The 105852-nt window shown below is 40.4% G+C and carries 95 protein-coding genes, 2 tRNA genes, 1 other RNA gene and 1 pseudogene; 54 read left to right on the plus strand and 45 right to left on the minus strand.

All coding sequences use genetic code 11. The annotated features are described in order from the left end of the window. The 7 genes and pseudogenes from AAW12_RS04210 to AAW12_RS04240 form a co-directional block, all read right to left on the minus strand. Positions 1 to 196: pseudogene (locus tag AAW12_RS04210) on the minus strand (MFS transporter); the annotation flags it as partial. 271 nt (positions 197 to 467) lie between these two features. Further along, entirely contained in the window at positions 468 to 1358 is an 891-nt protein-coding gene (locus tag AAW12_RS04215) for a TIM barrel protein (RefSeq protein WP_046672364.1), read from the minus strand. Between the two features lie 22 nt (positions 1359 to 1380). Continuing rightward, positions 1381 to 2109: a (Fe-S)-binding protein gene (locus AAW12_RS04220; RefSeq protein WP_046672365.1), complete on the minus strand. Its 729-nt coding sequence runs from the start codon at positions 2107 to 2109 to the stop codon at positions 1381 to 1383. A 20-nt stretch (positions 2110 to 2129) separates the two neighbouring features. After that, positions 2130 to 3428: an MFS transporter gene (locus AAW12_RS04225; protein WP_046672366.1), complete on the minus strand. Its 1299-nt coding sequence runs from the start codon at positions 3426 to 3428 to the stop codon at positions 2130 to 2132. A 10-nt stretch (positions 3429 to 3438) separates the two neighbouring features. Further along, positions 3439 to 4758 carry a D-alanyl-D-alanine carboxypeptidase gene (locus AAW12_RS04230; protein ID WP_231585200.1) on the minus strand — a complete coding sequence of 440 codons (1320 nt, stop codon included), beginning with the start codon at positions 4756 to 4758 and terminating at the stop codon, positions 3439 to 3441. Positions 4759 to 4902: 144 nt separating this feature from the next. Continuing rightward, positions 4903 to 6618, minus strand: a complete 1716-nt coding sequence (locus AAW12_RS04235; RefSeq protein ID WP_046672368.1) for a RagB/SusD family nutrient uptake outer membrane protein — start codon at positions 6616 to 6618, stop codon at positions 4903 to 4905. Positions 6619 to 6650: 32 nt separating this feature from the next. Further along, positions 6651 to 9881, minus strand: a complete 3231-nt coding sequence (locus AAW12_RS04240) for a SusC/RagA family TonB-linked outer membrane protein (RefSeq protein WP_084823073.1) — start codon at positions 9879 to 9881, stop codon at positions 6651 to 6653. A 503-nt stretch (positions 9882 to 10384) separates the two neighbouring features. On the opposite strand from AAW12_RS04240, the gene mqnC reads away from it, so the two are divergent. From mqnC to AAW12_RS26450, 3 genes are all read left to right on the plus strand, one after another. After that, positions 10385 to 11509: a cyclic dehypoxanthinyl futalosine synthase gene (gene mqnC / locus AAW12_RS04245; RefSeq protein ID WP_046672369.1), complete on the plus strand. Its 1125-nt coding sequence runs from the start codon at positions 10385 to 10387 to the stop codon at positions 11507 to 11509. 9 nt (positions 11510 to 11518) lie between these two features. Next, entirely contained in the window at positions 11519 to 12079 is a 561-nt protein-coding gene (gene scpB / locus AAW12_RS04250; RefSeq protein ID WP_046672370.1) for an SMC-Scp complex subunit ScpB, read from the plus strand. Between the two features lie 153 nt (positions 12080 to 12232). Beyond that, positions 12233 to 12394, plus strand: a complete 162-nt coding sequence (locus AAW12_RS26450; RefSeq protein WP_167450446.1) for a hypothetical protein — start codon at positions 12233 to 12235, stop codon at positions 12392 to 12394. A gap of 90 nt (positions 12395 to 12484) precedes the next feature. Here AAW12_RS26450 and trxA read toward each other — a convergent pair whose 3' ends face one another. The 3 genes from trxA to AAW12_RS04265 are packed head-to-tail and all read right to left on the minus strand — an operon-like array spanning position 12485 to position 14366. Further along, complete coding sequence (gene trxA / locus AAW12_RS04255) at positions 12485 to 12781, minus strand: thioredoxin (protein ID WP_046672371.1); 297 nt, start codon at positions 12779 to 12781, stop codon at positions 12485 to 12487. Further along, a complete protein-coding gene (locus tag AAW12_RS04260) occupies positions 12781 to 13509 on the minus strand; it encodes a rhodanese-like domain-containing protein (protein WP_053003518.1) in 729 nt (242 codons plus the stop codon). Before AAW12_RS04260 ends, trxA begins: the two co-directional genes overlap by 1 nt. A gap of 8 nt (positions 13510 to 13517) precedes the next feature. Next, on the minus strand, positions 13518 to 14366 hold the full coding sequence (locus AAW12_RS04265) for a glycoside hydrolase family 25 protein (protein ID WP_046672372.1): 849 nt from the start codon (positions 14364 to 14366) through the stop codon (positions 13518 to 13520). A gap of 67 nt (positions 14367 to 14433) precedes the next feature. Here AAW12_RS04265 and AAW12_RS04270 point away from each other — a divergent pair, with 67 nt between their 5' ends. From AAW12_RS04270 to AAW12_RS04295, 6 genes are all read left to right on the plus strand, one after another. Next, positions 14434 to 15318 (plus strand): bestrophin family protein, encoded by an 885-nt coding sequence (locus AAW12_RS04270; protein WP_046672373.1) that lies wholly within the window; start codon positions 14434 to 14436, stop codon positions 15316 to 15318. A 95-nt stretch (positions 15319 to 15413) separates the two neighbouring features. Continuing rightward, positions 15414 to 15498: transfer RNA gene (locus AAW12_RS04275), tRNA-Ser, on the plus strand. A gap of 308 nt (positions 15499 to 15806) precedes the next feature. Further along, positions 15807 to 16184: a hypothetical protein gene (locus AAW12_RS04280; protein WP_046672374.1), complete on the plus strand. Its 378-nt coding sequence runs from the start codon at positions 15807 to 15809 to the stop codon at positions 16182 to 16184. 4 nt (positions 16185 to 16188) lie between these two features. Continuing rightward, positions 16189 to 16683 (plus strand): RNA polymerase sigma factor, encoded by a 495-nt coding sequence (locus AAW12_RS04285; protein ID WP_046672375.1) that lies wholly within the window; start codon positions 16189 to 16191, stop codon positions 16681 to 16683. After that, complete coding sequence (locus AAW12_RS04290; RefSeq protein ID WP_046672376.1) at positions 16670 to 17266, plus strand: hypothetical protein; 597 nt, start codon at positions 16670 to 16672, stop codon at positions 17264 to 17266. The genes AAW12_RS04285 and AAW12_RS04290 overlap by 14 nt, the downstream gene beginning before the upstream one ends. 277 nt (positions 17267 to 17543) lie before the next feature. Further along, a tRNA-Ser gene (locus AAW12_RS04295) sits at positions 17544 to 17628 on the plus strand. A gap of 65 nt (positions 17629 to 17693) precedes the next feature. Here the strand turns inward: AAW12_RS04295 and AAW12_RS26600 are convergent. Together AAW12_RS26600 and AAW12_RS26605 are read right to left on the minus strand one after the other, a co-directional pair. Then, entirely contained in the window at positions 17694 to 18140 is a 447-nt protein-coding gene (locus tag AAW12_RS26600; protein ID WP_231585201.1) for a winged helix-turn-helix domain-containing protein, read from the minus strand. 24 nt (positions 18141 to 18164) lie between these two features. Continuing rightward, positions 18165 to 18584: a hypothetical protein gene (locus tag AAW12_RS26605; protein WP_231585202.1), complete on the minus strand. Its 420-nt coding sequence runs from the start codon at positions 18582 to 18584 to the stop codon at positions 18165 to 18167. Between the two features lie 173 nt (positions 18585 to 18757). On the opposite strand from AAW12_RS26605, the gene AAW12_RS04305 reads away from it, so the two are divergent. Further along, positions 18758 to 19300 carry a hypothetical protein gene (locus tag AAW12_RS04305; protein WP_046672377.1) on the plus strand — a complete coding sequence of 181 codons (543 nt, stop codon included), beginning with the start codon at positions 18758 to 18760 and terminating at the stop codon, positions 19298 to 19300. Positions 19301 to 19686: 386 nt separating this feature from the next. Further along, entirely contained in the window at positions 19687 to 20223 is a 537-nt protein-coding gene (locus AAW12_RS04310) for an ExbD/TolR family protein (RefSeq protein WP_046672443.1), read from the plus strand. 191 nt (positions 20224 to 20414) lie between these two features. Here AAW12_RS04310 and AAW12_RS04315 read toward each other — a convergent pair whose 3' ends face one another. Next, positions 20415 to 20981, minus strand: a complete 567-nt coding sequence (locus AAW12_RS04315) for a hypothetical protein (protein ID WP_046672378.1) — start codon at positions 20979 to 20981, stop codon at positions 20415 to 20417. Positions 20982 to 21148: 167 nt separating this feature from the next. On the opposite strand from AAW12_RS04315, the gene AAW12_RS04320 reads away from it, so the two are divergent. After that, entirely contained in the window at positions 21149 to 21562 is a 414-nt protein-coding gene (locus AAW12_RS04320) for a group III truncated hemoglobin (protein WP_231585203.1), read from the plus strand. 72 nt (positions 21563 to 21634) lie between these two features. Here the strand turns inward: AAW12_RS04320 and AAW12_RS04325 are convergent, their stop codons facing one another. The 3 genes from AAW12_RS04325 to fbaA form a co-directional block, all read right to left on the minus strand. Further along, on the minus strand, positions 21635 to 22303 hold the full coding sequence (locus AAW12_RS04325) for a sterol desaturase family protein (RefSeq protein WP_231585204.1): 669 nt from the start codon (positions 22301 to 22303) through the stop codon (positions 21635 to 21637). A 234-nt stretch (positions 22304 to 22537) separates the two neighbouring features. After that, complete coding sequence (locus AAW12_RS04330) at positions 22538 to 23212, minus strand: head GIN domain-containing protein (RefSeq protein WP_046672380.1); 675 nt, start codon at positions 23210 to 23212, stop codon at positions 22538 to 22540. A gap of 158 nt (positions 23213 to 23370) precedes the next feature. Then, positions 23371 to 24450, minus strand: a complete 1080-nt coding sequence (gene fbaA, locus AAW12_RS04335) for a class II fructose-bisphosphate aldolase (protein WP_046672381.1) — start codon at positions 24448 to 24450, stop codon at positions 23371 to 23373. A 329-nt stretch (positions 24451 to 24779) separates the two neighbouring features. On the opposite strand from fbaA, the gene AAW12_RS04340 reads away from it, so the two are divergent. The 6 genes from AAW12_RS04340 to AAW12_RS04365 all read left to right on the plus strand — a co-directional run bounded on the left by AAW12_RS04340 (position 24780) and on the right by AAW12_RS04365 (position 30844). Beyond that, positions 24780 to 25127, plus strand: coding sequence for an ArsC family reductase (locus AAW12_RS04340; protein ID WP_046672382.1), 348 nt, complete (start codon positions 24780 to 24782; stop codon positions 25125 to 25127). 170 nt (positions 25128 to 25297) lie between these two features. Further along, complete coding sequence (locus AAW12_RS04345; RefSeq protein ID WP_231585205.1) at positions 25298 to 27244, plus strand: M1 family metallopeptidase; 1947 nt, start codon at positions 25298 to 25300, stop codon at positions 27242 to 27244. Positions 27245 to 27365: 121 nt separating this feature from the next. Beyond that, complete coding sequence (locus tag AAW12_RS04350) at positions 27366 to 28052, plus strand: hypothetical protein (RefSeq protein ID WP_053003519.1); 687 nt, start codon at positions 27366 to 27368, stop codon at positions 28050 to 28052. Between the two features lie 115 nt (positions 28053 to 28167). After that, positions 28168 to 28581: an RrF2 family transcriptional regulator gene (locus AAW12_RS04355; protein ID WP_046672385.1), complete on the plus strand. Its 414-nt coding sequence runs from the start codon at positions 28168 to 28170 to the stop codon at positions 28579 to 28581. A 7-nt stretch (positions 28582 to 28588) separates the two neighbouring features. Beyond that, positions 28589 to 29236, plus strand: coding sequence for an NAD(P)-dependent oxidoreductase (locus tag AAW12_RS04360; protein ID WP_046672386.1), 648 nt, complete (start codon positions 28589 to 28591; stop codon positions 29234 to 29236). A gap of 132 nt (positions 29237 to 29368) precedes the next feature. Beyond that, a complete protein-coding gene (locus AAW12_RS04365; protein WP_046672387.1) occupies positions 29369 to 30844 on the plus strand; it encodes an amino acid permease in 1476 nt (491 codons plus the stop codon). A gap of 75 nt (positions 30845 to 30919) precedes the next feature. Here the strand turns inward: AAW12_RS04365 and AAW12_RS04370 are convergent, their stop codons facing one another. Further along, positions 30920 to 31462, minus strand: coding sequence for a DUF1543 domain-containing protein (locus AAW12_RS04370; protein ID WP_046672388.1), 543 nt, complete (start codon positions 31460 to 31462; stop codon positions 30920 to 30922). A 156-nt stretch (positions 31463 to 31618) separates the two neighbouring features. Between AAW12_RS04370 and AAW12_RS04375 the strand changes: the two genes are divergently transcribed. Next, positions 31619 to 32488 carry a serine hydrolase gene (locus AAW12_RS04375; protein ID WP_046672389.1) on the plus strand — a complete coding sequence of 290 codons (870 nt, stop codon included), beginning with the start codon at positions 31619 to 31621 and terminating at the stop codon, positions 32486 to 32488. 95 nt (positions 32489 to 32583) lie between these two features. Here AAW12_RS04375 and AAW12_RS04380 read toward each other — a convergent pair whose 3' ends face one another. From AAW12_RS04380 to AAW12_RS04395, 4 genes are all read right to left on the minus strand, one after another. Then, on the minus strand, positions 32584 to 33126 hold the full coding sequence (locus AAW12_RS04380; RefSeq protein WP_156167531.1) for a hypothetical protein: 543 nt from the start codon (positions 33124 to 33126) through the stop codon (positions 32584 to 32586). Between the two features lie 86 nt (positions 33127 to 33212). Beyond that, entirely contained in the window at positions 33213 to 34100 is an 888-nt protein-coding gene (locus AAW12_RS04385) for a bifunctional 5,10-methylenetetrahydrofolate dehydrogenase/5,10-methenyltetrahydrofolate cyclohydrolase (protein ID WP_046672391.1), read from the minus strand. Positions 34101 to 34163: 63 nt separating this feature from the next. Further along, entirely contained in the window at positions 34164 to 35954 is a 1791-nt protein-coding gene (gene lepA, locus AAW12_RS04390; RefSeq protein WP_046672392.1) for a translation elongation factor 4, read from the minus strand. Between the two features lie 146 nt (positions 35955 to 36100). Continuing rightward, positions 36101 to 37090 (minus strand): cation diffusion facilitator family transporter, encoded by a 990-nt coding sequence (locus AAW12_RS04395; protein ID WP_046672393.1) that lies wholly within the window; start codon positions 37088 to 37090, stop codon positions 36101 to 36103. A gap of 266 nt (positions 37091 to 37356) precedes the next feature. On the opposite strand from AAW12_RS04395, the gene AAW12_RS04400 reads away from it, so the two are divergent. From AAW12_RS04400 to ssrA, 3 genes are all read left to right on the plus strand, one after another. After that, a complete protein-coding gene (locus tag AAW12_RS04400; protein ID WP_231585206.1) occupies positions 37357 to 38562 on the plus strand; it encodes a pyridoxal phosphate-dependent aminotransferase in 1206 nt (401 codons plus the stop codon). Positions 38563 to 38733: 171 nt separating this feature from the next. Beyond that, entirely contained in the window at positions 38734 to 40764 is a 2031-nt protein-coding gene (locus AAW12_RS04405) for a M3 family metallopeptidase (protein ID WP_046672395.1), read from the plus strand. A 326-nt stretch (positions 40765 to 41090) separates the two neighbouring features. Beyond that, positions 41091 to 41458: a transfer-messenger RNA gene (gene ssrA / locus AAW12_RS26005) on the plus strand. Between the two features lie 35 nt (positions 41459 to 41493). Here the strand turns inward: ssrA and AAW12_RS04410 are convergent. Both AAW12_RS04410 and AAW12_RS04415 read right to left on the minus strand, forming a co-directional pair. Continuing rightward, positions 41494 to 42525, minus strand: a complete 1032-nt coding sequence (locus tag AAW12_RS04410; protein ID WP_053003520.1) for a glycoside hydrolase family 18 protein — start codon at positions 42523 to 42525, stop codon at positions 41494 to 41496. 86 nt (positions 42526 to 42611) lie between these two features. Beyond that, positions 42612 to 43805, minus strand: a complete 1194-nt coding sequence (locus AAW12_RS04415) for a DUF5009 domain-containing protein (protein ID WP_046672396.1) — start codon at positions 43803 to 43805, stop codon at positions 42612 to 42614. Positions 43806 to 44367: 562 nt separating this feature from the next. Here AAW12_RS04415 and AAW12_RS04420 point away from each other — a divergent pair. After that, on the plus strand, positions 44368 to 44871 hold the full coding sequence (locus AAW12_RS04420) for a GNAT family N-acetyltransferase (protein WP_046672397.1): 504 nt from the start codon (positions 44368 to 44370) through the stop codon (positions 44869 to 44871). Between the two features lie 84 nt (positions 44872 to 44955). Further along, positions 44956 to 45399, plus strand: coding sequence for a hypothetical protein (locus AAW12_RS04425; protein WP_046672398.1), 444 nt, complete (start codon positions 44956 to 44958; stop codon positions 45397 to 45399). A gap of 59 nt (positions 45400 to 45458) precedes the next feature. Here AAW12_RS04425 and AAW12_RS04430 read toward each other — a convergent pair whose 3' ends face one another. Together AAW12_RS04430 and AAW12_RS04435 are read right to left on the minus strand one after the other, a co-directional pair. Next, entirely contained in the window at positions 45459 to 46277 is an 819-nt protein-coding gene (locus tag AAW12_RS04430; RefSeq protein WP_046672399.1) for a universal stress protein, read from the minus strand. 117 nt (positions 46278 to 46394) lie between these two features. Beyond that, positions 46395 to 47282, minus strand: a complete 888-nt coding sequence (locus AAW12_RS04435; RefSeq protein ID WP_046672400.1) for a sugar phosphate isomerase/epimerase family protein — start codon at positions 47280 to 47282, stop codon at positions 46395 to 46397. 263 nt (positions 47283 to 47545) lie between these two features. Between AAW12_RS04435 and AAW12_RS04440 the strand changes: the two genes are divergently transcribed. Together AAW12_RS04440 and AAW12_RS04445 are read left to right on the plus strand one after the other, a co-directional pair. Further along, a complete protein-coding gene (locus tag AAW12_RS04440) occupies positions 47546 to 47728 on the plus strand; it encodes a hypothetical protein (protein WP_046672401.1) in 183 nt (60 codons plus the stop codon). A gap of 443 nt (positions 47729 to 48171) precedes the next feature. Beyond that, positions 48172 to 48645 carry a helix-turn-helix domain-containing protein gene (locus AAW12_RS04445; RefSeq protein WP_046672402.1) on the plus strand — a complete coding sequence of 158 codons (474 nt, stop codon included), beginning with the start codon at positions 48172 to 48174 and terminating at the stop codon, positions 48643 to 48645. Positions 48646 to 48655: 10 nt separating this feature from the next. Here AAW12_RS04445 and AAW12_RS04450 read toward each other — a convergent pair whose 3' ends face one another. Continuing rightward, positions 48656 to 49711 carry a fatty acid desaturase gene (locus tag AAW12_RS04450; protein ID WP_053003521.1) on the minus strand — a complete coding sequence of 352 codons (1056 nt, stop codon included), beginning with the start codon at positions 49709 to 49711 and terminating at the stop codon, positions 48656 to 48658. 175 nt (positions 49712 to 49886) lie between these two features. Between AAW12_RS04450 and AAW12_RS04455 the strand changes: the two genes are divergently transcribed. Next, positions 49887 to 50381, plus strand: a complete 495-nt coding sequence (locus AAW12_RS04455) for a hypothetical protein (RefSeq protein WP_046672404.1) — start codon at positions 49887 to 49889, stop codon at positions 50379 to 50381. A gap of 739 nt (positions 50382 to 51120) precedes the next feature. Here AAW12_RS04455 and AAW12_RS04460 read toward each other — a convergent pair. From AAW12_RS04460 to AAW12_RS04465, 3 genes are read right to left on the minus strand one after another with little or no spacing between them, the layout of a single operon-like run. Then, entirely contained in the window at positions 51121 to 51531 is a 411-nt protein-coding gene (locus AAW12_RS04460) for a hypothetical protein (RefSeq protein ID WP_156167533.1), read from the minus strand. 55 nt (positions 51532 to 51586) lie between these two features. Continuing rightward, a complete protein-coding gene (locus tag AAW12_RS26175) occupies positions 51587 to 51748 on the minus strand; it encodes a hypothetical protein (RefSeq protein ID WP_156167535.1) in 162 nt (53 codons plus the stop codon). A 16-nt stretch (positions 51749 to 51764) separates the two neighbouring features. After that, the gene (locus tag AAW12_RS04465; RefSeq protein WP_046672446.1) at positions 51765 to 53627 is read right to left on the minus strand and encodes a vWA domain-containing protein; all 1863 of its coding nucleotides are present in this window, start codon (positions 53625 to 53627) and stop codon (positions 51765 to 51767) included. Between the two features lie 80 nt (positions 53628 to 53707). Here AAW12_RS04465 and AAW12_RS04470 point away from each other — a divergent pair, with 80 nt between their 5' ends. The 3 genes from AAW12_RS04470 to AAW12_RS04480 all read left to right on the plus strand — a co-directional run bounded on the left by AAW12_RS04470 (position 53708) and on the right by AAW12_RS04480 (position 57695). Beyond that, on the plus strand, positions 53708 to 54286 hold the full coding sequence (locus tag AAW12_RS04470; RefSeq protein WP_046672406.1) for an RNA polymerase sigma factor: 579 nt from the start codon (positions 53708 to 53710) through the stop codon (positions 54284 to 54286). Next, positions 54273 to 55544 (plus strand): energy transducer TonB, encoded by a 1272-nt coding sequence (locus AAW12_RS04475; protein ID WP_046672407.1) that lies wholly within the window; start codon positions 54273 to 54275, stop codon positions 55542 to 55544. The genes AAW12_RS04470 and AAW12_RS04475 overlap by 14 nt, the downstream gene beginning before the upstream one ends. 480 nt (positions 55545 to 56024) lie before the next feature. Next, on the plus strand, positions 56025 to 57695 hold the full coding sequence (locus tag AAW12_RS04480; RefSeq protein ID WP_053003522.1) for a DUF3857 domain-containing protein: 1671 nt from the start codon (positions 56025 to 56027) through the stop codon (positions 57693 to 57695). A gap of 520 nt (positions 57696 to 58215) precedes the next feature. Here the strand turns inward: AAW12_RS04480 and AAW12_RS04485 are convergent. Beyond that, the gene (locus AAW12_RS04485) at positions 58216 to 59700 is read right to left on the minus strand and encodes a PLP-dependent aminotransferase family protein (protein ID WP_046672409.1); all 1485 of its coding nucleotides are present in this window, start codon (positions 59698 to 59700) and stop codon (positions 58216 to 58218) included. A 142-nt stretch (positions 59701 to 59842) separates the two neighbouring features. On the opposite strand from AAW12_RS04485, the gene bioB reads away from it, so the two are divergent. Genes bioB through bioD form a run of 6 tightly spaced genes read left to right on the plus strand, consistent with a single transcriptional unit; the run spans position 59843 to position 65542 of the window. Beyond that, positions 59843 to 60922, plus strand: coding sequence for a biotin synthase BioB (gene bioB / locus AAW12_RS04490; RefSeq protein WP_046672447.1), 1080 nt, complete (start codon positions 59843 to 59845; stop codon positions 60920 to 60922). Between the two features lie 8 nt (positions 60923 to 60930). Next, positions 60931 to 62247 (plus strand): adenosylmethionine--8-amino-7-oxononanoate transaminase, encoded by a 1317-nt coding sequence (bioA, locus tag AAW12_RS04495; protein ID WP_084823072.1) that lies wholly within the window; start codon positions 60931 to 60933, stop codon positions 62245 to 62247. Then, positions 62244 to 63404, plus strand: a complete 1161-nt coding sequence (locus AAW12_RS04500) for an 8-amino-7-oxononanoate synthase (protein WP_046672410.1) — start codon at positions 62244 to 62246, stop codon at positions 63402 to 63404. The genes bioA and AAW12_RS04500 overlap by 4 nt, the downstream gene beginning before the upstream one ends. Next, the gene (locus AAW12_RS04505) at positions 63401 to 64099 is read left to right on the plus strand and encodes a DUF452 family protein (protein ID WP_053003523.1); all 699 of its coding nucleotides are present in this window, start codon (positions 63401 to 63403) and stop codon (positions 64097 to 64099) included. The genes AAW12_RS04500 and AAW12_RS04505 overlap by 4 nt, the downstream gene beginning before the upstream one ends. 5 nt (positions 64100 to 64104) lie before the next feature. After that, positions 64105 to 64917 (plus strand): malonyl-ACP O-methyltransferase BioC, encoded by an 813-nt coding sequence (gene bioC / locus AAW12_RS04510; protein WP_197083970.1) that lies wholly within the window; start codon positions 64105 to 64107, stop codon positions 64915 to 64917. Next, positions 64910 to 65542 carry a dethiobiotin synthase gene (gene bioD / locus AAW12_RS04515; protein WP_046672411.1) on the plus strand — a complete coding sequence of 211 codons (633 nt, stop codon included), beginning with the start codon at positions 64910 to 64912 and terminating at the stop codon, positions 65540 to 65542. Before bioC ends, bioD begins: the two co-directional genes overlap by 8 nt. Before the next feature lie 97 nt (positions 65543 to 65639). Here bioD and AAW12_RS04520 read toward each other — a convergent pair whose 3' ends face one another. Next, positions 65640 to 68153: a phosphocholine-specific phospholipase C gene (locus AAW12_RS04520; protein ID WP_046672412.1), complete on the minus strand. Its 2514-nt coding sequence runs from the start codon at positions 68151 to 68153 to the stop codon at positions 65640 to 65642. A 100-nt stretch (positions 68154 to 68253) separates the two neighbouring features. On the opposite strand from AAW12_RS04520, the gene AAW12_RS04525 reads away from it, so the two are divergent. The 7 genes from AAW12_RS04525 (at position 68254) to AAW12_RS04555 (ending at position 77639) form a co-directional block, all read left to right on the plus strand. Continuing rightward, positions 68254 to 69000: a response regulator transcription factor gene (locus AAW12_RS04525; RefSeq protein ID WP_197083971.1), complete on the plus strand. Its 747-nt coding sequence runs from the start codon at positions 68254 to 68256 to the stop codon at positions 68998 to 69000. Next, positions 68997 to 70376, plus strand: a complete 1380-nt coding sequence (locus AAW12_RS04530) for a sensor histidine kinase (RefSeq protein WP_046672413.1) — start codon at positions 68997 to 68999, stop codon at positions 70374 to 70376. Before AAW12_RS04525 ends, AAW12_RS04530 begins: the two co-directional genes overlap by 4 nt. 175 nt (positions 70377 to 70551) lie before the next feature. Further along, positions 70552 to 71886 carry a TolC family protein gene (locus AAW12_RS04535; protein ID WP_197083972.1) on the plus strand — a complete coding sequence of 445 codons (1335 nt, stop codon included), beginning with the start codon at positions 70552 to 70554 and terminating at the stop codon, positions 71884 to 71886. Then, positions 71876 to 72967: an efflux RND transporter periplasmic adaptor subunit gene (locus tag AAW12_RS04540; protein WP_046672414.1), complete on the plus strand. Its 1092-nt coding sequence runs from the start codon at positions 71876 to 71878 to the stop codon at positions 72965 to 72967. The genes AAW12_RS04535 and AAW12_RS04540 overlap by 11 nt, the downstream gene beginning before the upstream one ends. A 21-nt stretch (positions 72968 to 72988) precedes the next feature. Continuing rightward, positions 72989 to 76096 carry an efflux RND transporter permease subunit gene (locus AAW12_RS04545; RefSeq protein ID WP_046672415.1) on the plus strand — a complete coding sequence of 1036 codons (3108 nt, stop codon included), beginning with the start codon at positions 72989 to 72991 and terminating at the stop codon, positions 76094 to 76096. Positions 76097 to 76325: 229 nt separating this feature from the next. Continuing rightward, complete coding sequence (locus tag AAW12_RS04550) at positions 76326 to 77159, plus strand: sulfite exporter TauE/SafE family protein (RefSeq protein WP_046672416.1); 834 nt, start codon at positions 76326 to 76328, stop codon at positions 77157 to 77159. Positions 77160 to 77237: 78 nt separating this feature from the next. Then, complete coding sequence (locus AAW12_RS04555; protein WP_046672417.1) at positions 77238 to 77639, plus strand: DUF1634 domain-containing protein; 402 nt, start codon at positions 77238 to 77240, stop codon at positions 77637 to 77639. A gap of 7 nt (positions 77640 to 77646) precedes the next feature. Here the strand turns inward: AAW12_RS04555 and AAW12_RS04560 are convergent, their stop codons facing one another. Further along, positions 77647 to 78186: a GNAT family N-acetyltransferase gene (locus AAW12_RS04560; protein WP_046672418.1), complete on the minus strand. Its 540-nt coding sequence runs from the start codon at positions 78184 to 78186 to the stop codon at positions 77647 to 77649. A 246-nt stretch (positions 78187 to 78432) separates the two neighbouring features. Between AAW12_RS04560 and AAW12_RS04565 the strand changes: the two genes are divergently transcribed. Both AAW12_RS04565 and AAW12_RS04570 read left to right on the plus strand, forming a co-directional pair. After that, positions 78433 to 79020 (plus strand): Crp/Fnr family transcriptional regulator, encoded by a 588-nt coding sequence (locus AAW12_RS04565; protein WP_046672419.1) that lies wholly within the window; start codon positions 78433 to 78435, stop codon positions 79018 to 79020. Positions 79021 to 79126: 106 nt separating this feature from the next. After that, positions 79127 to 79720 (plus strand): YceI family protein, encoded by a 594-nt coding sequence (locus AAW12_RS04570; RefSeq protein WP_046672420.1) that lies wholly within the window; start codon positions 79127 to 79129, stop codon positions 79718 to 79720. Positions 79721 to 79874: 154 nt separating this feature from the next. On the opposite strand, the gene AAW12_RS04575 is transcribed toward AAW12_RS04570, so the two are convergent. From AAW12_RS04575 to AAW12_RS04590, 4 genes are all read right to left on the minus strand, one after another. Next, on the minus strand, positions 79875 to 80660 hold the full coding sequence (locus AAW12_RS04575) for an SDR family oxidoreductase (protein ID WP_046672421.1): 786 nt from the start codon (positions 80658 to 80660) through the stop codon (positions 79875 to 79877). A 77-nt stretch (positions 80661 to 80737) separates the two neighbouring features. Beyond that, a complete protein-coding gene (locus AAW12_RS04580) occupies positions 80738 to 82390 on the minus strand; it encodes an ABC1 kinase family protein (RefSeq protein ID WP_053003524.1) in 1653 nt (550 codons plus the stop codon). A gap of 205 nt (positions 82391 to 82595) precedes the next feature. Then, the gene (locus tag AAW12_RS04585; RefSeq protein ID WP_046672422.1) at positions 82596 to 83237 is read right to left on the minus strand and encodes a hypothetical protein; all 642 of its coding nucleotides are present in this window, start codon (positions 83235 to 83237) and stop codon (positions 82596 to 82598) included. Next, complete coding sequence (locus AAW12_RS04590; protein WP_046672423.1) at positions 83227 to 83730, minus strand: RNA polymerase sigma factor; 504 nt, start codon at positions 83728 to 83730, stop codon at positions 83227 to 83229. Before AAW12_RS04590 ends, AAW12_RS04585 begins: the two co-directional genes overlap by 11 nt. Before the next feature lie 117 nt (positions 83731 to 83847). Here AAW12_RS04590 and AAW12_RS04595 point away from each other — a divergent pair, with 117 nt between their 5' ends. Next, positions 83848 to 84285, plus strand: coding sequence for an acyl-CoA thioesterase (locus AAW12_RS04595; protein WP_046672424.1), 438 nt, complete (start codon positions 83848 to 83850; stop codon positions 84283 to 84285). Positions 84286 to 84442: 157 nt separating this feature from the next. On the opposite strand, the gene AAW12_RS04600 is transcribed toward AAW12_RS04595, so the two are convergent. The 3 genes from AAW12_RS04600 to AAW12_RS04610 all read right to left on the minus strand — a co-directional run bounded on the left by AAW12_RS04600 (position 84443) and on the right by AAW12_RS04610 (position 86422). Then, positions 84443 to 84886, minus strand: coding sequence for an Hsp20/alpha crystallin family protein (locus AAW12_RS04600; RefSeq protein WP_046672425.1), 444 nt, complete (start codon positions 84884 to 84886; stop codon positions 84443 to 84445). A 378-nt stretch (positions 84887 to 85264) separates the two neighbouring features. Beyond that, a complete protein-coding gene (locus tag AAW12_RS04605) occupies positions 85265 to 85975 on the minus strand; it encodes an AAA family ATPase (RefSeq protein ID WP_046672426.1) in 711 nt (236 codons plus the stop codon). A gap of 78 nt (positions 85976 to 86053) precedes the next feature. Then, positions 86054 to 86422, minus strand: coding sequence for a dihydroneopterin aldolase (locus AAW12_RS04610; protein ID WP_046672427.1), 369 nt, complete (start codon positions 86420 to 86422; stop codon positions 86054 to 86056). 72 nt (positions 86423 to 86494) lie between these two features. Between AAW12_RS04610 and AAW12_RS04615 the strand changes: the two genes are divergently transcribed. The 3 genes from AAW12_RS04615 to AAW12_RS04625 all read left to right on the plus strand — a co-directional run bounded on the left by AAW12_RS04615 (position 86495) and on the right by AAW12_RS04625 (position 90400). Beyond that, the gene (locus tag AAW12_RS04615; RefSeq protein WP_046672428.1) at positions 86495 to 87223 is read left to right on the plus strand and encodes a DUF1080 domain-containing protein; all 729 of its coding nucleotides are present in this window, start codon (positions 86495 to 86497) and stop codon (positions 87221 to 87223) included. A gap of 269 nt (positions 87224 to 87492) precedes the next feature. Then, positions 87493 to 89676, plus strand: coding sequence for a S9 family peptidase (locus AAW12_RS04620; protein ID WP_046672429.1), 2184 nt, complete (start codon positions 87493 to 87495; stop codon positions 89674 to 89676). A 118-nt stretch (positions 89677 to 89794) separates the two neighbouring features. Next, positions 89795 to 90400: a CDP-alcohol phosphatidyltransferase family protein gene (locus AAW12_RS04625; RefSeq protein WP_197083973.1), complete on the plus strand. Its 606-nt coding sequence runs from the start codon at positions 89795 to 89797 to the stop codon at positions 90398 to 90400. On the opposite strand, the gene AAW12_RS04630 is transcribed toward AAW12_RS04625, so the two are convergent. The 3 genes from AAW12_RS04630 to asnB all read right to left on the minus strand — a co-directional run bounded on the left by AAW12_RS04630 (position 90397) and on the right by asnB (position 94938). Then, a complete protein-coding gene (locus AAW12_RS04630) occupies positions 90397 to 91368 on the minus strand; it encodes a polysaccharide deacetylase family protein (RefSeq protein WP_046672430.1) in 972 nt (323 codons plus the stop codon). The two genes, AAW12_RS04625 and AAW12_RS04630, sit on opposite strands and share 4 nt — an antisense overlap. After that, the gene (locus AAW12_RS04635) at positions 91368 to 92936 is read right to left on the minus strand and encodes a M20/M25/M40 family metallo-hydrolase (protein ID WP_046672431.1); all 1569 of its coding nucleotides are present in this window, start codon (positions 92934 to 92936) and stop codon (positions 91368 to 91370) included. Before AAW12_RS04635 ends, AAW12_RS04630 begins: the two co-directional genes overlap by 1 nt. A 313-nt stretch (positions 92937 to 93249) precedes the next feature. Then, positions 93250 to 94938 (minus strand): asparagine synthase B, encoded by a 1689-nt coding sequence (gene asnB / locus AAW12_RS04640; RefSeq protein ID WP_046672432.1) that lies wholly within the window; start codon positions 94936 to 94938, stop codon positions 93250 to 93252. Between the two features lie 235 nt (positions 94939 to 95173). On the opposite strand from asnB, the gene AAW12_RS04645 reads away from it, so the two are divergent. Then, positions 95174 to 95749 carry a Crp/Fnr family transcriptional regulator gene (locus AAW12_RS04645; RefSeq protein WP_046672433.1) on the plus strand — a complete coding sequence of 192 codons (576 nt, stop codon included), beginning with the start codon at positions 95174 to 95176 and terminating at the stop codon, positions 95747 to 95749. Positions 95750 to 95925: 176 nt separating this feature from the next. Continuing rightward, positions 95926 to 96387, plus strand: coding sequence for a VOC family protein (locus AAW12_RS04650; RefSeq protein WP_046672434.1), 462 nt, complete (start codon positions 95926 to 95928; stop codon positions 96385 to 96387). Between the two features lie 203 nt (positions 96388 to 96590). Here AAW12_RS04650 and AAW12_RS04655 read toward each other — a convergent pair whose 3' ends face one another. From AAW12_RS04655 to AAW12_RS04665, 3 genes are all read right to left on the minus strand, one after another. Then, positions 96591 to 96926, minus strand: a complete 336-nt coding sequence (locus tag AAW12_RS04655) for a HopJ type III effector protein (protein WP_046672435.1) — start codon at positions 96924 to 96926, stop codon at positions 96591 to 96593. 77 nt (positions 96927 to 97003) lie between these two features. Beyond that, positions 97004 to 98842 (minus strand): UbiD family decarboxylase, encoded by a 1839-nt coding sequence (locus AAW12_RS04660; protein WP_046672436.1) that lies wholly within the window; start codon positions 98840 to 98842, stop codon positions 97004 to 97006. 132 nt (positions 98843 to 98974) lie between these two features. Beyond that, the gene (locus AAW12_RS04665) at positions 98975 to 99844 is read right to left on the minus strand and encodes a hypothetical protein (protein ID WP_046672437.1); all 870 of its coding nucleotides are present in this window, start codon (positions 99842 to 99844) and stop codon (positions 98975 to 98977) included. Positions 99845 to 100327: 483 nt separating this feature from the next. Between AAW12_RS04665 and AAW12_RS04670 the strand changes: the two genes are divergently transcribed. The 3 genes from AAW12_RS04670 (at position 100328) to odhB (ending at position 105812) form a co-directional block, all read left to right on the plus strand. Next, positions 100328 to 101584, plus strand: a complete 1257-nt coding sequence (locus tag AAW12_RS04670; RefSeq protein WP_231585207.1) for a deoxyribodipyrimidine photo-lyase — start codon at positions 100328 to 100330, stop codon at positions 101582 to 101584. 181 nt (positions 101585 to 101765) lie between these two features. Then, the gene (locus AAW12_RS04675; protein WP_046672439.1) at positions 101766 to 104507 is read left to right on the plus strand and encodes a 2-oxoglutarate dehydrogenase E1 component; all 2742 of its coding nucleotides are present in this window, start codon (positions 101766 to 101768) and stop codon (positions 104505 to 104507) included. A 63-nt stretch (positions 104508 to 104570) separates the two neighbouring features. Next, positions 104571 to 105812, plus strand: a complete 1242-nt coding sequence (gene odhB, locus AAW12_RS04680) for a 2-oxoglutarate dehydrogenase complex dihydrolipoyllysine-residue succinyltransferase (RefSeq protein ID WP_046672440.1) — start codon at positions 104571 to 104573, stop codon at positions 105810 to 105812. Positions 105813 to 105852 lie beyond the last annotated feature (40 nt).

The raw sequence follows: 105852 nt of genomic DNA on the forward strand, positions 1-105852 counted from the left end.
AGCCCCATCCTTGTTGGGCGATGGTAGAAACTAGAAAATTCACCAACAGCGCCCGCATACCATAATAGCTAAAACGCTCCCACATCTCTGTGACGAATAATACGAACAAGCCGGCTGGATGCCCTTGCACCAATACATGTTCCGCCACTACTTTTTGCAAATGGGTTTCAAGAACAGCATTTTTTTCAAACTTCATGTTTTTTTTAGTCGTTATTTTTCAAAATAAGGTAGTGCGATTTCCATTTATAAAGTATACCATCAGTAAATGGAAAAATCCGATGGTCCTCTACACCAAGAAAGTAGTTATTTACTCATCTTCATATACTCAAGCAAGATAGTGAAGATTTTAATAGGTTTCTAACAAATGGACTTCAGTTTTTTTAGTTGTTGCATCCGAGCAACACATCAATTAAAACCTATTTAACTATTCGAGTTCTGTCCATAGACAGAACTCGAATAGTTAAATTTTAAATCAAAGGACGCAAACGTTCCAATAATTTTTTAGTAGCAAAAATACCCTCTTCCTCACTCAACTTACTTCCCTCATATTCAATCCCCACATAACCTTTGAATTTTGCTTTTTTAACAATCTTCAACATACGCTCATAGTCAATTTGCGTTTCATTACCATTGGCATCAAAATCATGTGTTTTGGCACTCACACCATGCGCATAAGGCATTAAATCCGTTACACCTTGGTAACGATCATACTCATAGAAATTACCAAGATCGGGTAAACTTCCACAATATTTACTACCCACTGCTTTTAATGTATTGGCCAACCAGTCACCATGCGAAGAGATACCACCATGGTTTTCTACAATAATGCTAATGCCCGCTTTTTTACCGATATCAGATAGTGTTGTTAAACTTTCAACAACACGCTTACTCACTTCCTCAGGCGTTCCTTTTCCAGCCGCATTGACACGAATGGCATGACAACCTAAGAAATTAGCTGCAGAAATCCACTTATAATGGTTTTGCACAGCTTGTTTTCTCTTTGTTTCATCTTCGTCACCGAGATTTCCTTCACCATCAATCATAATAAGTACATTACGTACACCATTATCTTTCGCGCGCATATTTAGCTCAGTAAGGTAATTATTATCATTAGCCTTATCTTTAAAAAACTGATTCACATATTCCACCCCATAGATACCGTATTTTTTGGCAGCCAATACTGGAAAATCCAAATTGTTCAAATCTCCCTTAAACAAGGATTTATGCAATGACCATTCAGCCAAGGAAATGTCAAACCAATCTTTCTTTGCTGCCGCAAAACTCTCCAATGAGGGAGCTAATGCGATACCAGCAGATGCTAGCGCAAGGTTTTTAAGAAAATCTCTTCTTGAATTCATGTGTTTAGATTTAATGTGTTATTTAAATATTTCCCCAGCCAGTGGTCAACACATCAACGAGGTGCATCGTCTGAATGGGTAATTTATGTTTATCGATATAAGATTGAAGCTGTAGCAAACAAGATGAATCAGTGGAAATAATATAATCCGCATTCAGATCAAGTGCATTGCGCACTTTTTGCTCAGCCATTGCTGCGGATATTCCTTCGAATTTAACGGCAAAACTTCCCCCAAACCCACAACATGTCTCGCTATCTTTCACCTCCACCATCTCCAAACCTAAGACCTTACTCAATAATTTCCGTGGTTCCTCTTTAATTTTGCACTCTCGCAAAGCCGAGCAAGAATCATGGTATACCGCAACACCCTCCAATTCAGCTCCAAAATACTCTTTTTTTAGCACGTTTACTAAAAAATCAGAGATTTCCATCACCTGTTGTTGTATTTTATGACATTGATGGGAATCTACCGAATTTGCGAATAAATCATTATAAGCATGTCGTACCATACCAGTACAGGACGCCGAAGGAGAAATAATCACATGATCTCCCGAGAAGTCACCTAAAAACTTCCGTCCGACCTGTTTCGCATCATCCCAAAATCCAGCATTATAGGCCGGCTGGCCACAGCATGTCTGCTCAGGATTATAGACGACCTCGCAACCGACTTTTTCTAATAAACGAACCGTATTAAAAGCGGTTTCAGGGTAAAGCTGATCTATAAAACAAGGAACAAAAAGTTCTACTTTCATATGCAATTCAATCAATAAAATTAAGATTTATTGGATACTAATATCCGGACCAAAAGTAACAATCCAATTACAAAAAATAAAGAAAGAACCAATGCCGAATATCGAATATTATGTGTTACCTGTTCTATAAACCCGAATGAGAATAATCCAATGACAATAGCAACTTTTTCTGTAACGTCATAAAAAGAGAAGAAAGCCGTCGTATCTTTAATATCCGTCGGAATTAACTTAGAATAGGTTGAACGTGATAAGGACTGAATCCCGCCCATCACTAAACCGACCAGTGCAGCAATTATATAAAACTGAAGTGGAGTAGATAAATAAAATGCTGCAATACAGATGCCGATCCAGATCATCACCACAACGATCAACACCTTAATATTTCCAAAAAGCGTAGATAAATAAGACATTAAAAATGCACCTAAGATAGCCACGAGCTGGATGAGAAGAATTGTTGCAATCAACCTTTCTGCGCCTAAATGCAAAATTTTCTCTCCAAAAGAAGAGGCTACAATCATCAAGGTCTGAACACCAATTGCATAAAAGAAAAAAGCCGGCAAAAACTGTTTTATTTCTGGAATACCTTTGATCTTTTGGATAACATGCCCGAATTCATCCCGTACATTCTGTACAAAACTCTTACCGGTGTTATTCTCGGTCGCATCAATTTTAGGCAGGTATTTAAAAGGGATCATTGAAAACCCAAGCCACCACAATCCGACCATTAGAAACGATATACGAGCCGGTAGTGAAGCATCTGTAATACCAAACCATTCAGGTTTAAGCACCACTATAAAACAAAGAATCTGTAAAGTGACACAGCCAATATATCCATAAGCAAAACCTTGCGCACTCACTTTATCTTGTTGATCGACAGTCGCCAAAAGCGGTAAATAAGAATTGTTAAACAAAACACCGCCAATATACCCCATCGCTGCAAGCACAAAACAAATGATGCCAATTTCCAACGTTTCAAGCTTGAAGAAAAATAAGCACATACATGCAACCGCTCCAACATAGGTGAAAAATTTCATAATCTGTTTCTTTTTCCCCTTTGCATCAGCGTAGGAAGAAATAAAGGGCAAAGAAAAAGACATCAGCAAATAGGCAAAGGCCAAAGAAAAATTGGAAAGTGCGGTATTGACGACTTCAATCCCAAAGAAACGAACAACATCACCATGCTCTTTTGTCGTCGTAATTGCGGTATAATAAACAGGGAATATCGTGGAAGTAATAACAAGGTTGTAAGCAGAATTGGCCCAATCGAACATGGCCCAAGAACGAATCAATTTTTTATTGTTTTTTACAATTGCTTCCATTTTAATTGGCTTAATAAGTTTGACGAATATAAGTAATTATTTTAGCCATTTCTTTACGAATTACACTTGCTCGATCATCTATATAATTATTGTTCATAAAAGAAAATGCCAAGCGCCTTCCTGTCCGCGTAATCAGATAACCGCTCTGATTATAGACAGATGTAATCGTTCCCGTTTTAGCAAAAACAAACGGTTCACCGAGATCTTTGCTATAGGTACGTTTTAGGGTGCCATCGACACCTCCAGCCGGAAAAAGACGGAAACGCTCTTGCTCATCCGGTAACTTATTTTTCAAGAGGACCAATAGATCTACATTATTTTGCGGAGTCACCTTGTTATAGGACGACAGACCCGATCCATCAAATAAGGCGACCTCAGCTGAAAAGTATTTATAAACGTTATTCTTCATCCAGTCCCGTACCAAGTAAGTATCAAATTGACTGAATTGTTTCCACGAACACATCATCAAAAACTGTTCAGCAATAAAATTATCACTTGGCAACATCATTTCACGGATTAAATTTTTGGTACTGCCGGAATAGAGTATCTTAGTATTGCTTGGTTTTTGGTAAGATAGTAAGGTGACGGATTTACCTAGACTATCCGACAATAATTTAGTAAATAAGCTATCAGAATAGATAAATGGAACTTCATTGACATAACCGCTGGGAATGGAGCGCTTGGACATCCAAAAGGAATTTGCACGAAATGACCGGGAAAGTTCAAAATCGCCCACCTTGGGTTCCGGCAAAAAATCCAGTGAATTTTGAAAACTTGCTGGAGAGGTCGATAGATAATGATTACCTTTTTGTCGAAAAGTGACCACATTGCCATAAATAGGAAATGTACTGATTTCAGGTTGATAGTAAGCCTCAAAATCTTCCATAGCCCAACCATGCGCAAAGAACTTATTCTTCATTGTTCCTGGTACAACAAAAATGCGTTTATTCGTATTTTTCAAAAAGTTGTATACTACCCGGGTATCTAAACGATTATGCAGAAAGGTCGGATCACCAGTCCCCCAGATAAGCAACGAGTCTCCGCGTTCCACATACTCCAAACCAGGTATTGAATCTCCCAACAGTGCCAGTGCAGCATACGTGGTATACATTTTCGTATTGGAAGCCGGCGTAAAATGCTTATTGCCGTTTATGTCCATGACATATTTATTGGCATTGAGGTCGTATAAAGAAAAACCAACAAAATGATCATTTAATATTTTAGATTCTTGAAATAGCTGATAAACATCCTCAAAGCTCTGAGCTTTAGCTACAAAAGTAGCAGCGGGCAGAAACCAAAGCAGCAATAATGCACTTAATTTTTTTTTCATCAGTTCAAACATACAAAAAACTGCATGAACTCCCTTTCGTCTATTGCCAAAATTCAGATACAAATCCTTTGATCAGACACAAACCCTTAACAAGGAAAGGGGGAGACATCCGCCTCCCCCTTTCCTTGTTAAAACTATCAAAAATTAATACCCTTGATTTTGTGTCAGAGCTCCACCACTTCTGTCAATCTGCGATTGTGGAATTGGGAAGTAATCATTTTGTGGCTTATAGTTTAAGCCTTTATAACGTGACATAAAACCACCTTCAAACGTTGCGTAGCTTTCCAATACAGTTTTCGCCTCACCCCAACGCACGAGGTCATAGAAACGATGTCCTTCCATCGCCAATTCTAAACGACGTTCAAAACGAACAGCTTTGCGCGCATAATTTTGGTCTGGGAAAGAAGTATAGGGTTTAACAACATATACTGCCGCCGCAACATTATCGCCAGTCGTTTTTGGAGGTAATTTTGCCGCACGTTCACGAACTGCATTTACCAGATTCATCGCTGCACCTAAATCGCCCAATTCAACTTGACATTCCGCTGCCATTAAAATAACATCAGCTAAACGAATAATATTAACATCCAAGTCAGTAATATATGCCGCTCCTGACGCCGTATGTGTCGCATGCAGACTCTTCGGAATCATTGTTTTTATACCAACAAATGGTCCTCCCGAGCTCACCTCACGAATCCATGCATCGCCTGGCATGACACCATAATCATAGAAATTTACACCTCTACGACCAACCGTATAGTCCAACCGTGGATCAAAACGAAGCGTCACATCAAGTTTGTATGTTTTCTTTGCATCATCAGACAAACCGAAATCTGATTTATATGGATTATTGCGATAAGAACCATCCAACAATGGTAAGCCATTTGCATCAACTTTATACGCATTGACCAAATCAATGGTCGGTTGATAGAAACCACAACAACCTACAGGATTACTTCCATTTAATCCAGACAACATATCGCCAACATTGGCATTGTCACCAGATCCATCTGGGTTAATCACGTGTTTCGACACCAGTAATGCCTCTGGGCCGTCTTTTGTAAGTACGTCAAAGTTATTTTGATACGGCATCGTACGAAGATCCTTTGCACCGATAACGTCTTTAAACAAGGCCAATGCATCAGCATATTTTTTCTGGTATAAATAAACCTTACCTAAATATGCCTTAGCGATATTTTTATCCATACGGCCTGATTGTTGGTTGATCTTAGTGGCAGGAAGATTATCCACTGCAAATTTTAGATCGTCGATGATCTTAGGCAATACATCATCTTTATTAGGTTTAACCTTGGCCTCATCCACCGTCATAGTCTCATCCACGTAGGCTAAGTTTTTGAAAACACGCCAGAGGTAAAAATAATAATGTGCACGCAATAACCTGGCTTCACCTTGAATTTGCTTTGCACGGTCCGCAGTCACTGTTTTTGCACCTGCCTGATCCGCATTCAAAAGTCGTAACGTATTATTTGCTCTGAGCACACCCTCATAGTATACCTCCCACATCTGGCTCAGGTTATCATTAGAACTATTTGGTGTATGAAACTCGATCATATTCATATTAGGTTGATCGGTAGCTTCAGAACCTTTATGGGCGTTATCCCCCGCAACCTCTCCAAACAACCACTGGCTAGGTGCTGAAGAATAGTTTCCCCAAGTACCATTGACATTGCCATTTAAAATGCCGTATGCACCAATCAATTCAGCTTCAATACCCTTTGAGTTAGCAACCTGCGTGTCAGACAACTCCCCCTGTGGAATACGTTCCAGGAAAGATTTACCACAAGAAGATAGCAAAGCCATTGATATTCCGAGAACGACGATTATATTTCTTTTTTTCATTTCAATCAAATTTTAACTTAAATCATTAAACCTTAAAAACCAAGACTCACACCCAACATATACTGACGTGCTTGTGGATACACTCCGAAGTCTACCCCCAAAGCAGAATATGTTGAAGGTGTTGCACTTACTTCTGGGTCTAGGCCTTGATATTTTGTGATTGTAAATAGATTTGTTGCACCAATATAGGCACGCAATTTTTTGATACCGGTATTATTACCGAACACCTTATTTGTATCAAAATTATATCCAACCTGCAGATTCTTCAACTTTAAGAAGCTCGCATCCTGAACGTAATAGCTCGAAGAAGCATATTCGTACGCCGATGCCCCCACCACTTGCGACGGAATCATGCTTGAAGGATTTGTTTTGGCATCCCATGCGTCTAAGACACGTACACTTTTTTGGCCTCTAAATACGCCAAAATCCGTAAAATAACGCGTCGCCTCATAATTTTGGTTACCCTTTGACCCATAGAAATAAGCCATAAAGTCAAAATTTTTATAAGATGCATTGATATTGAATGAGTACACAAAATCAGGATGTGGACTACCTATGATCGTACGATCGCTGGCATCGATTTTTCCATCACCGTTAATATCCGCAAATTTAAGTCCGCCTGCTCGCGATTTTCCATCCTCATATTTGGCCACGCTTGCATTTGACATATCTGCATCCGAATAGATACCGATTACCTTATAACCATAAAAAGCACCAATTGGCTCTCCTGGTTTTAAGATAGAAGTTTCCATACTTCTAAAGCTACCGTAAACCTGTTGAGTAACAGAAGGCGCCAAGGCAACAACTTTGTTCACATTTCGCGATATTGTAGCCGACAGATCGAATTTAAATTGGCTTTCTTGACGTCTTCCATAATGGTAATTCAATGAAAACTCAACCCCTTTGTTTTGCATATCACCAATATTTACATAAGGTGATCCCGCACGACCGGCGGCAACCGCTGGTAATGGTAGCAGGTATAACATGTCTTTCGTTTTCTTGTTATACCAGTCGAAAGAACCATCAAAGTCACCTTGGGCAAGCGTAAAGTCCAAACCAATGTTCAATGCGGATACTTGTTCCCATTTTACATCAGGATTATTATACGCATTCTGCCACATACCCGATGTTAAACTTCCATCGATTGGATAAGAAGAAGAATTAATAGCAACTTGATAACGATTTAAATATTGGTTAGCTGGAATACGTTGGTTACCCGTTACCCCATAACCTGCTCTGATTTTTAGGTCAGAAATCCATGAAACACCTTTCATGAACTCTTCTTGCGACAAACGCCAAGCCGCACTCGCCCCTGGGAACGTTCCATACTTGTTGTTCGGTCCAAAGTTAGAAGAACCATCGCGACGTACAGTTGCACTTAAGATATAACGATCTTTGAACGAATAATCCACTTTTCCAAAGATCGAAAACAGTGATCCAATTGCACCCGAACCATCACTTACACGACCTGTAGATGCAGCACCCAAATAGAGATAATCAAGACTTGACATCGTGAAAAAGCCATTTCCTTTTCCTGAAATTTGTCTATTACGGTTTTGAATTGCCTCTGTACCCGCAAGAATACTTAACGTATGCTCGTCATTAAATGTCGCTTTGTAATTTAATGTATTTGTCCAGGTCCATTCTTTATTCAATCCAAAATATTCATTTATTCCATTATTAAAACTTCCTTCTGTAAATTCAGGATTTGGATAAGTATAAGAAACACCATTGTAATTCTCATACTTCATACCAAAGCTGCTTCGGAAGGTCAAACCTGAGACAATATCAAATTCACCGAAAACGTTACCGAAAAACATATTGCTCTTGTTTCTATTGTCTTTTGCACGGTAAGCAATAGCTACCGGATTTTCACCATTACCAAATTGGCCACCAACGGATCCCGCAAAATTTCCACCTTCATCATATACTGGAATAATATTGTGTATACGATATGCAAAACCTAATGCACTACCTTCACCGATATAATCACCAGCAACATTGGTATTTACACCTACACCAAATCCCTCCGTAAAGCTATATTGCATATTCTCCCCAAAACGCAATTTATTGTTGAAAGCCGAAAAACGCGTATTTGAACGAAGATTGTATTTTTCGAACCCCGTGTGAATAATTGTCCCTTTTTGTTTCAGATAACCACCAGAAATCGCGTATGAAGCGTTCTCTCCGCCGCCTAAAACACTAAGCTGATGTGATTGTGTGGGGGCATTTTGAGACAAAGCATCAAACCAGTTCGTTCCGGCCTTATTTGCTTTCGTAATCTGATAGAAGTCCGAACGGCTGCTTGCATCGTATTTATATTTTGACATATCGATATCCGCTGCAGTGATTACATCTTTACCGCCTACTTTAGGTCCGGCGATAAGATAGTCCGGAAGCACATTATTTGTGCCATTTAATCTATTTTCTATATCCAAAGTTTGTTGTGGAGACAACATTTTTGGAAAACGTGAGCTGTTTGGTACTTGTACACCATAGTAAGAATCAAGGTTAAATTGAGGTTTTCCCTCTTTACCAATTTTAGTTGTAATAATTACGACACCGTTGTTTGCGCGTGAACCATAAATTGAAGCTGCTGATGCATCTTTTAACACCTGCATTGTTTCAATATCATTTTGATTCAACCAGCTTAACTTTCCTTCATAAGGCACTCCATCAATAATGTAAAGAGGTTCATTGTTGTTAATCGTACTATAGCCACGAATTTTAATCTGTGGTGTAGAACCAGGAGCGCCGTCCACTACGATCTGAACCCCTGTTGCTCGCCCTTGCAATGCCTCAACAGCACTCGCAGCCGGTGTGGTCTTCAATTCCTTCACATTGACAACAGCGACCGCACCTGTTAAATCTTTCTTACGCTGTGCCGAATAACCTGTCACAACGACCTCTTCCAAGGCATCTTCTGAACCGCTCAACGAAATGGCAAGATCAGCTTTTGAAGAAACAGTAACTTCAGTGCTTTTATACCCAATGTAACTAACAATCAACACATCCCCTACCTTTCCTTGAATGGTAAACGCACCATTCTCGTCGGTCGACGTCCCGTTACTACTTCCCTTAACCTTCACAGATACACCAGTAATACCTTGACCTGTAGCAGCATCTTTCACGACACCCTTGATAGGCGTCTGCTGTATACTCTTTGTTTTCATTAATGAAACGACTTCAACTTTGCCATGGCTAACTAATCCACTGGCAAATCCATGAGTGGTCATTCCTCCCCCAATGAGAAGAGAACTCATAAGCAGAAACCTCTTATTGAACTTTTGGCCCAATATGAGATCAAAACAGCAATTTTTGTCCGTTTTTTTCATCATAATTTTACTAAATAGGTGGTTTAAAAAATTTATGTTTATTCTTTAGTTGTTTTAGCTGATATTGGTTTATTTAAGTTCTTGGTCATTTTTTTTAGGTCTGACGACAACAATGCGATATCGTTGACAGTTTCATTCCCCTTGGTTATTCATTTTTTACTTAATTTGGTTATTTTCCAGAAATGTTAAAATCTGTTAAATAAATGTAAAGAATAATAAATGTAAAAAAAAGGAAAAATCTTAATTAATTCACAAAGTGCTATAAATCAAGTTATTGTATTTTATACACTAAGCCGAATTGCAATACTATTGTTACACAAGCACATCCTTTTGTTTTCATTACCGAAAACCTTACCCAAAATTCATTGTGCAATGTCAAATATTCTACAAATAGGTCCAAATAAACTAAAAGGTGCTTATATTTGTTGTTAATGAATGTAAGTAATTTATTAGAACGGGCGCTCCGATTTGAGTTCCTATCAAAGGAAGAAGGTGTTTTTTTATATAAAAACGCACCTACAGCTGATTTGACTTTCGTAGCCAATGAATTGCGTAAGATACAAGTGCCTCACGGTAAGGTAACCTGGCAGATCGACAGAAATGTCAATACCACAAATGTGTGTGTTGCTAATTGCAAATTTTGCAACTTTTTCCGCCGTCCCGGTCATGAAGAGAGTTACATTACCGATATCGAAAGCTATAAACAAAAAATAGAGGAAACTTTTAAATACGGTGGAGATCAACTGCTGCTGCAAGGTGGCCATCACCCGGATTTGGGTATTGAGTTTTACAAAAACCTTTATAAGCAATTAAAAGAGCTTTACCCTACGCTAAAACTACATTCACTCGGCCCACCTGAAATTGCGCATATTTCCAAGTTGGAGAACATGAGCCATATTGAAGTTTTGAGACAATTGAAAGAAGCTGGACTGGACTCTCTACCTGGAGCCGGAGCTGAAATTCTCAATGATCGCGTAAGACGTCTTATATCAAAGGGAAAATGCGGTGGTAAAGAATGGCTAGATGTTATGCGGGCAGCCCATAAAATTAATCTACCAACTTCTGCCACCATGATGTTTGGTCATATCGAAACAATAGAAGAGCGTTTTGAACATTTGGTGTGGATTCGCGAAGTACAGGATGAAAAACCGCAGGAATCCCATGGTTTTATAGCATTCATCCCTTGGCCTTTCCAGGATGATGGCACCTTATTGAAAAGACTTCGCGGTATTACCAATAATGTAACAAGTGAAGAATATATCCGCATGATTGCTTTGAGCCGCATTATGCTTCCTAACATCAAAAACATACAAGCTTCTTGGCTCACTGTCGGAAAACGTACTGCCCAATTGTGTCTACATGCCGGAGCAAATGACTTTGGTTCCATCATGATCGAAGAAAATGTCGTCTCTGCAGCAGGTGCACCCCATAGATTCACATCTAAATCAATACAGGAAGCTATTTTGGAAGCTGGATTCAGCCCACAATTACGTACGCAAAAGTACGAGTTCCGCGAGCTTCCAGCCCATATGGTCGAACAGGTCATTAACTATTAATACGATACATTGAAAGACGTCATAAGAAATATTGAAGCAATAATATTTGCTTCTGCGGAAGGAATAGATCTTGCCGACATCAAACAGATTTTGCAGGAAGCATTAGCCATCGAAGTATCCAGAGACGAACTACGTGACTTGATTAAAAAAATTGAAACGAAGTACCAGGATGAAGATTATGTACTCGAATTACGTTACATCAACAACGCCTATCAGTTTTTGACAAAAGCTGTTTATCATGAATCGATACAACAGCTCCAAAATCATAATAACAAGCGAAAATTAAGTCAATCAGCGCTAGAAACACTCGCCATCATTGCTTACAGACAACCGATAACAAAATTAGAAGTGGAGCAGATTAGAGGTGTCAGCTGTGATTACGCTATTCAACGTTTACTGGAAAAGAAGTTGATCAAAATTGCAGGAAAAGCAGATAGTATCGGAAAACCACTACTATACGCAACAAGCCAGCAGTTCATGGATCACTTCGGAATCAATGGTGTAAGAGATCTCCCACAATTGAAAGACATCGTTACCGAGGACAATGCGATTGGCGAAACAAATGAATAAATAAAATAAAATAAATTTTTATTTTCAAAATACAATTCAACATATTGATTAACAGAAAAATAAAGCTTGATAATTTTTTTAAAAAAAGTTTTAAAAAATAGTTTTCTTCTCTAATTTTACAACATTGAATAAGAAACAATAAAGTATTATTTTATGAACACGGCAACTTTAGCTAACGAAGATCTTGAAGAAGTAAAATTCGCATCTTTCAACGGTCCTGATGACGATGATGATGATTTCGATGATGATTTCGATTTACCTGAAATCGACTCGATTGGAGGATTGGATGACTTCGATGATGACGATGAATTTTAATATTTTAGTGCGATATAACACTACCTATTAAAACACCAGAGTATCATTAAAAAAATAAGGCGTTCAATCAAATTGAACGCCTTATTTTTTTTACTTTGCCTGATCGATCAATTTATGTAATTCCATCTTGGGAATCATGCCGCTTTGTCGCCATATTTGCTGTCCATTTTTGAACAGCACAAAAGTAGGCACGCCACTTACCTTATAAATCGAAGCAATTTTGGGATTTTTATCTACATCAATTTTAATGATGGATAGATCTTCCTGATAAAATTCCTTTACATCCTGTAAAATTGGCGCCATAGTCTGGCATGGACCGCACCACGTCGCAAAAAAATCCACCAAAACCAGCGAATTTGATTGAATAATCTGGTCAAAAGTAGCCATTATTGATTCTCCTTTACTTCTTGCAATGCCTTATACCCACCTTGGATATTGCATATATGTTTAAATCCTTTAGCACTCAAAATAGATATAGCCACTGCACTCCTATATCCTGATTGACAGTGTACATACAGCTGTTTATCGTCTTTTTTAAGTGTAGAACCAAAATTAACGAAATCTGTTAATGGAATATTCATTGCATTGTCAATATGTCCATTACCAAATTCTTTATTTGTTCTTACATCCACAATATGACCTTGACCTGATCTTTTCCTAAATTCTCCTGCACTAATATTGCTCAATGAGACTACATCTTCGTTACTTTTCCAAGTTTCGATGCCACCATCCAAAACTCCAATAACATGAGTATAACCCAATTTTAATAAATGGTTGTAAACCGTATCCTGACTATCTACTTCTGTAATCAATAAAATTTTTTGCGCTTTATTGGGAAACACTTGTGCCAAAAAGTGATCAAAAGGACCTTTAAAGCCTATATTTATTGATCTCGGCACAAATCCTTGCAGGAATATATCGCCAGGCCGCGTATCAAGAACTTGAATAGCTGTTTCACGGCGCATTTTTTTAAATTCCTTCAATGTTAATCGTGGTAAATCTGAAGCGGGCTGCGACATCTCGGCCTGATGTTTCTTCGATGCTGCATGCAATTGCACTTGAACATTGAACAGTGCAAAACAGACCCCACATAATGTGATAAAAACGCTACGCATATATTTGACTATTTAAAAGGAATAAGCAGCTTTTCCAATTCCTCAATTTTACCATTGTATATATTTAAGTCCACATTGCCCTGGATCCCTCTGACAGAGCCTTTTTCAGAAAATTGCCAGAAAGCCCAATGCTCCTTGGGGTTCTCAACCCAAAAGTTGTAATTTGCAATCCATAGCGTATAAGCGGCAAACTCCTTTTCCAAAAAATCACTATAAAACTTATCTCCGGAGTAAAGAATGGGTTTTACTTTGTAGTGAGCTTCGACTTCTTCAAGCCAACGTTTTAGCCCAACTTTCAAGCTATCCATAGATTGTTGTTTTGGATGCTCCTCAATATCCAAAACCGGTGGAAGATCGCCAGGCTGTAATTTAACTTTTCGAATAAAATTCCTCGCTTGCTTTACCGAGTTTTCGTTGGGTCTAAAATAATGATAAGCCCCTCTCAAAACCGCCCTATTTGCCGTTTTACTCCAATTTCGGCTAAACTTATTATCCATTCCTTTCTCACCCATTGTCGCCCTGATAAATACAAAATCTATCGGAAAATGATCATTGATTGTGTTCACCTTTTGCCAATCTATTTCTTCTTGATACGTAGACACGTCTATACCAAACACCTTATCATCGTGTTTGCTCATGATCTCAATGTTACGAATATCGTATTTGGCCTCCTTCGTTAGAGACTTGTCTTTTGAGGTAGCCACGCGAAAATAGTATATAATTCCAGCTCGATAATGCCACACAACAAGACAGAGGAAACACACCAGCATTCCTGCTATCATCCAAATCCACTTTGTTTCTCGAACCGGACTTCCTTTTGTACTTGTTTTCTTTCTTTTTGATCGCTGTTGTACCATAGCACGATGAAGTTACGGCAATAGCAATTAACTCGCAAAATTTTCACAACAATTTATATTTTTGTGTATGATCGTGTACAACCCCAAAGACTGGCTTTCGGCAACTTTCAAGTTGCATAAATCAGATACCTTCAAAAAGTTACTGCCATTTCTTGTTTTAATCGCTTTTTATTCCTGGATGATTGCCTTTCTTGAATTGGAATACCTCAAATTAAATGAAAAAAGCTGGGTCAAAAACATAACCATTGTCCACAATCTTCTCGGTTTTGTTATATCGCTTTTACTGGTATTCCGAACAAACACAGCCTATGATCGTTGGTGGGAAGCCCGAAAACAATGGGGTACGTTGACCAATATAAGTAGAGCCTTTTCGTACAAACTAAATGCCATGCTGGATGTAGATGACAAAGTGAACCGTAGCTTTTTTAGAAAGGCAATCCCCCTATTCGCAGAGACACTATACGATTTTTTAAGATCGGATTACACCAAGTTTATGCTCGACGAAAACGAACACCCTGAGTTAAAAGCTTTGGATAATAAAAAACATGGCCCCAATCAAGTTTCTACCATGATCTTCCACAAAATCAATGATCTATATAAAGAAGGAACTATAAGTGGCGATCAGCTTATTATCCTTAATGAGGAAATTACTACCATGACACATGTTTGTGGAGCTTGTGAACGTATTAAGAATACGCCAATACCATTGGCATATAGTGCATTTATCAAGAAGTTCATTATCTTCTATACCATGACCCTTCCAGTAGGTTACGTTTTCTCCATAGGTTACTTTGTTGTGATTGCTGTACCATTTATCTTATATGTTTTAGCATCTCTTGAATTAATTGGTGAGTCCATTGAAGAGCCATTTGGTATCGACCAAGACGATTTACCGATCGATAAAATTGCGGCCAACATCAGGAAACACTGCCATGAGATTATCCCTTCATAGTCTTTTTTAAAAACAATCTAGCTCATTTTCAAACGCTAAGACTATCTATAGAAAATAAGTTTTGTAAATCTATTCGAAATTTCTACTTTTGTCGCGGAGAGTTGGCAGAGTGGTCGAATGCGGCGGTCTTGAAAACCGTTAACTGTCACAGGTTCGGGGGTTCGAATCCCTCACTCTCCGCAGAAAAACCCTTTCAGAAATGAAGGGCTTTTTGCTTTATAGCTGGATTCAAGCCCAGCTAGCTGGGCTTCCAACACATCCCCATTCAATCTGGTTTCCCAGCTATTCTCCCCATCAAAAAATCAATTTTCTTACAGCACTACCATTCTAATTATCAGCTTGTTACCTTCAAGAAAATAACATTTCACACAACTCTTCCTGTCCACATGCACTCTTTTTCACTTTTTATGTAATAATCTGTACTTTATAACATCTAATAGGCGGAATATTCCAGACAACCATAATTACTAATTTTAAATTCAATTTTTATGAAAACTATTATTCTTCGTATCAATAACGATCTACCTAACTATTTATGTTATTTCATCAAAGTCAGTATTTCAATACTTTTACTTATGATATACGGATCGGCATATACACAAAAAAAATATGATTTTCAGGTCAACATCTATGGAAAAGGAACACCGATGAATCTTATCACAGGATATAGCTGTAGTGGAGCGTATGGACAGAAACCGATTTTCGTGTTAGGCAGTAAATACGAAACGCTGGAAAAATCACAGCAAATTCTTTCCCAACAATATAAGTATGTAAAAAAGCTAACTTTACACACTACCAACAGTAAGCATTTTAATATGTATGACCAGCCGATATGGTTTTTTGAACTAGACACATTTTTAAAATAACCCGATGACCAACAAAGAAAACTTTGAGATTATTTATAAAGAATATGCGCCGGCCATCCGCAAGTTATGCCTCAGTTATACTGGAGACCCAGATAATGCAGATGATTTAGTCCAAGAGACCTTCATTACTGTATGGAAAAAACTCGACGGTTTTCGCAATGATGCAAAATTAAGCACCTGGATCTACAGAATAGCGATCAATAATTGCTTGACGAGCATGCGAAAAAAGAATCAACATGTAAAAAAAATAACTGACTCAAACTGCATCGATATACCCGAGGATTCAACGAATGAAAAAGTACAACAGATTGATCTGCTGTATAAATGTATCAGCAAACTAAAAGAAGCGGATAGAGTACTGATCACATTGGTATTAGATGAAAAACCTTATGAGCAAATAGCAGAAATTACGGGAATTACAGAGAATAATCTCCGTGTTAAAATCCATCGAATTAAAAAAGAATTAACTGAAATTTTCCATAAATATGCAAGACTTTAACGATTTACAACATCTTTGGAAACAGGATAGCAAACAACATATCTTGCCCCCAAAACGCCTGAGTAAGGTCAAAGACTTTCGTCAGGAATTAATAAGGAAAGAAATAACCGGTGCTGTGTTATTGCTTGTAACAGGATTAATTATTCTTGCGCTAGCATATTTCCTTGATTTTAGACACAAAACGCTGGCATTGTACACGGCGATGTTTATCGTATCCTGCCTTTGTTTTATACAGGCATCCTTAATGATGACCACTGTAGGTAAAATCAAAAAGATCAATGAAGTAGCTTTACCTACCGAGCATTTACAACAGTGGCAACAGTTTGATTCCTTTAGAAAGAAAAGAATTCATTGGAATATGCCCATTTATCATTTAATTCTCTGTATAGCAATCTCGATCTATCTTCGGGAAATCCTAGTGGGTGCCAGTTTCAACTATTATTTACTCACTTACCTTCCAACCTACAGCTGGATGCTATTTTCCTACTTTTATTTAGGCAAAAGACAACTCGCTAAAATTGATCGATCCATCAACGAAGTTATTTTTGAATTACAAGAACTAGAACGACAATTCGGGAATTGAAAAATCGCATCGTGTTTGCTCCTTAAAAATACTTTCATAGCTCCATTTTTATTTGCAATTTCCTTAAAACAAGGTTATGATCACATCTAAAGCGAAAATATCCACCAAGGCGGAGTTTTTTTTGTCGCCAATATGACATCGGAAATAGGGGCACCCCTTAAAAATAACCAACTGGTATTCAACTACATTTCTATTTAAGAGTGCTAAAACTGCTTTTAAACAAAGAAAAATGTAAAATAAGTTTTGTAATTCTACCCAAAATTTCTACTTTTGTCGCGGAGAGTTGGCAGAGTGGTCGAATGCGGCGGTCTTGAAAACCGTTAACTGTCACAGGTTCGGGGGTTCGAATCCCTCACTCTCCGCAGAAAAAGCCTTTCAGAAATGAAAGGCTTTTTGCATTTTAGCCCAATCCGTCCCCTTACTCTTCTTAAGAACTAACCTCAAGTTTATATCCTTTACCACGTATAACCGTAATTTTGATAGTCGGATCAAACTCCAATTTTTTTCTAAGTTTTGATATAAACATATCCAGGCTGCGCCCGACAATAATCCCCTCATCTTCCCAAATCTCTTTTTGAAGCCGGGTTCGTGCTATCGTCTGGTTAGGTGACAAGGCGAAAATATGCAACAGACGAGTTTCTGTTCCGGTGAGATCAATCGTGTTGTCATGAATGACCATTTCTCGCTCCTGCGGATTAAACAAAACTGACCCAAAGGCTAAAACAGAGTTATTTCGATCGTACAACACAGCACTTCGCCTCCGATCCGTTTTCAAAAAAATGAATCCAGCAAATACTAAAAACAACAGAATAATCAAAAAAAGGCTACTCGCTGCCGTGTTTATTCCGGTAGGTTTAAATTTAATGTTAACCATGTAACATCCTTTAGGTTGCACTCTTCATCTGCAAGCAATAATATCATCTTTTTTATTACTGGAAATAGCATATCCATAAGCTACGCTTGAGTTGCCACAATTGAGGACGTTAACAACGTAATCACTGGCAAGAGGATCATTGACCAACAGGCGCTGAATAGCACTCACCAACGAGTCCGGTTTAAAGGTGATTTCATGCTCAAACCTGATCTGATATTCATTTTCTTGAATCTTTTCAATCGGAAGCACCCTTGATCTACTGTCACCCGACTGTGTAAGCAGTTCATCGCCTATCCGCCGAAGCAAAACCTCTCTCCTGGCACGATCAAAATCGTCTGTACCAGTCCTATCAAAAGCGATAAAGGCCATTGCAATAAACAAGAGCATTATCCCGCCATACAAGTACTTCCGGTTCCCAAGGAAAATATTTCGCCTTTCAAACATACGATTTACAATTAATTTACAAAGATTACATTACTATTTACAATCTAAAGCCCGCCATATAAGTATCATCAACGTATTTTTGTTACATCACGCTAAAAGGGATGCGAGAAAAACAAGTTTGAACGGATCTAATTTACTGGGATAAATCGAATGTTCATTAAACTTTTAAAAATATGAAAAAAATTATCTATGTATTGGTCCTACCGCTTGCGATAGCAAGCGGCTTGGCATTTGCCAACGGCGAAATCAAAAATGAAACTTTAAAAAAATCGGCTCCGAAATCACGCACTCCTACTGAAATGAACGCCGAAAGGAATAAATGGGAAGCGAGCCCCAATGGTATAAAGTTCAAAAAATGGAAAGAATCTCCCGAAGGTATAAAAGTACTTGACAATGCGGCGAAAATAAAGAATCAGATAAAGAATTCTGCCAACATTGAGGCAGTTGTAACTTCGCTTTATCTTCCATTAGGGGCACAGTTAGGTTTCGGAGTGATGGTTAGGATTAATCGTGAAGACTATATTCTCAGTTTTGGCCAGGAAAATTCCAATGAATTTCAACAATTGCGAAGCTTGAAAGTAAACGACAAAATAACGATAAGGAGCCGTAGTGTCATGTACGCGCCTAAGTATTCGTATCCAATAGTAGCGGGCGACTATGTACAAAGAGATAACAAAATAATTTATAAACGCATACCTAACCAAGGCGCTTGCTGAAGAACGTAACAACCGCTCCACAAGAAAAGCCTTTCAGCATTGAAGGGCTTTTTTGCAAACACAACTATTTGTACAAAAATTAAAATCACAACGAAAGTAACCTTGTTAATCAATTTAAGTCACCAAACCAATTCGATAAATTTCGACAGCCTAGCAACCAACCTAAATTGGATGAAAGGAAAAATAACAAGCGAATTAAACAAATCTGATCAACAACGAACAAACAAAAACACCAGGTAAAAAAACTGATTACCAACAGTTAAGAAAAAAACACAGAAAGTATCCGAAAAAAACTCCAGCTTTTTAAAAAAAACACTGTGGAATCCATTCTTTTCTGACATCATTATAAGGAGTAACAACAACGTGTTAACCTAAAGATGACGATCATGGCAGAATTAAATGAAAAAACACAAGAAACGGGAAAGAAAAAAATAAGAAGCAGAAAAATGGCTCCTAAAGTAGATTTAACAGCTATGGTAGACCTCGCATTTCTTCTCATTACATTCTTTATGTTGACCACAACATTAAATAAACCATCTGCAATGGATATTGCCATGCCAGACAAAAGTAAATCAGCTATAGAAAGTTCGGTGCTTATTGATGAAAACCGCACAGCAACTCTTATTCTAGGCGAAGGCAAATTCATGTGGTATCATGGGGATTTCAAAAAGCCGATCAGCTCTTCAAAAGTACCGATAGATATCGAGAAAGGACTTTCAGCCGTTATTGCACAGTTAAAAGCAACGATAAGTTCCATGCCTAACACAAAGGATATGATTGTATTGATCAAACCTAGCAAAGAAGCGCGCACAAAAGATGTTATTCAGACGATAGATCAATTGAAGGGCCAGCATATTGCACGCTATGTGATCAGTAAAACGCAAATCGAAGAAGAAAAGCAATTACTCACTGCACTCCAGTAACATTGATTTGAACGACATCTTATCTATACATTGAGACAACCCATTGAACGGACCTTTCATAGGTAAAATCAATGAGTGTCGTCAAAAAATGCAGGAATGCTTACTATCTAATCAAATAAACAATAACAAGTTTACCGAAAGATCGTATGATCCGTCGATCTTTCGGTAAATTCGAGACGCGTACCCTAAATTTATCTTTTATCCAAATTATTCCAATAACGTTCCACATTTTCTTTTACCTCAACTGGTAGGGACGCATAATTGTCCGAAAACGTTGTTTGACTATAACCATCTGTTTCCTCTGCACGGAGACGGTAAAACTTATTCTTATAAAGAACTAGTCCAATACAGCTAAGCTGCTTTTGTAGGTCATCCTTTGGATGCCTTGAATAGATAAATAATGCATCCAATTTACCATCCCTATCCGCATCAAAAAATGCCTTTCGAGATTCCCAAACCGACGTAACGATCCCCTCTTCGGATATCAATTCATCAGCCACAAGCTGCCACATTCCATCGATCTGCTGAAATTGTTGTACATAAAGTTTGTCGGGATCGGCACCCCGCTCCTCTTTTGAAAAAACAATATAATTATCTTCTTTTGGAGTTTGAATGCGTTCCACTTGTAACACACGCTTGCCCTTAAATGGAAAACCAGAAGACTGAAAATTTTCCTTATTGATCGAAATTGTTGTAACCTGTGCCTCAACAGCATAAAATCCCATCGATAATAGGATTAAAAGAACGTATTTTCCCATATGTTTTTCCCTTAGTATTGAGTCAATTTACTGACAATAAAAGAGAATTACAATATTTCAACGAGACATCTTTACATCCAAGTGATGCGATTCTCCATAAATGTCACTACATTTAATCCAGATAAACATCATGAAAAAGTTTTTGATCCAGCTATAGGCCTTTATTCATGAGCTTAGATCATACGCCAATGAAACAGGATATTCAAACACTCGATGACATTAAAGTATTAGTAGATCAATTCTATACGACGATACGTAAAGATACTTTGCTCGGACCTATTTTTAAAGAACGAATCCAAGACAATTGGGCTATACATCTTGAAAAGATGTATAGTTTCTGGCAGACTATCCTACTAGATGAACATAGTTATTTCGGCAGCCCCTTTCCACCCCATATTAATTTACCCATTGATGCACAACACTTTGGTCAATGGCTCAAATTATTTGAAGCCACTGTAGATCGCTTTTACAGTGGACAAAAGGCCGAAGAGGCCAAATGGCGTGCGCAGAAAATGGCCCAAATGTTTCAGTTCAAACTGGAATATCTACATGCCAACCCCAACAAGAAACCATTGATCTAAAAAGAAAAATCTCAATTCATAAAAAAAGCCCTTGGAAACTATCCAGGGCTTTTTTAGTTGATGTGATTCAATTTATGCTTTTTCTTCTTTTAAGGAAGTAGAATCTTTTTTGGGTTCCTTTTCTTCGAAACCTGAGCGTAAAATTTCATCCCATAAGGAAGAACTTACTCCAAAGCCTTTTTCGGGATCAGAATAATGATGCAACATATGGTGCTGCTTGATCCGTTTGAAAATGCCACTTTTAAAATTAGCATGGTGCATCGCATAATGACATTCGTCATAGATCAAATACCCCACCATAAAACCTGAGAAAAAGCAGGCTAAGATAAACTCATTTGAAAAAAACAATGTAAAACCAAGATACACCAAAAGAGCTAGTGGAATACTCGCTGACAATGGCATCACCAAACGCATACGGTCTCTTGGGTAATCATGATGCACACCATGGAAAATAAAAGCAATTCGCTTTCCCCATTCCGTTGTCGGGTGAAAATGAAATACCCAACGATGTAATGCATATTCAAAAGCAGTCCAGAAAGCTAAACCAAAAATAAAATACCCCATGTATGTTAAGAAGGAAACCTCTCCCCAAACTAGCGCTTTATACGAAAAGAACACAACCACGGGTACATAGAAAATCAAAGGTACACTCCAATGCACCTTCGTCAAAGACTCTAAAAAGTCATTCTTGAACATGCGCGTGGATTCTGTAGAATTTGAAACATAATTACGCTTTGCCATAATACTATTTTTATTATTCCCTTACAAAAATAGATATTTTAAGCACAAATGAAGAAGGTTTCTGATGAGAAAAACAAAATAACTGACCTTTTTAATAAAAAGGTTAAACGACGGTCATTACCCCAGTTAAGTTAAACCCTTTTTATTCCATCTCCTACCCTAAATTTCACTCTTTTTCGCTTCAATCATCTAAAATCTAAGCATCAGAAAATTGACAAATCCAAGACAGTTCACTTATTTAAAATTGACTGTTCCACCCGCCATTTTCTTTTCTACACGATGTTCCGGTTTTCCATAAACATCAATGACACCACCGCCGCGCGTTTTGGTTTCGATGGAATCAGTAACATAAACATCGGCTTTACCACCACCATTAACGGTGACCACCGTGGTGTTCGTCTTAAAATCTTTTCCTTCATATTTGCCGCCAAAATTCGAAATGATCTCCTGTTTGTTTGCCTTTCCATACAAAGCGATTGTAGCACCTGAGGTCACTTTTATTTCAGCTGTTTTTACCGCTGTATAGAGATCGACCAGACCACCTTCTGAAGCATATACTTTTAAGTGATCAGCAGCAACTGTATTATTTGTGGTCGCAAATACCTTGGCCCCTTTTTTTGCTTCCACATTGTTCAAACTCTTGTAATACACCTTCACAGAGATATTCCCCCCTTGTAGCATGTTCAACGTATTCATTTTCAAAACCAAGGATCCATTTGTGTTGACCACCTTAACATTCTCGTGATTCTGTCCTTCAAACGTCACCAAGGACTCGTCGGACTTAATCAACTCCACCTGAATCTTGTCTGTCGCTACCACCGAAGAAAAATCGCCAACATTTTGCTTCACCTGCCCAAACCCCATTTGGGCAGTTAATAAAAGAATTACACTGACTCCTAAAAATTTCATATTTACTTGACTTTTTATTGTTGTTCGTCAAAAAATAAGCCAATTCCTACTAAGACCAGTATTTTTAACCTATTTTGACATAAAAAAATGCCCCCATAAAGTGTTTAACTTTTTGGGGGCACTAAAGACGTTTTTATAATCTATTTTTTAGCTTATACTTATAGTTTGCTATTGACATCTACTGCATTCAAATCAGCGAACGCTTCTTTCAGACGAGCAACAAAAGTTTCTTCACCTTTACGTAACCAAACGCGTGGATCGTAATATTTTTTATTCGGAGAATCAGCTCCTTCAGGATTACCGATTTGACCTTGCAAATAATCGTGGTTTTTCGCTTCATAGGCTCTCACACCATCCCAAAACGCCCATTGCATATCGGTATCAATGTTCATTTTGATCGCACCGTATGAAATCGCTTCTGCAATTTCTTCAGGAGATGAACCAGAACCGCCGTGGAATACAAAGTTTACTGGTTTTTCAGCAGTAAGATTATATTTCTCACGAATATATTCTTGTGAATTGTGTAATATAACTGGTTGCAACTTCACATTACCTGGTTTGTAAACACCATGAACATTACCAAATGCAGCTGCCACTGTAAATTTGTCAGATACTTTAGACAGTTCTTCAAAAGCATAGGCAACCTCTTCCGGCTGAGTATACAATTTTGAACTATCTACATCCGAGTTGTCAACACCATCTTCTTCACCACCTGTAACACCCAACTCGATCTCCACGGTCATACCAAGTGGTTTCATACGAGCTAAGTATTTAGCTGAAATTTCAATATTTTCTTCAATTGGCTCTTCCGATAAATCCAACATGTGAGAAGAGAACAATGGTTTTCCGTGTTGTGCAAAGAATTTCTCGCCAGCGTCCAACAAACCGTCGATCCAAGGTAAAAGTTTCTTAGCTGCGTGATCTGTATGCAGAATAACCGCTACACCATAATGCTCAGCTAATAAATGAACATGTTGTGCTGCAGATACCGCTCCCAATACACAAGCTTGTAAATTATCGTTGTTCAAGGTTTTACCAGCGTAGAATTGCGCTCCACCATTTGACAATTGAATAATTACAGGAGAATTTACTGCTTTCGCAGTTTCCATAACCGCATTGATAGAGTTTGTTCCGATAATGTTTACCGCAGGCAAAGCAAACTTATGTTTCTTCGCTACCTCAAACAACTCTTGTACTTGATCTCCTGTCAATACACCTTTAAAATCTTTTAGGCTCATATTTCTGTTATTGATTTATTTTAATCTTTCATTATACTTGAAGCTACTAAATTATTAAAAATTATTATTACTTCCTAATTTTTATAGTGTACTAAATACACTATCAATCCATAGGGAATATAGAATCTTAACAAATCATAAACCTCTGATTATTCCTTTGAATAGAATAGTCCACTTGTCCCTATTTTTCCCAATACCATGCACAACAGGATATCCCCAATTATCATTGGATCACAGATAAGGCATCTTGAATGTATTCAGAAATACAAATTATTTTAAAAATTTGTGTCGGGATTGATTAAATTTGGATTCACCAAATTGTCACTATTATGCTACAGGTATACGGTATCAAAAATTGTAACACAGTAAAAAAAGCACTTACATGGTTGGAAGACAACAATATCACCTTTCAATTTCATGACTTCAAAAAAGAAGGTGTCAGTGAGGATAAATTAAAAGAATGGGAAACACAGGTAGACTGGCAGGCGCTAGTGAATAAAAAGGGAACTACATGGAAAAAGTTATCTCCGGAAATTCAAGAGCAAGTCATTGACAGTGATAGTGCCAATAAGGTGCTTCAGGAAAACACGAGTATGATTAAACGTCCCGTTATTGAATACAATAAAGGTATACTACTCGGTTTTAACGAAGCAGACTACGTAACAAATTTAAAATAGTTCCAAAAAGCTCCCTGGAATGGAGGTCTTAAAAAGCCTCCAATTATACCAAATACACCTTTAAAGTCCCCCTTTTATCCCTTAACTTTTAAGACGTCGTTTTCGTTTTTTTTGGCTCAATGTACTTTTCATTGTATATTGGAGCAAATAAACATAATTTAAGTAAACGTATGATGAAAAGAATTGCACTGGCTTCTTTAAGCCTTGTTGCATTGAGCTATGCTTATCCGGCCTTTGCACAGGAGAAAACATCCAATTATAGCTATACCGAGGCCTTTGCACCCTTGTTTTTTAAAAATAATGGTAACGAATATCGTTCCGCAGCCGGAAAACCGGGCCCTGCCTACTGGCAAAATGCAGCCGATTATAAAATTCAGGCTTCCCTGAATGATCAAAATGATCAAATTACAGGAGCTGTTGAGATTACTTATAGTAACAATAGTCCGGACAATATGAACTATCTGTGGTTGCAGTTAGATCAAAATATGTTTTCACAACGTGGCCGTGGTCAATTGATCTCCCCTCTGACTGACAGCCGTTACGGCGATGGCAACTCCACTTTTGATGGTGGATATCAGATACAATCGGTTACGGACGTAAACGGAAATACGATCGAACATATTATTGAGGATACCCGCATGCAGCTTCGACTTCCGACGGCATTAAAGAGCAAGGGCGGAAAAATAACTTTTAAGATTAAATACCAATACACCGTTCCTAAATATGGAGCTGATCGTACAGGTATCCTTGATACAAAAAACGGAAAAATCTATGCCATTGCACAATGGTTCCCAAGACTGTGTGTCTATGACGACATTAGAGGTTGGAATACGCTTCCCTATACAGGACCAGGAGAGTTCTATCGTGAATTCGGAAATTACCAGGTTGAGATCACTACTCCAGCAAACCACATGGTTGTCTTGGGTGGCGAATTGTTAAACCCACAGGAAGTATTTACAGCTGAGCAACTCAAACGATACCAACAGGCACAACGTAGCGATGAAACCGTAATAATCCGCTCCGCCGAAGAAGTTACCGCAAAAAACTCCAGACCCGACAAGAAAACCTTAACCTGGAAATATCAACTTAATAATGCGCAAGACATTGCTTGGGCCTCCTCTACGGCATTTATAGTAGATGGTGCGAAGATCAATCTACCCAGCGGAAAAAAATCCCTTGCTTTGTCAGCCTATCCAATTGAAAGTAACAGTAACAATGCCTGGGAACGCTCGACAGAATATACAAAAGCCGCAATTGAAATCTATTCAAAAAGCTGGTTTGAATATCCTTACCCTGTAGCTGTGAATGTAGCTTCCAATGTTGGTGGAATGGAGTACCCAGCCTTGTCGTTCTGTGGCAATCGGGCCAAAGCAGGTTCACTTTGGGGGGTTACTAACCACGAGTTTGGTCACAATTGGTTCCCAATGATTGTCGCATCCAACGAACGTGAACATGGTTGGATGGATGAAGGGTTCAATACTTTTATTAACGAACTCGCCACAAAGGAATTCAATAATGGTGAATATTACCGTAATCAGGCGAGCAGATCCTACATCTTTACTGCCCGTAATCTTGAACCGATCATGAGTACCCCGCAAAATATGAAAGAACGTAATATTGGTGCTTTGGTCTACTATAAGCCAGCTTATGGACTGAAATTATTGCGAAACGAAATTATCGGTCCTGAGCGCTTCGATTACGCCTTTAAAAAATATATCCAAGAATGGGCTTACAAACACCCTACTCCAGAGGATTTCTTCAAAGCCATTGAAAACGGTGCTGGAGAAAACCTAAACTGGTTCTGGCGCGGGTGGTTTGTCAACAACTGGCAAATGGACCAAGGTATAAAATCGGTATCCTATGTCAACAATGAGCCAAAATTTGGCGCACTTGTCACTGTGGAAAACCTCGAAAAATTACCGATGCCAGTTATTATTGAAGCGACAACCGTATCGGGCAAGAAGATCCGAAAAAAACTACCGGTGGAAATCTGGGAAAGAAACGATGTATGGCAATTTAAAATACCGACCACAGAATCATTGCAATCCGTACAGTTAGATCCAGACATGGTTATGCCAGACAAGAATCCAGACAATAATTCGTGGAAAGCAAATTAGCAAATTTTCAAAATCTATTCGTTATTTTTGGCTAGAGAACAATCATGAACGTACGGCGTAAACAAAACAGCAAATATCCTGTTCATTCATAGATTGAAAATACATAACTATATTTATTCGCATGAAAATCTTACAAACGATTCTAAGCTGCTTACTTATTACGCTAATGAGTGGACATCTTGTTGCACAGGAAAAAACCAAGGGGATTATTATGGAACTTGTCAGCGGTGAGAAAATCGAGGCTGCACAGATCCAAAATTTAAGAACCAAGGTTGAAGTACAGACCAATAGAGATGGCTCCTTTGCTATTGACGCCAATATAAACGATCTCTTGTTGATCAAGGCCGTCGGATACGAACAGGATACGGTCTTCATTTATGATACCAGCTTACGCAGAATCTATTTGAACAGAATGAATAATGTTATCGAACTGAGTGAAGTTGTCGTCGAACGGATGACAGACAGCAGACTTGCTGCTGAAATCCAGCGCGAGAAGACTTTAGGAAAGTATTCTGACGCAAGTCAAAACCGCGGTGGAGTACGGATTTCTCCAAGCCGCATATTTAGCAAAGAGGGAAAACAAGCCCGTTCAAACTATAAGCTTCTGGTCGATGAACTCGAAAAAAGAGCAGTTGATCGAAAATTCACAGAAAACCTGATCAAAGAATTGACTCCGCTCAATGGTTCGGATCTAGCCCTGTTTAAGGAACGATTTAGACCATCTTATAAATTTATTCAAAACAGCAGCCAAGAAACTTTGAAGGTCTATATTATGGATAGTTATAAAAAATTTAACGAGAAAAAATAAAAAACAAACACTTTTATCACGTGATTGTCAGAAGGTTTTAAACTGTAATAATTTTTATTTCAGTTTAAAACCTTTTCTGTTACTTTGTGTTATAATTTAGAAAAATCAGCAGAGGATGTTACACAACTTGAGGTTCGCAACAGCATTACACATTATGGTTCTCGCACAATTAGAGGAGTCAAATCAGTGGCTTTCTTCTGAATATATTGCGTCAAGCATTCAGGTCAATGCAAGTGTGGTTCGCAAAGAAATTGCATCTCTTAAAACAGCATCTTTACTCACGAGTAAAGAAGGTAAGGGCGGCGGTATTCGCATAAATCCCGAGAATCCAACGATTACCTTGGCCGATATTTATATCAGCACCAAACAAAGCGATTTCGGCGGGAAATTTAACAATCCCAATCCGGCCTGTGTTGTTGGCAAAAATATCAACTCCAAACTCCAGGATCTGTATCAGGAAGTCGACACTGATATTGTACAGCGTTTGGAAAAGATAACCCTAGCTGATTTTAGCAAAACATTTAATTAAAGGAAACATGAAAGTAGCAGTAATTGGATCCACAGGATACGTAGGATCTCATCTCGTAAAAGAATTGGTAGACCGCAACTATGACGTCGTTGCAATCGCCCGCCACACCGAAAATATTCCATCGAGTGAAAAAGTAACCAAACTCCAAGTAGATATCAATGATAATAATCAATTGGTTTCTGCTCTAAAAGGTGTTGATGTCGTTGTTTCGGCTTTCAATGCCGGATGGACCAACCCTAATCTTTATGAAGATTTCACAAAAGGTGCGTTGGCAATCCAACAGGCTGTTAAGGATGCCGGTATCAATCGTTTCATTGTTATTGGTGGTGCAGGAAGTTTATTGATTGATGGAAATAGACTGGTCGATTCACCGGATTTTCCTAAAGAAATTAAACCTGGGGCTTTAGCTGCAGCCGATTACCTGAAAACCATCCAAAAAGAAGATCAACTTACCTGGACCATGTTTAGTCCTGCTATAGAAATGAATTCCCATGCTGGTGGAACCCGGACAGGAAAATACCGTACAGGCCTTGATGCCCCTGTATTTGATCAGGAGGGTCGATCTAGGTTATCAGTAGAGGATCTTGCTGTAGCAATAGCAGACGAAATTGAGAACAAACAATTCCTCAATAAACGCTTTACAGCAGCATATTAGTACCCAAACAAGCATTTGATTCAGATTTTATTACAAAAGGGAGGAGCAATCTTCCCTTTTTTCATTGAGATCATTTATATTTGACATTAATTAAACAATTAAAAAGCTAAATAATCGTAAAGAATTAATCCTATGCTATTTAAAAAATCGATTCCTCAACTCATTGCTGAAGCAAATGAAAATGGTGAACACACGCTAAAGAGGACACTGTCCAGCTCGGGCCTTATCGCCCTCGGTGTTGGGGCCATCATTGGGGCAGGACTTTTCTCCCTAACAGGAATTGCCGCTGCTGAAAATGCAGGGCCAGCTGTTATCCTATCTTTCATTATCGCAGCAGTAGGCTGTGGGTTCGCAGGTCTTTGTTATGCCGAATTTGCCTCTATGATTCCTGTTGCAGGAAGTGCTTACACGTATTCCTATGCTACAATGGGCGAATTTGTCGCCTGGATTATCGGCTGGGATCTCGTCCTCGAATATGCACTAGCAGGAGCTACAGTAGCCGTCAGCTGGTCCCAATATTTCAACCAGCTCCTGATGATATTCCATATCCAACTCCCCGATACCCTACTCAAAGGCCCTTGGGAAGGTGGCGTGGTTAACTTACCTGCGATCATTATTGTTTGTTTACTCTCGCTATTGCTGATGCGTGGCACACAGGAATCATCCCGTGTAAACAATATATTGGTAATTCTAAAAGTCGGCGTCGTATTGATTTTTATCGCCTTGGGTTGGAGCTTTATCAATCCTGCAAACCACGATCCATTTATTCCTGTAAATGCAGGTGAGGAGCTTGTAAAAAGTGGGCAACAAAGCTTCTGGTCATTTCTAAAGAGTGATGACTTTGGCCACTTTGGCATCAGCGGTGTGTTGCGTGCTGCAGGCGTTGTATTTTTTGCATTCATCGGTTTTGACGCGGTGAGTACAGCTGCCCAAGAAGCAAAAAATCCAAAAAAAGGTATGCCTATAGGTATCATCGGTTCATTAATAATCTGTACACTTTTGTATGTTTTATTCTCCTACGTAATGACCGGAATCGAACATTACACGATGTTTAAGGGGGACGCTAAGCCAGTTGCAACAGCTTTTGCCAGAACAGGCTACCATTTCTTAAATACAGCGTTGATTATTACGATTATTGCAGGATACACTTCAGTTATTCTCGTGATGTTACTTGGTCAGAGCCGCGTATTTTATTCGATGAGTAAGGATGGTTTGCTTCCAAAGATATTCTCAGACTTATCCAAAAGACAGACTCCTTGGAAAACAAACGCTATTTTCATGGTATTCGTCAGTATATTCGCAGGTTTCGTCCCAGTTTCAGACCTTGGCCATATGGTAAGTATCGGTACCCTATTTGCCTTCACCCTCGTATGTGTAGGTATTTTAGTACTACGTAAAACAGACCCCAATTTGGAGCGCCCATTTAAAACACCACTGGTTCCTTTCGTTCCGATCATGGGAATCTTGGTCTGTATTTTAATGATGGCTTCATTGCCAATAGAAAGCTGGGAGCGTTTGGCCGTCTGGCTTGGTATAGGCTTATTGATTTACTTTGTATACGGCAAAAAACATAGTGTCATTAGAAAACAACATCAGAACCAACAATAAGCTGGTTAAACATAAAAAAGGCTTCTTTATAGAGAAGCCTTTTTTATGTTTAAGAAATCGAATAGCGCATTCCCTCTATAACGCGCTCAGTTTAAAATAGCCATTCGCAATGGTATCTTCTTCCAAACCGGTCTTTGGGGTAATTTGAATACTATACTGCTCTTTATCACGAGGTAATAGCAAATCTTCGATCTCATAAATATCATCAACATCCAAACCATACTTATCATCGATGTGTGCCGAACTGTGGTGCTTCCAAAAAACAGTCCGTTTTGCCTTTTCGGTAGCCTTGGCCAAACTCGATGCAACAATAAGCTCTTTGTAATGGAACTCATCAAATTCATTCGGTTTGTATCCCCCTAAATTAACAAAAAACAATTTCACTTCCGAATCAACAGCCTGTCCATTCCCCCTTTCAGTAACCTTAATTTCATATTCCCCGATCTTATGAACAATACGGTAGGCATCAATATGGATTTTACCATCAGCCTCAGGCCAAAAATCTTTAATGGGATCAACAAAATCCTTGAGCTCGTTCCCAATGCCAAAGAAAATGTCATGCTGTTCTGTCCGTCTATTTTTCGGCTTACAACCGATCAAAATCATAAATAACTTCATAGTCAAAAACCAGTCTTTCAATGTCCATACTAGAATATCCAGTTTATTTTTCAGCGATGTTTATGCGTACGAATCATGGATATTTCATAACTTAAGCCCTATAAAAAATAAAAATAACTATTATCCACCACATTTAACATACATTATAACTTCACAATGCACAAAATATTCCTATCATTTACGTTACTATTCTTATCATTACTGTCCTTTGGACAAAATGCCGCTACCGATAAAAAACTCGAATCACAGATAAAACAGCTCATTCAGGGTTTTCAAGGCGATGTTGGCATTTATGTACACCATCTTAAAAAAAATAAAGAAGTCAACATTCAGGGCGACAGCATTTTTCCTACAGCAAGCATTGTCAAAATCCCCATTTTAGTCGGTATCTTTGATAAAATTGAAAAAGGTGAACTACAACTTGATCAGCAACTACTCTACCGTTCGAGTCAACGCTATGGTGGCTCAGGACTGATGCAGTTCTTTAAGGATAGTACACAAGTTGACCTGAAAACCTTGGTCGCACTTATGCTATCGTATAGTGATAATGTAACCAGCATTTGGAATCAAAAGCTAGCAGGAGGAGGTATCGCAATCAATCAATTAATGAGTAGCCTTCAACTGCCCCATACACGCGTCAACTCGCAGACAGAAGGGCGGAAACCGGATTGGGAAAAATATGGTTGGGGCCAGACTACACCAAAAGAAATGGCCGACTTGGTCACACTAATCCGACAAGGCAAAGTTGTGTCCTCAAAATCTTCCGATCAGATGTATCGTTTTATGGGCAACATGTTCTATGACGAGAGAGGGCTATCGCAAATCCCTTCCACTATCAAAACAGCTTCAAAAACAGGCTCTTTAGATGACGTACGCAATGAGGTCATTTTGGTCAATGCGCCGAAAGGAGATTACGTTTTCAGTATTTTCACCAAGAACAACACGGACAAAAGCTGGGGTAAAACAAATGAAGCAGAGATACTTACCCGTAAACTCTCCAAATTGTTATGGGATTATTACCAATAAGCCTATTTAAGTCAATATGATAACGATATGATATAAAAAAGGTGAGCACTCAAAAAAGTGCCCACCTTCCCTATCTTTAAAATGAAATACGTCGACTAATTCTTTAACGCTTCATCTACATTTTTTGCTTTCCGGCTAATATCGTCACCTACTTTTTTGGAAGCATCTTTTACATCTTTAGCGGCCTCTTTCGTTCCAGTCGCAACATCATTTGCAACTTTCTTCGTACCGTCAGCGACATCTTTTGCAGCATCCTTTGTTTTATCTACAGCCGTGTTCGTTGCATCCACTGTCGCATCTTTTGCATCTTTCAATCCCTCTTTTACGTCCTCACCGGCGTTACGTAGCGCATCCTTGGTTTTTTCCCAGGCAGTATTAGCTTCTTCAGAAGCAGCGCGAGCTTTTTCTTCAGCTGCTTTATCACCTTTTGCGATAGCTTCATCCAGGTCCTTTTTTGCTTGTTCTGCTTTCAAACGCGCATTTTCTTCCGCATTTTTTAAATCTGCGATTGCCGCATCTACATGCTCACCGACTGTTTGTGCCGAATCTGTCGCTGTAGTGTCTTTTTTCTCCGAATTGTTGCAAGAAGACATAACCAATGCTCCTGCTACGACTGCTAAAAGTGCAATTTTTTTCATTATAAATTGATTTATGAGTGTAGTTTTCAACGGCTCATCAGAGCGCGCATACATCAATTTACAACTTCTATGCCAAATAGACAAAATTATTGCTTTGGATAGATCGTTCCTTTCGCAGCTTCGAGCGTATTTTTCAATAAACCAACAATCGTCATCAAACCTACGCCCCCTGGTACAGGTGTAATCCACGAGGCCTTAGGAGCAACATTTTCAAAATCAACATCCCCATATAACTTAAAACCAGATTTCGTTGCTGTAGAAGTTTCTCTATTGATACCCACATCGATCACTACTGCACCGTCTTTAACCATGTCGGCCGTAACAAAATTTTTCTTACCAATTGCTGCAACAACGATGTCGCCTCTCAGAACCTCCGTTTTAAGATCTTTTGTACGACTATGTGTTAATGTCACTGTACAATTACCTGGATTGGAATTACGTGCCAGTAAGATACTCATTGGCGATCCTACGATATTGCTTCTTCCAACCACTACAGCGTGCTTGCCTGCAGTATCGATCTTATAATACTCCAACATCAGCATAATACCATATGGTGTTGCTGGAATAAAACAAGGAAGATTACGTTGCATGCGCCCGAGGTTGATTGGGTGGAAACCATCCACATCTTTGCGGTAATCAATTGCTTCGGTAACTTTATCCGGATCAATATGTTTTGGTAAAGGCAGCTGAACAATCAAACCGTCAATAGACTCATCCTGATTGATTTCTTTGACCTTAGCGATCAATTCATCCTCTGTAATGTTTTCATCATAACGAATGTTTGTTGATTCAAAACCGACTAGTTGACAGTTGCGCATTTTGCTGGCCACATAGGTTTCGCTACCACCATCATTCCCCACAAGGATAGCAACCAGATGAGGTTTGCGGCCAGTCTGTGTCGTAAATTCAGCCGCATCTAACGCAATTTGCTCTTTAATTTTTTCGGAAACTAGTTTACCATCTAATAGATTCATGTTTAGGAGATTTATTGTATTTAAAAGGAGCCCAAGAGCTCCTTTATTATAGTGTTATTTTGATTAATCTAATTTCAATACCGCCATAAATGCAGATTGCGGAATCTCTACGTTCCCAACCTGACGCATGCGTTTCTTACCTTTCTTTTGTTTCTCCAAAAGCTTACGCTTCCGGGAGATGTCACCACCATAACATTTTGCCGTAACATCTTTACGTAAAGCGGAGATCGTCTCACGTGCGATGATCTTTGCGCCGATTGACGCTTGAATACGAATTTCAAATTGTTGACGTGGTAACAGTTCTTTTAGTTTTTCACAGATCTTTTTACCAAAATCATAGGCGTTACTTCTGTGAATTAAAGACGACAGGGCATCTACAGGTTCATCGTTCAATCGGATATCCAATTTGACCAAGTCTGACTTGCGATAACCAATCTGGTGGTAATCAAATGAAGCATAACCTTTAGAGATTGTTTTCAACTTATCATAAAAGTCAAATACAATTTCTCCCATTGGCATTTCAAAAACCAATTCAACACGATCTGACGTCAAATAATGCTGATTCATGATCGTACCACGTTTCTGGATACAAAGAGACATAATTGGTCCTACGAAATCCGATTTCGTAATAATATTAGCTTTGATATAGGGCTCTTCGATTGAATCCAATTTACTTGGATCCGGTAGATCTGAAGGATTATGTACGATCACTTCCTCTTTATCTTTGGTCATATAGGCCTTATAAGATACGTTGGGAACTGTCGTGATAACCGTCATATCAAACTCGCGCTCGAGGCGCTCCTGAATAATCTCCATGTGAAGCATACCCAAGAACCCACAACGGAAGCCGAAACCCAGGGCTGCTGACGACTCTGGTTCAAACACCAAAGAAGCATCGTTAAGCTGCAAACGGTGCATAGATTCACGCAACTCCTCGTAATCTTCCGTATCTACAGGATAAATACCCGCAAAGACCATCGGTTTCACCTCTTCAAACCCTTGGATAGCCTCAGAACAAGGACGATCTTTATGCGTAATGGTATCCCCCACTTTCACTTCACGTGCCTCCTTAATTCCAGAGATAATATAACCAACATCACCGGTCTTAATGACTTCTTTGGGTACTTGATTCAACTTCAGCGTCCCAATTTCATCGGCAAAATATTCTTTCCCAGTGGCAACAAATTTCACGCGGTCGCCTTTACGGATTTCACCATTTTCAACTTTAAAATAAGCCATGATACCACGGAATGAGTTGAAAACAGAGTCAAAAATCAAGGCTTGCAAAGGTCCGTCAGGATCACCCACAGGATGTGGAATACGGTCTACAATAGCTTCCAAAATATCCGGAACCCCAAGACCTGTTTTACCGGATGCAGGAATAATCGCATCACGGTCACCACCGATCAAATCCACAATCTGATCTTTGACTTCTTCTGGCATAGCACCTGGAAGATCCATTTTGTTGAGGATCGGGATAATTTCCAAATCATGTTCCAACGCCAGATATAAATTTGAAATCGTTTGGGCCTGAATACCTTGAGATGCATCAACGATCAATAAGGCGCCCTCGCAGGCAGCAATTGAACGCGACACCTCATAAGAAAAATCCACGTGTCCCGGGGTATCGATTAGGTTCAAGATATATTCCTGACCATCTCTTTTATAATTCATTTGGATGGCGTGACTCTTGATCGTAATACCACGTTCACGTTCCAAATCCATATTATCAAGTAATTGTGCCTGTGCCTCACGCTGACTGATGGTATTGGTATACTCTAAAAGGCGGTCTGCCAAAGTACTTTTGCCATGGTCAATATGCGCAATAATACAGAAATTACGAATGTGCTTCATATAGGATTTTTAAACTCTTTTGCTAAAAGGCAAAGATACCTTTTTTTATATATATTTATATAACCTAGCTTTTTTTTAGTTTACTATACATGAAGAAATCAGACGATACCGTAGGCCTGTTAATTAGGAGAAAGAAACAGTATTCCCTATTCGGCAATAGCATATAAAAAATGTTTTTGATTCCGCGTAACATTTTCCGTATCCCAAGAAATTCTTACCCGAAATTGCTCCGTACGAATTGGGCAATTGTTGACCTGACAATACTGGCAGCACTGTGGAAGACAAGGATCCGCATGAACAAAAAATTCGGTTCGTACCGACATCTCCTTATTGACAATCTTATCCACAGCAGAAATTTCATCGTGCACCTGGGTAAGGTCAAGGTAACGGGGAAGTGTGAGATGGCAATCTACATGAAGTTCGTTCCCATAGCGCTGCACACGAAGATTATGGACATCAATCCATTCATCTTTCCGATTGCGCTCCAAGATTTCAACAACATCCTGCACGAGTGCTGTATCCGATTCATCCATCAATCCACCGATCGATTGGCGAAGTAGCTTATAACCATTGAAGAGAATAAAAAGCCCCAATACAATGGAGATGACTACATCGATCCACAGGAAACCTGTCAGTTTCATCAACAATAACCCCAGTATCAATCCGACCGTACTATAGGCATCGACCTGCAGATGTTTTCCATCTGCCACCAAGGTAATGGAGCCCAATGCACGCCCGCGCTTCATGATATAGAATCCGACAGCAAAATTTAGCACAGATGTAATACCAATCAAATAAATCCCTTGTTCGAGGTGTGTTAATGCTGCAGGAAAGAAAAGATTGTAACAAGCCTTGGCTAAGATAATGGCTCCAGCGATGAAAATAAGTCCACCTTCCAAAAACACCGAAAAGAACTCCACTTTACCATGCCCGTAAGGATGATTCTCATCCTTAGGTTGTGCCGAAAGATAAATACTATAAAATGCAAAACCCGAAGCAATCACATTAACAATACTCTCTGCCGCATCTGTAAAGATTGCACTGGAGTCCGTTAAGAAGTAGGCAAAAAACTTCACAATCATCAGACCTATTCCCGTAAAAAGCGATAATAAAACCAATCTTCTTTGTCTTGACATGATGCTTATCTTCTATATGAACCGTTTATGAGCAAATGATGAAATGAGGACTAGCCAACATTTTTGTGAGCGCAAAGGTAAAGATATAACGACAAATCAGAACGATTAGTTTTGAACATCCAACGTCGGGTATCGATTAAATAACTGTGCTAAATCGCTTCAATAGCCCTTTTGTTAAAAAAGCCCAATAAAAGAGCTACTTTTCTTTGTAAATTCTCAAAAATAAAGAAGATTATTTGCAACGTATGTAATATCTTTGTCTTACCATGAGCACATCATCATACTTATCAGACAGGATAAATAATTTGTCCGAATCGGCTACACTTAAAATGACCAAGTTGGGCCGCGAATTAGCAGCAAAAGGCGTTAATGTAATTAGCCTTAGCGTAGGTGAACCTGATTTCAACACCCCTGAGCATGTAAAGGATGCAGCGAAGAAAGCCCTAGATGAAAACTGGACGCGTTATTCGCCGGTACCGGGATACCCAGAATTGCGCCAGGCAATTGTAAACAAGTTGAAGACAGAAAACAATTTAGATTATGATATCTCTCAAATTGTTGTTTCTACAGGTGCAAAACAATCCCTGTCTAATGTAATTTTGACTTTGATCAACCCCGGTGATGAGGTAATTATCCCAACACCTTATTGGGTATCATACTCCGAAATGGTCGTTTTAGCAGAAGGAAAATCGGTATTTATCAATACAGAGATAGACAATAACTTTAAGATTACACCAGCACAATTGGAAGCGGCAATTACACCCAAAACCAAATTGTTCATGTTCTCTTCGCCAAACAACCCTACTGGAACAGTTTACAGCAAAGATGAATTGGCTGCATTAGCTGAAGTTTTCGAAAAACATCCGCAGGTATTTATCCTATCCGATGAGATCTACGAACATATCAACTTTGTAGATAAACACGAATCCATCGCACAATTTGAAAGCATCAAAGATAGAGTGATCATCATCAATGGCTTTTCAAAAGCATTTGCAATGACGGGATGGCGTTTAGGTTATATCGCTGCTAACAAAACCATTGCCGCCGCAAATGATAAATTACAAGGACAGACAACCTCAGGTACCTGTTCAATTTCTCAACGTGCGGGTATCGTCGCTTATGAACAAGGATTAGAATCTGTCAACAAAATGAAAGAAGCTTTCGCTCGTCGTCGCCAATTGGTATACGATCTATTGAGTGAAATCCCAGGTGTAAGAACAAATCTACCAGAGGGTGCATTCTATTTCTTCCCTGAAATCTCTTCGTTCTTTGGTAAAAAAGACCAAGATGGTAATGTCATTAAAAACTCATCTGATTTGGCATTGTACTTATTGAATATTGGTCACGTAGCCACTGTAGGTGGAGATTCATTCGGTAACGACAACTACATCCGTTTGTCCTATGCAGCTTCAGATGAAAGTTTGATCGAAGCTTTAAAAAGAATCAAAGAAGCACTAGGAAAACTAGCCTAGTCGCTTATCCCAATATAAAAAAAGAGCTCCTATGGGCTCTTTTTTTATGCAGTGCCAATTCCCCATACGTTTTCGACACAGCTTAAACGCCGATTCGGTCAAATATCATCTCAGCTCCATAATTTAAGTAGATGCTATCGCTTGAAATAAATATTTATTACATTTACTCCTATGAGTATTTTAACAGAGAAATTTAAAACGCAGCACGACACGGCTCCGTTTTCACAGATAAAAAACGAAGATTATATTCCCGCATTTGATGAAGCTATTCAGCAGACAAAAGATGAAGTCGATGCAATCGTCAACAATCCCGAAACGGCAACGTTCGACAATACGATCGCTGCGATGTCTTACTCAGGACAAACACTAGACCGCTTGTCCAATATCTTTTTCAATCTTCATTCCGCTGAAACCAACGCCGATCTTGAAAAAATCGCACAGGATGTAGCCCCAAAATTATCTGCTTTAGGAAATGATATCACCTTAAATTTCGATCTTTTCAAACGAGTTAAGGCTGTATACGATCAGAAAGATCAACTGACATTGACGGCAGAACAAACGACTCTATTGGAAAAATCCTATAAGGATTTTGTACGCAACGGAGCTCTTTTGAATGATGAACAAAAAGGAAAACTCCGCGAAATAGATGCCGAGCTATCGCTTTTAAAATTGAAATTCGGCGAGAACGTCCTCGCCGAAACCAATGCCTACCAGCTGTTGGTAACAGACGAAAAAGATCTTGCCGGACTTCCAGAGGGTGCCATAGAAGCTGCACATGCTCTGGCTAAAGCCAACGAAAAAGAAGGCTGGCTTTTTACCCTGGATTTTCCAAGCTACCTTCCTTTTGTCACGTATGCCGACAATCGGGAACTTCGCAAAGAAATTACCCTCGCGGCAGGCCGCAAAGGATTTCAAGATAACGAGCACAACAACGTGGACAATGTCCTTAAAATTGTAAAACTTCGCTTCGAACGGGCCAAATTATTAGGCTACGCTACCCATGCCGACTTTGTCCTTGCCGAACGTATGGCACAAGACCCAGGCAAAGTCAAGGAATTTCTAAACGACCTGCTTGGAAAAGCGAAACCAGCAGCGGTAAAAGAATTTGCAGAATTATCCCAATTTGCAAAAAACTTGCATGGCATAGACCAACTGGAAAAATGGGATGGCGCCTATTATGCCGAAAAGCTGAAACAAGAACGCTTTAATCTGGACGATGAAAAGCTCAAACCTTATTTCAAACTCGAAAATGTCTTACAAGGCGCTTTCGAAGTAGCGCATCGTTTGTTTGGCATCAACTTCAAAGAAGTCGATACAATAGATACCTACCACGAAGAAGTACAAACATTTGAAGTCAGTAAAGACAACGGTGAATTAGTGGCTATCTTCTATGCCGATTTCTTCCCGCGTAAGGGCAAGAGAAATGGGGCATGGATGACCTCTTTCAAACCACAGTACATTCAAGATGGTAAACAAGAACGTCCTCATGTCTCTATTGTTTGCAATTTTACGCGTCCTACAGCTTCAAAACCTTCGCTGTTGACCTTTCAGGAAGTGACAACATTATTTCACGAATTTGGACACGCCCTACATGGTATGCTCGCTGACAGCACTTATCCTACACTATCTGGAACATCTGTGTATTGGGATTTTGTCGAGTTACCGAGTCAGGTGATGGAAAACTGGTGCTATGAAAAAGAAGCCCTTGAGCTATTTGCAAAACACTATGAAACTGGCGAAGTGATCCCGATGGAACTTGTCGAAAAGATACGCGAAAGCGCTTCCTTTCTTGAGGGGATGGCGACTATGCGCCAATTGAGCTTTGGGCTATTGGATATGGGCTGGCATGGACAGGATCCAACTTCGATCTCAGATCTGAAAGCATTCGAAGACGAACAGTTTGCCTCAACAAAACTCTATCCCGATGTCAAGGAAAATGCCATGAGTACGGCCTTCTCCCATATTTTCAATGGCGGTTATTCTTCGGGCTATTACAGCTATAAATGGGCCGAAGTCCTGGATGCCGATGCATTTGACTACTTTAAACAAAACGGTATTTTCAATAAGGAAATCGCGACTAAATTCAAGGATAATATTCTTTCAAAAGGTGGAACCGAACATCCAATGGTGCTATACAAACGCTTCCGCGGACAGGAACCTTCGGTAGAACCCCTATTGAAAAGAGCTGGATTGATCAAATAATTGGATTGATTAAATCATAAAAAAGCTGGATGTAAAATCCAGCTTTTTTATTGGAAACATAGGTATACCAAGAACTTCCTTGCCTATCAAAGTCCCTGTGAAAATACCGAGCATTCAGCCGATCAAATAACTTTTATTTCACACTGCATAATTGCAAGCAACATTAATATTTCACGAATTCCATAGGTTTTATACTGGCCATACCTGATCCTAAGTAATTTTATAAAAGCGTCATTTGTTTTCCATTTCAAAACTAGGGTATTAAACAAGAATCGCGTATATCTTGCTCATTTAGCAAAAAATTAGTACCTTTGTAAGACATAATTGGGGTTGACCGGAATTGACAGGATGGAGACGGTTATGTAAGCATGTAGTGCGTTGTTAGTAGAGCACTTTAATCTGAACTTTCAGAATTATAACTGGCGAAGAAAACTACGCCTTAGCTGCTTAAGTTAGACTTAACATAGCTATTTGTCCCGTTAGATCCTGTTCTTTGGTTTAACATTCGGGGCATCGAACAATAGAACTGGCAAGTGTGATGTTGCTAAGCACTTGTGAGAAACAGCAACTACGGCGTACGGTATAGGTAAGCGACTCACCTTCCCTCGCTCGACAATTAAAGAGAAGCTAAACATGTAGAAAGCGTATACAGTACCATGACTGGACGAGAGTTCGAATCTCTCCAGCTCCACAAACAACAAAGCCGAACTTAAAGTTCGGCTTTGTTGTTTATTGCATAATACCTTTGTAGACTGCATCCCGTAAAACACCACCTGCTGTATCTCCCGCGTATTCCCAATACATAGCACCGAGCAGCCCCGTCCTATGTACGTAATCGCATTTAAATGCAATCGACTCTGGCGTTTCATAAGTTAGTACAAAATCACCTCTATCGTTGACAAGATAATGCGCTTTAGCTTCATCGTCCCATTTCTGCTCAAAGTCCTGCAACGCAAGCAGATCTTTATAATCGATAAAACCTTTGACATCAGTTTTATTGCCCCGGCCATAGAATGGAATTCCCAGCACCAATTTTTCTACAGGCATCCCCCCTTCGACATGCGCCTTCACAGCCTCCACACAGGTTGTACCGCCCGACATAGCGGAACGATGCAAACTCGCATGATGGTACGGCGGATGACCCGAATCATAAGTCATGATATTCACAAAATCCACATCATTCTTAATCTTGTCAAAAGCAATATACTTACCGCTCGCCACAGAAGCTAAAGTCAACAGTCTCTTCTTACCGATAGCCTTGCGAATATCGTGCATGAGCAAGGTGAAATTTTCCGTATCGGCTATAGAAGACGAAATTCCCGCAGAAGAATTCGTTGGATATTCCCAGTCGATGTCAATCCCATCAAGATTAAACTCCTTTACGACACGTAAACAGTCTTTGGCAAACTTCTGTCGATTCATTTCATCAGCTGCCATTTCACTAAATCGGCCACTTCCCCAACCACCGATAGACAACAATACCTTTAAATGTGGATGCAATTTCTTAAGATCCGTAATAGCTTTCAATCTAGATTCATTATCTATACGCAGGCCGTCAAAGCTATCGCTGACATGTGCAAAGGCATAATTGATATGCGTCAGATAGGTCGGATCAGGCATCACTTTAGACCAGGAGGTGACATAGGCGATAACAACTTTTTTGTTTTTTGCTCGTGCACGGCTTACACTAGGGTACAATAATAAAGTCAATAACAGAACAGTGAAGGTCTGGCTAAGTATTGATTTCAATTTAGATTCCATAATAGCTGTTTATTTTGTTTCAAGATGATATTGATTGTCCTAAAATATGGTCGTTAAAGTATGCGCATTCGATGCTTATGGGCGACCTACAGTTTCAGATAAATAGGTAGCTTCTTCAGCAAGATCGCATACCACAACATCGCAAAAGCCCAAAGCAATGAACCGGCAATAGCTAAGCCCATATACTCCGATTGTTTATAGAAGAACAGGGGAAGATGAAAACCCCAGCAGATAAAGTAGATTAGATCGGGAGCAAGATAGGTCGTTAATGAGTTCTTTCCAGCCTCCTCAAAAACCCGCATACCCCGCTGGTAGCCTTTCACGTCTATGAAATAATAAAGCAGTATCAAAAGCAATACGCTAATCCCGCAACAAACCAATGCCCAACTCGGCGTACCATGGATTTTGGATAAAATAAACCAAAAACGCAAAACAAAACCCATAGCCAGCCAGATCGTGGCAAGGAGAAACAAGATACGCAACAAGATGCGCGGCGTTGCCGCATATCGTTTCATAAGCATTCCCACAAGTGTTCCGGCTAACACAATACAGGGTGTATTACCGGATAATAGGACATGCAGATACCGTCCAATGCCAGCAAGTTCAATTTTTAATTCCGTGTGAGCCAAAATATTGAGCAGAAAAAATATCAGCCAGCCACATATAACAACGATTATCCTACCCCGACTCAACAAGAAAATAGAAGCCGCAGCAAAATATCCCCATCCAATCAACCCTAAAATCCCCCACCATCCTACTTCCAGCCCCTTTCCATCCGACGCTTTGAAAATATATACGAGATAAATAATTCCCAGGATACCAACGACACGCAAGCCTTTATAAATCGGCTCATATGGCCTATCTTTCGGATAGCAATTCCAAATCAGAAATACGCATACATACAACAATCCTAGCCACAACAAATGCGACATTCCTGTCAGCTGTGGATCAACTCGCGAGCCATTCAATATCAATACCCCAATAAGCAATAAACTTAATGTTCTGATCAGCATATGAACAAAAATGACCGCTGTCGATGAACCTATCTTTTCCCTGGCCGCAACAGCATAAGGCACTGCCATTCCAACCATAAAAAGAAATCCCGGGAAAACCCAATCCGCCAACCCCATTCCATCCTCATCTGCTTCAGAGTGAACCAGCCATTTAGGTACACCTGGAATAAACAAGTCATTGACAAATAACATCAGGAACAGCGTGAAACCACGCATGACATCCATTGAACGGATTCGGATTGTAGGTACAGCTTGCAATGCGTTCATAATTGATTCGTTATGTTCAAAAAAGTGGCTAACAGTGCAGCTGCTTAGCCGATCTCTTCCCTGGATCCTTCTTAGATAATTTTTTTGTGATTTTATGGCGACCGGAACTTGGTGAAAAATTCACGCGTAGAAAAATTCCTGTATAACGAAAAGACAAGCTATTTCGCTAAAGATTTATCATCAATAACACTGATGCCGCTTCTTTGAATGATCTAAGATGAGAAAAAAATAACACTATATAGTGAAATATTTATTCAAATTAGTGTAAATTTTACTCATAAAACACAGAAATTATGCAATTTACCGCAGTAATTCTTATAAACGACAACTTATGAGCCAATCAACATACAAAAAGAAATGGCATACATACTCGAATTGTTACCTTTATGATCTGTATAGTATTGCATATAAAAAGCAATTTATCTAAGTTTGACAAAAACAAATTTACGATACAGCCGATCTACATGAAATTCATTCTTTTTATCAGCCTGTTCTTCGCAACACCGGTTATCTTCGGACAGAATATCAGCGTCGTCCAACCAACAAATAAATAGTACAAACCATGAATCAATTAAAATTTCGTGACGCCACGCAACAAGATTTACCACGCATCGTAGAAATATACAATTCTACAATAGCTTCTCGCATGGTCACTGCAGACACTAGTCCCGTATCTGTTGCCAGTAGACAAAAATGGTTTGACGAACACAACGCTTCGAAAAGACCCCTGTGGATGATAGAAGATGTAAATAGCCAGGTGCTTGGCTGGGTAAGTTTTCAATCTTTCTATGGTCGTCCAGCTTATGATGCAACAGTAGAAATTAGTATCTATTTGGACGAACAGCAACGCGGCCGGGGCCTGGGTAAACAGATTCTCCAGTACTGCATTGATAAAGCTCCAGATTTAGGCGTACATACCTTATTGGGATTTATCTTTGCACATAATCTGCCTAGTATTACATTATTTAAAAAAATGGGTTTCGAGGAATGGGCCAACTTACCCAATATCGCAACCTTGGATCAGGAAGAACGTAGTCTAAAAATATTAGGTATACGAATTAAATAACAACGTGACAATCTAATTAGCTGTCATCAAAAATAAAATTGTTAAATTAAAGTATTCACTAGATAAGATCTTTAATTTGGTAATATGAAACATTTAATCCAATTCTCCTTGATGCTGATTGCTTATGTATTCTTCTTTTCCAGCCCCCTGTTGGCACAAAATCCAGAGCGTACCAAAACTATCCCGATCGCAAGTGATTCGGCATACAGCAAGATAATTCAAGTACTTCAGGATGGCGGATATTTTATTGTACAGCTCGATCGGCCTTCGGGATTTATTCAAACCAGTACGTATTTTGAAAACAATAATTTTCTAAGCAATAAAGAAGGAGAAAAATTAATTTTCAACTTCCTAATCAGCCCTTTACAAGCTAAAAGATCAAAAATAGTTCTAAATATTTTTTCAATAGAAAGGCGTAAAGGAGGGAGCTTTGATGCACCTAATTATTATGATGAAGATAAGGGAATCGTCCGGGACAATAAAGCCTACCAACAAATTTGGGATAAGATACTCCCCCTATTTCAATAAGTACAATCAAGATAAAGCCCAGCTGATCTCAGTCACCTGGGCTTTTATAATAAAAAAAATTAGATCGAGATGGTCAGTAAAGGAACATCCAGACCCGATGCCATCATCCGTGTTTTACTCCGGTGGGTCAATGAACTCCAAAAACCGTATTTGTAGGGAATCATAACCAGCAGATCTGTGCTGCTTTCTTTCACCTCGTCCCGGATCGCTTTTACGACCTCATTGGAAGTTACATTCTTGTAGTAATAACTTACGATTCCCATCACATCGTTGATGGTTTCCCGTGTTTCTTTTCCTTTTTCCTCATTCAGCTGCTCAACAGTTTTTCGAATATTGAGAACCTCCAATACTGCTCCAAATTCAGCGGCAAAGTCCTTTACTTTTTCAAGAATTTCCTTTTGTACACCACGAACAATATCACAGGCAAAAAGAATATGCTCCAGACCCGTAAATTTTGCGCCCAGCGGAACGGAAAGGATAGGTATTTTTAACTTACTGATTGCTGCCGTGGTGGTATTCCCCAGCATGTCCTGATCAAAGGAACGTTTGGCCATTCCCATCACCAACAAATCCGCATTCGTCTCCTGGATGCATTTTGTCATCTGGTCATAAAACAAACCTGCCGCAAGATAAGGAATAGTCAAAACACCACTTTCGGCCGTAATCGCCTCGGCTTTACGTCGTAGAATCTTACTTTGATGTTCAAAAATCTTGAACATAGAATCGGGAGAAAGTCGAGCGTTCATCGCATGAATGGAAGGATTTTGAAGAGAAAATAAAACGAGTTCGTATTCTTTTCCTGCAAATACTTCCATAATAAACTTTAAGGCGTGTTCGGCCTCTTCAGCGTAGTCTGTGGCAACAATAATCCGTTTCATATGGTCTAATTTAAATCAATAAAAAATCCCTTTTTATTACATTCAAGTTAACGAAAAATAATAAATCTATCAAACGGAAAATTGTCTCAACTGGGTCAATTTTCTCCCGATTTTTGGCTATTTTAAGTAGCTAGCCTTTACAAAAGATGCTTTTTTCAGATAATCGATACTTTGTTGTAAACCGGTATAAATATCGTTACGTGTTTCTTCCAGCTCAACAAAAATATATTGCAGGCCAGCAACTTTTGAATTGTTAAAAATTGCATCGAAACCGACCATACCACTTTGGCCAATTTCGCGGTGGTCCTTAATGTGCAAAGCCTTGAATCTGCCCGCATATTTATTGAAGTAATCAACCGGACTAACTTGCCCCATGACCGCCCAATAGACATCCATCTCGAAGAATACATTTTCAGGATTTGTATGCTCTAACATATAATCGTACATCACTTTATCTTCCACTTTTCTAAACTCATGCGAGTGGTTGTGGTATCCGTAAATGATTCCTTGCTGACGGCATTTCGCACCCACAGCATCCAGGTAGCGACATTGCGTTTCCAGATCCTTAAGTGTTTTAGGTACATCCATCCAAGGCGTGACGATGTATTTCATTCCCGCTGCTTTGTGCGTAGCAATACATTCGTCCCACCATTTTAGGGATTCTGTAAAATCACCAGAGCTTAACTCTTTCTCTGATAGCGTTTTCGTTGCATGTGATGAAATCACTTTCATTCCAGCTTTTTCAACTTTTGCCTTAAACTCTTGTGGGCTCAAGTTATATAATTTACCATCTTTGTATCCAGCGGCTTCTACTCCTGTATAACCCAATGCTGATATCTTTTGCAGAATCTGGTCGAAATTTACGTTTTTCCCGATTTCTTCACGTACAGAATATAACTGTAGGCCAATTTCCTTTTTTGCAGCTTTCTGTTGTGCAAATGTTGGACTAACAGCCAACATCATACATCCAGCTACCAATGTTCCAATAAGAGTTCTTCTTTTCATTTAGTGCTCAATTATTTATTATAGACTTCGTTTAACGCAAAATTATTTGTAAACGCGGGTTTACAGGTTGTTTAGGTTTGTCGCGTTAATTATAGCCGCAATGTATGCAAATACTCGAAAAAACACAATGCTTTACCGTTTTATTTATTCACGTCGCATGCTCAGCGCTCCATAACATGCTTTTTTATAGGAATAAAAATATACCCAACTCAACGATTTACAACTTGCAACTGTTCTATTTACAATAACAAACAATTTGAGTGATGGAAAATAAATATGATACCCCCGAACATAGCGATCAAAAACAGGAAGAAAAACTACCTGACGTTGCCATAGAGGAAAAAGATGATGAACCAGCCGGTCGAAATCTCAAGCGCACACTGATTATTGCAGTATGTGTATTGATTGTATTTTATCTGATTTATTACTTTATGAGTGGACAATAACAAGCGACTCGTCGCAACAATGCAACTCACCACAGCTCCGGCGGAACTTGACGGATTCTTGGAAACCGAAGCTGGGTAAGTCGACTTGAGTCGTCATACACAATCTGGTAGAATCTGACCAGAATTGGTCATCATGCTGACGTGCTGAACAACTTACCACGGCTCCGGCGGAACTTGACGGATTCTTGGAAACCGAAGCCAGGTAAATTGACAATATCTATTAAAATTATTTCGTTTTTCATTTCGCCTGTGTGCTATAAGATAATAACTCACTATATGGTTATTTTACACAGGCCGGAGATGTAGAGTCTAGCAAATTAAACAAACCTCATTCCCGATTAAAAACATCTGTTATAACAAATATAAAACAAAAAATAATAAATACAAATTTTTAAACAAAATAATGAACTATATTTTGCGCAAATTGTCATTCAATTCGTTGTATGACGGATGAAGATAAAGCATTACTGGAAACAATTGGTGTACGCTTTCGCGCGAAACGGAATGACTTATATTATTCCCTGCGGGATCTGTCCCATCTAACGGGCATTTCAACTGGAACACTCAATGGTATAGAAAAGGGAAAAGACTTAACGCTCACAAATTTTTTAACCTTATGTCGTAGCCTGCAAATTCAACCGACGGTATTTTTTCAGCATGATATTGTCTTTAATTCGCCTTATTCCCTACCTCCTGATGCACAAGAAAGAATCAGCCTAAGCAAAAAACTGGATGACCTCGTCTATCATTCGGATTTTTTTCACTCAGCACGACGTGTTTCGGAGGTATTGGCCCACTTAGGTATTGACAAGAGCCAAAGCAACAAATTCTCTGTTTACCTATCCAACTATTGTGAAGAGGGAGCCCTAGTCTATCAGCAGCACGGTAACTATAAAACCTATCGAAAAAAGAGGTAAATAAAAAGGACTAAACTTCTTTGTTGGAAAGCTCACGAAAACGGTTTGCTCTTCTAAACGTTCCTAAATCATTAAAACGAACCCCATACTTGCGCAAAATTTCTTGTGCCTTCTTGCGGCCAATATGACGTACGTAAAATGTCTCATTGACGACAAAATGATGGATGCTATGTGTCCAGCCGAAAAAGAAACAAAACAATTGCATCGGAAAAGTCCACCAAACTGTCAATACCTGCGTCTGCTCAATAACATTTCCAGCCTCAACATCACCAAAATAATGCATGTTTGATGTAATAAAATGCAAACAAAACTGGCGTAATAAATTTGGCAATAGAATAACATAAATGATCCCATGCAGACTTATCAACATGTTATTAACATAGTGTGGAAAACTCAAATTCAACTCAAAAACCTCACTTAACCAACCAATTAACAGGTCTGCAAAGAAGAAATATAAAATCACATGTGCAAAAATCGTCACGGGAACAATGCTCAAAAACATAATCCGTTTTAGTTTTGAAGAAGTCTCCAATTTCAGATTCCCATTTTTCACCTCGCTGTCCATATCATTAAACATGCGATGCAGTCGAAAGAGCCCACCCAATACAACATCGGGGGTTGTTAACAGACGTTTGATCGACCACTGCTCGCCATTCGTAACACTACGTTCCTCAACATCATGTAATGTACCCGAAAATTTATGATGATGATGATGCAAGGTCCTGCGTATCCAAGGATTTACAGTCAATGGACGTAATATCCATACACTAAAAAGCATAAAATGATGAATGGTCTTTTGCCTTTTAAAATAAAGCCAATGAATCAGATCATGCTCTATTTCATGCAATACGCCCATAAAAAAAGCATTACTGACAATCATAAGCCAAGTCGGAACAATAGCGCGAGACCAAGCTATCGATACAACGACAATGGCCAGGATCGCAAGTGCAAATAGGGTCACTCCGATACTGTTCTGACTTTTTAAGATGGGATACCTTCCTTTAAGCTGCTGGTAGGAAAGATTTATTTCCCTCCTAATTTGGCTCGACTTTTCCTGATGTGTCAATTCGATGTGATTTAATTGGTAAAAATAAGGATTTTTTCGCAGACCTCTAACATGTTAGAGTGCAGGGGAACCATGCCAAAAGCTATAATAGGGCAAAAAAATATGCCCGAAGGCTGTAACAAAACGAGCGGATCTGATACTAATGAATTAAAATCAACATATAAAGACCAATCTTATGGAAAAGAAGTTAATTTACAAGTGGAAAAATAATTTACTCGGAACTAAATCAATCCTTTACCGCAATGACGCAGTTATTGGGAGTTTAGCATCTATTGATTGGAATCTTGATGCTCATGTCTCTATTCATAACGATCAGTACTGCTTCAAAAATAAAGGCCTTTTCAATCCATACACCGAAATTCGCAATCAACGCAATGAACTGATCGGCGACATCGAATACAATGCCTGGACTAGCAGGGCTACCATTAGCCTGATCAATAAAAAATACACATGGAGCCCAAAAAATAGGTGGATGACTTCTTGGCAAATCGAGAACGAGCAAGGAGAAGTGGTCGAAATCAGACCTTCTTCACTCGCCAACGGCGGAAAAATAGAGAGCTTTGAGCACAGTGAATTAATCTTGTCTATAAGCTTATATCTTCAAAAGCGCATGACAATAATGTTTTCTATGGTGGCCCTGATCCCAATATTTATTTTACTCCTATGTTAACGTAACAGCCACTTCTCCTACATAGCAGTCAAAGCAGATCGTTTATCAGGTCTGCTTTTTTTGTGCAAACCTTGAAGTCACCAATAAGCGATTTCACTCCAAAAAACTAATACACTAAAACCCCCACACATTTAATTTGATACTATGGCGAATGTAACACAGGGTGTAAATGTCCTCCCTCGGGCAAAGTGGGAGCAGTCTTCATTCCTGAGAATCCAATAAACGCTTCACAGGGTGTTTTACTTCAAATTACATTATGGATCTACAAGAATCTATTCAAATACTGAAACTAATCCAAAGTGATACATATCATCTATATCTAGGTTTTGTTGCAACTGACGGAACTAATCGGAGCAGGAATAGCAGCTATCTCAGAAATATAAACCTAGAAAGAGGATTAAGGTCCTTCCGGGAAATAAATTCATCAACAGGAGAAATAAAATAATTCAAAAACAAACACACAACACACTTAATCACAATAAGATAACAACATTTTAACACCGAATTCATGTTAATATGCTTACTTCGTATAAGCGATATGATTTACAATCGATGGTTTCGACAGCCACATCAATTCCGGCCATGAAGCTAATCGTCTTTATATCTAGTAGGCATTTGGTTACCCCCTCAGCAATCCTCAACACATATCCATGTGCAAGTCCTACTACTTTCTCTATTCAGTTCGGCAAGCTCATACCTTGCCGAACATTCTATTAACCAACGGATCCCCCATTAGGATTTAACTTCCAAAAGGATCTGTCTTTTTTTCAGTCTTTACGATTTTAACCAAATGCTCCAACGCATTTTTCAGACGTTTAGCATCTTCTTCCGTTTGGATCGCCCATAAAATTTCATCCGTGCTTGGCGAAGACTTAAATCGAATTTGATAACCGGATTTTACTCTTGCAATGACAAGTACATCTGATTTGGCAATATCACTTCGAAAATGCTGGCCACTGGAAAGAAAGACTGTTAACACCTTCCCATCTACCGTTACCGTGTCAATTTTCGTATCCTTATAACGGTAAGCTACCTTATATAGCTTATTAATATAAGCCATGGTCTGTTGTTTATTCAAACGCGCATTTTGGGCTACCGACGGCACTGTATTACCAATAGCCAAAAGAAAGCACAAGAAAAAATTCTTCATTTATCTAACATTTTTTATTTCCATATACTATAACAACACATCGCTCAGATTACACTTACTCACCAAATATCACATAGCGCAAATCAGCAGAAGCAAAATACGTTCCTTTTATTGATGACCTAAAAATATAGATTTTATTTACTTTTTTGCCTATTGCCCCACAAACTAAACTTATTTCCAGTAGCCGCATTTCGATTGCTGCTACTGAAAAATTCATCTTTAGCTATTTTTAGTTATTCTTTCGAACGGGATAGATCCCGTGCATTCTCTGCCATACGGATAAATTCAGCACGATAACCTTCCTCATCTTCGCCTTTGGAAGCTTTTGCACGCGCGATGAGCTGATCAAAATTAGCGTTTTGCTTAAAATCAGAATCACGGAGTAATAGACCAAGTTCCGCTACCGCAGTGGCAAATCGCAAATCTTCACTCACACGGTTCAATTCTGTAACGCTAGTTCCTATCACCTTTTGTTGCAACTTGCTTTTCTCCCCTTCGGGCTCCTTATACCGAAATTTAACGGTTGCCAGTTCAGCATTTCTCCGCCCAACTATCTGATCCGCTTGCTGCTGATATCTTAAGGGATCTACCGTTCCGACCATCCCCGACTCCACGCCGACGGGTACAATTTCATATAAGGCTGTCACCACATGCCCCACACCCATATCACCACCCATCTTTTGATCATTATCGAAATCCTCAGCCTCCAACAAGCGGTTTTCGTATCCCACTAAACGGTATGCCTGCACATAACTGGGATTAAATTCAACCTGGATCTTAACATCTTTCGCAACGGTAAACAGCGTTCCCCCGAATTCGGTCACCATCGCTTTTCGTGCTTCAGAAATGTTGTCGATATACGCATAATTCCCATGCCCTTTGTCTGCAAGGATTTCCATCTTACTGTCCTTCAGATTCCCCATGCCATACCCCAGTACTGTTAGGAAAACCCCCGATTTACTTTCTTTGGTAATTAGCTCTTCCATCGATTCGTCACTGCTTTCCCCAACATTGAAATCGCCGTCACTAGCTAAAATAATACGGTTGTTTCCACCTTTGATAAATTGTTGTTTCGCAATTTCGTACGCCTTCTTAATTCCTGCAGCACCAGCCGTACTTCCACCGGCTTCCAGCTCCTCAATCGCCGATTTTATTTTCATCTTTTCATCACCGGGCGTACTTTCCAGTTTTACCCCTGCCGATCCAGCATAGGTCACAATGGCGACATGGTCTACAGCACGTAGTTGATCAACCAACATCTTCAACGATGCTTTCACCAAAGGCAGACGTCCCGGTCCCATCATTGATCCCGACACATCGATCAGAAACACCAGATTGGAAGCCTTAAGATCCGCCGTAGGGATATCTTTTGCCTTCAACGTGACGCGCATGAGCTGATGCTTAGTATTCCAAGGTGCCTTCGTCAATTCGGTGACGATATTTACAGGTTCTCCATTTTTTGGTCCGGCCACTTGATACTGAAAGTAATTGATCATTTCTTCAACCCGTACCGCATCTTTTTCAGGTAGTGTTCCTGAATTGATAAAACGACGTACATTACTATAGGAAGCAACATCGACATCGGCCGCAAACGTTGATAAAGGTTCCTTATGTGGATTGATAAACTTGTTTTCCTTTATTTTCTGATAAGATTCTTGGTTCTGATTTGGCACATACCCCTTCCCTCTAATATACAAACTCGATACTTGCCCTGACAACGCTGCATTAACATTCATCATCGGTGCTGTCTGACGCTTCGCCCTGCGCTCATATCCGGTCACCACAACTTCATCCAGTGTAGTGTTTTGCTGCACCAAAGCCACATCAACCCTTGACCGATGGTTGACCGCTATCCGTTGCTCAAGATATCCGATATAACTAAAAATCAAGGTATTTTTACCGTCAAGGACTTGAATACGATAGTTCCCCTTCTCATCGGTCTGCACGAGCGCTTTTGTAGCAACATTGCTCACCTGTACGCCCGCAAGCGCAGTCCCCGTATTCGCATCGACAACCTTACCGCTCACCTCATATCCTTGCTTGGCATATCCACTTAAGGACAACAACAAGCCTATTACAAAAAGTATTGCTCTCATATCTTTACATTTTTGCCAAGGGATGCTACAAATATTAAATTTCCATAAACCAGAAAAAAAAAATATTTTTAACCAATAAAATGTTCGCATTCAAGTCGTCAAAAATAGATACAGCACAAGATCATGAGCTCTTGCTGCACTACCAGGAGTCTATGGAGCTTCAGGTATTGGGTGATCTATACCAGCGACATACCGAGATGGTATACTATGTTTGTTTACGGTATCTCCAAGATTCCGAATTGAGCAAAGATGCTGTCATGAATATCTTTGAAGAATTAATATATAAAGTCAACAAGCAAGAAATCAAGGACTTTCCAAGATGGCTTTATGTATTAAGCAAGAACCATTGTCTGATGTATTTAAGGTCTCAAAAGAACAAATCTCAAATTTCTTTGGATGAATTTGTGAAATTTCCAGGAGACGCGCATCAGTATGAACAATATGATGAAAAAGAAGAACAGCTAACAGCCATGGAAGGCTGTCTGGAAAAGTTGCCAGTCAAACAGCAGCAGTCGGTCAGACTCTTCTTTTTGGAGGAAAAATGTTACAAAGAGATTAGCGAATCTACCGGTTATAGCTTGAACGAAGTAAAGAGCTATATACAGAATGGGAAACGGAATTTAAAAAATTGCATGGAGGCTTGGAATGAGCAACAGTAATTACGACATAGCATACTTAAAGAAATACGTTAAGGGCGAATTATCTCCTACGGAGATGTACGCGCTTGAACGTGAGGCACAGCGTGACCCCATGCTGGCCGATATTCTTATGGGTATGGAAATGGATCAGAATAAAACCGTACTTACAACAATCAACAACCAAATTGCACAACGTGTTCAAAAAGATAATACCGCTAAATTAAAGGTCTTTGACTGGAAGAGACTTACCATCGCCGCAGCGGCAGTAATCGTGTTGGGGGTTGGTCTACTCCTTTACCGTCAACAGGACAACAATTCACCCGAAGCGAAACGTACCGCTGAAGTAAGTATTACGCAGGAAAAGCCCAAAACAGGGGTTACAACAGCAGATTCCAGCACTCCTTTAGCTGATATCGCATCAAAAATAGAATCTCGAGATCATTCGCCACAATTAGCCGATAATAACAGATCAAGACTGCATGAACAGCATTCGCTGGACGAGGTAACCGTTTTATCGCGGGAACCCTCCCTGCGTGTAAAATCATTGGAAGAAATGAAGGGAAGTCTCAATAATGATCGCCCCGTATTTGGATTAAGACCTACAGACAGTACAATTGTTATCGGTTATGCGCCAATGGCCAAGAAAAAAGATGCTTCCCAAACAATTATGATCCGGGGGACCTCAAGTTTAAACAATACGCTTGCAGGCAGAGCTCCGGGTATTTCGATGCCACAACAACAAGGTACACCGCTACAACTTACTATTCGGGACAAAGAGACAGGCTTGCCTATTTCGGGAGTGACAATCATCCAACCCAATAGCAAGTTTGCGACGAATACCGACGCACTGGGCCAAGCAACCATCCAACCCAGTACGATGGATTCACTCGTCGACATCATGGCTCTGGGCTACAATTCTGTTGCATTGAATATGCGCCGCAGCAAAAATACGACGATCAAACTGCAACCTTCCGGTGCCTCACTTGATGAAGTCGTCGTCACAACGATGTCTTCACGCAAGTCAAAAAGTGCCGAACCCATCTGGGGCTGGAGATCGTTCAATAACTATATCAAGAAAAAAACAACTAAAAGCCGTTATGAAGGCACTGTCCGTTTAAGCTTCTATATCGATAAAGACGGACTCCCAACAAATATCAGCGTTCTCCAAAGTGCAAATGATTACCTCGACGCCAGAGCCAAAGAGATCCTACTTTCGGGACCAAAATGGAAAGGGGAAGACTACCGCTATGTTACGTTAAGCTTCGAATTCACTTTGTAAGTCCGCGATCTTTGCATACCTCATCAGACTGCAACACAAGTTTATCTCGCTATCGGGACAAATAAGCAATCGAAATAGATTGATCCATTAATCTTTTCAACCAATTTAATTTATAAGGATTTGGATTTAAAATTATTTCATACTTTAGTGTTATAATTCTTAACCAAACAGTCATTTTTTATTAAAAGTTTTTTCACTGGCCTTCTCCTGCTTAGTGGTATATCCCTACAAGCACAAGATTTTTCGTTCGGTAAAATAAAAAAGGAAGATTTTGCCACTACTGTTGACAAAATAGATACGGCAGCAAATGCCTTTGTCTTACGTGAATACGGTTCAGCCGAAGTAAGTTACAACAAGAATAAAGGTTTAGTAGTTGAATTTTTCAAACATGTTCGCATTAAAATTTTAAATAAAGAAGCCTATAGCTATGCAAACTTCAGCATTCCACTGTATAAAAATGGCAACGACCGGGAAGTCCTAATGGACATCAAGGGGGCGTCCTATCACCTTGTCGGTGATAAGGTCGTGGAAACAGAGATGACCAAAGCGAATATTTTTAACGAAAACTCCTCAGAAAACTATGCGGTAACGAAAGCGGCTATACCACAAGTTCAGGAAGGTACAATCATCGAATACCGCTACCGTACGGAATCCCCATTTATCTTTAATCTAAATGCTTGGGAATTTCAGGAAGATCTTCCGAAACTTTATAGCCAATACGTCACGCGTATTCCCGAGATCTGCCATTATAAAGCCAATTTAAAAGGTGGACTTGCTGTCAGCGACAGGAAGGTAGAAAATTACAACACAGGCCTAAATTCTGAAGTTGGCGAAGTCCTAGGTAGTAAAACTACCTACACAATGGAAAATATCCCGGCTTTCCACACGGAAGATTACATGACCTCTTCCAAAAATTTCAGATCAATTATCTTCTTCGAGCTCGGCAGATATAGCGTTCCAATGGGACCGACAAAAGACTTCTCGCTCACCTGGGAAAACGTCCGAGATAAACTCGTACAGGACGAAAGTTTTGGTGGACAGGTAAAACGAAAAACGGCATTGAAAGAATTCATTGAACCTGTATTGCAGGATTCAAAAGATGATCTAGAAAAAGCAGTACGGTTGTATACTTATTTTCAGAAACAAATAAAATGGAACAACCACCATTCGATCTACGCAAAAAACATCAAAGAAGCCATCGAAAAAAGAACAGGCAATAGCGCCGATATTAACCTCGGACTGGTCAATGCTTTACGATATGCGAAGCTAGATGCCATCCCTGTTATTTTATCGACACGCGAGAATGGCTATGCAGGGCTCTATGCACCAGCGATATCAGAGTTCAACCACGTCATTGCACGGGTAAAAATAGGTGAAAACTACTACCTGCTGGATGCGACCTCTCCTTATGAGATGTTTGGAAATATTCCGATGAAATGTGTCAACTTTCAGGGAAGATCAATTCCCCTGGAAGGTGAATCTGACTGGGTGAAACTCGAGGCAAGCCTTTCCTCTACATACAGTAATTTTTTCTACGGTGAACTGTCAGAAAATGGTGCATTAAAAGGAAAATGGATTACCTCACGTAACGGTTATGGTGCGTCGAAAATGCGTGAACGCCTTCAAGGAAGTAATTCTGAAGAAGAATTCTACGAAAAAATAGATGAAGAAAACAATCGCATCAAAATCAACAGTTTTAAAGTATCGAATCGAGAATCTCTTGACAAACCACTAACGGAGGAGTTTGAAATTGAGATTAAGAATTTTGCAACCCTACAAAATGACCAACTTCTATTCAATCCTTATATTGACACCAAAATGTCCAAGAACCCCTTCAACCTAACGGAGCGGAATTATCCGATCGACTTTGGTTCTTTAGTCCAAGAGGAGTGCTACATTGAAATCAAACTACCAAAAGGCTATGCTTATCCAACGGAAGGAAAGTTAAAAAACATCAGTATGGCACTTCCTGAACGTGCGGCCCGATACATTTTCAAAATCAATAATACAACACCGGACGTTTTGATCATCGAATCTGCAACACAATTAAACAAACCCCTGTTTATGCCGGAAGAGTATTTTGATTTAAAAGAGTTTTTCAGTCGGATCATCCAGGCAGAAAAATTAGATGTTGTACTCAAAAAAATATAACGATATCACTTAACACAAACTTCATTTTATATTGACGATTAGCTTAAATAAGGGTAATAACTTTGAATATCAAAAAACAGTAAAATGATTAAAGATTCAGATTTATTCGAACTAGAGAATACCTTCCTTGGTGAAGGTTTCGAATTAGATGGTGATGATATTATCACCGATGAAGACTAGGTCTTCACTTTTTCAGCAAGTATTATTCCCCTTATATAATCTCAAAGCCCAGACATTCTTTGCTGGGCTTTTTCTTTGTTCCGTAGTTCACCAATTTGGCCAGACCTTATTATTTCTCTATCTTTATGTTATCCTGACGATCCGCCGTTGAGCTAACGCAGCTCCTATTTTTACGGGAACGCAAGTAACAGGTTTAAAGCAAATAACACGCATGAGAAAAATAATATTGGATCTGGCCATGCCCCTACCAAAAGCAAACAATGGCAGCACCCATACTTTGTGGATTGCTGTGGATTACCTCAAGAAGCCAAAAACAAATTGACCCATATCTGCAAAGCAGCTAGTCGATATTTCTGACCAAATCGGCATAAGCAGCACGCAACAAAGAAATTGCCGCCTCCATACTTTGTTCATCAAGATGGGCAAACCCCAACCGCAATGCTGTAACGGTTTTATTTTGATAAAGGCAATTACTCGGCAACAAGAGTCCTAGCAACCGTACTTTTTCTTGCAAGGCTGTCAGCGAAACGACCCGATAAAACTGTATCCAAAAGGCAAGTCCAGAGGACGGGATTTCAAACCGGATCTGATCTCCAAAATGCCGTAACAGCAATTGGGCAAACAATTCTTTTCGCTCAGCAACTGTTTTCTGAAATTTACGCTGATACCGAAAGATATCACCCTGATGGATAATTTCACCCAATGTTTTCTCGATCATAAAATTCGGTTTTCCGAAGATATTCAAATACTTTTTACCTTCATCCAACAGATCCTGTGGTGCGATCAAAAAGTTCATTTGGAAACCAGGATCAAAGAAACTACCGAAAGCACCTGTATAAATCACGCGGTTGCCGCCATTTTTCCGGAAAAGTGATTCGCCTTTCTCCTTAAAAAAAGAAGACTCAAAATCCACATCATCCTCAATAATGATAAAGTTATACTGCTCGGCCAACGCTAACAGCTGAATTTTCCTCCGCTCGGAAAGGTTAACCGTCGTTGGATACTGACATCTGGTATTGAGGTAAACACACCTGATTTCTCCGGGTCTAAATTGCTCTCCAATCTTAGCGACAATCATCCCCTCTGCATCTACAGGAATGGTTTTTAGCTTAGCCCCAGCTTGACTAAAGATCATGTTAGGTAAAAAATAACTTAAATTTTCCACCAGCACAATATCACCGGGTCGGATCAATAATCGGGATAAAATTGAAAAAATCTGCTCGCGGCTGGCAATCGGCAACAAGAAATTCCGGGAAAGATGAAACCCTCTTGTTAAATTCAGATAATAGCTTAACTGGTCCCTAAAAAACAAATTCCCTTCAGTCGTCGTCGGAAAATCATCACTTTTCTTTTTCCGTTTCACCATGGATGCATAAAAACGCACCAGTTCCTCCGTTCCAATGACATTATAATCCGGTGTTCCATCCGTAAAATAGTACCTTTCGGGAACCTCTGAAATAGGCATATCTAAGATGAGTTCCTTTCTAAAAAAGTAAGGTGCAAAATCAGGCGGCTGTCTAAATGCCTTAACTGCAGACCTGGAGGTACCGATACGCTCGGGATTTTTCACAAAAGTCCCGCGATTAGGTAAAATTTTCACCCAGCCCTGTTCCTGCAATTCCGCTAAAGCAGCTACAATGGTTTTTCGGTGCACATTTAGTTCATCAGCAATCTTCCGACTGCCGGGCAACAGATCGCCATCTTCCAATAGATTACGTTTGACGGCATTGATAAATTGATAAACAATCTGCAGATAGATGGCATCTTCTTTACGGCGATCTATTTTAATAATGGAATGAAAACCTATACTAACCGGACTACTCATTATGTTTATTTCGGACTACCAAAGTTATCATTTAAACTATAATCTTTGCAATCATCAAGAAAAAATAATCGCGTTGAATTACTCAATCCCGATGGTCATTAAGCAAAATAGACCTGACTTTAGCATAAAAATTAGCAATAATATGGAAACAAAACCACAATGGACGCAGGACGACGTTGTTGCTTTATACAACAAACCAATAATGGATCTTCTTTATGAAGCGGCATCGATACATCGGAAATATCACGACCCCAACAAAGTACAAGTGTCCACATTGATCTCAATAAAAACAGGTGGCTGTCCCGAAGACTGTGCCTATTGTCCACAGGCCGCACGTTACCATACGAATGTAAAAGCGGAAGGCCTAATGAGCCTAGAGCAGGTAAAGGAGCAGGCACTGGCGGCCAAAGCGGGCGGTAGCTCACGAATCTGTATGGGGGCCGCCTGGCGTAATGTTAAAGATGGTCCTGAGTTTGATCATGTACTGGAGATGGTCCGCACATTGAATAGACTTGATATGGAAGTCTGCTGCACACTAGGTATGCTGACCGAAAACCAGGCACAGCGTCTTTCAGAAGCCGGACTATACGCCTACAACCACAACCTCGACTCCTCTGCCGACTACTATAAGGAAATTATCTCGACTAGAAGCTATGATGATCGCCTGCAAACGATCGAAAATGTACGTAAAACCAACATAACGGTATGTAGCGGTGGTATTATTGGGATGGGAGAAAGTATCGCCGACCGTGCAGCGATGTTGGTCACGCTTGCTTCGCTCATTCCACAACCCGAATCGGTACCGATCAATGCACTCGTTCCTGTACCCGGTACTCCAATGGAAGTCATGGAAGCAGTTTCGATATGGGAAATGGTACGCATGGTCGCTACAGCCCGAATTTTATTACCCACCACACAGGTTCGCCTTTCTGCAGGGCGTACCAACATGAGTACAGAGGGACAAGCTTTATGCTTTTTCGCAGGAGCCAATTCGATTTTCTCGGGCGACAAACTCCTCACCACGCCCAATCCCGCTATCAACGAAGATATGGATATGTTTAAAACACTGGGGTTAGTGGCACAGCAGCCTTTCGAGAAAAAAAATCAACCCGAAACCACCGCAACGGAGATGGCGCATTACCATGATCTTGGTGAAAGACCAAGATGGTCAAGACCAGAACATACAATCCAGCGTAACATCGCTAAACAGCAAGACAAATAACAAACCCTATGCAGCAGACCATAATGGAAGGAAAAGAAATCAACCAACACGACCTTATCGATGATTTTGACAGAGCGCATTTGTGGCATCCGTATACAACCATGACTAATCCCTTACCTGCCTACAAGGTTAAACGGGCAGATGGCTGTATAATCGAGTTGGAAAATGGGCAGCAACTTATCGATGGTATGTCCTCTTGGTGGTGCGCCATCCATGGCTACAATCACCCCGTCCTGAACGCTGCGGTCACAGCACAGCTCAGCAGCATGTCACACATGATGTTTGGCGGACTTACACACGAACCAGCAATTGCCCTCGGTAAAATACTGCTTGATATCACCCCTGCTACACTCAAAAAAATATTTTATGCCGATTCGGGTTCTGTTGCAGTGGAAGTTGCGCTTAAAATGGCTACTCAATACTGGGTATCACAAAAAAAGACCAATAAAACAAACTTTGTCACGATTCGTTCGGGATACCATGGTGATACCTGGAACGCGATGTCGGTCTGTGACCCCATTACTGGCATGCACCGCATCTTTGACCGTGCTTTACCCAAACGCTATTTTGCCCCTGCCCCAAAAATAGGATTTGATCAGGAATGGGATGCCAATGACATTCAACCCTTAGCAGACCTGATCTGCTCGCATAAGGACGAACTGGCCGCTCTCATCCTCGAACCTATCGTTCAGGGAGCCGGTCGTATGCGTTTTTATCATCCGGAGTACTTGCGTCAGGCAGCACATCTTTGCAAAGAAAATCAACTGCTATTAATCTTTGATGAAATCGCTACCGGATTTGGGCGCACGGGAAAGCTCTTTGCCTGGGAACATGCCGGCATAGTGCCCGATATCATGTGTATCGGTAAAGCTTTGACCGGAGGTTATATGACGCTATCAGCCGTGATCACTTCAGATCACGTTGCAACTACAATCTCCAACGGTAAACCGGGTACATTTATGCATGGGCCAACTTTTATGGCAAACCCCTTGGCTTGCGCTGTAGCCCACGCTTCTATCAAATTACTATTGGCAACGGACTGGCAAGCGAAAGTAACGTTAATCGAGCAACAATTGAGGCGGGAACTTAGCGCTGCAACAGCGCTGCCCCAAGTTGAGGAGCTCAGAATTTTAGGCGCAATTGCAGTTATCGAGATGAAAAACTCCGTCGATCTATCCCGCATACAACAGCGGTTTATCGAAGAAGGAATTTGGGTAAGGCCATTCGGAAAACTGATTTATATCATGCCCCCTTTTATCATAAACGAAGGCGAGCTACACAAGTTAACACAGGCATTACTAGCCGTAATCAGCACAATCCAATGAGTGAAAACAGTTTAATCCAGCGCATTGAAGATGAATTATTTACCCTTGAAAAACAAGGGAATATACGAAAACTCCCCCTTATCACGCAGCAGGGCAACATAGGACAGAAGCATGAAAAAGAGCATCATAACCTCTCGTCTAACGATTATCTTGGCCTAGCGACAGATCAGATACTTCGTCAAGAATTCCTAAATTCGGTGACAAAGGATAATGCAGTATTCAGTGCCTCCTCTTCGCGTCTACTCACAGGAAACCATGCAGGCTATACGCAATTGGAAACAACGCTGTGCCGTATGTTTGGCACAGAGAGTGCATTGGTCTTTAACAGTGGCTATCATATGAATGTAGGCATACTTCCTGCATTGTGTGATACACAGACACTAATTCTCGCCGATAAGGGTATCCACGCAAGCCTAATTGATGGCATCCGGCTGTCCAATGCGGCCTGCTACAGGTACCGCCATTCCGATTACACCCACTTAACGCAATTATTGGCAAAATATGCCCATCGCTTCACACGCATCATCATCGTCACAGAAAGTATTTTTAGTATGGATGGTGATTGCACTGACCTCCACTATCTGGTCAGTCTAAAACAGCGTTACCCCAATACCTTACTCTATGTCGATGAAGCGCACGCCGTAGGGGTACGCGGAATACGGGGGCTTGGCTGCGCAGAAGAACAGCACTGTATTACCGACATTGATTTCCTGACAGGCACCTTCGGAAAAGCGCTAGCATCGCTTGGTGGCTACCTGCTCTGTAAAGAACCCATCCGGAATTATTTGATCAATAAGGCTCGTACGCTAGTTTTTACAACCGCGCTACCACCGATCAACCTTTTATGGACCGCGTTTATTCTGGAACGCTTAAGCGACTTCACTGACCGGCGCCAACAGCTGCACAAAAATAGCCTATTACTTAAACAGCAAATAATTGCCAAAGGCTTTAATTGTCCGTCAGAGAGCCATATTCTACCAGTCATTATCGGTGATAATAAGGAAACGATACTGAAAGCAGAAGATCTGCAGCGAAAGGGATTTTACGTACTTCCCATACGTCCGCCGACAGTACCAGGAGGAACTTCAAGAATCCGGCTTTCATTAACAGCAACAATGACCTCGGCCATGATCAAACAACTCGCAGCAAGCTTATGATACTTAAAAGAATCTCTCCCAAACGGGTCACTTCAGCCGATAATTTCCCAAGGCAGTATCTTCACCCAAAATCCAACGAAAAACTGCTTTTATTTTTTGCAGGCTGGGGTATGGATGAACAGCCTTTTTTGCACTACTCTCCTGTGGGCAAAGATCTTATTGTTGCCTATAGCTATACGGATTTACTGTTGGACGAACGTCTGCTCGCGGGATACCGGGAAATTGAGGTTTTCGCCTGGTCTATGGGGGTATGGGCAGCAGCAATGGTACTGCCCGAACTCCAAAACAGCAATTACCCCATCAGTACGTGTACCGCAATCAATGGAACACCATTTCCAATAGATGACGAAAAAGGAATTCCAGCCCAGTTATTCAAAGGAACATTGGATACGCTGAGCGATAAAACACTGGAAAAATTCAGATTCCGCATGTGTGGTTCCAAGGACCTTTTCAACAACTTTCTTGACAAAGCTCCTCAACGGGACATCGAAGACCTTCGCACAGAGCTCATCGCCATTGAAAAAATCGCAAGTACCAAATCAGCAACAGCATTTCAATGGCATCAGGCATATATCGGTAAAGAAGACCGAATCTTCCACGTAGAAAATCAAAAACGTGCCTGGTCCGATACCGCATATACGATAATTGACGCTACGCATTATCCCGAACAATTATTTAAGCATCTTTTAAAATGATCATCATGATGGACAAACAAAGGATTATGGCCCGTTTTTCTAAAGCTGCGCCGAACTATCAGTCGGCAGCGACTGCTCAGTACGAAATAGCAAAAAAAATGATCAGCTTGATGCAGGAGTACATACCGCTCAGACCGCAAAAAGTATTGGAAATTGGCTGCGGCACAGGACTTTTTTCGCGGTTGATGCTAGAGCATCTCAAACCCCAAAAGATGGTTTTAAATGATATCTGTCCAGCAATGATGCCCGAAGTAATGGATATTTTGACCTCGCCGCACACGTTCAGCTGTGCTGATGCAGAAACCTATGCTTTTCCAAAAGATATCAATCTAATCGCTTCCTGCTCTACGATTCAGTGGTTCAACAATCCCCGCGCTTTCTTTGAGAACTGTTATGTATCGCTTCCGAACTCGGGTATCCTTGCCTTCAGTACTTTTGGCCATGACAATATGCACGAGATCAATGCTACTGCACATGTTGGACTAACATATCAATCTAAATCCGAACTTATTGCCGAACTTTTAGCATTGAATTATACGATCCTCGTTGCACAAGAAGAACATTTACAATTGTACTTTGAAAGCCCTTTACAAGTTCTGCTCCACCTGAAGCAAACAGGAGTGACGGGAATAAAAAATCACCGGTGGACAAAAGGCACACTCCGGGCTTTCTGCGATCAGTATACTGCTCGTTACGGGACAGAAAAAGGCGTATCGCTAACCTACCACCCCATCTATATTATTGCAAAGAAAACAACAGCTGAACACACCTATTACCAACAGTCGGACAACCTACTAAAGCAACATCACAATGAATGAAAACATCTATTTTGTTTCCGGTATAGATACCGGAATCGGAAAAAGTTATGCTACCGGCCTCCTTGCGAAACAATGGAATACAAATGGTATACGTACCATTACTCAAAAGCTGGTGCAAACTGGAAATACAGCTATTTCTGAAGATATCGTCCTGCATCGCCAACTCATGGAAATCCCATTAACGGAGGAAGATCATCAGAAAATCACCATGCCGGAGATTTTCAGCTACCCGGCCTCCCCTCATCTGGCAGCGCGCCTAGATAGTCGTGAAATTGACTTTAACAAGATCAGACAGGCAAGCTTGACATTAAGCCATCGCTACGATGCTGTGCTTATTGAGGGCGCAGGTGGATTGATGGTTCCATTAAAAGAAGGTTATCTGATTATTGATTACATCCAAGAAATGCAATATCCTCTTATTTTTGTCACATCCGGAAAATTAGGGAGTATCAATCATACCTTACTAAGTCTGGAAGCGATCGCCAAGCGCAAGATAAACCTACACACCCTGGTTTACAACACGTTCCCCGCTCATAAAGACCGCACCATAAGTTCTGATACGGAGTTATATCTTCGTCGTTATATAGAAAAACACCATCCGGAGACCTTATTTGTCCGCTTGTAAATAAGGTCAACCGGATACGATTGTTAGACCGATAGCGCAACAGCAGGTAGACCAGTCAAAAAGAATTGGCCGCCATTCCTGCGGAAACAGGTATAGGTTATGCTAATAATGGATCAGTTGTACACTCGACACCTGTTTCCAATCGCCCTGCGAGCTGAATGAGGAAGCTGCTGTCTTCCTTGAGTCGTACAGCAATATCATACCAATTCCCTTGCCTTTCAACATCGAGGATCAATGGCACTTCTTCGGCGGGAGCGATTTCTTTCGTTGCGGTGTATTTTCCATAACTAAGGCTCTCGACAACCACGGTTAACCGCTGGTTACTATCGTTCCTGAGTTTCAACTGCAATTTCCCTGTCGTCGCCTGTGTCAGCGCTTTAAGTTCCGGAGAAACGGTAGCCTCCAGCGCAGCAGCTCCTTTTTGTCCAGAAAATTTTCGATAAAAACCATTTGGACCATGTAATTCAAAAGCATAGCGGTCTCCTGCAAATCGTGCCAGGTCCCACTGATATGTCAAACGATCACCGGCCTTCACCGAAAAATTCCAATTACGGTAGGTTTCACTTTGCCCCTGCTCATCACGATATTCCAACGGGCTATACACATTGAATGCTGTCCCCGCAGTCCTTTTTCCGAAAAACTTGTCGTCTACAGCCATCGCCAGATGAAACTGTCCATCTTTCACATAGCCCACCGCATCATGCGCATAAGGCAATGGCAGGGATTTACGAATCCCCCGCTCCTGTATTCGGTCAAATCCCGGAATCCATCCGTTTTTAGTTGCTAGATCAGGATCTTTGACCTCAACAAAGCCTTGTGGATCATCTTTGAACTGCGCATTGTATATCGTTTCGATATATTGATCCCGATCAAGAAAAGGAAGTTGTTCCTTTTGCTGCGTAAAAGGTGTAAAGGCGCTTGTTAAATCACCACAGATTGTTCTACGCCATGCACTGATGTTTTCCAAACGCATATTCTTGTTCAGCTTTTTGTTGAAGAAAGATTCCAAAAATTGCAAAGTAGACGTATGGTCAAATACCTGAGAGCAGACCTTACCACCTCGTGACCAAGGCGACGCAATATACATGGGAACACGAAAACCTAAACCCACAGCGCCTTCGCGTGCATGTTTTTTAGGAATCCCCTGTTTTAGCTCATTTTCTAAACGAACCATCTCCACCTCCGTATCGATCCCTGGAGAACATGCACCTGTATCTTTCTTCTTTAAATCTGGCACCAGAAAAGGTTTAACATGGTCGTAGTAACCATCGTTTTCATCATAGGTAATGATAAAAATTGTTTTTTTCCAAACTTCGGGGTTTTTCGTTAAGATATCTAAGACTTCAGATACATACCAAGCTCCATACCAGGGCGCACTCGGGTGGTCCGAAAAATTCTGCGGACCGGCCAACCAGGATACGGCAGGCAGTTTCCCGGTATCAACGTCTTTACGGAATTGATAAAGAATATCTCCTTTAGGGACTTCCAGCGTGCTTTTTTTTCCCTGTGTCTTAAAACGTAAGGTATCAAGCGATCTGTAATTGTTATCCCCCTTGTTTACTGTAAACGCCCGCTCATTTAATGATTTCGTAAAATCACTTAGCTTGTTATAATTGTTTGCATTGAATTCCTTTAGTTCGGTCTCAGCTCGCTCCAGTGCATCACTTTTTTTGCGAATATCAGCCCGTATCTTTTCTGCTTGTTCCTCGGAAGAAGGTGACTTCTCTTCCAACTTAGAAATCTGCATGGGCAAATCCCGAACCTGTGTTTCCAGGCTCCTGATATAGTTCTCCTTAAATTTAACTTGATAAGCCTGAAAAAACTCCAGTAGATTACACCCAAAATTGGATAACCACGCCCTTTCCTGCCCAGAAAACCCTCCGCCACAGCTGGTCTCATTTTGATAGAAACGCCAGTTAATGCCATTCTTTTCAAGCAATTCCGGAAAAGTTGCCCAGGTCATTTTACCATAGCCAAAATCATCGTTCCGAATATTCACTTTTTGCAGACCATCTTTCATCTCTGTAATCTTACCCGTCCAGAAAAAGGAACGGTTAGGCGTCGTGCTTGTCATCCCCGAGCAAAAATTCTGATCACATACTGTGAAAGCATCCGCTAAGGCATAATGAAAAGGTAGATCTTCCCGTGTAAAGTATCCCAATGTCAGTGGCATCGCCGCATATTGTTTATTCCCTGATTGCTTCGATAACAGCCAATGATCGTAACGTCCTTGGTTAAAGGCATCCACCTGGCTTGCTCGACTATGTGGAAGCGAACCCATCCAGGTCACTTTACTTTCTTTCAGATTTAATCGAAAAGGAGCATAAGTTTTTCCCGCTTTATCCGTTTGATACCAGACGGGTAAACCGTTTGGTAAACGTATCGAACGGGGATCATTAAACCCCCGAACTCCCGAAAGACTACCTAGCGTATGGTCAAAGGAGCGGTTCTCCTGCATCAGGATGACGATGTGCTCGGCATCTAAAAAGCTGCTTCCTGGGGCAGGGTCTATCGCAAAGGCTTTCTGGATCGATGTGGGCATAAAGCTGGCTATACCTGCTGCTCCCGAAAATAGTAGGGTTTTTCGGAGGAATTCTCTTCTGCTTTCCATAATACTTATTTATAATTTCGATTTGAATCTACTTAGATTTCTTTTTGTTTCATATTTCTTCGTGTAAATCTTATGTTACTAAATTAAAACACAGGAAAACATGTGCTTGATAGGATCACAAAAATTTGTTTATTTTTACGAAAAGACAATAGACAAACATATGGTGGATATTTTGCTGCTCGAAGACGACAAGGTACTCTCTAAGGAGATTCGCTCTTTTCTGTTAAGCCAGGGTTTTACCTGTGATCAAGCCTTTGACGGTATTGAGTTTTTGGCCAAAACACACCAAAAGAAATATGGTTTCTATTTACTGGACATCAACGTGCCCAAAATCAATGGATTGGAGATCTGTAAAAAGATAAGAAGCCATGATGCCCTCACGCCAATTATTATTCTTTCGGCATACGACGATATAGACGACAAAAAGGAGGCATTTCTCCGAGCCGCGGATGACTATTTGGTTAAACCCTTCGTCTTGGATGAATTGCTGATGCGGATCTATTCCCTACTGCGTCGACAACAACATAGCGAAAGCAATGAAACAAAAACATGGGTAATCGATGATCTGATCATTTATCCTGATGAGGCCCGTGTACTACGTGCAAATGAAGAAATTAATCTTACTCAAAAAGAATTTCAACTGCTGCTTATCTTAGCGCAGGCAAAGGGCCGCACCTTATCCAAGCAACATATTTCGGAGGAAGTATGGCAAAACCAATTTCAAACAACACAGAATACAATTGAAGTTTACATCAACTTTTTACGAAAGAAAATTGATAAAAACTTTGAAAATAAACTAATCCATACAAGACCTGGATTTGGTTATTACCTATCGGCAGAAAAATGAATTTAAAAAAGAAGATAGCGATTAGCTTTAGCATTGCATTCTCCGTCCTTTTCGGTATGGCGATGTTGATTATCTACTATGCTAGTTTCGATTTTCGGAAAGATCAATTTCGCCAGCGACTGATTGATAAATTGGACAATATCTCCCATTACATCGCCAGTAATCCTTATTTCAACCGTCAGTCTTACAAAAACTATTTCCACGATGACGAAGATGGCCTCTTCTATGAAGATGTGATCATCCTTGACAAAAACAAACAACTGGTCTTCAGCACCGTAAAGGATCAGACCATTACCTGGAATGCCTCGATTGTCAATCGGCTAAATCAGGAAAAACAGATTTTCTACGATCAGGACCAATACGAAACGCTGGCCAAATATTATCGCATCAACGGTTTACCTTATTATATTATCGTAAAAGCACAGGATTACTCCGGGAATGAAAAAATGGACCATCTGGCGCTCGTCCTGACCATATTATTTGTACTGAGCGCTGTGCTGGTCTGGATATTCAGTTATAATCTTATCCAACGTTTATTGATCCCACTCGATAAATTAAAAGATAATATCACCCAGATCAATGCCAGCAAACTGACCAAACCTGTCGAGTATACCGGTAAAACAGATGAGATTGCTGTACTAACCCGAGCATTTAACACCATGCTGCTACGGCTTTCGGCTGCTTTCGAATCGCAGAAAGAATTTAATTCCAGCGCCTCTCATGAGTTGCGAACACCGCTTGCCCGAATGTCCTTCCAGCTGGAGAACCTTTATCATCAGAATCAGTTGAGCGAAGAAGTAAGGCAGGTATTGCGTAATATATCCAAAGAAACCTTACATCTTTCGGAGGTAACCGATTCGTTGATGTTACTTTCAAAATTCGACTCTGAGCGTTTGAAAATGACTTATGCGGAGGAAAGAATTGATGAAATTATCTTTACGGCTTATGAAAAGGTAGCCAAGGTGTTCCCCGACCTACAACTGGACTTTTCAATTGGTGGAACCGAAGATCCCAAACTGAGTATTTTCTGTTCTGCTCAATTGATTGAAATCGCTTTTGTGAATTTATTTAAAAATGCCGCGCTTTATTCCGATACCAGGGAGGTAAAAGTAATGATTGTAGAATCAACGTGGGAACTTAAAGTACTTGTCAGCAATACTGGCCCGGCCTTGAGTACAATCGACCAAAAGCGGATTTTCGATGCATTCAGCCGCGGTGAAAACGCAAGTGAAACAACAGGATCAGGCCTAGGGTTACGTATCGTTCAGCGTATCATGCAATCGCATCAAGCAACAATAGCATATCAGGCCGATTTAAAACAATCTACGCATACTTTTGTATTACTATTTAAATTGTTTCCGAACCGGGAAGTATAGTTGCTTAATTGCGACAGACAATATCAAGTCGATGGGCAATAAACGCATATATTATTATACCGATTCATAGCTATCCGCCGATCTGAAAAACATGCTTTTTTAAGCTTTTTTTAAGCATTTATTAAGGGGTCTTTAATCTTCGACCAGTTATTTTGTTACATAAGTTTTGAAACACATGACAAAGACACCCCTTATATTTTTATTGCTTTGCAATAGCATGGCTTTTGCTCAACAAAAACCACCACAGGCAGTTTATACGAGCATTCATGAAAGTACATTTGGGACTAAGCAAAGTGAGATCTTGGGACAACAGATGACACTGCAGGAATGCGAAGAAGCCTTTATCAAAAGTAACCTCTCCTTGCTCGCACAACAATATGACATCAGTCAAGCCAAGGCAGACGTCATACAAGCCAAAATATGGGATCTGCCACAGTTGCAACTGTCTGCCAACGCCTACGATCCACAAAACAAAAAAACATTTCATATTGGTCAATCCAAGGAAGCAAGCGTATCCCAATTGATTTATCTCGGTGGAAAAAAGAAGAATGAAGTTGAATTTGCTAAATCAAATGTTGAACTTGCTAAGTTGCAATTCAGTCAATTACTGGCAAGTCTTCGCGCCCAGTTGCGTACGACCTTCTACTCCCTTTACTTTGAGCAACATAAGTTGGCCGATATTAAAATTCAGTTGGATTACCTCAATAATCTGCTCGCCGCTTATAAAGAGCAAGGAAAAAAAGGAAACGTTTCTTTAAAAGATCAGGTTCGCCTTCAAACAATGGCCATTGATCTCAACAACGAAAAAACGACAGCGATCAATACTAGCATCAATCTACAGCAGCAATTACGTGTGCTTATTTCCAGTCAGGAAGATGTATTACCAAAGTTAACAGATCAAGAAGCAGATCAGGAACTTGCCGTAAAGCCAACAATGCCTTTGGAAAACATCTACCAATTGGCCTTGGAAAACAATGCCGATTATCAATTTGCCTTGAAGACCTCGGAAAGCGCACAGTTATTTACCAGATGGCAACAGTCTTTAAACACACCGGATATTAACCTTGGCCTTTCGTACAGCCAAAATGGAGGGGTATTCCGCAATGAGCTCAATGTCACAGCCGCCATTCCGATCCCGTTGTGGAAACAAAATAAAGGAAATGTGATCAAAGCGAAATACGCCGAAGAAGAGGCAAAGAAAAATATTGAAGTCCAACGGCAGCTGCTGGAATCACAGATCCGTTCAAACTATCAGTCCTGGGAAAATCAGTATAACCAATATTTCACCATTACATCAGACGACCTGCATAACATCGCTGTGGTCTATGATGGCATATTCAATAATTTTAAAAAAGGGAATATTTCTTTAGTTGAGTTCACGGATTTTATGGACAGCTATCGCATATCTATTCTTAAGCTATACGATATGAAAAAGGAAATTATTCTCAACGCCGAACAATTAAACTACCTGGCTCAAACTTCTATATTCAATTCAACTCATGTCAACTAACAAACTTCTTATAGCCACTGTGGCAATAGTACTACTTTACTCTTGCCAAAATCATAAAGAAACAGATAATGCAGCCATTGTCAAAGGTTTCGAAATTAGTGAGACGATGCTTAAATCGACAAGTTTTGCTTCGGTAAAAAAAGAAAATGTGACCGAAGAACTCAACTTCTTTGGAAAGATATCGGCCGATCAAAACAATTATATCGATATTTTCCCGCTCGTTGGGGGGAATGTGGTCTCCGTTAATGTTTCTCTGGGTGATTATGTCCATAAAGGTCAGGTATTGGCAACAATCAGAAGTACGGAAGTTGCCGGTATACAAAAGGATCTTTCGGATGCCAGAACCGATGTGTTACTCGCCGAGAAAAACTACCGTGTGGCCGAAGACATGTATAATGGTAAACTGAGTACAGACAAAGACATGCTGGAAGCAAAGGGGCAATTAACCAAAGCCAAAGAGCAACTACGTCGTTCAGAAGCCGTCAGTCAGATCTACAATGTGCGTACAGGTAATATTTATTCGGTCGTATCTCCAATCGATGGCTACATCGTCCAAAAGAACATCAATAAGGACATGCAGTTGCGTAGTGACCGCAGCGACAACATCTTTGATGTGGCCAATACAAAAGATGTATGGGCAATTCTTAACGTCAACGAAACGGATATCGACAAGATTAGTATGGGCATGCCGGCTATTGTGTCTACCCTGAGCTACCCAGACAAAAAATTCCAGGGCAGTATTGATAAAATCTTTAAGATCATCGACCCCCAGACGAATTCTATGCAGGCACGCGTGGTGCTAGACAATAAGGATGGTTTACTTATTCCGGATAGTAAAGCGACCATTAAAGTGTTGCATCGCTCCAATACGGAAGCGCTCGCAGTTCCTTCCGATGCGGTCATTTTCGATCAAAACAAATATTTCGTATTGATCTATAAATCCCAAAATGACATTAAGATTCGCGAAATACTGCCGATCAAACAAAACGAAGGAACAACTTACATGGCTACGGGGCTACAGGAAGGTGAAAAAGTTGTTGTTAACAATAAACTTTTGATCTATAGAGCATTGAATAATTAATCGGTCTTAGCATTTACACGAATGAACAAATTCATTAAAAATATCATTGCCTTTTCCATTAAAAATAAAGCGTTTACCTTTATTTGGGTCGGTATTTTGGCTATTGCTGGTTTCATTAGCTTTAAAAGCATGCCCATTGAGGCATTTCCCGATGTGACCAATACACAAATAACCATCATTACCCAGTGGAACGGAAGGAGTGCGGAGGAAGTCGAACGTTTCGTAACAACACCAATCGAACTGGGCATGAGTCCAGTCCAAAAGAGAACCAGCATACGGAGCACGACCATGTTTGGCCTTTCTATTGTTAAAATCATCTTTGATGATGGTGTCGACGACACTTTTGCCCGCAATCAGGTCAACAACCTCATGCGGTCTGTGAGCCTGCCAGACAATGTTGATCCTGAAGTACAGCCTCCTTATGGCCCTACAGGCGAAATCTTCCGTTATACATTACATAGCGACCAACGCAATTCACGCGACCTCCTTACTTTACAGACCTGGGTCATTGACCGCGCTTTACGTGGTGTCCCCGGTGTAGCCGATATCAACGTTTTTGGTGGACAGGATTTGGTTTACGAAATAAGTACTGACCCCATTAAACTTGACAAATTTAATCTGACCCCGTTACAGGTATTTGATGCTGTCAGCAAAAGTAACCTAAACGTCGGTGGAGATGTCATCGAAAAAAGTGGCCAGTCCTACGTCGTACGCGGTATTGGTTTGGTCAACTCGATCAATGATATCGAAAACATCACGGTAATCAACCAAAAGGGAAATCCGGTCTTTGTTAAAAATGTGGCCGAGGTAAGAGAAAGCGCAATGCCTCGGGTGGGCCAAGCCGGTTTTGGTAAGAATGATGATGTGGTAGCAGGAACCATCGTGATGCGGAAAGGCGAAAATCCAAGAGAGGTTTTAACTGCTGTAAAAGCGAAAATAGACGAGCTCAACAACAAAATCCTTCCCAAAGATGTCAAAATGCAAACCTTCTATGACCGTGACAATCTCATGGATTTCACGACCCATACCGTTATGCACAACTTGATTGAAGGTATTGTCCTCGTCACCTTGATGGTATTGCTCTTTATGGCAGACTGGCGCACGACGGTCATCGTTTCTATCATTATACCCCTCGCCTTACTTTTTGCCTTTCTATGTCTTAAACTAGCTGGCATGAGCGCCAACCTGTTGTCTTTGGGTGCAGTAGACTTTGGTATTATCATCGACGGTGCCGTGGTCATGGTGGAAGGGATATTTGTCATGTTGGATCACCAGGCTCATAAGCTGGGTATGGAGAAATTCAACAAAATGGCCAAAGCCGGCTGGATCAAACAGACAGGAACAGGTTTGGGAAAAGCAATCTTTTTCTCCAAGCTGATTATCATCACCTCCTTGATGCCCATATTCTCCTTCCAAAAAGTAGAAGGAAAGATGTTTTCGCCACTAGCCTTTACCCTGGGTTTTGCTTTGCTGGGTGCATTACTGTTTACCTTGACACTCGTTCCGGCTTTATCGCATATTCTGCTCAATAAAAATGTGAAAGAACGCCACAATCCATTTGTTGAATTCTGGAATAGAATTGTCGCCAAAGGTTTTGGATTTACATTCCGAAACAAGCGTCTGAGTATGATCGTTGCAATTACTTTACTAGCTGCAATCTTGTTTTCTGCAAAATTTTTAGGGACAGAGTTTTTACCGACATTAAATGAAGGTTCCCTTTGGGTTACTGCCGAGATGCCCATGAGTACTTCATTACGTGAATCGGTTAAAACAACCAAACTGTTAAAGGGTACTTTAGAAACTTTTCCTGAGGTCACCGGCGTACTTTCCCAAACTGGACGAAGCAACGACGGTACCGACCCCAATGGGTTTGGCTTTGTTCAGTTTGCTGTGGCCCTAAAACCTAAAGAGGAATGGACGCGTAAAATCACGATGGATCAGCTGATTGAAGAGATGGACCATAAACTCAAACAATTCCAGGGGATCACCTATAACTATTCGCAGCCTATCTCGGATAATGTTGCCGAAGCAGTTGCTGGTTTCAAGGCCGAAAACGGCATTAAGATCTTTGGCGATAACCTCGCGACCTTAGACCGCCTGGCGAAAGAAGTTTATGCACAGGTCAAAGGTATTCAAGGTATTAAAGAACCCGGTATCATCTTAAATATCGGCCAACCTGAAGTTAGTGTGGTATTGGATCGGACCCGTATGGCGGCGTTCAATGTTCTGCCGGCAGATGCACAAGCGGTACTGGAAATGGCCTTTGGCGGAAAAACCGCTTCCATTTTGTACGATGGTGAGCGCAAATTCAACATTCGCCTGCGTTATGCGCCCGAATATCGGAAAACAGAAAAAGATATTGCACAGCTGATGGTTCCATGTGGCGATGGCACATTAATTCCGTTGAAAAGTATCGCGACCATTGAAAAAGATAATGGTGCTGCTTTTATCTATCGCGACAACATCAAACGTTATATCGGTATCAAATTTTCCATCCGCGACCGTGACTTAGGAAGCACCATAGCGGAAGCACAACAAAAAGTAAGTAAAATTAAGCTTCCAGAAGGATATTCTATTGGCTGGACTGGACAATTTGAAAATCAGCAGCGTGCGACACACCGCCTAGCACAGGTTGTACCGATCAGTTTGATCGTCATCTTCTTTCTATTGTTTATTCTATTCGGAAATATCAAGGATTCGCTGCTCGTGTTGGCCAACGTTCCTTTTGCACTGATCGGTGGAATTATCGCCTTGCACGTGACGGGTATGAATTTTGGAATCTCGGCAGGGGTAGGTATGATCGCATTATTCGGGATATGTATCCAGAACGGCGTTATCCTGATCTCAGAATTCCATCAGAATAAGAAGGAAGGCCTACCCAATGACCAGTCAATCTACAAAGGTGTAAAATCGCGGACACGTCCTGTCGTTATGACGGCTTTGATGGCTTCCATCGGGCTATTGCCGGCTGCATTATCGACCGGTATAGGTTCGGAATCACAGAAACCTTTGGCGATCGTCATCATTGGCGGATTAATCTCAGCGACGATATTGACATTGTTGGTATTCCCAATCATCTACGATATCTTCAACAGAAAAGAGAAAGTACAACAAACAACAGCTGAATAATATTGTCCATATTTTATATACTATATACTTAGACCAGTAAAGGTCATCGGTACTGCCTCACGCTGTGAAGCGACAGGCAGTATCATTTTTCGATAATATTTTTGATGTAACATTTGTATCTATTCCAGGTTTAAAGTTTCAAAAGCAATAAAAAGCCCTTAAGTTTACAACAAATTACCTTCCATTAAGCAGCTGCTGTTTTTTGGATCACACAAACAAACACATATTTATGACTATTCTCACCTTTACAATCATCCTTCTCCTGGGTGCTTTTGTAGCAGGGCTCTTAGGATCCCTGACAGGCTTAGGCGGAGGGGTCGTTGTCATCCCTTTATTGACTCTTCTGTTTCATGTCGATATCCGTTATGCCATCGGAGCGGCCTTGTTGGCTTCCATAGCGACATCGTCCGGTGCAGCCACAGCCTATGTCAAAGAAGGCATCACCAACATCCGGCTTGGCATGTTTTTAGAAATAGCGACCACGATTGGTGCTGTTATCGGAGCTGTCATCGCCATTTACATGCCGACGAACACCATTGCAATCATTTTTGGTGTTGTACTGATCTTCTCCGCAGCAATGACTATACGGAAGAAAAACGAACATGCGCTATCCGGCGGTTCTGCTTTGGCTGAAAAATTGAAACTGAATAGCACCTACCCTGCTGATGGAAAATTGATCCCGTATAAGCTGACCAACGTTGTCGGCGGCTTCTCTTTGATGGGGGTTGCAGGAATACTTTCCGGATTACTAGGAATCGGTTCCGGTTCCCTTAAAGTACTCGCGATGGACAGCATGATGAAAATTCCATTTAAAGTCAGTACGACAACGAGTAACTTTATGATCGGTGTCACCGCAGCTGCTTCTGCAGTGGTCTATTTACAAAGGGGATATATGGATCCAGGTATTGCTTTTCCGGTTATACTAGGCGTATTATGCGGTGCCATTACAGGATCCAAACTCTTAAAGCGCATGAACCCAAAGACTTTACGTATTATTTTCGCCGTCGCCATTACTTTGGTGGCCTTGGAAATGATCTTCAACGGATTCCAGCATAAATTCTAAAAATGGTAGCTTACACGATTTAGGATTTTAAGTTTGTAACGTCCTTCCGCTAGACAATGAAGGACCTAATTACTCAAAATGAAACAAGTATTTTCGAAACACTATTGGGGAGACAAGGACATCTCACTATTAGTAGGACAAATTTTACGAATAGGCGTTATATTGGCGTCCTCTATTCTTATTCTCGGCGGTATCTTCTACCTGATTGTCCATGGACAGGACACCGTACCGAATTATCGAGATTTTGTCGGTGAAGGGAATTCCAATACAACAATTACTGGAATTATTTCAGGGGCCTTTAGCCGAAATATTCCCCAAGTTATACAGTTGGGTGTTCTTTTATTGATTTGCACACCTATTGTACGGGTGATCGGTTCGTTATTTGGCTTTGTAATCGAAAAAGACAGACTTTATATCATCATTACATTGATTGTATTAACCGTCATTATCGGCAGTATACTGAGTGGCGTCAAGGGATAATAAAGCTTTATCTCTTGATCCGCCGCCAAGCGGATTTTTCCAACGCGTATTCAAAATTTTTACGTTCAGGCTCATTTACGTAGCTGACCATCTTTTCGGCCACTTTAATAGCGCCCAAACGCTCCACGGCTTTCTGAGAACGATAGTTTTCTGCCCCCACATGTAGATAGATCCGATCCACAAAGTTGAAGGCAAAGTCAAACATCATCTCTTTGACCAAGGGATTAATTCCTGCCCCCCAATACGCACGGGCATAAAACGTATATCCAACAAAAATAGATTTTTCCGCCTCATCAAGTCCATAGTACCGGGTGCTCCCAATGCAGGCTCCACTTTCCTTATCCAGGATCAAATAAGCAGCCTTACTTTCCAAGGCCCCTTCAAAAAATCCCTGAAAAACCTCTTCCTTCCAGCGATCTTTGTTGGGATGCTGTTCCCAGATCAGGGGATCTTTGGCAACCTGATACAGCGTATCAAAATCCGTTGGTTCGATGATGCGTAATACGACCTTATCATTTTCAAGGGTGTTGGGGGCGACAAACTTCATGAGACACTTTTATAGTTATAGCAATTCAAATATTTTAAATCTGACAAAAGATACCAATTATTGATCAAACTATCCGAATTATGCGAATATCCGGTCAAATATTACACCAAGATGTAGATAGCATCGTCATCTCCACAACATTAATGACAGAAAATAGTCTATAGGCAGATTATTTTACCTTAGAATTGATAGGAATTGGCCGACTTATTCAATTAGCATGGCAAAAAATTCGTATTTTACAGCCAAATGGAACAATTCAAGGAATTTGTAAAACAGCGTATTGATGTCACTGAGGAAGAACTAAATGACATCGTCTCACGTTATCAGGTACGGAAAATAAAGAAAAAAGAATACTTTCTCCGGGCAGGCGAGGTATGCCACCATGAAGCATACGTGATCAGCGGTTTATTTAAATCATTCTATGTCACCGCCGATGGGATTGAACATATCCTACAGTTTGCAATTGAAGATTGGTGGATCGGTGATATTGCCAGCTTCAATTATCAGGAGCCGGCCCTCCAAAACATTCAGGCCCTGGAAAACTCCGTCGTCCTGACCCTGTCAAAAAAGGCTAAGGACAAACTTTACGAAGATCATCCCATCTTCGAGAAACTCTCCAGGATTATGGCACAACGTGCGCAAATCGCATCGCAGCACCGTATTATCTCGAGCATAGGTTTCACAGCACAGGAACGCTATCTGGATTTTATCAAAAGGTACCCTAAAATCTATCCGAGGATCTCCAATATGCAATTAGCGTCCTATCTTGGTGTTACGCAGGAGTTTCTTAGCCGCCTAAAAAGACAGATCTTAAAGCCGAATCGAAATTCTTGACCTACATCAATTTTTTCTTTGTCTGTTTATCCCACCTTTGCAGAAGCTTGTTCAAACAAACAATTTGAACTTTTGAAGGTTAGATAAATAAAAAAAAGAAAATAAGATGAATAAATTTTTCCAAATTCTGGCAGCGGCAGTATTAATGGTTAATGTTGCTGTGGCACAAGTAAAATGGTCTGCGGACCCTGCACATACCAATGCGAGATTTGATGTAAAACACCTTGGTATCAGCTTTGTTGATGGTGAATTTACAAAGGTAGAAGGAACAGTTGAAACCCCAACAGGAACAAGTTTCAATAATGCCAAAGTTAATTTCGCTATCGACGTCAATAGCATTGATACACGCATTGCTGCGCGTGACAACCACTTGAAGACCGATGATTTTTTTGCTGCGGAAAAATTCCCTAAAATGACATTAAAGTCTATCAGTTTTAAAAATGCGAAAGTAAAAGGAAAATATGTGATGATAGCGGATCTGACGATTCGTGATGTAACGAAAAAAGTAACTTTCGAGGTGACGCAAAACGGCGGAATCATTACGGATCCTTGGGGAAAAACACGTGCTGGATTTACAGCTAAAACAAAAATTAACCGTCAGGATTTCGGCATGAAATACAATGATAAATTACCTTCGGGCGTAGAAGCGGTTGCTTCTGATGTCGACATCATTGTCAATACCGAACTGGTGTTGAACTAATTGAAAATAATAAATCACACTAACATAAAGGGGTGTCCAAAAAAATTGGACACCCCTTTTTATGCAATTTTATACCAAGCTCTGGCTACAGCAATCCAGCTATGGAATGCTCAAATAAAGGGCTTTGACCTGACGTTATTGAGCAGCTTATTTTTTATAAGCCTTTTAACATCCCGCCGTCCAGAGGAATATTGGCTCCAGTCAGATAACTTGCATATTCGGAGCAAAGGAAAGCGACGAGATAACCGTATTCTTCAGGTTTACCCAGACGCTGCGCAGGAACCTGTTTTAACCGCAATTGCAGCGCTTCCTCGTAAGATATACCCATACGTTGAGCGTCAAGATTGGTTAGCGACTGGATACGGTCCGTATCAAAAAGGCCTGTCAAGATGCTATTGACCGTCACCCCCTCCTTAGCGACATCCGTTGCCAGCGATTTACTCCAGCTAAGCAATGCTGTACGGATCGTATTAGACAACACTAAATTAGATACCGGTTCTTTCACAGTTGAAGAAGACACATTAATAATACGTCCGTATCGATTTGCCAACATATAAGGCAGCGCACATGAGGTCGTGTAACAGTGATTTTGAAATAAGAGCTCAAAAGCATGCTGGTAATCCGCCAGATTTTTTTGGTCTATGGTTCCTGCTTGCGGCCCATTCGAATTGTTGATTAAAATATCCACCTTATTCGACTCAAAGTAATGTTCGATCTGTTTTTTGTATGCTTCGTGATCGTTATAATCTACCAGGATATATTGGTGTACCTGTCCTTTGGAAGTATCCAGACCTTCACAGGTACGTTGTAGCTTTTCCTCATGTCGGGAAGCCAATGTTACAGATACGCCACATGAGGCAAGCACTTGGGCAATACCTGCTCCTATACCAGCAGAGCTCGCTCCGATCAGGGCTTTTTTCCCATTTAGATTGATTTCCATATCTTTTTATTTTTTATTTTATAGCGTGTATGTATGCATAGCCAATCATCGTAGCTGAAAATGCGTTCTAACCCCGGTTAATCGTTGTCCTTTGCTCGGATCATAGCAACAAATAAATATATGGCAAAGACCCATGCTGAGCCAAGGCATATCCAAGCAAAAATGGGAATTCCCCACCACTGTGGTTCTACGCGTGCGACAATAATCATCCCACCCAGTAAATTGAGTGACATAAACATAATTCCGATGACAATACGATTCACACCTTTGCGTAGAATCGTATTAAAGGATCGGGCACTGATCAATCGATGGTTGAGCGTAAAATTTCCTGTTCGAAATAAGCGCACAAGGGCCCGCATATCTTCAGGGAGTTTTTCAACATCGCGTGCAAAAGATTCAACTTTGTGTTTCCCTTTTTTGAAGATTGCCTCTGGAGAGAGCCTCTCCATCATAATCCTTCGAGCAAAGGGTTTGATACTCTCCATAATATTGAGATCGGGATACAATTGGCGTCCAATACCTTCCATCAACGATATACCGCGCATCAACTGATAAATATATTCTGGAAAATACAAACGATTGTCGCCAATAATTTTCCAAAGTTTATTGAACAGTACATCTAAACTTAGGTCTCCGAGCGATACATTATCGATCATATCAAAGATCTCGTAGAGCGACCGTTCAAACTGATTACGATCCGGAATATGACTAACCACAGCAACGTCTTCAATCACATCCGCAAGTCGCACTGCATCTTCGGAAATAGCCGATTGAATAAACTCTTCAAGCTGCCTACGGTCTATACCTAATAATTTACCCATATTACCAAAATCCAAAAAAGCGATCCGTCCATCGGGCATTACCATCATATTTCCGGGATGAGGATCGCCATGGAAGAAACCATGGATAATCACTTGCTCGAGGTACAAATTGATCCCATTTTTTACCAGTGTCTGGACATCCATTCCCCGGCGCTTAATTTCATCGGCATCGGTTACCTTGAAACCATCAAGATATTCCATACATAGAACACGGTCTGAGGAGAGTTCAGGATAAACCCGCGGTGTCTTAATCAATTTATTCCCTTTAAAGTTCTTTGCGAAGCGATCGATGTTATGCCGCTCAATCACTAAAGACATCTCTTCCTGCAGGGTCATTGCAAAAGATTCAACAATCAGCGAAAGATTAAGATTTTCCAGCACATCATTGTACATGGTTAGAATTTTGGCAATATCACGCATGAGTGCCAGATCACAGCGCATCACCTCATCGATGCCGGGACGGCGCACTTTTAACACGACTTGGGTTCCATCTTTTAAGGTCGCACGATATACCTGTGCAATAGAGGCCGCAGCAAAAGGTTCGGCAGCAATCTCCTGGAAATGTACATCAATATCCAGCTCAAGTTCTTCCTTGAGATACGATTTAATATCCACTTCAAAGGGGGGAACATTATCCTCAAGGCGCTTAAGTTCATCTACGAGATCTTGGGGCAACAACCCCTCCCGTGTTGAAGCCGATTGTCCAAGCTTGATAAAAGCAGGACCGAGCTCCTCAAGAGCCATGCGAATACGGGCATAAACACTGATATTATCGACGTCAATAGCATGTTCTACAGCAGATCGGGATCCCTTCCAGGGCAATCGAGCGATCGCATCTTTAAAACCATATTTGGCCAATATACTTAAGATCTGGGAACTGCGCTGTAACTTCTTTGTCGGATTAAACATAACGGACAACGGTTTTCAATGACAATATACGAAATATCCATGCCCCAAAAAGCAAACACCTATAAAATGAAGCGGATATTCCATATGGACTAAAAAAACTAATCAGAAGGAGATGAAACAAAAACCTTACCTATTTTAGTTCTGGTCATTTTGACAGGAAAATCAAGTCTTCAACAGCATAAAATACATGCAAGTTGGCTGTAAATTATTCGGCTTCCATTTGGTCAAGCTTTTCCTTTATCTGTGTAATATAATTGCTATAATAAGCACGAATCATAAATTCTGTCAGACCAACAACAAGAACAATGGAAGTAATTGCGGAAAGGATCATCCACATAATAAAGTTAGGATCCTGTTGGAAAGTATCCTTGAAATGGTATAATCGATCAAACCAGATGGTAGTCCTATTCTGTGCAATCATAATAAGATAAAGAAATAAAGCTTGCGGAATCATTACATAGGCCGCAATCCGATAGGTCTCTACGGCATACTTCAAATCGTAATACAACTTGAGCAAGTGTTCTTTAGAAGCCAACAACTCGATCTTTTTTGTACTCTTTACCAAATAAAAGAACCTCCGGTAATATAAAAGACTGGATAAGGATATCTGTACGATAAAAAAGTAATACGCAAATGCAGCATAACCTTCAATCTTATACATCGGCAAAATAGGCACCAAAAACAGAAAGCCCATACACACGGCCCAAGAAATAAACTCACGTTTGATATTCTTGCGCAGCTTACCCATGATATTACCGACTTCCTTATAGTATTTGAGATTTGGATTCTGTAAATCCTCGTCTGTAGGCTGTTCCTGCCAAGATTTTTTTAACTCATCAAAATTCATAGGTGTATTTTTTAATGATTTGTTGAATTCGCTCCTTCGTGCGGTTTAATTTTACGCGGGCATTGACTTCCGATATACCCAGATTTTCTGCAATCTCGCGATGACTCTGACCTTCCAAAAACAAAAATATCAAGGCTTTTTCAATGGCGTTAAGCTCTTGAACAGCCTGATAAAAGACTTTCAGTTGCTCATCTTTATCGGTGTCGTAAGTTTCTTCTGCAAAATCATGCCGCTCCTCTAACGCCTCAAAGATCTGATGTTTCTTTTCTTTTTTTAAAAATACCATTGCGGTATTGAGGGCAACACGGTACATCCATGTTGAAAATTTACTCTGTTGCTTAAATGTCGCATAGGATTTCCACAGCTGATAGACAATCTCCTGATACAGATCTTGCCGTCCCTCATGGTCATCCATATACATGCGGCTCACCTTAACGAGAATACCTTTATTCTCGTCAATCAGTCGAAGAAATTCTATTTCTGATGGGTTCACCTTGCGATTTTTCTTTAAATATATTTAGGTAATAAGTATAGCAAACAAACAAAGTGTTACAGCTTTATTTAAAAATATGTAAATTGTTATGAAAAAAGAGGCTAATCGCTGAAGATTATGGAGAATATATTTTATCAAGGTCAGATTATATGGGCGCAGATCGATGCAAATAGACATATGCGGCATTCTGCTTACGCAGATATCTGCGCACAGGCCCGCAGTAACATGTTGAACAAAATGGGCTTTTCACTGGATAAATTTGCCGAATTTCATATCGGTCCAATTTTATTTCGGGAAGAACTCATCTATTTTAAAGAAGTGCATCTGGATGAATATGTACAGGTAAAAGTAGAGCTGACAAAATATAATAAAACGAATAGTCGTTTTTCATTTATACATCAGGTTTTTCGTAATGACGGAGTTTTGTGCTGTACCGTCAACGTCGATGGAGCCTGGCTCGACCTTCAAAAGCGGAAATTAACGAAGTTACCGGAAGAGATGGAGCCTTATCTCGCCAAAATTCCCCGATCTGAAAACTATGCGGAAACTGAATAGTCTTTTCATCACGTCAGGACCATCCTGACAAAAGAAAAATCCCTCGGAACACAAACGGAACTCCGAGGGATTAAAACATAAACTAAACCTAAAAACTATTGTCTTCTGCTCACCTTTGGTCATTCCCAAAATGAACTATTTCTTGTATGCTGCTGGATTATTTAACTTCAATCAGACGTTTTGCAATGATTGCATCTTCTTTCTTGCCAACAGTCAAAATTAATATACCACCTTCATAGGCAGCCTCGATATTGCTATAATCTACGGTCTCTGGCAATGTAAATGATCTTGAGAACGAAGAATAATTGAATTCTTTTTTGCTGTATAATTTTTCTTCACTCACACTTTCCTCTTTTTTCTCAGCTGAAATGGTAATTAGATTTTTATCAACATTGATCTTAAAATCCGATTTATCCAATCCAGGCGCTGCCATTTCAATTTTAAATGATTTTTCAGATTCTGATATATTGACCGCAGGTACACGGGACACCAAACGATCGGAGATGAAATTATCATTGAATAAGTTGTCGAATACAGTGTTTACAAATGGATTTACTGCATCGGTGTTTAAACTTTTTGTAGGGAATTTAATTAATGCCATTTTTTGTCCTCCTAATTTTTTGTTTTATTGTTAAGCTTTTTTGTTCCAAACTATTTGAAGAGAATTATTCAATTTACGTACCAGCAGGTTTTAAAAGACAAAATGTCATTTAAAAATAAAAATTAATGTCATTTTGTCTTAAAAACAAGCTATTTTTAACTACTTAGCGATCAATTTGTCATCGGCGGACCCCTGCCTATCCCAAATTGTCCCTATACACACTAACGTATAGGAGACAAAACAGTTTATCAGAAATTGTCATTTTTTATTAGGAGCCGAAACGGAGCATTCAATTAGCAGCGTACCGTATAAGAGAAAAAGCTTTTATGAAACGTTGTTATTTTTACTGAGCATCTCAAATAGAGCGTTCAAAAAACATTAAGGTTGATTTTGTTCCAATGAAGCAATCAATAAGGATTTGACAGCATCGTAAATATAGTCCTTAGCCTCTGCATAGGAGATCCCATAACGTCGCGGTACGACATCAGCATAATGTGGAAATGGCGCAAATAGTTTATCATAATAGGCATCCAGTTGTACTATGGTCGGCAACTCAAAAGCCAAACGAAGCTGAAACCGCCGGATAATGGCTGTATCCAATATTTCAGGATGATTCGTTGCTGCAATCAATACCGCTTCAGCAGGAAAATAATCGATCAGCTGTATAATGGTGTTCACGAGACGGCGCATTTCACCAACATCCTTTTCTTCACTAATCCGCGCCTTTCCGATCTGATCGAATTCATCTAAAAACAGAACTGCTTTTTCACGCCCTGCTTTATCAAAGACCTGTTTGATGTGCTGCGAGGTTTCGCCAATACGAGAAGAAATGAGGTTGCTCAAATTCAACACATAAATTGGTTTTTCTAGCGCTGTAGCCAGCGCTTTCGCCGTTGTTGTTTTTCCGCAACCCGAATAACCGTGCAGTAAAATCTTATTGCTCACCGGCAGACCATATTGCGAAAGCTCTTTAATATAACGATGCTCTTTAATCAGCTGATGCAGCTTTTGACGGCTGTCCTCTTCCAAGAAAACATCCTCCAAAGCAATCCTTTCCTTATCGGCTATGACAAGATCGTAAATATTCATACTATTAATTTAAGACTATCAGATAACGATTGGCAAAACTAATTCTTTCAGTTGATATTGCGCTGATCCAGTTTCGTTTTAATCCTTGAAATATTTAAGGCTAACTTGGGAGCAGGAAAGGTCCCCACCAAAGGGAGGGTTCGATTTGCGTATCACCACTTCGATCGTCAGAGCATGGGATACTCTTTCCCGAATCTGTTCGAGTATTTCTGAAGCCGCAGATTCCAGTAGCTTACGTTTAGGTAGCATGACACCGGCTGTAATCTGGTAAAGTTCTTCGTAATTGAGCGTATTGTTTAAATCCTCTGTCTCGGCATTCAAAAAGGGAAAACATACGTCAATAGAAACAAAAAATTCATTGCCTAGCACCTGTTCTTCTTCATAGTAACCTATTGGTGCATAGAACCGGGCTTCTTTCAGCGATACTGTCTGTAAAATGGTTGCCATGCACAAACCTACTGAAATTGTTCCAAACAAGTGGGATTATTTGTATATTTAACCATACCAAAAACCCAACAGATGAACTTTTCTTTATCCTCAGCGATAGCAACAACACTCTTATTTGGCGCCACTGCATTACAGGCCCAAACAAATATGAAACCCAGCGACACCGAATATTATAGTCCGGTACCACCGACAGTAACAATCAATCAGGGTGTACCAAGCGATGCCATTGTCCTTTTTGACGGCAAGGATCTTAGGCAATGGAAAAGTGAAAAAGGCAAAGCCAATTGGACAGTGGCCAACAACGTACTTGAAGTAAAACCGGGGGCTGGAGCCATTGAGACCAACGAACACTTTAGCGATTTTCAATTGCATATTGAATGGAAAAGCCCCGAAGTAATCAAAGGCGAGGGCCAAGGAAGAGGCAATAGCGGAATTTTCCTCCAAGGGCTTTATGAAATTCAGGTATTGGACAACAATAACAACCCAACCTATGTCAACGGCGGAGCAGGCAGTATTTACAAACAGCGCCCACCCCTGGCGCAGGTAATTGCTCCGGACAAATGGCATGTGTACGATATTATTTATAAAGCACCTCAGTTCAATAAGGATGGAATCTTGACCGCTAAAGGAACAGTAACGGTCCTACATAACGGCGTCATTGTACAAAACAATACCCAAATCGATGGCACAACCGAATACATCGGACTACCAAAGCAAATAAGCCACGGACCAGGTCCAATTGTATTGCAGGATCATGGTGATTTGGTCCAGTTCAGAAACATCTGGCTACGTAAACTATAGCTCAGCGGCAAGACGTAGCGGTTTATAGCAAACAATTTAAGTTAGAAAAGCAACAATTCTGTACTAGGTTTTATAGGGCTATTTCCCTAATTTAGCCCTATAAAATTTAAAAACAAACGGAATGTAATGAGCTACTTGCGCCTTTAATTTCCTATCGCAACAGGTTTAGAAGCCTCATGTGATTATTGGACTAATGAAGCGCAAAATAACCACTGGAATGGGCTCACGTATGACGTTGTGTATAAACATTCACACAATATTACAGTTTAATGAAAAGAATTGCGCTATTCTTCTTGTTGTCGAGCTCCATCAGCAGCTATGCACAACGCAACCTCAATTTAGAAGAAACAGTATTTGGACCCCGAACTTACGCCCCAACATCAATAGCCGGAGCATCGTGGATCCCAAAATCAAACAAGCTCTCCTATCTCGATAAATCGTACCAGAATCTATTATCAAAAAGCGCTTCCAACAACTGGAGCGAAACTAATCTAGCCTCTAAAGCAGACCTCGAAGCAGCATTGAAAACGGCTATTCCGGGCGAAACATTCAATCTGCGGATGTTTCCTTACGACTATAAATGGCGTGATGGAAACGCGCTATTACTCCAAGTCGATGGAAAAGATAAAACTTACACGGTGACCTACAATATCAAATCAAAAAATATTGAAAGCTTTATCGGCAATGACAACAAGGGAGCTAATCGCGAGGTATGTTCTGATTTTTCAAAAATCGCCTACTTAATAGACAATAACATTGCAATTGTTGACAAAGACGGCAAAATTACTTCCGTCACCAACGATAACGACAAAGGAATTGTCAATGGTAGTGATTACACCCATCGCCAGGAATTTGGCATCAAGAAAGGAATGTGGTGGAACAATCAAAATGACAAACTGCTGTACTATCACAAAGACGAAACGATGGTCGCCAATTATCCATTACCGCAATGGAGTTCCAAAATTGCGGATATCAAATGGATAAAATATCCAATGACAGGTCAAAAATCGGAAGAAGTTTCGTTGATCGTTTACAACACCACCACGGGACAAAAGGTAACCCTCCAAACCGGTGAGCATTCAGAGCAGTATTTGACCATGGTTACCTGGGATCCTTCTGGTAAATACATCTACGTCGGAGTACTTAACCGTGGGCAAAATGATCTTAAAGTCAACAAATATAATGCAGAAAACGGTTCTTTGGTCAAAACCCTGTTTGAAGAAACTGCGACAACCTGGGTTGAACCTGAAAACCCATTGACATTCTTACCAAACAAACCGGATCAATTCCTTTATCAATCCGATAGAGATGGTTATAATCAACTTTACCTCTACAACACGGAAGGTAATCTGATCAAAAAACTCGGCTATAAAGACATCGTTATGGAGGCATTGCTCGACTTTTCGGCTGATGGCAGCAAAGTAAGCTATACAGGAGTCACCAACAACGGTTTAGATCGCCAATTATTTGAGGTCGACCTAAAATCAGGGAAAACGGTTCAATTAACAAATGAATCGGGCACGCATCATGCTGCACTAAGTAGCGATGGCAAGTATATCTACGATCAATATAGTAATTTAAAAACACCAAATAAAGTTCAGGTCAAAGAAGTTAAATCTGCTAAAGAAACTACCTTAGTCAATGCAGAAAACCCTTTTTCCGGAAAAATAAATGATCCTAAAATCGAATTTGTACAGTTGACATCCGCAGATGGGAAATACCCATTGACAGGACGTATCATTTATCCCAACGACTTTGATCCAGCTAAGAAATATCCGGTCATGTATTATTTATACGGCGGATCACATTCGCAGCTTGTTTCCAACAAATGGCTAGGAGGCGCTGGATATTTTGACATGTATATGGCGCAACAGGGCTATATCGTCTTCACAATGGATAATCGCGGCACGAATTACAGAGGCCGTGATTTCTATACAGCTACGCATCGCAACCTCGGTCAAAATGAAATGGCCGACCAGATGAAAGGAATAGAGTTCCTTAAATCAAAATCTTTTGTTGACCAACAGCGCATGGGTATTTTCGGGTGGAGCTTCGGTGGTTTTATGACAACTTCCTTCATGCTCCATCATAACGATATCTTCAAGGCTGCAGTAGCTGGAGGTCCTGTAATCGACTGGAAATTTTATGAGGTGATGTACGGCGAACGTTACATGGACACGCCGCAAGAAAATCCGGAAGGTTATAAATTGACATCGCTCCTCAATAAAGCCGATCAACTGAAAGGAAGACTATTGATTATTCACGGCGCACAAGACCCTGTCGTTGTACAACAAAACAGCATGGAGTTTTTAGAAGCCTGTATTAAAGCCGGAAAGCAAGTAGATTATTTTCTATACCCGACTCATGAACACAATGTAATGGGAAAAGACCGTATTCATATGTACGAAAAAATTGCGGACTACTTCAATCAGCACCTCAAAAACCCATCATAAAGTCGGGAAAACAAGAAAAACCAAAAAGGCATCTTTCAATAGGAAAGGTGCCTTTTTGGTTTTATACTATACAATACGTATCTTTAATAGCAACGCTTTAACCGATTATCCACAGGCTTTGAAAAAGAACATTCCTTTTATCCTGATCATACTGCGCCTTGTCTTAGGCCTGTTGCTATTGCTCTTTTACTGGCTCAAAGTGGACCATTTTAAATGGTATGCAATTTCATTTCTTGTAATCGGATTGTTGAGCGACATATTTGACGGCATTATCGCCCGTAGGCTAGCGGTCTCCACAGCGCTCTTACGCCGCTGGGATTCCAGTGTTGATCTCCTGTTTTTCGCCTGTATTACATGGGCAAGCTACTTGAGCTGTCCCCAATTTTTTAAGGATCATGCAACATTAATCTTGATCCTGGTCGGATCAGAGATAGTAACCTACATCATTAGCTTTGTAAAATTTAAAAAAGAAATTGCAACACACTCCATTGGCGCGAAGGTCTGGACGCTGTTTTTATTTGCGTTTCTGGTCGAACTATTGCTTCATTGCCAGTCGACAATCTTATTTCAGTTGACAATCTGGCTAGGCCTGCTCACACGTCTGGAAATTATTGCTATTATCCTGACGCTCAGAAACTGGTCTAACGATATCCCAAGTATCTACCACGCTATCCAGCTACGCAAAGGAAAGACAATCCGAAAAAACAAGTTGTTCAATAGTTAATGTGACTCCTGATCCAAGCCTTCGGATAAACTATACAGTGTCCAGTGTTTTGTTTTTATAGCCTGAGATTCTGCCCGAAGCAATCGGATAAAATCCTGCACCCCAACTTCCTCATTCCCATTACCATGAATCAGGACAATACTTCCGTTTTTGGCCTGCTGCCCTTTTGCCAACCAGGCATCCGAGCCTACCACAATAAGACCATAGGACAATAGTTGCTCAATGATACGCCGATCGGAAACTAAGCCCGGACAACGAAAAAATACCGAAGGCAGAAGACCGTTTTTCAGCATCAATTTTTCATTCTCCAACACTTCATAACCTAGATTCGTATTTTTGGAAAGCAAAAAATTGGATGTTAAAGGATTACTAGTAAAAACATGGTCATACGTATGATTGACCCAGGTAATCTTTACTCCCTTTGCATCCAATGACTTTAGCCATGCCAGATCTGCGGCATGATTTAGCATCCATTTACCCGAAACAGAAACGGCCAGTGGCAGGCTGCGATCTATCCCCTTAAACGTAGCGAGAAGATCTTCAAAAATAGCCCTGTCCAAAGGTTTGTGTGAAGGACATAGATCAATCGTCAAATTAATACCAGCCTCTTTGGGAAGCCTAAAATTCAGCCCCGCATCCTGTAAGTTGTTTTCAGTTTTTCTGACTAAAGAAAAACAGCTTTCGTATACCGAACCACTTAGACTTTTTGTAACCTGAGCCGCATCGTTGTACAGAACGCTGACCGATCGATCTCCTACTACACGCGTTTGCAGTGTAGTAGGATCTACCGTTAAATAATATTTTACAGTATTTGTCGTGAAACTACGGATCCCAACCAGAGAATTATTATTTTCACGGAGAATTAACCACTCGGTTCTATAGTTTTCTAAATTGGCAAATGAAACCTGTCCATGAGAGAGTAGGGCGCACACCAAAAATAGACCAACAAAAATGAGCTGTTTCATCATCAGTTGCCACTCGTTCTTTTAGACTGTAGATTTGTTGGCCATACCGTCGGCTTGCCATCTTTATCAATTGGCAATGTGATCTTATCGCGGGAGACCAACGTAGGCTCTTCACAGGCAAGGTAAGTCAAAATCGCAACGATAATGGCGTTTTGTTTTACTTCATCAAACACAATCTTATCATAGGTATCCCGATTGGTATGCCAGGTCACCTTACCATAGTCCCAGGATGTGGAAGAGAGCCCAAAGGCCGGAATTCCTTTCTGAACGAAAGAAGAGTGGTCACTCCCCCCTGTCCCCGGCATGCCTGGAAAACTGGTTTGGATTTCATTACGGAACTCTTCAGGCAAATATTGCACCCAGCGGCTTATATATTCGTAAGATTTTTCAAAACCACTGCCTCCTATCCGGACAATTCGCCCTGTGCCGTTATCCTGATTCCATACCACCTGTATATTTTTAGCGATCTCGGGATGATCTTCGACAAAAGCTGAAGAGCCATTCAGCCCCTGCTCCTCACTTCCCCAGTTACCGACCAAAATCGTTCTTTTATTATCCGGGTAAACCTTCCTTAAAATGCGGACAGCCTCCATCATGGTAATTACTCCTGTCGCATTGTCTGTCGCTCCCGAAGCGCCGTCCCACGAATCTAGATGCGCCGAAAGCACAACATACTCGCCCGGTTTTTCCTTTCCCTTGATCTCCGCGATACTATTATAGGTCTTTGATATTCCAAGCTCTTTTGAATTTCCCTGTAGCGAAACCCGAGGTTTGACCCCATGTTCTGCCATGCGGTATAACAGACCATAATCTTCCAGACCGACGTTAAATACCGGAATTTGTTTGGACTTCGCATCAAAAATCCGTGTAATACCGGGCAATTCCGTCCAATAGGAATCGATGACACCAACGGCACCAGCATTCTCCAAAGCCAATGGCAATGTCCGACGCGTGCTTCCCGTATAGGACATACTACTCTCCCATTTTTTCAACTGATCATTTTTTAAGGCTTGATATTTTTCATAACCTTTCGGGGAAGCTGACTCCTTCCAGTTGGCATCTGACCGTCCCGAAAGCGGATTCATTCCAATCAATACGATCTTGCCTTTGACTGTCTTAAGCCAAGACTGAAAATCAGACGGGGAGCTAAATAAGGGCATTACCACAACCTCGGCTTCAACCCCTTTCTCCTTGGTCACGGGACTGAACGCCAACTGTGTACCTTCCAAAGATTTTATGCGGGGATAGGTCATCGTCACCTGAGAAGTTCCTCGTTCCCAGGAACGCCATTCACCATAGGGCTCGTTGCGAGCCTGTGCGCCAAGCGCATTATAATTTTTGACAACCCAATCATGCGCCTGTTGCATTTGTGGACTCCCGACAAGACGGGGGCCAATCATATCGACAAGCTCAAACGCATACTTCTCCAATTGTGAATTTGCATTTGCCTCCTGCACAATTGATGAAACCATCGCTTCTTTATTTTGAGCAAAAATAGCTGGAGCGCTCAGCAATAGAAGTGCCAGCCCTAAAGATTTCATTCCACGCTGTTTCATTAAATCTACCTTCATGTATATATCTTTATTTATTGTATAATTCTCTGTTAATACGCTAACACTACGAGCGCAAACTACGTGTTGCTATATTCCACTAGCTCTCAAAGAAGCTCCAGAAAAAGACAGTGCTCCGGTCACCTTAGTTAATTTAGAAACCCAAAGTTTCCTGTGATTGGTTTTTCCGAAAATTACTAAAGAATATTTAAAAACACACATTCATTTTTAATCAATTAAATAATATACCCTTATTTAGTTGAAAAGAAAACATAAAAAAGCCTGAAAAGAAACTTTCCAGGCTTTACCAAATATAGATATGAGGGTTGATTAGTTACACGGCTTCCACTTTGGATTTTTCGTAGCTCTCTTGGTGAACCGAGGCCACAGCCCGACCCGATGGATCATTCAGATTCTGGAAAGAAGCATCCCAAGCTAAGGCTTCCGGCGTACTGCATGCGACAGATTTTACCGATGGAACAGTTTGTGCTGCCGCTGTTGAAGGAAAATGCGATTCGAAAATTGTCCGATATAGAAACTCTTCTTTGTTTTTCGGGGTGTTTATCGGGAAGCGCGTTGAAGCCTCGGCAAACTCCTGATCAGAAACTTTACTTTCAGCCTGTTCTTTCAAGGTATCGATCCAGCTATAGCCTACACCGTCAGAAAATTGCTCTTTCTGGCGCCATGCGATGCTTTCTGGCAGATAGTCTTCAAATGCCTTACGTACAACCCATTTCTCCATCCTTCCTTCGCGAATCATTTTATCGGAAGGGTTGATACGCATCGCAATGTCCATAAATTCTTTATCTAGGAAAGGTACACGCCCTTCAACACCCCATGCTGCAAGTGATTTATTTGCCCGCAGACAGTCGTACAGGTAAAGCTTTTTCAGCTTACGTACAGTTTCCTCGTGAAATTCCTGTGCATTTGGCGCTTTATGAAAATAAAGATACCCACCAAAGAGTTCGTCTGAACCTTCACCCGACAATACCATTTTAATGCCCATTGATTTGATTACACGAGCTAATAAATACATCGGTGTAGAAGCACGTACCGTCGTGACGTCATAAGTCTCCAAGTGGTAGATCACGTCACGGATCGCATCCAATCCTTCTTGGATGGTAAAGTTGATCTCGTGGTGTATTGTTCCGATATGATCTGCTGCTTTCTGTGCCGCAATTAAATCCGGTGCTCCCTTCAATCCCACCGCAAATGAATGCAGTTGAGGATACCAGGCATCTTCTTTGTCGTCACTTTCGATACGTTTGGATGCAAACTTCTTCGTTACTGCGGCAATAACCGATGAATCCAATCCACCAGACAGCAGTACACCGTAAGGTACATCTGACATTAATTGACGATGAACCGCATCTTCCAAACCTTTGCGCAAAACAGCGATATCGGTCTCGTTGTCTTTTACAACATCGTAACTTTCCCAATCACGTTGATACCAGCGCTGCGGAGCTTTCCCCGTTTTGCTATACAAGTAATGCCCCGGAGGAAATTGTTCAATCGTCGTACAGAAACCTTCCAGTGATTTTAATTCGGATGCAACGAACAATTGCCCCTGTTCATCTTCACCATAATATAGAGGGATAATTCCCATATGGTCACGTGCGACAAAAAAGGAATCATCACGTGAATCATAGAGTGCAAAACCAAAAATACCATTTAATTCATCCACAAATGAGGGACCTTTCGCTAAATATAATGCCAACACAACTTCAGAGTCACTTTGTGTCGAGAACTCATAATCAGGAAGGCTATTTCTTAATTCATGGTGGTTATAGATCTCGCCATTAACTGCTAGTACAACTTTACCGTCCGGACTGTACAATGGTTGACTTCCAGATTTAGGGTCAACAATAGCTAACCGCTCGTGTGCCAATAAAGCTTTCTCACCGGTGAATATACCCGACCAGTCCGGACCACGGTGGCGAATACGTTTTGACATTTCTAATACTTGAGATCTCAATGAGCTTGCAGGTTGCTTTAATTCAAAAGCGCCAATAATTCCACACATATTATGAAAATTTTAAATATTTCGTTTTTACATTATGTTATTGACACAAAGTAAAACAATTAAAAACTAAATTCATAATAATTTTTAATATTTATTATATTTTTATCAAAAATACTTTTCAAAACAAACAAAATTATCAATGAAACACTTATTTGTTTACAATAATCACACAATCTATTAACAATTGATCTGCAGATTAATCGTTAAATTAACATCGTAATCAAATAACCAGGACATGGATCTAATTAGAACCTTCTACAGTGAACTTGCACTGACTCCACAGGAATTAACTGCAATTACAGAAAAACATGAAGCCATAACCGTCAAAAAGGGCGATTTTATATTGACCAAAGGACAGGTTTCAAATGCTTATTACTTGATTGAGTATGGACTTACACGCTCCTTTTTACACGATTATGAAGGCAATGAAGTTACCATAGGCTTCTGTACGGACAATGATGTTGTCATTGAAGTCGCCTCTTTTTTTCAACGCCATCCAACGGTGGAAAATATCCAGGCACTCATGGAAACCCGTCTCTGGAAAATAAAGTTTGAAGATTTTCAGGAACTTTTTCATCAGATTCCTGAATTTAGGGAATGGGGGCGTTCTTGGATGGCCAAGGAACTTGTTCACAGTAAAAATAGGGCTATTGCCATGATTACCGAACCTGCTACTACCCGCTATTTGCGCTTGATTAAAGAAAAACCAATATTGATACAGCAGGCACCACTCAAGCATATTGCTTCCTACCTGGGCATCACCGACACTTCCCTAAGCCGCATCCGGAAAGAAATTGTCCACGGAAACTAAACCGTGGTAACGCCCAAAGGACTACTTTTTTAAATCTTGCCTTAAGGCAAGATTTTTAAGAAAACTTCAGCTTAATTTTACCAATGTGCTTCCAAGCTATTTATATAGTCTTATAGGAAGGAAAAATTGAGAAAAGAGTTAAAAGAAGTAATCATTATATTCAAAAATTAGAAATCATGGCAAAATTACACGCTTATCTAAATTTCGACGGAAACTGTGAAGAAGCATTCAACTTTTATGAAAAAGTCTTCAATACAAAAAATCCTGGCTTCATGCGTTATGGAGATATCCCTGCCGACCCACAGATGCCACCTGTTCCAGACGAAGCAAAAAACAAAATCTGTCATACAGCAATTTCGATCAACGGCGATAGCATGCTGATGGGAGCTGATGTCGTACCTGCTTTTGGACAACAATATATCCAAGGAAACAACAGCTATGTCATGCTGATGTGCGAAAGCACCACCGAAGCGAAAGCTTTGTACGATGCCCTGAGCACCAATGCAAAGGTCGTTGAAATGCCACTCGGCGAAACATTTTTTGCCGAACTATACAGCGCTTTTCAGGATCAATTCGGCATTTGCTGGATGGTTTATTTTGGTGGAAACAAAGAACAGGATTGCGAAAGTAACGCTTAAGCCAACTGCTTAGTCGACAAAATAGTTGAAAAAGAAAGGGCAGTAATCTATTGTTACTGCCCTTTTTATTCCCGTGGTTTCGTTATCGTGTAGCACCGATGCTACCCTGTGGAATGGCCATTTCAATGTTGTCTTTTCAAAACTGCCACAACAAGATATTTTCCTATGCATCTCAGGTTTTTACCGCTACCAGGTTAAATTTATTATTTTTTCACCAGTACTTCTTCCTCAAACAGGATCCCATCCCAACCATTTGTCCTAAATTGACGAATGTTCTGATGGCCATCTCCATCTGGATTATCGAGTACATTTTGATAATGTTCGGCAAAAAGGCGCAATGTATCTTCCTTAGAAAGATTATTTAACTGCGCAAAATAGAAAATTTTTGCACTACCTTGATTTTCTTCTTTCGAATTTTTCAGCGTCCCATTTTGAAATGCACCGGGACTATAGCTGTACTGATCGGCTATATGTGCCAATACTTCCTGAAACTGTAATTCGCTTCCTTTTGATTTATCCAATAATTCTGTTGTAGTCATCTTGATATTAAACCTTTTAAAATCTATTCTAAATTAATTTTTCAACCATAAACCTGAATGAACAGGAATTAGCGCTCTTAAATAATTCCGTGTAGTGACCCTCCCTTTGCAGCAAGTTGATCCACACGCCTTTCCACCGCTTCGTCTTTAATCAGCGCCGGCGCATGATGGGGTTTTGTCCGCGCATCAATAATTAGCGGTCCCTTACAACCCCAATGTTTAAATGTTGTAAAACTATGTATTCCATAAATATCAAACGCAGGGTTACTTCTGGTAAACGTTGTCCAAACAAAATTATTGACGGTAGCGGCGGTGAAGTGAGCATCATCACATAAGACGATCAACGGGAAACCTTCCCAGGCGAGTCCTGCAGCAGCGCGGCACCATTCGGCCATTATTTTCGGCTCATTCTCATAGGTAGAGAATGCCTGACCATCGATGGCAATAATACCGGGCATAACAAATTTTGCCTGATTGAAAGGTCGGGGTAGTTCAAAACCAGCCGGCAATTCACGGCTCAATTCTCTTTTCTTTGTACCAGCGGCAGCAAAAACCACCTTGGAACCGGTATTTAATCCATCGCCAGAATAATCCAAGGTATCGATAGTCGTATTGGTCTGAAAATGAACATCTCGAGTAAGGTCTATCCGTTCAAGGATATGACCCAAAAAAGCCGGAATATCATAAATATCCAATTGCGGATTATCTTCATTTGCTGAGATAAACAAATATTTAGCAAGGCTGAGCTGATTTTTACCCAGTATCTGATTGGCTATCGTTAAAATTTCTTGCGGTCGATCCACACGCTGATAAGGCGTATACCGTTCGGACCCTATTGCAAAAAGTAAGGGATGTACACCAGCGGCATCAACAGCATTAACTGCATGGAGACCTGAAATCTCCTTTGGAATGGCCGCCCCCGTAATTTCGTGGATTAAGGCACCAAAACTGGTGTCTTCCTGCGGCGGCCGTCCCACAACGGTAAAAGACCAAATTGGATTTTTCTTATGGTACACATTATGCACCTTCATCAAGGGAAACGGGTGAGTTAAACTATAGTATCCGATATGGTCACCAAAAGGACCTTCCGGTTTATTTTCGTTGGGATAAACAGTACCGGTAATCACAAAGTCTGCATCTGCCGAGATACAAAAACCTTCATCATCATAAAAATAACGGAACCTTCTATTTCCTAATGCCCCGGCAAAGATCATCTCAGAGAGTCCTTCCGGTAGCGGCATTACAGCAGACAAGGGATGTGCTGGCGGTCCGCCGACAAAAATACTCACCTTTAAAGGTTTACCGAGCGCATTTGCCTTAGTTTGATGGATTCCGATACCACGATGCAACTGATAATGTAAACCAATCTCCTGATCGGGCAGATAATCATTCCCGGAAAGCTGAATCCGATACATCCCCAGATTGGCCTGCATAATACCGGGTTTGGCAACATCTTCTGTATATACCTGCGGCATCGTCACAAAAGCACCGCCGTCCATAGGCCAGTTGACGATCTGCGGAAGTTTACTAATCGATGTTTTACCATGAAGTATGGGAGCCCCCGATTTTTTTTTCCAGGGTAAAGCCCCAAGGGCTGTCATCGAGGAACCAATATATTGAAAAGGATTTTTAAGTACTGCAGCAGGATTCATCTTAACATCCACCAACTTCTTCAGGTGGTCTAACGAATCCCGAAACATAAACTTCGAGCGTTCCAGCGTTCCAAACAAATTAGATACAGCCGGAAATTCCGAACCTTTGATATTTTCAAAAAATAAGGCGGGCCCTTCCACATCAAACACCCGCATATGGATGGCGGCCATTTCCAGATAGGGATCGACCTCTTCTTTGATCCGGATTAAATGACCATGTTTTTCAAGATCCGCAACACATGCTTCTAAACTATTGTATCCCATATATTAAATCTGCTTCAACACGTTAATCCACAAATTTAACAGAATAATTTATTAAACAGGATATAAAGAAAAAACCTTTCGCGATCTTGGATCTCGCTCCCTTATCATCAGTATAACAACCTCAACCATTACCTAGGTATCCATGCAGACATAGGATTTCAAGGGTGTAAATTCAAATGCCTGTACGCGCTGCCAAGTCGAATTATCTACATTTTTCTCATAATAAAGTACTCGCCTAAATTCATCAATATCTTCTTTATTGATATCATTCAACCTTGTCAACAAGAGCTTAGCAAAGAATTTATTGACGCCTATTTCTCTCTTTTGGCCTTCGGAAGTGCACTTCAGGAAATGGTAAAATAAGCCTCTAAATGTCATTTCCTCATTGCCACCGAGGTAAATAACTTCTGATATAAAATTATTTTCCCAAGGCATTTCTCGTAGCCAGCGGTAAACATCGAGCAAAGGCAGGGGGCGAAACTTCAGGGAAGCCACCCAGTTCCAATAAAATATGGTCTGCCGTTTGGCAAGTTTCGCAAATATGCGGTTCAAGACACTCTCCTTCCCGATGACGCTACTTTTAATCACAATGGTATATTGGACGCGTAAATTTTCCAGCAGATCACGCACAGGCTCCAAAAAATGTTCATCCATTAGCCTCGCGACATAAATGACGCGGTTATTTCCGGCACGTCTACAAATTTCCACGAAATTGCGCAGACCAAGCAATTCAAGCTGAAGCTGTATATCATTGTCAAGTGAGGGAACCTGCGTAAAATAAATTCCAAAATTGAGTTCAGCAATCTGAAAATTCTCAAAAGCTTCGCCTTTTCGCAACAGATCCAATTCAAAAAGCTTTGCCGTCACCTTTTCCTTTACTATTTTATTAAAAAGGGATAAGTTGCGCACTAATCCAGTCACATCAAAATCTTTGGATTGCAAATAACAGGATGCCCGTCGTCCCAAATAGGTATTTAGCCCGCTGATTAAAACCTTTTTCATTCGAATTCTCTATATTTTTGGCTTTGAAACTACCACGATTTAATGATTCGTTCTCACGATCGTGAGCCATTAAATAGGATCGTTCCTTCCTAGTACGCTGTATTTTATATATTACCCTTTTAATCGCTAAAACGAATAAAATCCCTAGGACGGTTCCATTGGTGATGCAGCTATCTTTTCCATGTTTTTCTTACGCTTTTAGTATGTTACTCGGATTGTTTCAAGAGTAACGGAAATAACTTACAAATATCATAATTCCCTGATTTTAGAACAGAGAAACATCAAATAAGTTTAACACTATTTTTATTTTTTCCTAACCAAAATAGCGTAAACCATCCAAACAAGTACCGCCATTGTCCTTTTTTTGTCAATTCGCGCATAAATACTTTCAAGAACACAATATCCTTATATATTTGTAAATCTTCTGAAAATAGGCTGCACTAAAAAGTATTTATCTTCACCTCTATGGACAAAAGGGCTACAATGATCTGGTTTCGCAATGATTTAAGACTTCATGACAATGAAGTATTTTATCAAGCTTCTGAAAAAAGTTCATTCATCATCCCGGTATACTGTTTTGACCCCCGATATTTCGACCGCAATCAATTTGGCACTTTAAATACAGGTGTCCTGCGAGCGGCTTTTGTCATTGAAGCCGTGACCGCTTTAAAAGAAAAATTAAAGAGCCATGGTAGCGACTTGTTGACTTATGTCGGCAAACCTGAAGATATTATCCCAAGAATAGCCCAAAAATACCAAGTCAACGAAGTGTATCATCACCGCGAGGTGGCACTTCGGGAAACTTCTATTTCGGAGAAAGTAGAAAGTGAGCTTTGGAGCAGCAAAATAAATTTGCGCCATTTCATCGGTCACACCCTCTACCATAAGGAAGATCTTCCTTTCCCTATTAAAGATATACCCAATGGTTTTTCTATTTTCAAGAAAAAAGTTGAGCGGGAAAGCCTGGTGCGGCAACCCATCCCATTTCCGACCAATTTTCTTACCCCGCCCCATCTTGAGGACACCAAAATTCCTTCATTAAAAGATTTGGGCTATTCAGAGGAAGAGATCAAATCTGTTGATGACATCTATATTCTCGGCGGCGAAGACACTGCGCTCAGTATTATGCATGCGTTATTGTCAACCTATCCTGAAACGGACCAGGACCCTTTGATTCTAGGGCCTTTTATAGCGTCAGGTGCCTTGTCACCTATTTTACTTTATAACAATATCAAAAAACTGGGTGAAGGTAAGAAAGACAAACGATTTGAAAAGATTGTCGACATTCTGCTCTGGCGCGATTATTTTAGGTTTATGCTTAAAAAATATCCGAATATATTCTTTAAGCCACAAGGCACCAAGAACAGCTCCCCTCAGGATCATCCGACCTTAGACGGGAATGAAGAATTATTTGAAAAATGGAAATCGGGCCACACGGAACATGATTTTATAAACAGTGTGATGATCCAGTTACAGAAGACCGGCTATATCCCTTATCAAGCACGCTTAATCGCAGCTAGCTATTTAGTTCATGAGTACCAGGTCAACTGGCTTCGTGGCGCTTCCTGGTACGAGGAGCACCTATTAGACTATTCTCCGGCAACTGTTTATGGACAATGGTCTCATATTGCCGGAGTTGGGACAAGCGAAAAAGACAATAAAGCGCTGGACTGGCAAAAATTGATCAAAACTCATTTCCCAAATGGACTTCCAAAATTGGACGAAATACTCGTTAAATAAATCTTCGGCAGAAATAAATAATTCCAATAGAAAATAAATTTGTAGGACGTTGGAAGCCCTTTTTAAATCATGCTAAAAATGTTAAGAATTGGATAGGTTTATTGATTAAATTATTCAATTTCAGTATTAGAAACTCTTTTTTTATTCATAACTTTGACAAATTTCATAGTTTTAATTGTAAATGGACAATCTGACATATTTGAGTAATGCTGATTCGGCTTATGTCGATGGCTTATATCAATCGTACAAGCAAGATCCCCAATCGGTAGATTTCGGATGGCAAAAATTCTTTGAAGGTTTTGATTTCGGTCAAAATGCTGGCGGAACAACAAGTTCAGTAGGCGAGGCTACTCCCGAGCACGTATTGAAAGAAATCAATGTGCTGAACATGATCAATGGCTACCGCGACCGTGGCCACCTATTCACACACACTAACCCTGTTCGTGAAAGACGTAAATACTATCCTGGAAAGGAATTGGAAACGTTTGGTCTTGCAGAAGCAGACATGAACACCGTTTTTAATGCAGGTGTTGAAGTCGGTTTAGGTCCAGCAACATTGAAAGACATCCGTCAATTGGTGGAGGATACTTATTGCCGTTCTATTGGTGCAGAATTCAAATATATCCGTAATCCAGAGAAAATTAAATGGTTACAGGACCGCATGGAAGCGGATCGTAACATGCCAAAATTTTCGTTGGATACCAAAAAGAGAATTTTAAACAAATTAAACCACGCCGTTGTATTCGAAAACTTTTTAGGCACTAAGTTTTTAGGTCAAAAACGTTTCTCGTTGGAAGGTGCAGAAAGTTTAATCCCAGCATTAGATTCGGTCATTGAAAAAGGTGCAGAAATCGGTATCCAGGAATTCGTTATCGGTATGGCTCACCGTGGCCGTCTGAATGTCTTGACTAATATCATGGGTAAATCTTACAAATCAGTATTCTCTGAATTTGAAGGTAAAACCTACGCTGATGATCCTGAAGTAAACTTTGGTGGTGACGTAAAATACCACTTGGGCTTTTCTTCTGAGGTTAAAACGAACGATGGCAAATCTGTCCATTTAAGTTTGGCACCGAACCCTTCACATTTGGAAACTGTAGATCCAATCGTTGAAGGCATGGTTCGTTCTAAGATTGACTTCAAATACGAAGGTGACTCGTCTAAAATTGCACCGATCATTATTCATGGTGACGCAGCGATTGCTGGACAAGGTGTAGTATACGAAGTAACCCAAATGTCGAAATTAGATGGCTACAAAACTGGTGGTACGGTACATATTGTGATCAACAACCAAATCGGTTTTACAACGAACTATAAGGATGCGCGTTCTGGAACATACTGTACAGACGTGGCAAAAATCACTTCTTCACCCGTGTTCCATGTGAACGGTGATGATGCTGAAGCGGTAGTTTATGCGATTAATTTAGCTGTTGAATACCGTCAAAAATATAAAACAGACGTATTTATCGATCTATTATGTTATAGAAGATTTGGACACAACGAGGCAGATGAACCAAAATTCACGCAACCATTGTTGTATAAAATCATCGAAAAACATCCAAACCCAAAAGAAGTTTACGCTAAAAAATTAATTACGGAAGGAAGTATTGACGAGGCGTATTCAAAAAATATCGAGAAGGAATTTAAGGCTGAATTACAAAATAAATTTGAGGAAGCTAAAACAGTTGAGGTATTGACTGAAGAAATTCCGATGTTTAAAGGAGCATGGGAAGGATTGCGTCCCGCTAAAAAAGGTGAAGTATTAACAACCTCGGATAAAACGAAAGTTGCAAAGGATTTATTCTTAAAATTAGCGAAAGAAATCACGACCTTACCTTCGGATAAAAAATTCTTCCGTAAGATTACACGTTTATTTGAAGATCGCGCCAAAATGATCACTGCTGATTCATACGATTGGGCAATGGGCGAATTGATGGCTTACGCGACTTTATTGGATCAAGGTAACCGTGTACGTATCTCGGGTCAAGATGTACAACGTGGTACATTCTCGCACCGTCATGCGGTATTGACACTTGAAGATTCGGAAGAGAAATACGTTCCTTTAGCGAATATTAAAGGTGGTGATAAATTCTCTATCTACAATTCATTACTTTCCGAATATGCTGTTTTGGGTTTTGAATATGGTTATGCATCTTCTAATCCAAATTCGTTGACAATCTGGGAAGCTCAATTTGGAGATTTCTACAACGGTGCTCAAATCATCGTCGATCAATATCTATCGAGTGCAGAGACAAAATGGAAACGTTCTAACGGTTTAGTGATGATGCTTCCTCACGGTATGGAAGGTCAAGGTCCTGAACACTCTTCAGCGCGTATCGAAAGATTCTTAGAGTTATGTGCAGATGAAAATATGATCTTAGCAAACTGTACTACTCCGGCTAACTATTTCCACCTGTTACGTCGTCAACTGGTACGTGAGTTCCGTAAACCATTGGTTGTATTTACGCCAAAATCATTGTTGCGCCACCCTAAAGTGGTATCACCATTAAAAGATTTTACAGAAGCTGCTTTCCAAGAGGTAATCGATGATGCAAATGTTGCGGCGAAAGACGTTAAACGCGTGTTATTCTGTTCGGGTAAAGTTTACTACGACCTATTAGAGAAACAAGAAGCGGATAAACGCAAAGATATCGCTATCGTGAGATTGGAGCAATTATTCCCAATTCCTACAGAGCAATTGAAAGCAATCCGTAAAAAATACAACAAGGCAAAAGAATTTGTTTGGGTTCAGGAAGAAAATGAGAACATGGGCGCATGGTCTTATTACTGCCGTAAACTCATGGGTACTGAGATTGCATTTACAGGTTTTGTTGCCCGTAAAGAAAGTGGAAGTACAGCTACGGGTTACATGAAACAACACGTTGCACAGCAAGCAGAAATCTTAAATAAATCATTCGAATAAAAACAATTTAAAATCAATTGCGTCTTAGCTATAGGACGCAATTGTCAATAAAGAACATTATATATGAGCTTAGAAATTAAAGTACCAACCGTAGGTGAATCAATCACGGAGGTAACCTTATCACAATGGTTGAAACAAGATGGCGATTATGTGGAGATGGATGAAAACATCGCCGAACTGGAATCAGACAAAGCAACGTTTGAATTACCAGCTGAGAAAGCGGGTATCTTAAGAATCATTGCACAAGAAGGTGATACTTTAGAAATCGGTGCCGTTGTTTGTACAATTGAAGAAGGCGCTGCTCCTGCCGGTGGTTCAGCTCCAGCTGCTGCCCCTGCTGCAGAAGCGTCGAATGCAGCTCCAGTTGCGGCTGCCGCTGCAAAAGATGAAGATCCAGATAGCTATGCTGCTGGTACAGCTTCTCCTGCTGCTGCAAAAATCTTAAGAGAAAAAGGAATTGATCCTGCTACAATAAAAGGAACAGGTAAAGAAGGTCGCATCACAAAAGAAGATGCCGAAAAAGCTCAACCTGTTGCTAAAGCTGCTGCACCAGCAGCAAAACCTGCCCCTGCTCCTGTTGCGACAGTTGCTCCGGTAGCGGGTGCAAGAAACGAACGTCGTGAGAAATTATCTTCATTACGTAAAACAATCGCGAAACGCCTAGTTGCCGTTAAAAATGAAACGGCTATGTTGACAACATTCAATGAAGTCAATATGCAGCCGATCATGGATCTACGTGCTAAATATAAAGACACCTTTAAAGAGAAATTTGGAATCGGTCTTGGCTTTATGTCATTCTTTACAAAAGCAGTAACAACTGCATTGGCTGAATGGCCGGCCGTAAATGCCCGTATCGAAGATAACGAGATTGTATATTCTGATTTTGCAGACGTTTCAATCGCAGTTTCTGCACCTAAAGGTTTGGTTGTTCCGGTTATCCGTAATGCTGATGCCATGTCATTGGAGCAAATTGAAAAAGCAATTGCTACATTGGCAGGTAAAGCCCGTGACAACAAATTAACGATTGACGAGATGACTGGTGGTACATTTACGATTACCAACGGTGGTGTATTCGGATCAATGATGTCTACACCGATCATCAATGCACCACAATCTGCAATCTTGGGTATGCACAACATCATCCAACGTCCTATTGCTGAAAATGGCCAAGTGGTGATCCGTCCAATGATGTACATTGCGCTTTCTTATGATCACCGTATCATCGATGGTCGTGAATCAGTAAGCTTCTTGGTTCGTGTAAAACAATTATTGGAAGATCCAGCTCGTTTATTGTTGGGTGTTTAATCCGCCATTAAGCGTGGAACTATAAAAAGGAACGACCTAT

Origin of the sequence: Sphingobacterium sp. Ag1, assembly GCF_000988325.1 — a bacterium.
In the GTDB taxonomy this organism is placed as follows: Bacteria; Bacteroidota; Bacteroidia; order Sphingobacteriales; family Sphingobacteriaceae; genus Sphingobacterium.

Bases quoted from the DNA above. Each gene is read 5' to 3' on its own strand.
- AAW12_RS04420 (WP_046672397.1), top strand. From the start codon at position 44,368: ATGAATCAATTAAAATTTCGTGACGCCACGCAACAAGATTTACCACGC.
- AAW12_RS04365 (WP_046672387.1), top strand. From the start codon at position 29,369: ATGCTATTTAAAAAATCGATTCCTCAACTCATTGCTGAAGCAAATGAA.
- AAW12_RS04315 (WP_046672378.1), bottom strand. From the start codon at position 20,981: ATGGGAAAATACGTTCTTTTAATCCTATTATCGATGGGATTTTATGCT.
- AAW12_RS04260 (WP_053003518.1), bottom strand. From the start codon at position 13,509: ATGCGTAGCGTTTTTATCACATTATGTGGGGTCTGTTTTGCACTGTTC.
- AAW12_RS04475 (WP_046672407.1), top strand. From the start codon at position 54,273: ATGAGCAACAGTAATTACGACATAGCATACTTAAAGAAATACGTTAAG.
- AAW12_RS04665 (WP_046672437.1), bottom strand. From the start codon at position 99,844: ATGAAAAAGGTTTTAATCAGCGGGCTAAATACCTATTTGGGACGACGG.
- AAW12_RS04400 (WP_231585206.1), top strand. From the start codon at position 37,357: ATGAGCACATCATCATACTTATCAGACAGGATAAATAATTTGTCCGAA.
- bioB (WP_046672447.1), top strand. From the start codon at position 59,843: ATGGAAACAAAACCACAATGGACGCAGGACGACGTTGTTGCTTTATAC.
- AAW12_RS04675 (WP_046672439.1), top strand. From the start codon at position 101,766: ATGGACAATCTGACATATTTGAGTAATGCTGATTCGGCTTATGTCGAT.
- AAW12_RS04355 (WP_046672385.1), top strand. From the start codon at position 28,168: ATGTTACACAACTTGAGGTTCGCAACAGCATTACACATTATGGTTCTC.
- AAW12_RS04235 (WP_046672368.1), bottom strand. From the start codon at position 6,618: ATGAAAAAAAGAAATATAATCGTCGTTCTCGGAATATCAATGGCTTTG.
- AAW12_RS04545 (WP_046672415.1), top strand. From the start codon at position 72,989: ATGAACAAATTCATTAAAAATATCATTGCCTTTTCCATTAAAAATAAA.
- AAW12_RS04530 (WP_046672413.1), top strand. From the start codon at position 68,997: ATGAATTTAAAAAAGAAGATAGCGATTAGCTTTAGCATTGCATTCTCC.
- AAW12_RS26175 (WP_156167535.1), bottom strand. From the start codon at position 51,748: ATGAATTTTTCAGTAGCAGCAATCGAAATGCGGCTACTGGAAATAAGT.
- AAW12_RS04525 (WP_197083971.1), top strand. From the start codon at position 68,254: ATGTGCTTGATAGGATCACAAAAATTTGTTTATTTTTACGAAAAGACA.
- AAW12_RS04580 (WP_053003524.1), bottom strand. From the start codon at position 82,390: ATGTTTAATCCGACAAAGAAGTTACAGCGCAGTTCCCAGATCTTAAGT.
- AAW12_RS04620 (WP_046672429.1), top strand. From the start codon at position 87,493: ATGAAAAGAATTGCGCTATTCTTCTTGTTGTCGAGCTCCATCAGCAGC.
- AAW12_RS04660 (WP_046672436.1), bottom strand. From the start codon at position 98,842: ATGGGATACAATAGTTTAGAAGCATGTGTTGCGGATCTTGAAAAACAT.
- asnB (WP_046672432.1), bottom strand. From the start codon at position 94,938: ATGTGTGGAATTATTGGCGCTTTTGAATTAAAGCAACCTGCAAGCTCA.
- fbaA (WP_046672381.1), bottom strand. From the start codon at position 24,450: ATGAGCCTAAAAGATTTTAAAGGTGTATTGACAGGAGATCAAGTACAA.
- AAW12_RS04560 (WP_046672418.1), bottom strand. From the start codon at position 78,186: ATGAAGTTTGTCGCCCCCAACACCCTTGAAAATGATAAGGTCGTATTA.
- AAW12_RS04310 (WP_046672443.1), top strand. From the start codon at position 19,687: ATGGCAGAATTAAATGAAAAAACACAAGAAACGGGAAAGAAAAAAATA.
- AAW12_RS04465 (WP_046672446.1), bottom strand. From the start codon at position 53,627: ATGAGAGCAATACTTTTTGTAATAGGCTTGTTGTTGTCCTTAAGTGGA.
- AAW12_RS04485 (WP_046672409.1), bottom strand. From the start codon at position 59,700: ATGAGTAGTCCGGTTAGTATAGGTTTTCATTCCATTATTAAAATAGAT.
- mqnC (WP_046672369.1), top strand. From the start codon at position 10,385: ATGAATGTAAGTAATTTATTAGAACGGGCGCTCCGATTTGAGTTCCTA.
- AAW12_RS04595 (WP_046672424.1), top strand. From the start codon at position 83,848: ATGGAGAATATATTTTATCAAGGTCAGATTATATGGGCGCAGATCGAT.
- AAW12_RS04215 (WP_046672364.1), bottom strand. From the start codon at position 1,358: ATGAATTCAAGAAGAGATTTTCTTAAAAACCTTGCGCTAGCATCTGCT.
- AAW12_RS04435 (WP_046672400.1), bottom strand. From the start codon at position 47,282: ATGAAAAGAAGAACTCTTATTGGAACATTGGTAGCTGGATGTATGATG.
- AAW12_RS04360 (WP_046672386.1), top strand. From the start codon at position 28,589: ATGAAAGTAGCAGTAATTGGATCCACAGGATACGTAGGATCTCATCTC.
- AAW12_RS04630 (WP_046672430.1), bottom strand. From the start codon at position 91,368: ATGATGAAACAGCTCATTTTTGTTGGTCTATTTTTGGTGTGCGCCCTA.
- AAW12_RS04265 (WP_046672372.1), bottom strand. From the start codon at position 14,366: ATGGTACAACAGCGATCAAAAAGAAAGAAAACAAGTACAAAAGGAAGT.
- AAW12_RS04670 (WP_231585207.1), top strand. From the start codon at position 100,328: ATGATCTGGTTTCGCAATGATTTAAGACTTCATGACAATGAAGTATTT.
- AAW12_RS04615 (WP_046672428.1), top strand. From the start codon at position 86,495: ATGAACTTTTCTTTATCCTCAGCGATAGCAACAACACTCTTATTTGGC.
- AAW12_RS04505 (WP_053003523.1), top strand. From the start codon at position 63,401: ATGATACTTAAAAGAATCTCTCCCAAACGGGTCACTTCAGCCGATAAT.
- AAW12_RS04570 (WP_046672420.1), top strand. From the start codon at position 79,127: ATGAATAAATTTTTCCAAATTCTGGCAGCGGCAGTATTAATGGTTAAT.
- AAW12_RS04555 (WP_046672417.1), top strand. From the start codon at position 77,238: ATGAAACAAGTATTTTCGAAACACTATTGGGGAGACAAGGACATCTCA.
- AAW12_RS04340 (WP_046672382.1), top strand. From the start codon at position 24,780: ATGCTACAGGTATACGGTATCAAAAATTGTAACACAGTAAAAAAAGCA.
- AAW12_RS04650 (WP_046672434.1), top strand. From the start codon at position 95,926: ATGGCAAAATTACACGCTTATCTAAATTTCGACGGAAACTGTGAAGAA.
- AAW12_RS04220 (WP_046672365.1), bottom strand. From the start codon at position 2,109: ATGAAAGTAGAACTTTTTGTTCCTTGTTTTATAGATCAGCTTTACCCT.
- AAW12_RS04430 (WP_046672399.1), bottom strand. From the start codon at position 46,277: ATGAAACGGATTATTGTTGCCACAGACTACGCTGAAGAGGCCGAACAC.
- AAW12_RS04325 (WP_231585204.1), bottom strand. From the start codon at position 22,303: ATGGCAAAGCGTAATTATGTTTCAAATTCTACAGAATCCACGCGCATG.
- trxA (WP_046672371.1), bottom strand. From the start codon at position 12,781: ATGGCTACTTTTGACCAGATTATTCAATCAAATTCGCTGGTTTTGGTG.
- AAW12_RS04370 (WP_046672388.1), bottom strand. From the start codon at position 31,462: ATGAAGTTATTTATGATTTTGATCGGTTGTAAGCCGAAAAATAGACGG.
- AAW12_RS04410 (WP_053003520.1), bottom strand. From the start codon at position 42,525: ATGGAATCTAAATTGAAATCAATACTTAGCCAGACCTTCACTGTTCTG.
- AAW12_RS04550 (WP_046672416.1), top strand. From the start codon at position 76,326: ATGACTATTCTCACCTTTACAATCATCCTTCTCCTGGGTGCTTTTGTA.
- AAW12_RS04460 (WP_156167533.1), bottom strand. From the start codon at position 51,531: ATGAAGAATTTTTTCTTGTGCTTTCTTTTGGCTATTGGTAATACAGTG.
- AAW12_RS04230 (WP_231585200.1), bottom strand. From the start codon at position 4,758: ATGAAAAAAAAATTAAGTGCATTATTGCTGCTTTGGTTTCTGCCCGCT.
- AAW12_RS04540 (WP_046672414.1), top strand. From the start codon at position 71,876: ATGTCAACTAACAAACTTCTTATAGCCACTGTGGCAATAGTACTACTT.
- AAW12_RS04385 (WP_046672391.1), bottom strand. From the start codon at position 34,100: ATGAATCTATTAGATGGTAAACTAGTTTCCGAAAAAATTAAAGAGCAA.
- AAW12_RS04425 (WP_046672398.1), top strand. From the start codon at position 44,956: ATGAAACATTTAATCCAATTCTCCTTGATGCTGATTGCTTATGTATTC.
- bioC (WP_197083970.1), top strand. From the start codon at position 64,105: ATGATGGACAAACAAAGGATTATGGCCCGTTTTTCTAAAGCTGCGCCG.
- AAW12_RS04305 (WP_046672377.1), top strand. From the start codon at position 18,758: ATGAAAAAAATTATCTATGTATTGGTCCTACCGCTTGCGATAGCAAGC.
- AAW12_RS04415 (WP_046672396.1), bottom strand. From the start codon at position 43,805: ATGAACGCATTGCAAGCTGTACCTACAATCCGAATCCGTTCAATGGAT.
- AAW12_RS04445 (WP_046672402.1), top strand. From the start codon at position 48,172: ATGACGGATGAAGATAAAGCATTACTGGAAACAATTGGTGTACGCTTT.
- AAW12_RS04605 (WP_046672426.1), bottom strand. From the start codon at position 85,975: ATGAATATTTACGATCTTGTCATAGCCGATAAGGAAAGGATTGCTTTG.
- AAW12_RS04290 (WP_046672376.1), top strand. From the start codon at position 16,670: ATGCAAGACTTTAACGATTTACAACATCTTTGGAAACAGGATAGCAAA.
- AAW12_RS26605 (WP_231585202.1), bottom strand. From the start codon at position 18,584: ATGTTTGAAAGGCGAAATATTTTCCTTGGGAACCGGAAGTACTTGTAT.
- AAW12_RS04455 (WP_046672404.1), top strand. From the start codon at position 49,887: ATGGAAAAGAAGTTAATTTACAAGTGGAAAAATAATTTACTCGGAACT.
- AAW12_RS26450 (WP_167450446.1), top strand. From the start codon at position 12,233: ATGAACACGGCAACTTTAGCTAACGAAGATCTTGAAGAAGTAAAATTC.
- AAW12_RS26600 (WP_231585201.1), bottom strand. From the start codon at position 18,140: ATGGTTAACATTAAATTTAAACCTACCGGAATAAACACGGCAGCGAGT.
- AAW12_RS04285 (WP_046672375.1), top strand. From the start codon at position 16,189: ATGACCAACAAAGAAAACTTTGAGATTATTTATAAAGAATATGCGCCG.
- AAW12_RS04565 (WP_046672419.1), top strand. From the start codon at position 78,433: ATGGAACAATTCAAGGAATTTGTAAAACAGCGTATTGATGTCACTGAG.
- AAW12_RS04240 (WP_084823073.1), bottom strand. From the start codon at position 9,881: ATGAGTTCTCTTCTCATTGGGGGAGGAATGACCACTCATGGATTTGCC.
- AAW12_RS04575 (WP_046672421.1), bottom strand. From the start codon at position 80,660: ATGGAAATCAATCTAAATGGGAAAAAAGCCCTGATCGGAGCGAGCTCT.
- AAW12_RS04655 (WP_046672435.1), bottom strand. From the start codon at position 96,926: ATGACTACAACAGAATTATTGGATAAATCAAAAGGAAGCGAATTACAG.
- AAW12_RS04350 (WP_053003519.1), top strand. From the start codon at position 27,366: ATGAAAATCTTACAAACGATTCTAAGCTGCTTACTTATTACGCTAATG.
- AAW12_RS04345 (WP_231585205.1), top strand. From the start codon at position 25,298: ATGATGAAAAGAATTGCACTGGCTTCTTTAAGCCTTGTTGCATTGAGC.
- AAW12_RS04470 (WP_046672406.1), top strand. From the start codon at position 53,708: ATGTTCGCATTCAAGTCGTCAAAAATAGATACAGCACAAGATCATGAG.
- AAW12_RS04645 (WP_046672433.1), top strand. From the start codon at position 95,174: ATGGATCTAATTAGAACCTTCTACAGTGAACTTGCACTGACTCCACAG.
- AAW12_RS04375 (WP_046672389.1), top strand. From the start codon at position 31,619: ATGCACAAAATATTCCTATCATTTACGTTACTATTCTTATCATTACTG.
- AAW12_RS04440 (WP_046672401.1), top strand. From the start codon at position 47,546: ATGGAAAATAAATATGATACCCCCGAACATAGCGATCAAAAACAGGAA.
- AAW12_RS04535 (WP_197083972.1), top strand. From the start codon at position 70,552: ATGACAAAGACACCCCTTATATTTTTATTGCTTTGCAATAGCATGGCT.
- AAW12_RS04600 (WP_046672425.1), bottom strand. From the start codon at position 84,886: ATGGCATTAATTAAATTCCCTACAAAAAGTTTAAACACCGATGCAGTA.
- AAW12_RS04320 (WP_231585203.1), top strand. From the start codon at position 21,149: ATGAGCTTAGATCATACGCCAATGAAACAGGATATTCAAACACTCGAT.
- AAW12_RS04500 (WP_046672410.1), top strand. From the start codon at position 62,244: ATGAGTGAAAACAGTTTAATCCAGCGCATTGAAGATGAATTATTTACC.
- AAW12_RS04225 (WP_046672366.1), bottom strand. From the start codon at position 3,428: ATGGAAGCAATTGTAAAAAACAATAAAAAATTGATTCGTTCTTGGGCC.
- bioD (WP_046672411.1), top strand. From the start codon at position 64,910: ATGAATGAAAACATCTATTTTGTTTCCGGTATAGATACCGGAATCGGA.
- AAW12_RS04395 (WP_046672393.1), bottom strand. From the start codon at position 37,090: ATGTCAAGACAAAGAAGATTGGTTTTATTATCGCTTTTTACGGGAATA.
- AAW12_RS04480 (WP_053003522.1), top strand. From the start codon at position 56,025: ATGGACATCAAGGGGGCGTCCTATCACCTTGTCGGTGATAAGGTCGTG.
- AAW12_RS04405 (WP_046672395.1), top strand. From the start codon at position 38,734: ATGAGTATTTTAACAGAGAAATTTAAAACGCAGCACGACACGGCTCCG.
- AAW12_RS04610 (WP_046672427.1), bottom strand. From the start codon at position 86,422: ATGGCAACCATTTTACAGACAGTATCGCTGAAAGAAGCCCGGTTCTAT.
- AAW12_RS04585 (WP_046672422.1), bottom strand. From the start codon at position 83,237: ATGAATTTTGATGAGTTAAAAAAATCTTGGCAGGAACAGCCTACAGAC.
- AAW12_RS04270 (WP_046672373.1), top strand. From the start codon at position 14,434: ATGATCGTGTACAACCCCAAAGACTGGCTTTCGGCAACTTTCAAGTTG.
- AAW12_RS04330 (WP_046672380.1), bottom strand. From the start codon at position 23,212: ATGAAATTTTTAGGAGTCAGTGTAATTCTTTTATTAACTGCCCAAATG.
- AAW12_RS04280 (WP_046672374.1), top strand. From the start codon at position 15,807: ATGAAAACTATTATTCTTCGTATCAATAACGATCTACCTAACTATTTA.
- AAW12_RS04635 (WP_046672431.1), bottom strand. From the start codon at position 92,936: ATGAAGGTAGATTTAATGAAACAGCGTGGAATGAAATCTTTAGGGCTG.
- AAW12_RS04380 (WP_156167531.1), bottom strand. From the start codon at position 33,126: ATGAAAAAAATTGCACTTTTAGCAGTCGTAGCAGGAGCATTGGTTATG.
- odhB (WP_046672440.1), top strand. From the start codon at position 104,571: ATGAGCTTAGAAATTAAAGTACCAACCGTAGGTGAATCAATCACGGAG.
- bioA (WP_084823072.1), top strand. From the start codon at position 60,931: ATGCAGCAGACCATAATGGAAGGAAAAGAAATCAACCAACACGACCTT.
- AAW12_RS04520 (WP_046672412.1), bottom strand. From the start codon at position 68,153: ATGGAAAGCAGAAGAGAATTCCTCCGAAAAACCCTACTATTTTCGGGA.
- lepA (WP_046672392.1), bottom strand. From the start codon at position 35,954: ATGAAGCACATTCGTAATTTCTGTATTATTGCGCATATTGACCATGGC.